This window comes from Cellulomonas sp. Marseille-Q8402, from assembly GCF_965119525.1.
The window spans coordinates 796646-911988 of sequence record NZ_CBCPLX010000002.1 but is presented as its reverse complement, the minus strand read 5'-3'; the positions used below and the strand labels follow the sequence as shown (position 1 = coordinate 911988).

The 115343-nt window shown below is 75.0% G+C and carries 96 protein-coding genes, 2 tRNA genes and 3 pseudogenes (2 of these 101 running past the window's edge); 40 read left to right on the top strand and 61 right to left on the bottom strand.

Going from position 1 to position 115343, the window contains the following annotated elements:
- The 3 genes in view from ACWPWW_RS15150 to ACWPWW_RS15140 are tightly spaced (each overlapping or abutting the next) and all read left to right on the top strand, a layout consistent with a single transcriptional unit that may run on beyond the window.
- Positions 1-142, top strand: partial view of an O-antigen ligase family protein gene (locus ACWPWW_RS15150; RefSeq protein ID WP_454051173.1) — the final stretch only. Its footprint begins 1394 nt before the window's first position; the window shows 142 of its 1536 coding nt (coding positions 1395-1536); its start codon lies off the left edge, out of view; the stop codon is at positions 140-142.
- Positions 139-1188: a glycosyltransferase family 4 protein gene (locus ACWPWW_RS15145; RefSeq protein ID WP_454051172.1), complete on the top strand. Its 1050-nt coding sequence runs from the start codon at positions 139-141 to the stop codon at positions 1186-1188. Before ACWPWW_RS15150 ends, ACWPWW_RS15145 begins: the two co-directional genes overlap by 4 nt.
- Positions 1185-2408, top strand: coding sequence for a glycosyltransferase (locus ACWPWW_RS15140; protein WP_454051171.1), 1224 nt, complete (start codon positions 1185-1187; stop codon positions 2406-2408). The genes ACWPWW_RS15145 and ACWPWW_RS15140 overlap by 4 nt, the downstream gene beginning before the upstream one ends.
- A gap of 448 nt (positions 2409-2856) precedes the next feature.
- Here the strand turns inward: ACWPWW_RS15140 and ACWPWW_RS15135 are convergent.
- From ACWPWW_RS15135 to glmU, 8 genes and pseudogenes are all read right to left on the bottom strand, one after another.
- Positions 2857-3273, bottom strand: a pseudogene (locus ACWPWW_RS15135) (glycosyltransferase); the annotation flags it as partial.
- A gap of 620 nt (positions 3274-3893) precedes the next feature.
- On the bottom strand, positions 3894-5669 hold the full coding sequence (locus ACWPWW_RS15130; protein WP_454051170.1) for a Wzz/FepE/Etk N-terminal domain-containing protein: 1776 nt from the start codon (positions 5667-5669) through the stop codon (positions 3894-3896).
- On the bottom strand, positions 5666-6865 hold the full coding sequence (locus ACWPWW_RS15125; RefSeq protein ID WP_454051169.1) for a glycosyltransferase: 1200 nt from the start codon (positions 6863-6865) through the stop codon (positions 5666-5668). Before ACWPWW_RS15125 ends, ACWPWW_RS15130 begins: the two co-directional genes overlap by 4 nt.
- The gene (locus ACWPWW_RS15120; RefSeq protein ID WP_454051168.1) at positions 6852-8414 is read right to left on the bottom strand and encodes a sugar transferase; all 1563 of its coding nucleotides are present in this window, start codon (positions 8412-8414) and stop codon (positions 6852-6854) included. Before ACWPWW_RS15120 ends, ACWPWW_RS15125 begins: the two co-directional genes overlap by 14 nt.
- Before the next feature lie 479 nt (positions 8415-8893).
- Positions 8894-9514 (bottom strand): aminoacyl-tRNA hydrolase, encoded by a 621-nt coding sequence (pth, locus tag ACWPWW_RS15115; RefSeq protein ID WP_454051167.1) that lies wholly within the window; start codon positions 9512-9514, stop codon positions 8894-8896.
- Between the two features lie 100 nt (positions 9515-9614).
- Positions 9615-10214, bottom strand: coding sequence for a 50S ribosomal protein L25/general stress protein Ctc (locus ACWPWW_RS15110; protein ID WP_454051166.1), 600 nt, complete (start codon positions 10212-10214; stop codon positions 9615-9617).
- A 248-nt stretch (positions 10215-10462) separates the two neighbouring features.
- The gene (locus tag ACWPWW_RS15105; protein ID WP_454051165.1) at positions 10463-11446 is read right to left on the bottom strand and encodes a ribose-phosphate diphosphokinase; all 984 of its coding nucleotides are present in this window, start codon (positions 11444-11446) and stop codon (positions 10463-10465) included.
- Positions 11443-13104 (bottom strand): bifunctional UDP-N-acetylglucosamine diphosphorylase/glucosamine-1-phosphate N-acetyltransferase GlmU, encoded by a 1662-nt coding sequence (gene glmU / locus ACWPWW_RS15100; protein ID WP_454051164.1) that lies wholly within the window; start codon positions 13102-13104, stop codon positions 11443-11445. Before glmU ends, ACWPWW_RS15105 begins: the two co-directional genes overlap by 4 nt.
- 189 nt (positions 13105-13293) lie before the next feature.
- Between glmU and ACWPWW_RS15095 the strand changes: the two genes are divergently transcribed.
- Positions 13294-13731: a VOC family protein gene (locus ACWPWW_RS15095; protein WP_454051163.1), complete on the top strand. Its 438-nt coding sequence runs from the start codon at positions 13294-13296 to the stop codon at positions 13729-13731.
- A gap of 8 nt (positions 13732-13739) precedes the next feature.
- Here the strand turns inward: ACWPWW_RS15095 and ACWPWW_RS15090 are convergent, their stop codons facing one another.
- From ACWPWW_RS15090 to ACWPWW_RS15075, 4 genes are all read right to left on the bottom strand, one after another.
- Entirely contained in the window at positions 13740-15641 is a 1902-nt protein-coding gene (locus ACWPWW_RS15090) for an FtsX-like permease family protein (RefSeq protein WP_454051162.1), read from the bottom strand.
- Positions 15638-16393 carry an ABC transporter ATP-binding protein gene (locus tag ACWPWW_RS15085; protein WP_454051161.1) on the bottom strand — a complete coding sequence of 252 codons (756 nt, stop codon included), beginning with the start codon at positions 16391-16393 and terminating at the stop codon, positions 15638-15640. Before ACWPWW_RS15085 ends, ACWPWW_RS15090 begins: the two co-directional genes overlap by 4 nt.
- A 155-nt stretch (positions 16394-16548) precedes the next feature.
- Positions 16549-17256 (bottom strand): response regulator, encoded by a 708-nt coding sequence (locus ACWPWW_RS15080; protein WP_454051160.1) that lies wholly within the window; start codon positions 17254-17256, stop codon positions 16549-16551.
- A gap of 56 nt (positions 17257-17312) precedes the next feature.
- A tRNA-Gln gene (locus ACWPWW_RS15075) sits at positions 17313-17384 on the bottom strand.
- A gap of 176 nt (positions 17385-17560) precedes the next feature.
- On the opposite strand from ACWPWW_RS15075, the gene ACWPWW_RS15070 reads away from it, so the two are divergent.
- Positions 17561-18223, top strand: coding sequence for a TetR/AcrR family transcriptional regulator (locus tag ACWPWW_RS15070; RefSeq protein ID WP_454051838.1), 663 nt, complete (start codon positions 17561-17563; stop codon positions 18221-18223).
- Positions 18224-18233: 10 nt separating this feature from the next.
- Positions 18234-18767 (top strand): MarR family winged helix-turn-helix transcriptional regulator, encoded by a 534-nt coding sequence (locus ACWPWW_RS15065; RefSeq protein ID WP_454051159.1) that lies wholly within the window; start codon positions 18234-18236, stop codon positions 18765-18767.
- 70 nt (positions 18768-18837) lie between these two features.
- Here the strand turns inward: ACWPWW_RS15065 and ACWPWW_RS15060 are convergent, their stop codons facing one another.
- The 10 genes from ACWPWW_RS15060 to ACWPWW_RS15015 all read right to left on the bottom strand — a co-directional run bounded on the left by ACWPWW_RS15060 (position 18838) and on the right by ACWPWW_RS15015 (position 30393).
- Entirely contained in the window at positions 18838-19995 is a 1158-nt protein-coding gene (locus tag ACWPWW_RS15060) for an ABC transporter permease (protein WP_454051837.1), read from the bottom strand.
- A 14-nt stretch (positions 19996-20009) separates the two neighbouring features.
- The gene (locus tag ACWPWW_RS15055; protein WP_454051158.1) at positions 20010-20954 is read right to left on the bottom strand and encodes an ABC transporter ATP-binding protein; all 945 of its coding nucleotides are present in this window, start codon (positions 20952-20954) and stop codon (positions 20010-20012) included.
- Between the two features lie 141 nt (positions 20955-21095).
- The gene (locus ACWPWW_RS15050; RefSeq protein ID WP_454051836.1) at positions 21096-21791 is read right to left on the bottom strand and encodes a response regulator; all 696 of its coding nucleotides are present in this window, start codon (positions 21789-21791) and stop codon (positions 21096-21098) included.
- 32 nt (positions 21792-21823) lie between these two features.
- The gene (locus tag ACWPWW_RS15045; protein WP_454051157.1) at positions 21824-23170 is read right to left on the bottom strand and encodes a sensor histidine kinase; all 1347 of its coding nucleotides are present in this window, start codon (positions 23168-23170) and stop codon (positions 21824-21826) included.
- Positions 23171-23215: 45 nt separating this feature from the next.
- Positions 23216-25258: a hypothetical protein gene (locus tag ACWPWW_RS15040; protein WP_454051156.1), complete on the bottom strand. Its 2043-nt coding sequence runs from the start codon at positions 25256-25258 to the stop codon at positions 23216-23218.
- A 34-nt stretch (positions 25259-25292) separates the two neighbouring features.
- Positions 25293-26279: a glycoside hydrolase family 130 protein gene (locus tag ACWPWW_RS15035; RefSeq protein ID WP_454051155.1), complete on the bottom strand. Its 987-nt coding sequence runs from the start codon at positions 26277-26279 to the stop codon at positions 25293-25295.
- Between the two features lie 3 nt (positions 26280-26282).
- Positions 26283-27119, bottom strand: coding sequence for a carbohydrate ABC transporter permease (locus ACWPWW_RS15030; RefSeq protein WP_454051154.1), 837 nt, complete (start codon positions 27117-27119; stop codon positions 26283-26285).
- 1 nt (position 27120) lies between these two features.
- Positions 27121-28068, bottom strand: a complete 948-nt coding sequence (locus ACWPWW_RS15025) for a carbohydrate ABC transporter permease (RefSeq protein WP_454051153.1) — start codon at positions 28066-28068, stop codon at positions 27121-27123.
- Between the two features lies 1 nt (position 28069).
- Positions 28070-29359, bottom strand: a complete 1290-nt coding sequence (locus ACWPWW_RS15020) for an extracellular solute-binding protein (protein ID WP_454051152.1) — start codon at positions 29357-29359, stop codon at positions 28070-28072.
- Positions 29356-30393, bottom strand: coding sequence for a LacI family DNA-binding transcriptional regulator (locus ACWPWW_RS15015; RefSeq protein ID WP_454051151.1), 1038 nt, complete (start codon positions 30391-30393; stop codon positions 29356-29358). The genes ACWPWW_RS15020 and ACWPWW_RS15015 overlap by 4 nt, the downstream gene beginning before the upstream one ends.
- Positions 30394-30490: 97 nt before the next feature.
- Between ACWPWW_RS15015 and ACWPWW_RS15010 the strand changes: the two genes are divergently transcribed.
- Entirely contained in the window at positions 30491-32299 is a 1809-nt protein-coding gene (locus ACWPWW_RS15010) for an ABC-F family ATP-binding cassette domain-containing protein (protein ID WP_454051150.1), read from the top strand.
- Between the two features lie 148 nt (positions 32300-32447).
- On the opposite strand, the gene ACWPWW_RS15005 is transcribed toward ACWPWW_RS15010, so the two are convergent.
- From ACWPWW_RS15005 to ACWPWW_RS14985, 5 genes are all read right to left on the bottom strand, one after another.
- The gene (locus ACWPWW_RS15005) at positions 32448-35948 is read right to left on the bottom strand and encodes a LamG-like jellyroll fold domain-containing protein (protein WP_454051149.1); all 3501 of its coding nucleotides are present in this window, start codon (positions 35946-35948) and stop codon (positions 32448-32450) included.
- Between the two features lie 162 nt (positions 35949-36110).
- Positions 36111-37130: an ABC transporter permease gene (locus ACWPWW_RS15000; RefSeq protein WP_454051148.1), complete on the bottom strand. Its 1020-nt coding sequence runs from the start codon at positions 37128-37130 to the stop codon at positions 36111-36113.
- On the bottom strand, positions 37127-38095 hold the full coding sequence (locus ACWPWW_RS14995; RefSeq protein ID WP_454051147.1) for an ABC transporter permease: 969 nt from the start codon (positions 38093-38095) through the stop codon (positions 37127-37129). The genes ACWPWW_RS15000 and ACWPWW_RS14995 overlap by 4 nt, the downstream gene beginning before the upstream one ends.
- Positions 38092-39591 (bottom strand): sugar ABC transporter ATP-binding protein, encoded by a 1500-nt coding sequence (locus ACWPWW_RS14990; protein WP_454051146.1) that lies wholly within the window; start codon positions 39589-39591, stop codon positions 38092-38094. Before ACWPWW_RS14990 ends, ACWPWW_RS14995 begins: the two co-directional genes overlap by 4 nt.
- 77 nt (positions 39592-39668) lie before the next feature.
- Entirely contained in the window at positions 39669-40724 is a 1056-nt protein-coding gene (locus ACWPWW_RS14985) for an ABC transporter substrate-binding protein (RefSeq protein WP_454051145.1), read from the bottom strand.
- A gap of 347 nt (positions 40725-41071) precedes the next feature.
- Between ACWPWW_RS14985 and cycA the strand changes: the two genes are divergently transcribed.
- From cycA to ACWPWW_RS14945, 8 genes and pseudogenes are all read left to right on the top strand, one after another.
- A complete protein-coding gene (cycA, locus tag ACWPWW_RS14980) occupies positions 41072-42514 on the top strand; it encodes a D-serine/D-alanine/glycine transporter (protein ID WP_454051835.1) in 1443 nt (480 codons plus the stop codon).
- 88 nt (positions 42515-42602) lie between these two features.
- On the top strand, positions 42603-42785 hold the full coding sequence (locus ACWPWW_RS14975; RefSeq protein ID WP_454051144.1) for a hypothetical protein: 183 nt from the start codon (positions 42603-42605) through the stop codon (positions 42783-42785).
- A gap of 50 nt (positions 42786-42835) precedes the next feature.
- A complete protein-coding gene (metG, locus tag ACWPWW_RS14970) occupies positions 42836-44629 on the top strand; it encodes a methionine--tRNA ligase (RefSeq protein WP_454051143.1) in 1794 nt (597 codons plus the stop codon).
- The gene (locus ACWPWW_RS14965) at positions 44630-45616 is read left to right on the top strand and encodes a TatD family hydrolase (protein WP_454051142.1); all 987 of its coding nucleotides are present in this window, start codon (positions 44630-44632) and stop codon (positions 45614-45616) included.
- A gap of 168 nt (positions 45617-45784) precedes the next feature.
- Positions 45785-47026, top strand: coding sequence for an aggregation-promoting factor C-terminal-like domain-containing protein (locus ACWPWW_RS14960; RefSeq protein ID WP_454051141.1), 1242 nt, complete (start codon positions 45785-45787; stop codon positions 47024-47026).
- 279 nt (positions 47027-47305) lie between these two features.
- Positions 47306-48592 (top strand): ubiquitin-like domain-containing protein, encoded by a 1287-nt coding sequence (locus tag ACWPWW_RS14955; RefSeq protein ID WP_454051140.1) that lies wholly within the window; start codon positions 47306-47308, stop codon positions 48590-48592.
- A gap of 10 nt (positions 48593-48602) precedes the next feature.
- Positions 48603-49494: pseudogene (gene rsmA, locus ACWPWW_RS14950) on the top strand (16S rRNA (adenine(1518)-N(6)/adenine(1519)-N(6))-dimethyltransferase RsmA).
- A gap of 42 nt (positions 49495-49536) precedes the next feature.
- A complete protein-coding gene (locus ACWPWW_RS14945) occupies positions 49537-50481 on the top strand; it encodes a 4-(cytidine 5'-diphospho)-2-C-methyl-D-erythritol kinase (RefSeq protein ID WP_454051139.1) in 945 nt (314 codons plus the stop codon).
- On the opposite strand, the gene ACWPWW_RS14940 is transcribed toward ACWPWW_RS14945, so the two are convergent.
- The 3 genes from ACWPWW_RS14940 to rsmI form a co-directional block, all read right to left on the bottom strand.
- The gene (locus tag ACWPWW_RS14940) at positions 50478-51194 is read right to left on the bottom strand and encodes a head GIN domain-containing protein (RefSeq protein WP_454051138.1); all 717 of its coding nucleotides are present in this window, start codon (positions 51192-51194) and stop codon (positions 50478-50480) included. The genes ACWPWW_RS14945 and ACWPWW_RS14940 overlap by 4 nt on opposite strands.
- A gap of 151 nt (positions 51195-51345) precedes the next feature.
- On the bottom strand, positions 51346-52533 hold the full coding sequence (locus ACWPWW_RS14935) for an aminotransferase class I/II-fold pyridoxal phosphate-dependent enzyme (protein WP_454051137.1): 1188 nt from the start codon (positions 52531-52533) through the stop codon (positions 51346-51348).
- A 62-nt stretch (positions 52534-52595) separates the two neighbouring features.
- The gene (rsmI, locus tag ACWPWW_RS14930; protein ID WP_454051834.1) at positions 52596-53462 is read right to left on the bottom strand and encodes a 16S rRNA (cytidine(1402)-2'-O)-methyltransferase; all 867 of its coding nucleotides are present in this window, start codon (positions 53460-53462) and stop codon (positions 52596-52598) included.
- Positions 53463-53543: 81 nt separating this feature from the next.
- Between rsmI and ACWPWW_RS14925 the strand changes: the two genes are divergently transcribed.
- Both ACWPWW_RS14925 and ACWPWW_RS14920 read left to right on the top strand, forming a co-directional pair.
- Positions 53544-54005: a DUF2243 domain-containing protein gene (locus ACWPWW_RS14925; RefSeq protein ID WP_454051136.1), complete on the top strand. Its 462-nt coding sequence runs from the start codon at positions 53544-53546 to the stop codon at positions 54003-54005.
- Between the two features lie 23 nt (positions 54006-54028).
- A complete protein-coding gene (locus ACWPWW_RS14920; protein WP_454051135.1) occupies positions 54029-54859 on the top strand; it encodes a cytochrome c oxidase assembly protein in 831 nt (276 codons plus the stop codon).
- 4 nt (positions 54860-54863) lie between these two features.
- Here the strand turns inward: ACWPWW_RS14920 and ACWPWW_RS14915 are convergent, their stop codons facing one another.
- Together ACWPWW_RS14915 and ACWPWW_RS14910 are read right to left on the bottom strand one after the other, a co-directional pair.
- A complete protein-coding gene (locus ACWPWW_RS14915) occupies positions 54864-55064 on the bottom strand; it encodes a hypothetical protein (RefSeq protein ID WP_454051134.1) in 201 nt (66 codons plus the stop codon).
- 23 nt (positions 55065-55087) lie between these two features.
- Complete coding sequence (locus ACWPWW_RS14910) at positions 55088-55600, bottom strand: hypothetical protein (RefSeq protein ID WP_454051133.1); 513 nt, start codon at positions 55598-55600, stop codon at positions 55088-55090.
- A gap of 170 nt (positions 55601-55770) precedes the next feature.
- Between ACWPWW_RS14910 and ACWPWW_RS14905 the strand changes: the two genes are divergently transcribed.
- Positions 55771-57558 carry a dolichyl-phosphate-mannose--protein mannosyltransferase gene (locus tag ACWPWW_RS14905; RefSeq protein ID WP_454051132.1) on the top strand — a complete coding sequence of 596 codons (1788 nt, stop codon included), beginning with the start codon at positions 55771-55773 and terminating at the stop codon, positions 57556-57558.
- A gap of 25 nt (positions 57559-57583) precedes the next feature.
- Here the strand turns inward: ACWPWW_RS14905 and ACWPWW_RS14900 are convergent, their stop codons facing one another.
- The 7 genes from ACWPWW_RS14900 to ACWPWW_RS14870 form a co-directional block, all read right to left on the bottom strand.
- Positions 57584-59071, bottom strand: a complete 1488-nt coding sequence (locus tag ACWPWW_RS14900) for a family 20 glycosylhydrolase (protein WP_454051131.1) — start codon at positions 59069-59071, stop codon at positions 57584-57586.
- A gap of 133 nt (positions 59072-59204) precedes the next feature.
- The gene (locus ACWPWW_RS14895; RefSeq protein WP_454051130.1) at positions 59205-60236 is read right to left on the bottom strand and encodes a bile acid:sodium symporter family protein; all 1032 of its coding nucleotides are present in this window, start codon (positions 60234-60236) and stop codon (positions 59205-59207) included.
- Between the two features lie 61 nt (positions 60237-60297).
- Positions 60298-60855 carry a dihydrofolate reductase family protein gene (locus tag ACWPWW_RS14890; RefSeq protein WP_454051129.1) on the bottom strand — a complete coding sequence of 186 codons (558 nt, stop codon included), beginning with the start codon at positions 60853-60855 and terminating at the stop codon, positions 60298-60300.
- Positions 60856-60951: 96 nt separating this feature from the next.
- Positions 60952-61024, bottom strand: a tRNA-Ala gene (locus tag ACWPWW_RS14885).
- A 58-nt stretch (positions 61025-61082) separates the two neighbouring features.
- A complete protein-coding gene (locus tag ACWPWW_RS14880; RefSeq protein ID WP_454051128.1) occupies positions 61083-62183 on the bottom strand; it encodes a hypothetical protein in 1101 nt (366 codons plus the stop codon).
- A gap of 178 nt (positions 62184-62361) precedes the next feature.
- Positions 62362-62967: a GNAT family N-acetyltransferase gene (locus ACWPWW_RS14875; protein ID WP_454051127.1), complete on the bottom strand. Its 606-nt coding sequence runs from the start codon at positions 62965-62967 to the stop codon at positions 62362-62364.
- Complete coding sequence (locus ACWPWW_RS14870; protein ID WP_454051126.1) at positions 62967-64190, bottom strand: molybdopterin molybdotransferase MoeA; 1224 nt, start codon at positions 64188-64190, stop codon at positions 62967-62969. Before ACWPWW_RS14870 ends, ACWPWW_RS14875 begins: the two co-directional genes overlap by 1 nt.
- A gap of 119 nt (positions 64191-64309) precedes the next feature.
- Here ACWPWW_RS14870 and ACWPWW_RS14865 point away from each other — a divergent pair, with 119 nt between their 5' ends.
- The gene (locus ACWPWW_RS14865; protein WP_454051125.1) at positions 64310-64948 is read left to right on the top strand and encodes a 5-formyltetrahydrofolate cyclo-ligase; all 639 of its coding nucleotides are present in this window, start codon (positions 64310-64312) and stop codon (positions 64946-64948) included.
- A 98-nt stretch (positions 64949-65046) separates the two neighbouring features.
- Positions 65047-65139: pseudogene (locus ACWPWW_RS14860) on the top strand (FmdB family zinc ribbon protein); the annotation flags it as partial.
- Between the two features lie 62 nt (positions 65140-65201).
- Here the strand turns inward: ACWPWW_RS14860 and ACWPWW_RS14855 are convergent.
- The gene (locus ACWPWW_RS14855) at positions 65202-65390 is read right to left on the bottom strand and encodes a hypothetical protein (protein ID WP_454051865.1); all 189 of its coding nucleotides are present in this window, start codon (positions 65388-65390) and stop codon (positions 65202-65204) included.
- 116 nt (positions 65391-65506) lie between these two features.
- Between ACWPWW_RS14855 and ACWPWW_RS14850 the strand changes: the two genes are divergently transcribed.
- Genes ACWPWW_RS14850 through ACWPWW_RS14840 form a run of 3 tightly spaced genes read left to right on the top strand, consistent with a single transcriptional unit; the run spans position 65507 to position 67008 of the window.
- Positions 65507-66184, top strand: coding sequence for an SAF domain-containing protein (locus ACWPWW_RS14850; protein ID WP_454051124.1), 678 nt, complete (start codon positions 65507-65509; stop codon positions 66182-66184).
- 42 nt (positions 66185-66226) lie between these two features.
- Entirely contained in the window at positions 66227-66793 is a 567-nt protein-coding gene (gene mscL, locus ACWPWW_RS14845; protein ID WP_454051123.1) for a large conductance mechanosensitive channel protein MscL, read from the top strand.
- A gap of 38 nt (positions 66794-66831) precedes the next feature.
- Positions 66832-67008: a hypothetical protein gene (locus ACWPWW_RS14840; RefSeq protein ID WP_454051122.1), complete on the top strand. Its 177-nt coding sequence runs from the start codon at positions 66832-66834 to the stop codon at positions 67006-67008.
- A gap of 141 nt (positions 67009-67149) precedes the next feature.
- Here the strand turns inward: ACWPWW_RS14840 and ACWPWW_RS14835 are convergent, their stop codons facing one another.
- On the bottom strand, positions 67150-71763 hold the full coding sequence (locus ACWPWW_RS14835; protein ID WP_454051121.1) for a hypothetical protein: 4614 nt from the start codon (positions 71761-71763) through the stop codon (positions 67150-67152).
- Positions 71764-72367: 604 nt separating this feature from the next.
- Here ACWPWW_RS14835 and ACWPWW_RS14830 point away from each other — a divergent pair.
- The gene (locus ACWPWW_RS14830; protein ID WP_454051120.1) at positions 72368-72766 is read left to right on the top strand and encodes an OsmC family protein; all 399 of its coding nucleotides are present in this window, start codon (positions 72368-72370) and stop codon (positions 72764-72766) included.
- Here the strand turns inward: ACWPWW_RS14830 and ACWPWW_RS14825 are convergent.
- Positions 72747-75299, bottom strand: a complete 2553-nt coding sequence (locus ACWPWW_RS14825; protein WP_454051119.1) for a LuxR C-terminal-related transcriptional regulator — start codon at positions 75297-75299, stop codon at positions 72747-72749. The genes ACWPWW_RS14830 and ACWPWW_RS14825 overlap by 20 nt on opposite strands.
- 275 nt (positions 75300-75574) lie before the next feature.
- Here ACWPWW_RS14825 and ACWPWW_RS14820 point away from each other — a divergent pair, with 275 nt between their 5' ends.
- Complete coding sequence (locus tag ACWPWW_RS14820; RefSeq protein WP_454051118.1) at positions 75575-76174, top strand: NADPH-dependent FMN reductase; 600 nt, start codon at positions 75575-75577, stop codon at positions 76172-76174.
- A gap of 3 nt (positions 76175-76177) precedes the next feature.
- Here the strand turns inward: ACWPWW_RS14820 and ACWPWW_RS14815 are convergent, their stop codons facing one another.
- From ACWPWW_RS14815 to ACWPWW_RS14805, 3 genes are read right to left on the bottom strand one after another with little or no spacing between them, the layout of a single operon-like run.
- Positions 76178-77152: a pirin family protein gene (locus ACWPWW_RS14815; RefSeq protein ID WP_454051117.1), complete on the bottom strand. Its 975-nt coding sequence runs from the start codon at positions 77150-77152 to the stop codon at positions 76178-76180.
- Positions 77153-77180: 28 nt separating this feature from the next.
- On the bottom strand, positions 77181-77738 hold the full coding sequence (locus ACWPWW_RS14810) for a hypothetical protein (protein WP_454051116.1): 558 nt from the start codon (positions 77736-77738) through the stop codon (positions 77181-77183).
- A 13-nt stretch (positions 77739-77751) separates the two neighbouring features.
- Positions 77752-78900 carry a zinc-dependent alcohol dehydrogenase gene (locus ACWPWW_RS14805; protein WP_454051115.1) on the bottom strand — a complete coding sequence of 383 codons (1149 nt, stop codon included), beginning with the start codon at positions 78898-78900 and terminating at the stop codon, positions 77752-77754.
- Positions 78901-78992: 92 nt separating this feature from the next.
- On the opposite strand from ACWPWW_RS14805, the gene ACWPWW_RS14800 reads away from it, so the two are divergent.
- Positions 78993-79379: a hypothetical protein gene (locus ACWPWW_RS14800; RefSeq protein WP_454051114.1), complete on the top strand. Its 387-nt coding sequence runs from the start codon at positions 78993-78995 to the stop codon at positions 79377-79379.
- Positions 79380-79432: 53 nt separating this feature from the next.
- Positions 79433-81664 carry a DEAD/DEAH box helicase gene (locus tag ACWPWW_RS14795; RefSeq protein WP_454051113.1) on the top strand — a complete coding sequence of 744 codons (2232 nt, stop codon included), beginning with the start codon at positions 79433-79435 and terminating at the stop codon, positions 81662-81664.
- A gap of 12 nt (positions 81665-81676) precedes the next feature.
- Here ACWPWW_RS14795 and ACWPWW_RS14790 read toward each other — a convergent pair whose 3' ends face one another.
- Positions 81677-82627 carry a DMT family transporter gene (locus tag ACWPWW_RS14790; RefSeq protein WP_454051112.1) on the bottom strand — a complete coding sequence of 317 codons (951 nt, stop codon included), beginning with the start codon at positions 82625-82627 and terminating at the stop codon, positions 81677-81679.
- Positions 82628-82661: 34 nt separating this feature from the next.
- On the opposite strand from ACWPWW_RS14790, the gene ACWPWW_RS14785 reads away from it, so the two are divergent.
- From ACWPWW_RS14785 to ACWPWW_RS14770, 4 genes are read left to right on the top strand one after another with little or no spacing between them, the layout of a single operon-like run.
- Positions 82662-83270 carry a TetR/AcrR family transcriptional regulator gene (locus ACWPWW_RS14785; RefSeq protein WP_454051111.1) on the top strand — a complete coding sequence of 203 codons (609 nt, stop codon included), beginning with the start codon at positions 82662-82664 and terminating at the stop codon, positions 83268-83270.
- Entirely contained in the window at positions 83267-84064 is a 798-nt protein-coding gene (locus tag ACWPWW_RS14780) for an alpha/beta fold hydrolase (RefSeq protein WP_454051110.1), read from the top strand. Before ACWPWW_RS14785 ends, ACWPWW_RS14780 begins: the two co-directional genes overlap by 4 nt.
- Positions 84065-84075: 11 nt before the next feature.
- Positions 84076-85272, top strand: a complete 1197-nt coding sequence (locus ACWPWW_RS14775) for a PP2C family protein-serine/threonine phosphatase (RefSeq protein WP_454051109.1) — start codon at positions 84076-84078, stop codon at positions 85270-85272.
- A gap of 7 nt (positions 85273-85279) precedes the next feature.
- A complete protein-coding gene (locus ACWPWW_RS14770; RefSeq protein WP_454051108.1) occupies positions 85280-86017 on the top strand; it encodes a hypothetical protein in 738 nt (245 codons plus the stop codon).
- Positions 86018-86038: 21 nt separating this feature from the next.
- Here ACWPWW_RS14770 and ACWPWW_RS14765 read toward each other — a convergent pair whose 3' ends face one another.
- The 8 genes from ACWPWW_RS14765 to ACWPWW_RS14730 all read right to left on the bottom strand — a co-directional run bounded on the left by ACWPWW_RS14765 (position 86039) and on the right by ACWPWW_RS14730 (position 93507).
- Complete coding sequence (locus ACWPWW_RS14765; protein ID WP_454051107.1) at positions 86039-86434, bottom strand: YbaB/EbfC family nucleoid-associated protein; 396 nt, start codon at positions 86432-86434, stop codon at positions 86039-86041.
- Complete coding sequence (locus ACWPWW_RS14760; protein WP_454051106.1) at positions 86431-87333, bottom strand: WXG100 family type VII secretion target; 903 nt, start codon at positions 87331-87333, stop codon at positions 86431-86433. Before ACWPWW_RS14760 ends, ACWPWW_RS14765 begins: the two co-directional genes overlap by 4 nt.
- Positions 87330-87647, bottom strand: coding sequence for a type VII secretion target (locus ACWPWW_RS14755; protein WP_454051105.1), 318 nt, complete (start codon positions 87645-87647; stop codon positions 87330-87332). The genes ACWPWW_RS14760 and ACWPWW_RS14755 overlap by 4 nt, the downstream gene beginning before the upstream one ends.
- Positions 87644-88030, bottom strand: coding sequence for a YbaB/EbfC family nucleoid-associated protein (locus ACWPWW_RS14750; protein ID WP_454051104.1), 387 nt, complete (start codon positions 88028-88030; stop codon positions 87644-87646). Before ACWPWW_RS14750 ends, ACWPWW_RS14755 begins: the two co-directional genes overlap by 4 nt.
- A gap of 185 nt (positions 88031-88215) precedes the next feature.
- Complete coding sequence (locus ACWPWW_RS14745) at positions 88216-90252, bottom strand: glycoside hydrolase family 2 protein (RefSeq protein ID WP_454051103.1); 2037 nt, start codon at positions 90250-90252, stop codon at positions 88216-88218.
- Positions 90253-90284: 32 nt separating this feature from the next.
- Entirely contained in the window at positions 90285-91211 is a 927-nt protein-coding gene (locus ACWPWW_RS14740; protein WP_454051102.1) for a carbohydrate ABC transporter permease, read from the bottom strand.
- Entirely contained in the window at positions 91211-92116 is a 906-nt protein-coding gene (locus ACWPWW_RS14735) for a carbohydrate ABC transporter permease (RefSeq protein WP_454051101.1), read from the bottom strand. The genes ACWPWW_RS14740 and ACWPWW_RS14735 overlap by 1 nt, the downstream gene beginning before the upstream one ends.
- Positions 92113-93507, bottom strand: coding sequence for an ABC transporter substrate-binding protein (locus ACWPWW_RS14730; protein WP_454051100.1), 1395 nt, complete (start codon positions 93505-93507; stop codon positions 92113-92115). Before ACWPWW_RS14730 ends, ACWPWW_RS14735 begins: the two co-directional genes overlap by 4 nt.
- 134 nt (positions 93508-93641) lie before the next feature.
- On the opposite strand from ACWPWW_RS14730, the gene ACWPWW_RS14725 reads away from it, so the two are divergent.
- The 7 genes from ACWPWW_RS14725 (at position 93642) to ACWPWW_RS14695 (ending at position 102917) form a co-directional block, all read left to right on the top strand.
- On the top strand, positions 93642-94658 hold the full coding sequence (locus ACWPWW_RS14725; protein ID WP_454051099.1) for a LacI family DNA-binding transcriptional regulator: 1017 nt from the start codon (positions 93642-93644) through the stop codon (positions 94656-94658).
- 69 nt (positions 94659-94727) lie between these two features.
- The gene (locus tag ACWPWW_RS14720) at positions 94728-95048 is read left to right on the top strand and encodes a hypothetical protein (protein ID WP_454051098.1); all 321 of its coding nucleotides are present in this window, start codon (positions 94728-94730) and stop codon (positions 95046-95048) included.
- Between the two features lie 304 nt (positions 95049-95352).
- Positions 95353-97413, top strand: coding sequence for a ricin-type beta-trefoil lectin domain protein (locus ACWPWW_RS14715; protein ID WP_454051097.1), 2061 nt, complete (start codon positions 95353-95355; stop codon positions 97411-97413).
- 363 nt (positions 97414-97776) lie between these two features.
- On the top strand, positions 97777-98958 hold the full coding sequence (gene uxuA, locus ACWPWW_RS14710) for a mannonate dehydratase (RefSeq protein ID WP_454051096.1): 1182 nt from the start codon (positions 97777-97779) through the stop codon (positions 98956-98958).
- 21 nt (positions 98959-98979) lie between these two features.
- Positions 98980-100008 carry a LacI family DNA-binding transcriptional regulator gene (locus ACWPWW_RS14705; protein WP_454051095.1) on the top strand — a complete coding sequence of 343 codons (1029 nt, stop codon included), beginning with the start codon at positions 98980-98982 and terminating at the stop codon, positions 100006-100008.
- 57 nt (positions 100009-100065) lie between these two features.
- Positions 100066-101502 carry a glucuronate isomerase gene (uxaC, locus tag ACWPWW_RS14700; RefSeq protein ID WP_454051094.1) on the top strand — a complete coding sequence of 479 codons (1437 nt, stop codon included), beginning with the start codon at positions 100066-100068 and terminating at the stop codon, positions 101500-101502.
- Complete coding sequence (locus tag ACWPWW_RS14695; RefSeq protein ID WP_454051093.1) at positions 101499-102917, top strand: mannitol dehydrogenase family protein; 1419 nt, start codon at positions 101499-101501, stop codon at positions 102915-102917. Before uxaC ends, ACWPWW_RS14695 begins: the two co-directional genes overlap by 4 nt.
- 7 nt (positions 102918-102924) lie before the next feature.
- Here the strand turns inward: ACWPWW_RS14695 and ACWPWW_RS14690 are convergent, their stop codons facing one another.
- The 7 genes from ACWPWW_RS14690 to ACWPWW_RS14660 all read right to left on the bottom strand — a co-directional run bounded on the left by ACWPWW_RS14690 (position 102925) and on the right by ACWPWW_RS14660 (position 113254).
- Positions 102925-105012, bottom strand: coding sequence for a beta-galactosidase (locus ACWPWW_RS14690; RefSeq protein ID WP_454051092.1), 2088 nt, complete (start codon positions 105010-105012; stop codon positions 102925-102927).
- A complete protein-coding gene (locus ACWPWW_RS14685; protein ID WP_454051091.1) occupies positions 105005-105688 on the bottom strand; it encodes a hypothetical protein in 684 nt (227 codons plus the stop codon). The genes ACWPWW_RS14690 and ACWPWW_RS14685 overlap by 8 nt, the downstream gene beginning before the upstream one ends.
- Positions 105685-107217 (bottom strand): GH39 family glycosyl hydrolase, encoded by a 1533-nt coding sequence (locus tag ACWPWW_RS14680; RefSeq protein ID WP_454051090.1) that lies wholly within the window; start codon positions 107215-107217, stop codon positions 105685-105687. Before ACWPWW_RS14680 ends, ACWPWW_RS14685 begins: the two co-directional genes overlap by 4 nt.
- A 79-nt stretch (positions 107218-107296) precedes the next feature.
- Entirely contained in the window at positions 107297-108949 is a 1653-nt protein-coding gene (locus tag ACWPWW_RS14675) for an ABC transporter substrate-binding protein (RefSeq protein ID WP_454051089.1), read from the bottom strand.
- A 59-nt stretch (positions 108950-109008) separates the two neighbouring features.
- Positions 109009-109926, bottom strand: coding sequence for a carbohydrate ABC transporter permease (locus tag ACWPWW_RS14670; RefSeq protein WP_454051088.1), 918 nt, complete (start codon positions 109924-109926; stop codon positions 109009-109011).
- Positions 109920-110930 carry an ABC transporter permease gene (locus ACWPWW_RS14665; protein WP_454051087.1) on the bottom strand — a complete coding sequence of 337 codons (1011 nt, stop codon included), beginning with the start codon at positions 110928-110930 and terminating at the stop codon, positions 109920-109922. The genes ACWPWW_RS14670 and ACWPWW_RS14665 overlap by 7 nt, the downstream gene beginning before the upstream one ends.
- Positions 110927-113254, bottom strand: coding sequence for a beta-xylosidase/alpha-l-arabinosidase (locus tag ACWPWW_RS14660; protein WP_454051086.1), 2328 nt, complete (start codon positions 113252-113254; stop codon positions 110927-110929). Before ACWPWW_RS14660 ends, ACWPWW_RS14665 begins: the two co-directional genes overlap by 4 nt.
- Positions 113255-113447: 193 nt before the next feature.
- Here ACWPWW_RS14660 and ACWPWW_RS14655 point away from each other — a divergent pair, with 193 nt between their 5' ends.
- The gene (locus ACWPWW_RS14655; protein ID WP_454051085.1) at positions 113448-114476 is read left to right on the top strand and encodes a LacI family DNA-binding transcriptional regulator; all 1029 of its coding nucleotides are present in this window, start codon (positions 113448-113450) and stop codon (positions 114474-114476) included.
- A gap of 8 nt (positions 114477-114484) precedes the next feature.
- Positions 114485-115343 carry the 5' portion of a serine hydrolase domain-containing protein gene (locus ACWPWW_RS14650; RefSeq protein ID WP_454051084.1) on the top strand. The gene runs 503 nt beyond the window's last position, so 859 of the gene's 1362 nt are visible here — the first part of the coding sequence; the start codon lies at positions 114485-114487; its stop codon lies off the right edge, out of view.

The following is a 115343-nucleotide window of genomic DNA, read 5'->3' as shown; positions in this document are numbered from 1 at the left end:
GGCCACGGCCCCCCCGCGGCCCCCGCGACGCCAGCCCGGGCCCGCCGACGGCCCCGCCGGCCGCCGCGCGCGGCACCTGCTGCCGAGCCGGCCGCGCCGCCGCCGCGTCCCCGCGTCCGTCGGCCACCGGGAGACCTCGTGACCACCGACGTCGTCCACGTGGTGTGCACCGACGCGTTCGCCGGCGTCGAGCGCTACGTGACCACCCTCGCGCGCACCCAGGACGCGCGCGGTCTGCGCGTCCAGGTGCTCGGCGGGAGCGCCGGGCGGATGCCCGCCGAGCTCGCCGGCTCCGGCGTGCGCTGGGCGCCGGCCCCCACCCCGCTGCGCGCCGCGGCCGCCCTCCGGCGGGTCGACGCCCGGCTGGTGCACGCCCACATGACCGCGGCCGAGCTCGCGGCCACCGTCGCGGCCCGGGCCCCCGTCGTCGCCACCCGGCACTTCGCCGCCACCCGCGGGTCGTCCGGCCTGGGCCGCGCCGTCGGCCGGTTCGTCGGCCCGCGGCTCGCGGCGCAGGTCGCCATCAGCGCCTTCGTCGCCGACCGCGTCGAGGGTCCGTCGACCGTCGTGCACCCCGGCGTCCCCACGATTCCCCGCGCCGCGCACGAGCCCGCCGCGGCCCGCCGCCCCGTCGTCCTGATGGCGCAGCGGCTCGAGGCGGAGAAGCGCACCGACGTCGGGCTGCGGGTCTGGGCCGCGTCCGGGCTCGCCGAGGCCGGCTGGGAGCTGCTCGTCGCCGGCACCGGCGCGCTGCGGCCCGAGCTCGAGGCCCTGGCCGCGGAGCTCGGCGTCGCCGGGTCCGTGCGGTTCCTCGGGGCCCGGTCCGACATGGACGCGCTGCTGTCGACCGCCTCGATCTTCCTGGCGCCGCGCGGCGACGAGCCGTACGGGCTCTCCGTCGTCGAGGCCATGGCGCACGGCACCCCCGTCGTCGCCGGGCGCGGCGGCGGGCACTCCGAGACCGTCGGGGCGGCCGACGGCGCCGTGCTGGTGCCCGAGGAGGACGTCGCCGCTGCCGGGGCCGCTCTCGCCCGGCTCGCCCGCGACCCCGAGCGGCGCGCCGCCTACGGCGAGGAGCTGCGCGCCCTCCAGCAGCGCCGGTTCGACCCGGAGACGCACGCCGACGGCATCGCGGCCGTCTACGGCGCCGTGCTCGGCACGCCGCTGACGCCCGGGGCGGTGCGGTGACGGGCCGCCCCTCGGACGCGCCCGCGCGCGCCGTGCCCGAGGCGGCCGGCGCCGCACCGGGCCGGCGGGACCTGGTCGTCCTGTCGCTCGAGCCCTGGGACGAGGTGTGGCGCCGCAACCAGCACCTGGTGGCCGGGCTGCTGGCCGCGGACCCCGGCCTGCACGTGCTCTTCGTCGAGCCTGCGGTCGACCACCTGCACGACCTGCGCCGCGGCGCGTCGCCCACGGTCGGCCGGCGGCTGCGCCGGCTCGGCCCGCACGACGGCGCCCCTGCGGGCCGCGCGTGGGCGTACCGGCCCACCAAGTGGCTGCCGCGGCGTCTGGACCCGGCCGGCGACGACCGCCGGGCCCGCGGCGTGGGACGGATGGCGCACCGGCTGGGCATGACGGACCCGCTGCTCTGGGTCAACGACCCCGACGGCGCGGCCGTGCTGCGCACCACCGGCTGGCGCGCGCTCTACGACGTCACCGACGACTGGCTGCGCGCCGTGCGCGAGCCCGCCGAGCTGGACCGGATCCGGGCCGCCGAGCAGGTGCTGGTCGAGCGGTGCGCGGAGGTCGTCGTGTGCTCCCCCGCCCTCGCCCGGGCCAAGGGGGCGTCCCGGCCGGTGACCCTGCTGACCAACGCGGTGGACGTCGACGGCTACCGGACCCCCGCGGAGCGACCCGCGGACCTGCCGGACGGCGACTACGCCCTCTACGTCGGCACGCTGCACCCGGACCGCCTGGACGTCGATGCGTGCCTGCGGCTGGCCACGCACCTGCGCGCGACCGGCGCCCGGCTGGTGCTGGTCGGTCCGCCGCTGCTCGACCCGCTGGACCTCACCCGGCTCGACGCGGCCGGGGCGGTCGTCCTCGGCGCCCGGCCGGCGTCCCTCGTGCCCGCCTACCTGCAGCACGCCGGCGTCCTGGTCGTGCCGCACGTGGTGGACGGGTTCACCGACTCGCTCGACCCGATCAAGCTCTACGAGTACCTCGCCGTCGGCCGCCCCGTCGTCGCGACGCCCGTCGCCGGGTTCCGCGACCAGCCCGCCGACCGCGTCACCACCGCCTCCCCGCAGAACCTGGCGGACGCCGTCGTGCGCGTGCTCGCCGAGCACCGCGCCCCCGGGCTCGGTCCGGCACCGGCCGACGTCCCGCGCTGGAGCGACCGCGTCCGGGAGATGGCCGCGGTCCTGGACCGCGTCCGCGCCAGCCGCCCCGCCCCCACCCAGCGCTGAGCCTCCGCGCGGCCCGCGCGCCCCGCGCACACTCCGCGCACCCCGCGCACCCCGCGCGCACCCCGCGCGCACCCCGCGCATCCTCCGCACCCCCCGCACCCCCCGCACCCCCCGCACATCCCGCGCACCCCGCGCGCACCCCGCGCATCCCGCGCACCCGCGCACCCGGGTCGCCGAGACTGCAGCATCTGCGGGGTTCTCGGGTCGCGAACCCCGCAGGTGCTGCAGTCTCGGCGGGGCCAGCGGGGCCAGCGGGGCCAGCGGGGCTAGGCCCCGGGCTAGCGGGGCTAGCGGGGCTGGCGGGGCTGGCGGGGGCGGGCCGTGCGGTGCCAGACCTCGGTGTATAGGAGCGAGGGGCGATGCCGACGTCGGTCGGGCCGCCCTTCCGCGCGGGGGCGCCGCGGGCGGCGTCCGCCAGGGGGCGGCCCGGCCCCTCGGCAACCGCCGCGGCCAGGGCCGGCACGTCGCGCGGGGGCACGAGCAGGCAGCGCGGGGTGCCGTCGGCGGCCACCGCGATCTCGTCGACCCCACCGCCGGCCGTCGCCACCACCGGCACGCCCCGGGCCATGCCCTCGACGACCACCTGGCCGAACGGTTCCGGCACCGGCGAGGCGTGCACCAGCACCGACAGCCCGTCGATCGCGGCCACCGGGTCGGCCACCCAGCCGGTCAGCTCGACGCGCCCGGCGAGGCCGCGCTCGGCGACGAGGGCCCGCAGCTCGTCCTCGTAGGCGGCCTCGGCGAACAGCGCGGCACCGACCACCCGGAACCGCGCGGCCGGGTACCGGTCGGCGAGCAGCGCGCACGCCTCGACGAACTCGCGCTGGCCCTTGGTCGGGCTGACGCGGCCCACCAGGCCGACCACGGGCGTGGCCGGGGCCCGGCGCGCGGCCGGGTCGGCGGCCACCTGCTCCGGCGCCACACCCGGGTACGCGAGCGTCCAGCCCCGCGGGAGCGGCAGCAGGGTGCGGGCGGTGGCCTGGGAGTTCACGACGACGTGCCGGGGCCCCCGGCGCGCCAGGACCCGCAGCACCCGGGCGACCGGCGCCGGCAGGTAGTCGTCGGCGATCCGGTCGTGCACGTGCCAGACCAGCGGCCGCCGGGCGAGCGCCGCGGCGGGCAGCCCGATCAGGTCGGCCTTGAGCGAGGTGGTGTGCACGACGTCGGGCCGCAGCGACCGCAGCAGACCCGCGAGCCGGGCCACGAAGGGCAGCGTCGCCGCCACCGACCGCGCCGCACCCGCCGCCGACCGGCCCGCGGCCGCCCGGTCCGTCGACGCGACCCGGGGATCGAGCGGCAGCACCCGCACCGGGACCCCGATCTCCCGCAGGCGCCCGGCGAGCGGCCCGTCCGCGAACAGCACCACCGTCACCTCGACCCGCGCGGGGTCGAGGGCGGCGCACGTCCGCAGCAGGGCCAGCTCCGCGCCGCCGAGCTGCGCGGTGTGGTCGAGGACGACCACCCGCACCGGCCGCGCGCCCGGCGTCACGGGGTCTCGGCGCCGACCGGCGTGCGGTCCTTCGCGGACCGGTCGGCCGCGTCGTCGTCCTCGTCCGTGCCGGCGTCGGCCTGGTCCGCCGGCTCCGTGTCGGGCTCGGTGCTCGCCGCGGGGGCCTCGGCTGCCGCCTCGTCCGCGCGCGCGGCGGCGTCGGTCGCCGCCTCCTCGGGTGCGGCGTGCTCGCCCGCGATCTCCTCGACCGCACCCTGCTCGCCGGACGCGTCGGCGCCGGCGTAGGCGTAGGTCGCGTCGTACGTCGCCTCGCGGCGCTCGGTCACCCCGTCGAGCGACAGGCCCAGCAGCGCGGCGTTCGCGGCACGGAGGCGCTCCGCGGACTCCTCGACCGCACCGATCGGGGTGTGGCCCAGCGTCACCGTGAGCAGCACGCCGTCGGCGTACGACCCGAGGATCGTCGCGTCGGCGGCGACCAGCATCGGCGGGGCGTCGATGATGACGACGTCGGCCGTGCTGCGCAGCTGCTCGACCAGGGCCCGCACCTCGGCGCTGGCCAGGAAGTCGGCCGGGTCCAGCTCGGTCTGCAGCGCCGGGTGCACGGACAGGTGCGGGATGGCGGTCGGCACCGCGGCGGTGCGCGGCCGGCCGGTGCGGCCGGTGCGGGCGGGCGCCTCGGCGGTGGCCGGCAGCAGCGCGTTGAGGCGCGGCTGGCGCAGGTCGCCCGACATCACGACGACGCTGCGGCCCGAGAGCGCCCAGGACGCGGCCAGGTTGGCGGCGACGAACGACCGGGGGGTCTCGACGTCGGCGGCGGTCACGACGATCACGGCGCTGCCGGAGTCGTTCTCGACCGCGGCCTGCAGGGCGGTGCGCAGCTCGCGGATGGACCGGGTGTACGCGGTCGCCTCGCGGCGGGCCACCGGCAGCGTGCCCTCGGTCTCCGAGGACTTCAGCGCGGCGGCGGTACCCGACAGGCGCGCGAGGACCGGTGCGCCGGCGCCGCGGCGGGCCTGGCCCGTGGTGCGGACCTTGGTGTCCAGGCCGCGGCGGACCACGGCCAGGCCGATGCCGACGAGCAGGCCGGCGAGCGCGGCGATCAGGTAGATCAGCGTCGCGGGGATGCTGACCAGCGTGCCGTGCACCGCGTTCTGCAGGATCGACGCGGGCGAGGCCAGGAGCTGCGCCTGCGTGAGCTGGCCCGACAGCGTCTGGTACTGGTCCATCGTGGTGGAGTACTGCGCCTCGAGCAGGCCGTCGACCGGGTCGACGACGGCGTTGGGGTTCGTCGCGACCGTGGCCGCGGCGGCGGCACGGCGGGCAGCCGTGATCGCCTGCTGCTGCTGGTCGATGCTCTCCGCGGTGGTGCTCAGCCGCTCCTGCATCGTCGCGAGGTCGTCGTCGAACTGCGCCTGCAGCGCGGCGACGTAGGCGGTCGCGATCGCGTTGGCGCGCTCGACGGTCGTCTCGGGGTCCGTGCCGGTCTCGGTGATGACCACGTTGGTCGGGCTGTCGGTCGCGTACTCGGCGGTCGTGCTGGCGGCCAGGCCCTCCGCGAGGTCGGGGTCGCCGAGCTCCTCGGCGGCCGCGGCGGTCACGCTGTCGCTCGTCGCGAGGCTGGGGTCGCTCTCGAGGCGGACGCCCGCGGCGGACAGCGTCTCGACGTCGACCAGCTGCACCGTGGCGGTGCTGGCGTACTGCGGCTCCTGGCGCGAGACGTAGAGCCACGCACCGCCCAGGGCGGCCAGGACGGACACCAGGACCAGCCACTTGCCGAACCACACGGTCCGGAACATGTCCTGCAGAGTCATCGGGGGCGCCTTTCGGTCGGGACGGGCTCAGGCCGGGGGACGCTGCCGGACCGCAGGACGGCGCGCTCGTCGCGCACGATCTCCTGCAGCCGGTCGACGAACCGCTCGGCGGCGAAGTCGTCGGCGTGCGCGGTCAGCACCGTGGGGTCCCACGTGCGGGCCAGCGCGCGCCCGGCGGCCTCGGCCACCAGGTCGGGGTCGGGGGCGTCGAAGAACTCCCCCGTGATGCCGTCGCGGACGGTGTCGAGGTAGCCGCCGTCACGGAGCACGACGGACGGCCGGCCGAACGCGGCCGCCTCCAGCGGGGACAGGCCGTAGTCCTCGTACGAGGCCGCGACCAGGGCGGCGCTGCTCCGGTAGAGCCAGCGCAGGCGCGCGTCGTCGACGCGGCCGACCAGGCGGACGCGCGGGAGGTCGCGCACCCGGTGCTCGAGCGCGGCGCGCTCCGGGCCGTCGCCGACCACGACCAGGCGCGTGCCGGGCATCCGCCGGACCGCCTCGACGACGACGTCCACGTTCTTGTACGGCAGCAGCCGCGCGACGCAGAGCAGGAAGCCCGGCTCGACTCCCTCGACCGCGGTCTCCGGCCCGCCCGGCAGCATGGCCGGCGGCGGCGGCAGGATCTCCGCCTCGATGCCGTAGACCTCGCGGATCGCCCGCGCGGTCACGGTGGAGTTGGCCAGGTACCGGTCCGCGGTCGCCGCGGCACGCCGGTCCCAGCGGCGCAGGCCGGGGGCCAGCAGCCCGAGGGCCCGCGCCGCGAGCCAGCGCGTCGCGCCACCGGGGGCCGAGTCGGAGCCTGCTCCACGGGCCGGGCCCAGGTAGCGGTCCGACTGGTAGAGCCAGCGGGCCGGGGCGTGGCAGTAGACCACCTTCCGGCCGGTCGTCGGGAAGCCGTGCGCCCACCCCGTGGAGGAGGCCAGCACGACGTCGGCCTCGATCGGCGTGGACCGCACCGCCGTCGCGAGGAACGGCAGGGCCAGCCGGTGGTGCCGGCGCAGCATGCCGAGGCGGTCGATGGGGCTGGTCCGCACGTCGAGCGGGCCGAACTCCGGGAAGGTGCTCCCGGGCTCGTAGAGCGTCGTGTAGAGGGGGGCGCCGGGGAACGCGTCCGCCATCACCAGGGCCACGCGCTCGGCGCCGCCCCGCTGCGTGGCGTAGTCGTGCGCCAGCGCCACCCCGTCAGCGACCGCCATGACCGCTCACGACGACGCGCACGGTCCGCCACATGATCATGAGGTCGAAGGCGATCGACCAGTTCTCGACGTAGCGCAGGTCCAGCTTGACCGCCTCCTCCCACGCGAGGTCGGCGCGGCCGCTGATCTGCCAGAGCCCCGTCAGGCCCGGCTTGACCAGCAGGCGCCGGCGGGCGGACTCGCGGTACTGGGCGACCTCGTGCGCCAGCGGCGGCCGCGGCCCGACCAGCGCCATCTCGCCGCGCACCACGTTGATGAGCTGCGGCAGCTCGTCGAGCGAGTGCTTGCGCAGGAAGTGCCCGATGCGGGTGATCCGCGGGTCGCGGTCCATCTTGAACAGCGGGCCGTCGGCCTGGTTCGCGGCGCGCAGCGCGGCCAGCCGCTCCTCGGCGTCCACCACCATGCTGCGGAACTTCAGCATGGAGAACTCGCGGCCCTCCTTGCCCACCCGGGTCTGCCGGAACAGGATCGGGCCGGGGCTGGTGACGCGGACGGCCAGCGCGATGACGGCCAGCAGCGGGGACAGCAGCAGCAGGGCGCCGAGCGCGAACGCCGTGTCGAACACCCGCTTGGTCACGATGCGGGACCGGCGGGACTCCGCCGCGTTGACGTGGATCAGCGACAGGCCGGCGGTCGGCTCCAGCGTCACCCGCGGGCCGAACACCTCGACGATGCCGGGCGCGACCACGAGCTCCGTGCTGGTCCGCTGCAGCGCCCACGACAGCCGGCGCAGCGCCTGGCCCGACAGCTCCGAGCCGGTCACGATGACGACGTCGAACTCGCCGTCGACGGCCACCTGCACCACGTCGGAGACCGTGCCGAGCACCGGGACGCCGAGCGGCGGGAGCGGCCCGTCGAACGACGGCACGCACACCCCCGCGATCTGGTACCCGAACTGCGGCAGGCCGCTGAGGTCGTCGACCACGTGCGTGATGGAGGAGGCGTCGCCCACGACCAGCGTGCGGCGCATCGCCTCGCCCGCGGCCCGGCGGCGGTGCAGCGCCCGCCGGGCGACGTGCCGCGCGGTGATCAGCACCAGCGCGACGCCCGGCAGCGCGATGAACACGATGGTCCGGGGCACGTCGACGTCCGCGCCGACCGCGAACACCGCGAGCGAGGCGGCGGTGAGGACCGCGCCGCGCAGGACGGCCTCGAACTCGACGTGGCCGTCGCCGATCACCTGCGTCTCGTAGCCGCGCTCGACCGCGATGAAGGCGACGAACAGCAGGCCGATCATCATGCCCCAGGACAGCTGGAGCAGCGTGACGCCGTGCATCAGGAACAGCAGCAGCGTGGGGATGAACGTCGCGAGGACCAGGTCCCGGGCCAGCGTCGCGGCCTGGTAGGTCGTGTGCTGGGTGCGCCAGCCGGACGGCGCCGCGGTGCCGCGGGGCTCGTAGAACGGACGGTCCGAAGCCCAGGACAACCGGGGGCCGCGGGCGGTGCGTCGGCGCTCGGCGCTGTCGTGCTCCGGCGGCGCCTCGGTACCCGGCGTCCCGACGGTGCGCTCCGCGGAGCGCGACACGTCGTGATCGTCGAGCAGGCTCATTTTGGGTCCCCCCGGGCTTGGTGTGACTTGAGGCTATATCAGCGGGTTTGCCCCAGTCCGCCCCATCTGTCCGTTTTCACCCCTTTCACACCCATATGGACGAGCGACGTCCTCCTGACGTGCACGAACACCTGCGGACGGCCCCGTCCGGGTGACCCCGCCCCCGACGCCCCCACCAGCGCCTACACCTCTGACCAGCACCGATACCCACCCCCGACCCGGAACCCCCTTCCGCCCCACCGCCCCCGGCCCCGTCCCCGGGCACGCCCCCGGGCACGCCAAGTGGAGAGCCTGTGCCCGACACGCGGCGGCGTGTCCGGCACAGCTCTCCACGTGGTGCAGCACCGCACGGGGTCGCCCTCGTGCGGGGTCGCCAGCAGGGTGGATGGTTCGGGCGGACACGCCGACGGCGTGTCCGTCCGAACCATCCACTGGTCACCCCGCCGGGGCGCGGCGGCGGCCGCCGGGGGGCGGTGCGGCTACGCGGTGCGGGTGTGGAAGCGGAGCTGCGCGCGCTCCAGGCCCTCGACGGCGAGCACCTCGACCGCGTCCGCGGCGGCGTCGAGCAGCCAGGGCAGGTCCTTCTGCTCCGGCTTGGCGAAGTCGCGCAGGACGAAGTCGGCCGCGTCCATCCGGCCGGGCGGGCGGCCGACGCCGACGCGCACCCGCAGGTAGTCCTTGGTGCCGAGCGCCTTGGTGGTGTCGCGCAGGCCGTTGTGCCCGCCCTCGCCGCCGCCGATCTTCAGCCGGATGTCCCCGAACGGGATGTCGAGCTCGTCGTGCACCATGACGACGCGCTCCGGCGGCACGTCGTAGTACCGCGCGAGCGCCGCGACGGGGCCGCCGGACGTGTTCATGTACGTCGACGGCTTGGCCAGCACGGCGCGCGGGCCGGGCGCACCCCCGGGCATGGTGCCGAGGCGCACCTCGGCCGTCGCCGCCTGGGGGCGGCGGGACAGCACGCCGCCCTTGGACGAGAAGGACGCGCCCGCGCGTCGGGCCAGCTCGTCGAGCACCATCTGCCCGACGTTGTGCCGGTTCCCCGCGTACTGCGGGCCGGGGTTCCCCAGCCCGACGACCAGCCAGCGCCCCTCGCTCATCGCGGCGCACTCCCTTCCTCGACATGCCGGACGCCCGGCACCGTTCGCACGGTACCGGGCGTCTCGACGTGGTCGGCGCGCGGGTGGCGCGCCGGGCGGGTCACTCCGCGGCGGCGGCCTCGGCGGCCTCGGCCTCGTCGGCGGCACGGTCCTCGGCGGAGACGGTCGGGACCGTGACGGTCACGATGACCTGGTCCGCGTCGCCCTCGAGCACGGAGCCCTGCGGCAGCGTGAGCTCGCCGGCGGTCAGCGCGGTGCCGGCCTCGAGGCCCTCGATGGAGATCTCGACGTGCGACGGCAGGTGCGTGGCCTCGGCCTCGAGCGACAGCGTCTGGGTCTCGACGATGTGGATGGTGCCGGGGGCGGACTCGCCGACGACGGTGACGGGCACCTCGACGGAGACCTTCTCGCCGCGGCGGACGATCAGCAGGTCGACGTGCTCGATGACGTTCTTGACCGGGTCGCGCTGGACGTCCTTGGCCAGGGCCAGGACGGGCTTGCCGTCGACCTGGATCTCGAAGAGCGCGTTCGCGGCGCCCTTGACGGCGAGCATGGTCTCGTGGCCCGGCAGGGCGACGTGGACCGGCTCGGTGCCGTGCCCGTACAGGACGGCGGGGATCTGGTGGGCGCGGCGCAGGCGGCGCGCGGCGCCCTTGCCGAACTCGGTGCGGGCGGTGGCGGCGAGCTTGATCTCGGACACGGTGGCTCCCAAATGGCATGCAGACGGTGGCGAAGGCGGTGGCCTCGACGCGGGGCGCTGGACGGGCACGCGGAGGCGTTCCACCCTGTCGATCACGGAGCGGATGGTCCAGGTGGTGCTCGCGGACCGTCCGACATCCCTCGCCGAGGCAACTGCCCCATGGTACCCGCGCCCGGCCCGGACCCGAAACCGCGAGGCGCGCCGCCCCGGTGCGGGGGCGACGGGCCTCGTCGGTCAGGCGGCGCGGGTCAGGACTGGCCGTCGAACAGGCTGGTCACGGAGCCGTCGTCGAACACCTCGCGGATCGCCCGCGCGATCAGCGGCGCGATCGAGAGCACGGTCAGGTTCTCGAACCGGTGCTCCTCGGGGATCGGCAGCGTGTCCGTGATGATGACCTCGCGGGCCCCGCACTGCTGCAGGCGGTCGGTCGCCGGGTCGGACAGCACGCCGTGGGTCGCGGCGACGATGACGTCCTTCGCGCCGGCCTCCATCAGGACGCGCACGGCGCCGGTGATGGTGCCCGCGGTGTCGATCAGGTCGTCGACCAGCACGCAGGTGCGGCCCTCGACGTCGCCGACGACGCGGTTGGCGACCGTCTTGTTCGGCTGCCGGATGTCGCGCGACTTGTGCACGAACGCCAGCGGGCCGCCGCCGAGCTTCTGCGCCCACAGCTCGGCGACGCGGATGCGGCCGGCGTCGGGCGACACGACGGTGACGTTGTGCACGTCGACGCGGGTCCGCACGTACTCGGTGAGGATCGGCATCGCCCACAGGTGGTCGACCGGGCCGTCGAAGAAGCCCTGGATCTGCGCGGCGTGCAGGTCGACGCTCATCAGGCGGTCGGCGCCGGCCGTCTTGAACAGGTCGGCCATCAGGCGGGCGGAGATCGGCTCGCGGCCGCGGTGCTTCTTGTCCTGGCGGGCGTACCCGTAGAACGGCGCAATCACCGTGATCGTCTTGGCCGAGGCGCGCTTGAGCGCGTCGACCATGAGGAACTGCTCCATCAGCCACTGGTTGATGGGCGCGGCGTGGCTCTGCAGGACGAACACGTCGGCGCCGCGCACGGACTCCGCGAACCGCACGTAGATCTCGCCGTTGGCGAAGTCGTAGGCCGTGGTCGGCAGGAGGTCGATGTCGAGGCTCTTGGCGACGGCGGCCGCCAGCTCGGGGTGCGCGCGCCCGGAGACCAGGACGAGCCGCTTCTCCCCGTCGTTCGAGACGATCCCGGTCATCGTGCGGTGTCCTCCGTGCTGGGCTGGGCGTCGGGCAGCGGGACCGGGTGGTCCGGCAGGGTCGGTGGCGGGGTGGAGAAGACCCCCGCGTCGGTCCCGCTCTGGCCGGCGCGCTCGCGCTCGGCGCGGGCCTGCGGGGAGAGGCCGTCGTGCTCGTCGCGGGCGCGGGCCGCGGCCTCGGCGGCGGGGGTCCCGGCGCGCGAGCGCTGCACCCAGCCCTCGATGTTCCGCTGGGCGCCGGCGCTGACGGCGAGGGCGCCCGGGGGCACGTCGTGCCGGATCACGCTGCCGGCGCCGGTGTACGCGCCGTCGCCGACCTCGACCGGCGCGACGAACATGTTGTCCGAGCCGGTGCGGGCGTAGGAGCCGATGGTGGTGCGGTGCTTGCGGACGCCGTCGTAGTTGACGAAGACGCTCGCCGCGCCGATGTTCGTCTCGACGCCGATGGTCGCGTCGCCGACGTAGGACAGGTGCGGCACCTTGGAGCCGGCGCCGATCTCGGCGTTCTTGGTCTCGACGAAGGTGCCGATCTTGCCGCGCTCGCCGAGCACGGTGCCCGGGCGCAGGTAGGCGAACGGGCCGACGGTCGCGTCCTCGCCGATGACGGCCAGCGAGCCGTGGGTGCGGACCACCGTCGCGCGGGCGTGCACCTCGACGTCCTGCAGCGTGGTGTCCGGGCCGACCGTCGCACCCGAGGCCACCGAGGTGGCGCCGAGCAGCTGGGTGCCGGGCAGCAGCGTCACGTCCGGCGCGAGGTCGACGTCCACGTCCACCCACGTCGTCGCCGGGTCCACGACCGTCACGCCCGCGCGCATCCAGTCGTCGAGCAGGCGGCGGTTCAGCTCGGCGCGGAGGACCGCGAGCTGCGCCCGGTCGTTGACGCCCTCGACGAGCACCGGGTCGTCGGTGCGCAGGGCGCGCACCCGGCCGCCGTCGCCGCGGGCGATCGCCAGCACGTCGGTCAGGTAGACCTCGCCCTGCGCGTTGTCGCGGCCCAGCCGGCCGAACGCCCCGCGCAGCACGGCGGCGTCGAACACGTAGACCGAGGAGTTGATCTCGGTGACCGCGCGCTGGGCGTCGGTCGCGTCCTTCTCCTCGACGATGCCGAGCACGTCGCCCGCGTCCGCGCCGTCGGTCGCCCGCAGGATGCGGCCGTAGCCGGTCGGGTCCGCGACCTCGGTGGTGAGCACGGTGACGGCGTTCCCGTCGGCGGCGTGCGCGGCGAGCAGCTCGCCGAGCGTCTCGCCGTCGAGCAGCGGGATGTCGCCGGCCAGCACCACGACGGCGCCCTCGACGAGCACGCCCGCGGCGGCGCCGGCCTCCCCCGGTCCGTCGCCCGCCGAGGCGGCCTCGGCCTGGGCGGCCGCGTCCAGCACGCTCAGCGCGCACTGCACGGCGCGGCCGGTGCCGGGGACGTCGTCCTGGTCCGCGACGAGCACCTGCGGCAGCAGCTCCCGGGCGTGGGCCGCGACGGCCTCGCGCTCGTGCCGGACGACAACGGCGGTCCGGCGCGGCTCGAGCGCCTGCGCGGCCGCGAGCGCGTGCCCGAGCATGGAGCGGCCCGCGAGGGTGTGCAGGACCTTGGGGGTGGCGGATCGCATCCGCGTGCCCTCGCCTGCGGCGAGGACGATGACCGCGGCGGGGCGGGGGGTGGTCACCTGTGGGTGCTCCCTGAGAGAGGTCTGCCCGGGCACCCATGGGGCGAACCGGGCGGGGACGTCGTGCGCTCACGCACTCTACCGCCGCGCGCGGCACCCGCCGTCGCGTCCGGAGCGCGTGCGGACCATCATGGGTGACGGCGCGGGCGCCGACCAGGTACCCGCCCGTCCCGCGAGGAGGCGACCGCGATGGCAGCGGCGAGCGCGACCGGCCCGGCCCGTCCCCGGGTCGTGCAGACGGTCCTGGACACCACCGACCCCCGAGGCCTGGCCGAGTTCTACCGGGAGCTGCTGGGCCTCGACTACCGACCGGGCGACGAGCCGCCGGCGGCGGGCGAGCCCGATCCCAACGGCGAGGACTGGCTGGTCCTGCAGGGCGAGGGCCGGTGGCCGCTGGCGTTCCAGAAGGTGCCCGAGATCACGCCGCCCACCTGGCCCGACCCCGCGGTGCCGCAGCAGCTGCACCTGGACATGACCGTGCCGGACGGCGACACCCTCGACGCGTGGCACGAGCGGGTGCTGTCCCTGGGGGCGACGCTGCTGTTCGACCGGAGGGACGACCCCGACGAGCCGTTGCGCGTGTACGCCGACCCGTCGGGGCACCCCTTCTGCATCTTCGTGGGCTGAGTTCCGGGTCACGTCGCGGACGTGACCCGCACCGCCGCGAGCACGGGCACGGCCACGCCCACCAGGACCACGACGAGCACCAGCGCGCCGTACACGGCGGCGTCGAGCGCCGGGAGCGCCCGCCCGAGCAGGCCGTACCCGGCCCCCACGAGCGCGGGGAGCACGCACGCCGTCCCGACGACGACCGCGGTGACCGTCGTGAGGACGGACTCCGCCGCCACCGTCGCGAGCACCTGCCGGCGCGTCGCGCCCGTCCGGCGCAGCAGCGCGAGCTCCGCCCGGCGTGTGCTGACGAGCATGCCGAGGGTGTTGGCCGCGGCGAGCGCGACGAACGCCAGCAGGACGGCGAGCAGCATCCCCGACAGCGTCTGCTCGGCCGCGGCGCCGTCCCGGACCGCCGCGGCGTACCCGGGGACGTCGGTGGCGGTGAGGCCCGGCGACCCCAGTGCGGCGACTGCGGCGCGGACGTCGGCGGCCGGCCCGTCGACCGCGAGGAACGCGGTGTCCGCCGCCGGCGCCGTGCCCGCCAGGCCGGCCGAACCGTCGCCCACCAGGTAGTCGCCGAACCCGAGCCCCCGCTCGTAGACGGCGACGACCGTGAGGGTCACCGGGTCCCCGTCGGCGAGGCGCACCTCGACCGGCGCGCCCACCCGGGCGGAGCCGTCGAGCACCGTGTCGGTGCTGACGGCCACGGTGCGGTCGCCGTCCAGGTCGTCGAGCGTGCCCGAGCGCACGTCCGGGTCCAGCAGCCCGGGGTCGCCCGCCAGCGTCCGCAGCGCGACCGGCTCCCAGCTCAGCGCGTCGAGGAACGGCAGCTCCTCGTCGTCCTGGTCCGTCCGCACCTCGACCGGCAACGTTCCGGTGGTCGCCGTGGCCGCCACCCCGGGCAGCGCCTCGACCGCCCGCAGCTCGTCGCCGGTCAGGCCGGCCGGCGCGCGGACGACGACGTCGGCCGCGACCCCGTCCCGCACCTGCTGCTCCGCGGCCGAGCCGAGGGCGACGTCGAACCCCGACTGCACCGTCCCGAGCGCGAGCAGCAGCGCCAGCGGGACGACCGCGCTGGTCAGGCGGCGGGAGAACCCGCGGGTGTTGAGCAGCGCCAGGGTCGCCACGGGGCGGCGGCGCAGGACGGGGAGCGCGAGGGCGCGCCGGGCCGTGCCCGCGACCAGCACCGGGCCCGCGAGCGCCACCGCGACGAGCAGCAGGATGGCGGACACCGCGCCGGTGGCGCTGCCCAGCGCGCCCGGCACGACGAACGGCACGCCGGCGGCCAGCAGCCCCGCGACCGTCAGCACCGCCGCGGTCGTGGTGCGGCCCCGTCCGAGCGCGGCGGGCTCGACCGTCGTGCGCTGCATCGCCGCCGTCGGGCTGGTCCGCGCGCTCGCCCGGCCGGCCGACCGCGCGGCCAGCACCGCGGTCGGCAGCAGGAGCGCGAGGGTGCCGACCACGGGCCAGGGCGAGAGGGCCACGGCGAAGCCGTCCGGCACGACGCCGGCGGCCGTGAGCGCGCCCGTCAGCCCGGGGGCCAGCAGCAGTCCCGGCACCACCCCGAACGGCGCGGCGACGGCGAACACGAGCAGCACCTCGGCGGTGACCAGCTGCCGCACCTGCCGCCCGGTCGCGCCGACGGCGCGCAGCAGCGCGAGCTCCCGGGCGCGGTGCCGCAGCGCGGCGGCGAACGTCGAGGCGGCGATGAGCAGCACGACCAGCACCGCCGTGCCGGCGAACGACGACGCCACCGTCAGCAGCAGCGGGCCGGCCGGGCCCGCGCCGGCCCGCGCACCCGCCTCGATCCACACGCCGGTCGCGGTGAGCAGCGCCGCCGCGAGGACGACCACCAGCGCGCTGCCGGCCAGGCTCCCGCGGTGCGCGCGGACCGCCGAGCGCGCCATCGGCCACACGGCGCTCATCGGCCGAGCTCCGTCATCCGCGCCGCGACCTGCTCGGTCGTCGGGTCCTCGATGCTGCCCGCCAGGTCGCCGTCGGCGAGGAAGAGCACCCGGTCCGCGGCCGCCGCGACCTGGGCGTCGTGGGTCACCAGCACGACGGTCTGCTCCAGCGTCGACGCCGTCGACCGCAGCACCTCGAGCACCTGCGCGCCGGTGTGCGAGTCGAGCGCCCCGGTCGGCTCGTCGGCGAACACGACCGCGGGCCGGGTCACCAGGGCGCGGGCGATCGCCACGCGCTGCGCCTGCCCGCCGGAGAGCTCCGCCGGGAGCCGGTCGTCCATGCCCTCGAGCCCGAGCGAGGCCATGAGGTACCGCCGCAGGTGCGCGTCGGGCTGCGCGCCGCCGAGCAGGAGCGGCAGCGCGACGTTCTCCGCCACCGTGAGGTGCCCGACCAGGTTGTAGGCCTGGAACACGAACCCGATCCGGTCGCGGCGGAACCGCGTCACCGCGTCGGGCGCCAGACCGGTCAGGTCCGTCCCGCCGACGACGACCCGGCCGCTGGTGGGGACGTCGAGCCCGGCGGCGCAGTGCAGCAGCGTCGACTTGCCGGAGCCCGACGGCCCCATGACCGCCGTGAACGACCCCGGTGCGAAGCCGAGCGACACCGAGCGCAGCGCGGTGACCGTGCCCAGCCCGTTCGGGTAGGTCTTGGTGACGTCCGCGAGCTGCACGGCCGGTGCGGTGCGCTGCTGGACGGGCGGGGCGGAGGTCATGGCGGTGCTCCTGTCGGTGGGGAGACGGCGTCGATCCGTCTGCCTGCCACGCTAGGAACGGCGGGAGGTCCCCCTCCAGCGGCCCGGGTCGGAACTCCGGGCTTGCATCCTCCGGTGCAACCGGGGGTCCTCGGGGACGATCCCGGAGCCGTCGCTCAGGCCCCGTCCGGGACCGCGACGACCCGGTTCTGGTAGGCCCAGACGACCACCTGCAGCCGCGAGCGCACGCCGAGCTTCGGCATCATCCGGGCCAGGTGCGACTTCACCGTGGCGACCTCGACGCCGAGCGCCGCCCCGATCTCGTCGTTCGACATGCCCTGCGCCAGCAGCAGGAGGATCTCCCGCTCCCGGCCGGTGAGCAGGTCCGCGGCCCGGTGCAGGGCGACGGGCTGCAGCCGCCGGCGCGCGGCGAACTCGCGCAGCACGCGGTGCGTCAGGGTCTGGTCGAGGGTGCCCCGGCCCGCGGCGACCTGCCGCACGGCCGCGACGATCGCGTCCGGCTCCGCGTCCTTGAGCAGGAAGCCGGACACGCCCGCCTCCAGCGCCCCGAACACGTACTCGTCGAGGTCGAACGTGGTCAGCACCAGGACCGGCACGGGGTGCTCGACGCCCGGCCCGCACAGCTCACGCGCCGCGCTCAGGCCGTCGCGCCCCGGCATCCGCACGTCCAGGCACACGACGTCGGGGGCCAGCGACCGGGCGAGCGCGACCGCCTCGTCGCCGTCGGCCGCCGTGCCCACCACGTCGATGTCGGGCTCGAGCCCGAGCAGGGCCGACAGGCCGGTGCGGACGAGCGGCTGGTCGTCGGCGACGAGCACCCGGATCCGGGCACCGTCGCCCGCGGACGGCGGGGAGGCAGGCACCGGTCCAGCGTAGAGAGCCGGGACCGGACCGGTGCCCGGTCACCCGACGTCTCGGGCTCCGCCCCCAGGATTCGAACCCGGACCTCGAGGCACCAAAGGCCTGTGTGCTGCCGTTACACCAGGGCGGACCGCGGACGACCGGCGTGCGCCGGGCTCCGCGTCGCACGCCAGTCTGCCAGGCGGTGAGCCGTAGCCGCCGGGACGCCCCGGCGCCCGGGACCGATCGCCCTTGCGGCGCCGCGCCTGCGAGGATGGCCCGATGAGCACCGAGCCCCGGCGTGCGCCGCGGACCACCCGCGCCCGCATGACGGCGACGCAGCGGCGGGAGCAGCTGCTGGTCGTCAGCCGCCGGCTGTTCGCCGAGAAGGGCTTCGAGCAGACGTCCGTCGAGGAGATCGCCGCCCGCGCCGAGGTGTCCAAGCCCGTGGTCTACGAGCACTTCGGGGGCAAGGAGGGCATCTACGCGGTCGTCGTCGACCGGGAGATCCAGGCCCTGACGTCGGCCCTGTCGGGGGCGCTCGACGAGGGCGGCCACCCGAAGGTGATGGTCGAGCGGTCGGCGCTGGCGCTGCTCGGGTACATCGAGGAGTCGGAGGACGGCTTCCGGATCCTGGTGCGGGACTCCCCGGTGGCGCAGGCGACGGGGACGTTCTCGAGCCTGATCGGCGACGTGGCGACGCAGGTCGAGCACCTGCTGGCGGAGCAGTTCAAGCGGCAGCACCTGGACCCGCGCACGGCGCCCATCTACGCGCAGATGCTGGTCGGCATGGTGGCGCTCACCGGCCAGCACTGGCTGGACGCCCGCAGCCCGAAGAAGGCCGACGTCGCGGCGGCGCTGGTCAACCTCGCGTGGAACGGCCTGTCGGGCATGGAGCGCCGTCCTCAGCTCTCGACGCCGCCCGCGCCGCGCCGCCGCATGCCCCGCACCTCCGGGGACGTCCCGGAGCCGGACGCCCCGGTCGAGTAGCCTCGCCCGCATGTCGGCAGCCGCTCCCTCCGCGCACTCCGGCGCGCCGGAGCCCCGCGACGAGGTCGACCGCATCGTCGAGGCCTGGGCCCGCGAGCGCCCGGACCTGGACGTGGCGCCGCTGTCGGTGCTGTCCCGCGTGACGCGGCTGTCCCGGCACCTCGACCTGGCGCGCCGGCAGGCGTTCGCCCGGCACGGGCTGGAGCCGTGGGAGTTCGACGTGCTGTCCGCGCTGCGCCGCGCGGGTGCGCCGTACCGGCTGTCGCCGGGCGCGCTGCTCACGCAGACCCTGGTGACCAGCGGGACCATGACCAACCGGATCGACCGCCTGGCGTCGCGGGCGCTGGTCGAGCGGCTGCCGTCGCCGGACGACCGCCGCGGCGTGCTGGTCAGCCTGACCGACGAGGGCCGTACGCGCGTCGACGCGGCGATGTCGACGCTGCTGGAGGTCGAGCGCGGCCTGCTCGCCGCGCTGCCGCCGGACGACCGCGACCGCCTCGCGGACCTGCTGCGCGCGCTGGTCTCCCCGTTCGACACCCCCTGACGCGCACCGACGTGGCACGTCCCGCCTGCACCGACGTGGCGTCGCGCGGGCGGGACGTGCCGTCCCGGCGTCAGGCGGCCCGGGTGAGCGCCTCCGACAGCCTGACGCGGCGGCCCGTGCGGAGCACGGAGCGGGAGTAGATCCGCGCGCCGATGGCGGTGACGACGACCGCCGAGACCGCGAGGATCACGAGCGACAGGATCGGCTCCCACCAGGCCGCCTCGCCGAGGAACAGCCGCACCGGCATCCCGACCGGGGCGCTGAACGGCACGTACGACATGATCGTCAGCACCAGGTCGTTGTCGTTGAACAGGATGACGCCGAAGTACGGGATCATCACGAGCATCATCACCGGGGTCAGCACCGGGCCGGTGTCCTCGACGCGGGAGACGAGCGACGCCGCGGACGCGAACAGCGCCGCGAGCAGCACGAACCCGACCAGGAAGAACAGCACGAACCACGCGACCGGCGCCCCGACCAGCCCCAGCAGGTCGTCCTGCCCGGTGACCACGAGCCCGACGACGGCGACCGCCGCGATGGCCGCGATCTGCCCGACGGCCAGCACGGTGTTGCCGAGGATCTTGCCGCCGAGCAGCGCCCGCGGCGGGACGGTGGACAGCAGGATCTCGACGATGCGCGACTGCTTCTCCTGCACGGTGTTCTGCGCGATGGTGCTGCCGAACGTCATGGCGGCCATGAAGAACGCCAGGCCGAACACCAGCGACACGAGGTACCGCAGGCCGTCGGAGGTGCCGGAGTCGTCGAGCAGCTCGACGGGCGGCGTCACCGCGAGGGCGCTGAGCACGCCGTCGGGCGCGGAGTCCAGGCCCACCACGACCACGCCGAGCGGGTTGTCCGCGGCGTCGTCGGGCAGGACCGCGGCCGACACCTCCTCGGACTCGACCAGCGCGCGGGCCTCGTCGGCGTCCGCGGCGTCGACCGCCTCGAGGCCGTCGACGTCGGCGATCACGGAGGCCGTCGCCGGGACGACCGCCACCTTGGTGTCGCCGCCGCCGAGCCGGTCGCCCAGCAGCGACGACAGCACGATGCCGCCGAGCACCAGGACCAGCAGCACGGCCGTCGAGATGAGGAAGGACTTGCTGCGGACCTGCGTCATGATCTCGCGCTCGGCGATCATGAGCGTGCTCTGCACGGAGCTCGGCGTCGCGGGGCGGGTACGAGCGGCGCCCGGACCCGCGGGGCGCGGCTCGGGGGTGTTCGACACCATGGGCGTGCGGGGGCTCATCGGACCGTCTCCTTCGCCCGCGCGCCGGCGGCGGCGGTCTCCTCGTCGTGGCGCTCCTCGTCGCGGACGATGTCGCGGAAGATCTCCGCGAGCCGCGGCCGCACCGGGGCGAACTGGCTGACCGGCGCCGCGTCGAGCGCCGCGCGCAGCACCCGCTGCGCGGTGGCCTCGTCGGACTCGAACAGCGCGTAGCCGCCGTCGAACTCGACGACCTGCACGCCCGGCTCGGTGCGCAGCCAGCCCATGTCGCCGCCGGAGGTGATCTCGTAGCGAGGCTCGGCGTACCGCCGGCGCAGCGCCTCCTTCTCCCCCGCGGCACGGATCTTCCCGCCGGCGATGACGACGACGTCGTCGCAGAGCCGCTCGACGACGTCGAGCTGGTGCGAGGAGAACAGCACCGGCACCCCGCGGGAGGCGTGCTCCTGCAGCACGCCGAGCACGACGTCGACGGCCATCGGGTCGAGGCCCGAGAACGGCTCGTCGAGGATCAGCACCTCGGGGTCGTGCACCAGCGCGGCGGCGATCTGCGCGCGCTGCTGGTTGCCGAGCGACAGGTCGTCGACCGGGCTGTCCAGGCGCTCGCCGAGCCCGAGCTTCTCGAGCAGCTCCCGGGCCCGCTCGGTCGCGACGCGGCGGTCGTAGCCGTGCAGCCGCGCGAGGTACGCGATCTGCTCGAGCACCTTCATCTTGGGGTAGAGCCCGCGCTCCTCCGGCATGTAGCCGAAGCCGCGGCGCTGGTCGTCGCCGAGCGGCCGGCCGTCGAGCGTGAGGGTGCCGGCGTCCCGCGTGAGCACCCCGAGGATGATCCGCATGGTCGTCGTCTTGCCGGCGCCGTTCCCGCCGACGAACCCGGTGAGCTTGCCGCGCTCCACCGAGAAGCCGACGTCGTCGAGCACCAGGCGGTCCCCGAAGGACCGCTGGATGCCGTCGAGCTGGAGCATGTCGTCTCCCGTTGCTGACCTGGTCGGACCGGTGCGTCCGCTGGTGTCAACGCTAGGAGCAGGAGCGCCGGCGCGCCTCGGCCGCCGGGCGGAACTTCGCGGGCCGTGCCGGCTCCACCTCGCGGCGGAGGCCGCCCGCCCTCAGTCGGTCAGGCCGTGCTCGTAGGCGTAGACGACCGCCTGCACCCGGTCCCGCAGGCCGAGCTTGGTCAGCACGTTGGACACGTGGGTCTTGACGGTCGCGCGGCCCAGCACCAGCTCCGCGGCGATCTCGTCGTTGCTCAGCCCGCGCGCGACCAGGCGCAGCACCTCGAGCTCGCGCTCGGTCAGGCCCGCACCCGCACGCGCGCCGGGCACGGGCACGCCGCTCCGTCCCGGGGCGGAGCCCGCCGTCATGGCGCGGGCGATCACCGCACGCGTCACCTCGGGCGACAGGAGCGCGTCCCCGGCGGCGACGGCGCGCACGGCGTCGGCCAGCTGCTCGGGGCGGGAGTTCTTCAGCAGGAACCCCGCCGCCCCCGCCTGCAGCGACTCCAGCAGGTAGTCGTCCCGGTTGAACGTGGTGAGCACCAGCACGCCCGCGGTGACGGCGGGGTCGGCCACGATCCGGCGGGTGGCCTCGAGACCGTCCATGTCCGGCATCTGCACGTCCATGCAGACGACGTCCGGCTGCAGCGCCCGCGCCAGCTCGACGGCCTCGCGGCCCGTGCCGGCCTGCCCGACGACCTCGATGCCGGGCGACGCGCCGAGGATCGTCGCGAGCCCGGCGCGCAGCAGCGCCTGGTCGTCGGCGAGCAGCACCCGCACCGGTCGGTCCGGGCCGGTGCCCGCCTGCATGTCGTCGGCCTGCGTCGTGCTCTCGGCGCCGGTCATCGCGCCCCTCCCGTCCTGTGGCCCGCTGCGAGCGGCACCCGCGCCCGCACCAGGTAGCCCCCGCGCCCGCGGGCGCCCGTCTCGAGCGTGCCGCCGTCGGCGGCCACCCGCTCCTGCATCCCGAGCAGGCCGAGCCCGCCCGACGTCATCCGCACCCGGCGGCCGCCGCGGCCGTCGTCGGCGATCTCGAGCTCCACCGCGTCGCCCTCGTACCGCAGCCGCACGTCGACCCGGGCGCCGGCCCCCGCGTGCTTGCGCACGTTGGTCAGCGCCTCCTGGCAGATCCGGTAGAGGTTCAGCGAGGTCAGCGGCGGCACCCGCACGGGCTCGCCGACCACCTGGAACTGCGCCGCGAGCCCGGTGTCGGCCGCCTGCTGCACCAGGCCGGGCAGCCGCTCCACGCTCAGCGAGCCGACGGCCGCGCCGCCCTCGGCGTCCAGCCCCGTGTCCCGCAGCGTGGTGAGCAGCCCGTGCAGCTCGTCGACCGCCTCGCGGGCCGAGTCCTCCACCTGCTCCAGCGCGGCCGCCGCCTGCTCCGGGTCGTGGGTCAGCACCACCCGCGCCGCCGCCGCCTGCACGCCCATCATCGACACGTGGTGCGCGACGGCGTCGTGCAGCTCGCGCGCCAGCCGCAGGCGCTCGATGGCGACGGCCTGCTCCTCGACGCGCTGCCGCTCGCCGACCAGCTGGCGGCCGCGGAAGTCGGTGCGGGCCCGCTCGCGGGCGGCGTTCCACGCGTGCTCGCCGAACCACCAGGCGCCCGCGAAGTACAGGATGTTGGTCAGCACCTGGATGAGCAGGAACGCCACGAGCGGCGAGAACGCGCCGGCGTTGGAGAACCCCTCGACGCCCTCCGGGTCGGTGACCGCCTGGAACATCGTGATCAGCAGCCACACGAACATCGCGACGACGATCGCGCCGCGCACCCAGGTCGCCCGGGCGCGGCTCGTCTCCCAGGCGCCGACCGAGTACAGCGCCATGAACAGGGCGATGTTGGCGAACAGCGTCTCCGGGACGCGGGCCTGACCCAGGACGACGAACGCGGCGGCCACCACGAGCGCCACAGCCGACGGCCGGCGACGGCGCAGGGCGAGCGGCCCGACCAGCCCGAGCAGCACGACCAGCCCCACCCAGGACTCCGCCGGGTCGTCGTACATCCCGGCGGTCCGGCCGAGCGCCAGGCTCAGGACGCCGCCGACCAGCAGGCCGGCGGCCAGCAGCACGTCGACACGGCGCTGGTCCGCGGTGATCGGCGGCCGGCGCCAGCCGGGGGCGTCCGGGTCGTCGGCGACGACGGCACCGGTCGGGTCGGGGGCAGCGGGGTCGCTGTCGGGGCGGAGCACGGCCCCACGGTAGCCGCGCGCGCGAGCCGCCCGCGGCTGCCGTCGTCAGCGGGTGATCGTGAACCCGCCCGGCGGGACCGGGACGGTGCCGCCCGGCGTGGCCGTGACCCGGCGCTCGGTCCGGCCGTCGGCGTCGTAGGCCGCACCCCGGCCGGCCGCGAGCGCCGGGGTGGTCGTCCGCCGCGCGGTCGAGCCGGCGTGCAGGACCGCGTCCCCGCCCGTCGTCGTCCACCGCGCGGTGGCGACCGCGGGCCGCACCAGCAGCGCGTCCAGCCGGAGGTCGCCCGGGCCCTCGTTGGTGCACCGCACGGTGACCGCCGCGCCGTCGGGCAGCGGCCGGTCCAGCAGCTGCGGGACCAGGCTGCCGTCGGCCTCGGTGAGCCCGGCCGGTCCGGTGCCGCCGTTCTGCGTCCGGCCCAGGCCCACGGGCCGCCGGCCGCCGACGACCTCCCAGCGCGCCCGCCCCGCCTCGGCGGCCGTGCGCCAGGCGAGCGGCAGCGCCCACCCGCCGGGTGCGCCGGCGACGTCGAGCTCGACCCACTGCCCCGCGGGCACCCGGACGTACCCGCCGCCGACGAGGTTGCCCTCGCCGGTCCACGCGCCCTCGGCGGGCCGGACCACGGTGCAGCCGTCGCTCAGCCGGCCGCTCTCGGCGTCGAGCACCCGCAGCCCGTCGTGCGCGGCGAGGCCGGTGATGCCGCGGGCGATCTCGGCGACGTCGGGCCGGGCGTCGAGCAGCAGCATGGTCAGCAGCCCGTGGATGGTGGACTCGGCGCCGGAGTTGCGGTTGACCCGCCCGTCCACCTCCACGCCGTCGAAGGTCACGCCGGTGGCGGGGTCGTACACGGGCACGCCCGCCGGGTTGGCGCCGAAGAACCAGCCCGCCGCCAGCCCGCCCAGCACGCGGAGCCCGGGCCCGCCGCCCGCGTCGGCCGCCGCGAGCGCGGCGGCGACCCGTCCGTGCGCCCCGTACGCGATCTGCGCCTCGGCCGGGGCGGGGGCCCAGGCGTTCCACGGTCCGCCCGTCGCCAGGACGAGCGGCGTGAACGTGCCCGCGTCCGCGAGCGCCGCACGCCGCCAGGGCCGCTGCCCCCGCAGCGCCCCGGCCGCGGCGAGCGCCTCGGGCGCGGCCGCGCCCCACGCGTGCCAGAACCCCAGCGACCCCGTCCACGGCAGCACCGCGCCGAACGGCCACCCGCGCACGTCGGCGGACGCCATCGCCGCGACGCCCTCGGCGTACCGGTCGAGCGCCTGCCCGAGCCGGCGGTCCCCCGGCAGGGCGCGGACGGCGGCGACCAGGCCGAGCACCGCCTCCGCGGTGGCGTCGGCCCCGCCCGCGATCAGCCACGCCGGCAGGCGCACGCCGTCGCTGAGCACCCGCTGCCCGTACCGCGACAGCGACTCCTGCTCGAGGGCGTCGAGGCACCGGTGCAGCCGGGCCAGCAGGAACTGCGCGAAGCCGGGGTCGGCGGCGGCGAACGCGGCGTACCCCTCCCCGAGCGCCCACACGGTCCGGGCCAGCCAGTACGACTCGGCGGAGTCGGACGGGTCGGGCAGCTCGACGGGCTCGGCGCTCGGGTTGAGCGTGCCGTCGGGCTGCTGCCAGAGGACGACGCGCCCGGAGTCCGCGCCGCCCTCGTCCTGCAGGTACGCCAGCGCGCGGAGCACCTGGTACGCCTGCTGCCGGCTGTCGCCGTCGCCGGTGGCCTGCCAGTGCCGGAGCAGCACCACCGCGGCGCGGGCGATGTCGTCGGCGTTGTAGGCGCCCTGCGACCAGTGGCCGGTGGCGGGGTCGAGGGTGCCGCCGCCGACCCGCCGGAACCCCTCCCCGTCGCCGGCGTCCGCGTAGGTCCAGGGTGCGAGCGCCGTGGGCTCCTCGGCGACCCGGTAGGTCGTGTGGGTGCCGGACGCGACCAGCGGGACCGTGTCGAGCAGGAACCGCAGGTGCGCGACGTTGGTCAGCGGGGCGGCCGGCGGGGTGCCGCCACCCGCGGGCCGAGGGGTCGTCGTGCCGGCCGCGCCGGGTGCCGTCGCCACGAGGGCGGGCACCGTGACGCAGGCGGCCAGGAAGGTGCGTCGAGTCGTCATCGTCTCGTCTCCTGGGTTCTCGCCGGTCGGGGTGTCAGGCGCGCAGCGACGCGCCCCAGGGTCGGGCCGGGTCGTGGACCGCGACCGCGAGGGTCGTGTCCGACTGCCCGTAGTACGCGAACCACCGGTCCCGGAACTGCACCAGGCCCTCGACGAACGTCACGTTGGACACCAGGCCGTTGCGGTCCTCGAAGGTCTGGGGCCGCAGCCAGGGGTCCTGCAGGCGCGCGAGCACGCGGGTCGGGTCGTCGGGGTCGATCGCGATCTGCCCGCACCGGTAGTCGACGTCGACCGTGCCGTCGTCGTGCACGGTGCGGGTGGCGCCGTTGGTGAGCATCACCAGCAGCCCGTTGCCGGTCAGCACCGGCGAGGTGCCGATCTCCACCAGGTCGGCGTCGAACGACCCGGGGGTCGGCGCGTACATCGGCTCGGTGTCCGGGGTGCCCGGCGTCCAGTGGATCAGGTCGTCGCTGGTGGCCCAGTAGATGCCGCCCTCGCCGAAGTACATCCACCACCTGCCCTGCATCTGCACCGGCACGATCACGCCGGCCTTGGACCAGTCGTGCCCGCGCGGGTCGACGGTGGCGAACGTGTCGAAACCCGGGAACAGCGGCCCGTGCCGGGTCCAGGTGCGCAGGTCGGTGGAGGTCGCCAGGCAGAGGCGCGCGGCCGTCCGGTCCCACCCGGTGTACGTCAGGTAGTAGGTGCCGTCGACGACCGCGAGCCGCGGGTCCTCGCACCCGTACCGCTCGTAGTCCTCCTGCGGGGACAGGATCGGCTCGTCCTCCCGCTCGAAGTGGTACCCGTCGCGGCTCCGGGCCAGCCCGATGTGGGACACGATGTCCTCGGCGTGCGCCCGGTAGAGCAGCAGCACCTCGTCCCCGTCGACCAGCGCCGCGGGGTTGTAGAGGTTGGCGGACTCCCACGAGCCGCCGCGCGGTCGCAGGACGGGGTTGCCCTCGTAGGGCACGAACGGTCCCAGCGGGAACGTCGCCCCGGTGAACCAGGTGGTCGCGGTCATGGGTCAGCCCTTCACGGCGGAGCCGAGGTCGGTGGCGCGGAAGTACCGCTGGAACAGGCAGAACAGGACGACGACCGGGAACGCGAGCGCGCAGGCGCCGGCGAGGATCGCGCCGTTCGGGTTGGCCGCGGTCTGCGCGACGTTGGAGATGTAGTTGGCCAGCGACACCGCGAGCGGCTGCAGCGTCGCGTCCTTCGTGATGAGGAACGGCCAGAGGAACTCGTTCCACGGCCCGATGAACGTCACCAGCACCACCGTGGCGAGCGCCGGCCGCACCAGCGGCAGCGCGACGGACCGCAGGATGCGCAGCTCCCCCGCGCCGTCGATCCGCGCGGCCTCGAACATCTCCCGCGGCAGGGCCCCGAAGAACTGCGCGAAGATGAACACGGCCGTGGTGTTGATCGCGAACGGCAGGATCATCCCGAGGTACGTGTCGCCCAGGCCGAAGCCGCGGGTGATCTGCACGTACAGCGGGATCATCAGCAGCTGGAACGGCACCATCTGCACCAGCAGCATCAGCACCCAGGTCAGCCGCCTCCCGGGGAACCGCAGCCGGGCCACCGCGTACCCCGCGAGCGTCCCGAGCACGATCGTCCCGAGCAGCACCCCGGCGGTCATGATCAGCGAGTTGACCAGCGACCCGGCCAGGTCGATCCGCGCGTCGATCTGCGCGAAGTTCTGCGTCGTCCAGCCCGAGGTCGGCACCAGCCGGTCCGGGGTGTTGGTCGGGTTCTCCTGGAACGCCCCGACCACCATGAAGTAGAAGGGGAACGCGAACACCAGCGCCGCCACCGCGAGCAGCAGCTGGCGCCAGACGGTCCCCGCACGACGTCGTCGCATGTCATCGCTCCCGGTTCAGTCGCTGGGCGGCCAGGGACAGCAGCCCGACGACGACCACCAGCAGCATGCCGATGGCGGCCGCGACGTCGGGGTTCTGCTGCTGGATGCCGCGCTGGTAGATGAGCAGCACCGGGGTGACCGACGCCCCGTCGGGGCCGCCGCCGCCGGTCAGCAGGTACGGCTCGGTGAACAGGTTGGTGCCGGTGATGATCGCCAGGACCAGCACGAGCGTCGTCGCCGACCGCACGCCCGGCACCGTCACGTTGAGGAACCGCTGGAACCCGTTGGCGCCGTCGGTCTCGGCGGACTCGTGCAGCTCGCGCGGCACGTTCTGCAGCGCGGCGAGGTAGAGCAGCACGTAGAACCCCAGCTGCTTCCACGTCACGTACAGCGCGATGGTGGGCATCGCCAGGGCCTTGTTCACCAGCCACGACGGGTCCGGCGCGAGCGGCCCGAGCACCTGGTTGACCAGGCCGGTCGACGAGAACAGCAGCATCCAGACGCCGACCAGCGACACGCTCGCCGTCAGGTACGGCACGTAGTACGCCACCCGGTAGGCCGCGGCCCACCGCACGCCCGCGTTGAGCGCCGACGCCAGTACCAGCGCGAGCACCACCGTCAGCGGCACGTTGATCACCAGGAACACCGCGGTGTTCCGGAACGACCGGAGCACCTGCGGGTCCGTGAGCACCGCCTGGAAGTTCTCGAGCCCGACGAACGGCTTCGGCACGTCCACGCCGGGCGCCGTGAAGAAGTAGTCGTGCACCGACATGTACCCCGCGAACCCGAGCGGGTACGCGAACACGACGAGCACGAACACCACGTAGGGCGCAGCGAGCAGCGACCCGATCGGCTGCCCGCCCCACCACCGGCGGCGGCCCCGTCCCCCGGGGGGCGGGGCGGGTGCCTGGCCGACACCCGCTCCCGCGCCCGTCGTCAGGGCGGTCATCTCAGCCCTGCACCAGGGTGTCGATCTCCGACGCGGCGGTGCTGAGGAACTCGTCGACCGACGTGCTGCGGAAGATCACCGCGGACGAGTACGCCTCACGGAACGTCTGCCACGCCTCGATCGAGTTCGGGATGCTCGGCACGTCGCCGGTGCGGGCCGCCTGGTCCGCGAACACCTCGTACTCCGGGTTCGCCGCGAAGTAGTCCGGGTAGGTCGCCGCGAGGTCCTGGCGCAGCGGCATCTGGCCGGTCGCCTCGAGCAGCGCGCCGTCGTTCTCCTCGCTCGTGGAGTACTGCAGGAACTCCCACGCCGTGCCCTGGTTCTCGCAGGACGTGAACATCGAGACGTTCTTGGAGTCCGCGAACGTCGTCACGTCCTCGCGCCCGTCCGACGTCGGCACCGGCATGAAGCCGACGTCCACGCTGTCCTTGTAGGACGCGATCGCCCACGGGCCGGCCATCTGCATCGCCGTCTGCCCGGTGATCATCGCGTCGTCGGTCGACTCCTCCTGCGGCGCGAGCCCGTCGGCGTAGACCGACGCCCAGAACTCGGCGACCGCGTGGCCGGCCTCGTCGTCGAACGTGGACTCGCCGTCCTCGACCAGCAGGGTGCCGTCGGTCTCGGCCAGGTACGTCGGGTAGAAGTCGAACCACGGCTGGTAGAAGTCGTTGGTCGGCGACGGCCAGATGGCGCTGGGCGCGGCACCCGAGTCGACGATCTGCTGCGCGCCGGCGAGGAAGTCGTCGTAGGTCGCCATGCCCGGGTCCTCCGGGTCCAGGCCCGCCTGGGCGAACAGCGCCTTGTTGTACATGACCATGACGGGGTTCGACTTCCACGGCAGCTGGTAGTAGCCGCCGTCCGTCTCGTACACGGAGATCCCGTCGCCGCCGCGCTCGGTCAGGTAGTCGGTGCCGCCGTCCATCGTCGCCAGGTCGACCAGCCCGCCCTGCCGGACCCAGCCCGGCACCGCGGCGCTGCTGATGTTGTAGACCAGGCACGGCGCCGTGCCCGCGGTGATCGCGGCCGTGATCGCCTCCTCCGAGGACGCACCGGCCGGGATCTCCTGGGCCGTCACCTGCTCGTCGGGGTGGTCGGCGTTCCAGGCGTCCACGACCTCCTGGCCCCAGGCGACCTCCTGCTCGTTGTTGGACAGCCAGATCGTGATCGGGCCGGTGGCCGCGGCGCCGTCGCCACCGCCCCCGGCGTCGTCCTGACCGCCCGAGCACGCGGCCGTGGCGAGCGCCACGGCGGCGACCAGGGTGATGCCGGCTGACTTGCGGGTGTGCCTCATCGGGACTCCTCATCGAGCTCGGGTCGGGGATCGCTCGGCGCGGGGGCGTCGGTGCTCGCGCGCAGCTGCAGGACGGTGCAGTCGACCGTCACGGACCGGGGCTCCTCGCCGGCGAGGTCCGCCAGGAGCCGGGTGGTGGCGACCCGGCCGCGGCGGGCGGGGTCGGTGGAGACGCTGGTGAGCGGCGGGCTCAGGTGCGCCGACAGGTGGTCGTCGTCGAAGCCGGCCACCGCGAGGTCGGCCGGGACGGCCAGCCCGCGGCTCTGCGCGTACGAGGCGCCGGCGATCGCCATGGTGTCGTTCGCGTACAGGATCGCGGTGGGCCGGTCGGGCAGCGCCAGCAGCTCCGCCGTCGTCGCCCGGCCGCTGCCGGCGGTGAAGTCGCCCTCGCGGAGCAGCTCCCGCGAGCCGACCGCCTGCACGTACGCCTTGGCCCGCGCGAACGAGTGCACGTAGCCCAGGGGCCCGCCCACGTGCGCGATCCGGGTGTGGCCGCGGCTGCGCAGGTGCTCCACCAGCTGGCGCACCGGGGTGTCGTCGTCGGTCCGGACGCACGACAGCGCGCTCGGCCCGTCGTACGCCCCGAGCAGCACCGCCGGGAGCGCGAGCTGCTGCAGGAACGGCACCCGCCAGTCCTCGCGGTGCAGGTCCAGCACGATCACGCCGTCGGCGCGGCCCGCGACCATCGCGCGGTACGCCCGCTCCTCCGCGGCCCGGCTGCCCACCACCTGCAGCACCAGGGCGACCTCGCGCTCGGCGAGCGACTGCTCGACGCCCGCGATGAACGCCGGGAAGAAGGTGTCGGACGCGAGGATCGCGGGGTCGCGCCGGAGCACGACCCCGATGGCGTTCGCCCGCCGGATCGCGAGCGCCCGGGCGCTGGAGCTCGGGACCCAGTGCAGCTCGCGCGCCGCGGCGAAGACGCGTGCCTTGGTCGCCCCGCTGATCGGCCGGTTGCCGCTGTACGCGTGCGACACCGTGGCCTTGGTGACCCCGGCTGCGCGGGCCACGTCGGAGATGGTCGGACGGGTCATCCTCACCCCTTCGTGATGGACCTGCCTCGACCGTAAAAGCGGTTTGACGGATCGGACAACCGGTTTGACGACCGTCCTGGACGCCTACCCTTGCGGGATGGCCCACCTGCTCGGCGGCGAAGCGCTGCACCTGTCCTTCCCCACCAAGAACGTCTTCGACTCGGTGACCGTGGGCCTCAACGAGGGCGACCGGGTGGGCGTCGTCGGCCGCAACGGCGACGGCAAGTCCTCGCTGCTCGCCCTGCTGGCCGGGCGGCTGCAGCCGGACTCCGGCCGCGTCACCGTGCGCGGCGGCGTGCGGATCGGCGTGCTCGACCAGACCGACACCCTGGACCCGGCGCTGACGGTCGGCGCGGCCGTCGTCGGCGACCGCGTCGAGCACGAGTGGGCCGGCGACGCCCGGATCCGCGACGTCGTCTCCGGGCTGGTCGGCGACCTCCCGTGGGACAAGCTGGTCGGCGACCTCTCCGGCGGGCAGCGGCGCCGCGTCGCGCTGGCGGCGCTGCTGGCCGGCGACGACGACGTCCTCATGCTCGACGAGCCCACCAACCACCTCGACGTCGAGGCCGTCACCTGGCTCGCGCGGCACCTGAACCGCCGCTGGTCGGCCAACGCCGGCGGGCTGCTGGTCGTCACCCACGACCGGTGGTTCCTCGACGAGGTGTGCACCGCGACGTGGGAGGTGCACGACGGCGTCGTCGAGCCGTTCGAGGGCGGGTACGCGGCCTACGTCCTGCAGCGCGTCGAGCGCGACCGGATGGCCGCCGCGTCCGAGGCGAAGCGGCAGAACCTCATGCGCAAGGAGCTCGCCTGGCTGCGCCGCGGCGCGCCCGCCCGCACGGCCAAGCCGAAGTTCCGCATCGAGGCCGCGAACCAGCTGATCGAGGACGAGCCGCCGGTGCGCAACTCCGTCGAGCTGTCCCGGATGGCCACGTCCCGGCTCGGCAAGGACGTCGTCGACATCGAGGACGTCTCCGTGTCCTACGGCGACCACGAGGTGCTGAAGCACGTCACCTGGCTGATCGCGCCCGGCGAGCGCACCGGCGTGCTCGGCGTGAACGGCGCCGGCAAGTCGACGCTGCTGGGACTCGTCACCCGCGAGGTGCGCCCCACCACGGGCCGGGTGAAGCACGGCAAGACGGTCAAGGTCGCGACGCTCACCCAGGAGCTCGCCGAGCTGCGCGACATCGCCGACGAGCGCGTCAACGACGTCATCGCCCGCTACCGGACGTCGTACGTCGCGGGCGGCAAGGAGATGACCCCCGGCCAGCTGCTCGAGCGCCTCGGCTTCACCGCCGTGCAGCTCCAGACCCCCGTCAAGGACCTGTCCGGCGGCCAGCGCCGGCGCCTGCAGCTGCTGCTGATCCTGCTCGACGAGCCCAACGTGCTGGTGCTGGACGAGCCGTCCAACGACCTCGACACCGACATGCTCGCCGCGATGGAGGACCTGCTCGACACGTGGCCCGGCACGCTCCTGGTGGTGTCCCACGACCGGTACCTGCTGGAGCGCGTCACCGACCAGCAGTGCGCGGTCCTCGACGGCCACCTGCGGCACGTCCCGGGCGGCGTCGACGAGTACCTGCGGCTGCTGGAGCACCAGCGGGCCGGCCGGCCCGTGTCGACCGGGTCGCCCACGGAGGCCACCGGGCCGGCCGCGTCCGACGGCGCACCCACCGGGCTGGACGGCGCCGAGCTGCGCGCCGCCAAGAAGGAGCTCGGCGCGCTGGAGCGGCGGATCGCCAAGATCACCGGGCAGATCGAGGCCCTCGACAAGAAGATGGCCGAGCACGACCCTGCCGACTACGGCGGCCTGACCGCCCTGGGCGAGGAGAAGCACGCGCGCGAGGCGGAGATCGCCGAGGTCGAGGAGCGGTGGATGGCGCTGGCGGAGGCCGTCGAGGGCTGAGAAATCACTCCGCCCGCAAGTCGATCACTCCTCGCGTCGCTGCGAGGGCTCCAGGGCCTCGCTGACTCCGTCCGCGCCTGGCGCGCGCGCCGCTCTGAGCCGAGGAGGGGTGCGCCGGGCATGGCCCGACGCACCCCGTTCGTTTCGATCAGACCTCCGGGGATACCTCCTGACGCGCTTCCCGGCGAGCTCGGACCAGGACGGTGCCGGCGCCGACGAGCAGCGCAGCCAGCGCCACCAACCAGGTCACCTGCGTCCCGGTGAGCGCGAGGTCGCCGTCCTGGGGGACGTCGGTGTCGGCCTCGGGGTCCGGTTCCGGATCCGGGCCCGGCTCGGGGCCCGGCTCCGGCTCGGGGCCCGGCTCCGGGTCGGGACCCGGCTCCGGGTCAGGACCCGGCTCCGGCTCGTCGACGTAGAGCGCAGTCACCTCATCGGCACCCACTGCGCGGTCGAACACCCGCACGTCGTCCACCGACCCCGGCCAGAAGTCGACCGCGTCGTCCCGCCAGGTCGCACGCCCGATGGTGAGCCCGCCGGCGGGCAGGTCGGCGCCGCGCGCCACCTCGGTGGCAGCGAGCTCGCCGTCGACGTAGAGCCGCAGCTCCTGAGCGGCCGCGTCCCGCACCGCGACGAGGTGGTACCACTGCCCCACCTCGGTCGGGAGGTCCGCGACGGCGCGCGGTCCGTCGAGGAAGCTGACGGCGAACCCACCGACCTGCGCTCCCCACTGCAGGAAGAACGCGCTGGATCCGGTGGCGCCGTCGTGCGCGACCACGGTGGCGTAGTTCTCCGGCAGGCGGTCGAGCGCGACCCAGGCGGACACGGCGTACGAGCCGGTCGTGTCGACGACGTCCGCGGTGCCGTCGACCCAGTCGGCCGTCCCGTCGAGGTGGACGCCGGTCCCGTCGTGGCCGTCGGTCCAGCTGCCACCGTGCAGCGTCGCCTCGCGGCCGCCGCCGGTGACGTCCTGGGCCTGGTCGCCCTCGCCCTCGTCGAACGGCCAGCGCACCGCGCCGTCCAGCCCGGGCGTCCCCGCCGGGTAGGTGGTCGCCGAGCTGCGCGAGCCGACCTCGATGACGGCCTCGTTGACGGCCCGCACCGCGTCCCGGTCCACCTTGGGCACGGCACGGTCGTAGGTCCACAAGCCGTTGAGCTCGTTCTCGACGTCGGTGATCTGGGTGTACAACGATCCAGACAGGCTGGCGTACGCCGGCCGGGCGAGCGTGGCGGTGTTGCGGACGTAGGCGTCGGTCAGCTCCTGCACCGACTGCACCCCCTGGTAGGGGTTGAGGTTCCCGCCGGGCCACATGTGTCCCGGGATCGCGAGCGAGTAGCCGCCGTGCTCCCCGTCCACGGCCGCACGGGTGGCGTCCGGGTCGGGCAGACCGGGACCGGGGTAGGCGTGCCAGTCGATGACGTCACCGCGCCCGGCGTCGCCGAGGGAGTCGCAGCAGTTCTGCCCGGAGTGCGCGTTCACCAGGCGGCTCGGGTCCTGCTCCTTCACCTGCTCGGCGATCTGGCCGGTTGCAGCAAGGTCCCACTCGCCCCAGCCCTCGTTGAACGGGACCCAGCCGATGATGGAGGGGACGGACAGGTGCTGGTCGACCATCGTGGCCAGCTCGGCCTGGAACGACGCCTGCTTGGCGGTGTCCCCGTTCGTCCACGCGGCCGGCATGTCCTGCCAGACGAGCAGCCCGAGGGTGTCGGCGTGGTGGTACCAGCGGGCGGGCTCCACCTTGATGTGCTTGCGCACGGTGTTGAAGCCCATCGCGAGGTGCTCCTCGAGGTCGAAGAGCAGTGCCTCGTCGGTGGGGGCGGTGGAGATGCCGTCCGGCCAGTACCCCTGGTCGAGAGTCGACAGCAGGAACGTCTTCTCGCCGTTGAGCAGGACGTGGTTCACGCCGTCGACGGGCGCGACCTCGATCGTCCGCATCCCGACGTAGGACTCCACGACGTCGTCACCCAGGGTCACCCGCAGCCCGTACAGCGCCGGGTTGCCGGGCTCCCAGAGCTCGGCGTCGGGCACCTCGACCCGCAGCGGCACGTCCGCCGGACCGGACACCGTGCCCACCTCGGCACCGTCCGGGGCGAGCACGGTCACCGTGGCAGATGGCGCCGTCCCCGCTCCGGTGGACCGGACCGTCACGTCCACGGCGTCCAGCGTCGCGACCGGTGCCGCGTCGACCTGGGCCACCGAGGCGACCGGCACCGGCTCCATCCAGACGGTCTGCCAGATGCCCGACGAGGGGGTGTAGAAGATGCCCCCGGGGTCCGGGACCTGCTTGCCGGTGGGAAAGCTGCGGTCCGTGGTGTCGGTGACGCGCACGACGATCTCCTGCGGCCCGGACCCGACCAGTGCGTCGGTGATGTCCGCGCTGAACGCGTCGTACCCCCCGATGTGGTGCGCGACCTCGGCGCCGTTCACGTAGACCCACGCCTCGTGGTCGACGGCACCGAACTGCAGCAGGAGGCGCTCGGTCCCGCCCACGTCCCAGTCCGCCGGGACCTCGACGGTGCGCCGGTAGAGCATGTGGTCCTCGTGCCGGTTGATGCCCGACAGCACGGACTCGACCGGGAACGGGACCGTCACCGTCTCGGGCAGGTCCGCGCCGAACACCGGGGCGGTGCCCGTGCCCAGCTGCCACGGTCCGTTGAGGTTGACCCACCGCTCTCGGGTCAGCTGCGGACGCGGGTACTCGGGCAGCGGGTGCTCGGGATCGACGTCGGCGGCGAACGGCGTGACCATCGCATAGGTCGAGTCGTTGGCCACCGGCAGGTTGAACGCGGGCAGCGGTACGCCGCCTGCGGCCAGCTCGGCCGACCCGTCGTAGGCGACGCGCACCCGGCTGCCGGCCGGCACCGGCTCGCTGAGCGTCACGTCGGCGGTGGCCGGGTCATCGGGGTCCGGTGTCGCGTCGGTGACCGGCCAGGTCACGCCCGCGACCGTCACCGTGAGGTGCTCCTCGACGCCGTCCACGCCCGACAGCGGTGCGGATCCGGTCAGGCGCAGGACATCGCCCGCCGACGGGACGACCGCGCTGACGTCCGGCACCTCGACGCCGTCCGGCAGCCAGAACGCGGTGTCGGGGACGACCTCACGCTCGATGGCAGCAGAGGACCACCGGAGCGTGAGGTGAGAGCCGCCTTCCTCCTGGAAGAGCTCCATCCGCAGGGCGTGCTTGCCGGCGGTGAGCGCGACGGGTTCCGACGTCTGCTCGTTGTCCCAGTCGGGTTCCCAGTGGTCGATCACGGGCGCGTCGTCGATCCACAGGCGGAACCCGTTGTCCCCTACTGCGGCGAAGGTGTAGGCGTCGTCCGCCGGGACGTCCAGGTCTGCGGTCCAGCGCGCGCTGGTGTGCGTGCCCCGGCCCGTGAGGTCCTGGAAGGTGGGGACGAGGTCCCCGATCTCCAGACGCGACTCGACCTGCGTGCCGCCGAGGGCGTCGAGGTCCCAGGCGCCCGGGGCCGACATCGTGAAGTACTCGCCGAGCACGCCGTGGCCGTCGGCTGGTGGTGCAGGTTCGGCGGCGTCGGCGGAGTCGGCGCCCTCGGGCCCGGCGTCCGACGGTGTCGCGAGGGCCGGACCCGTCAGTACCAAGCCGCTCAACGCCAGAGCGGCCGTGACCAGCCCGGCGGTGCGGGCACGCACGCGTCCACGTGCCCTCGTGTGGGATCTCATGCAGGGACCACCCTCCAGTTCGGTAATCCGGGGCGGCGCAGGCGCGCGACCCCGCGCGACGGGCGCCCTGAGGCGCCGGTCGCGTCGTGCCGTTCCGTGCGGCTGATCTGTGGTGCAGGTGCGGGCTGTCGGTCAGGCTGGTGGGCGCTGGCTGCGGCTCAGCCAGGCCTGCGCGGTGGCGACGACCAGCAGCACCGCGCCGGACACCACCGCCTGCCAGTTCGTGTTGGACAGGCCGATCCGGTTGATCCAGTTCGCGATGACCTGGAGCAGCAGCACACCGACGAGCGTCCCGAGCACGGTCCCGGAGCCGCCGGCGAGCAGGGTGCCGCCGATGACGACGGCGGAGATCGCCTGCAGCTCGAGGCCGCTGCCCAGGGTCGTGACCCCGGACGCGGTGTAGGACGCCACGCAGACCCCGGCCAGGCCGGCGAGCGCGCCGGACACCGTGTAGACGAGCACCGTCGACCGGGCCACCGGCAGTCCCATCAACGCCGCCGCGTCGGGCTGCCCGCCGAGCGCGAGCAGCGTCGAGCCGTACGCGGTGCGCCGGAGCACGAGCCCGCCGACCGCGAACAGCGCGATCGCGAGCCAGCAGTGCGGCCCGAGCCCGAGCACCCGGTCCTGCGCGAGGTGCAGCAGCGGCGATCCCGGCGGCACCTTGTACGTCACGGCGCCGGAGCCGGTCAGCGTCAGGAGCAGTCCGCGGGCGAACATCAGGCCGGCGAGCGTGACGATGAACGCCGGCAGCCGACCGTGGGCGATCACCAGCCCCTGCACCAGGCCGATCCCCGCGCACACGCCCACGGCCAGCACGACGGCGACCACGACGCCGTGCTGGGAGCCCCAGGCCGCGAGGACCCCACCCAAGCAGTAGACGGAGCCGACGGACAGGTCGATGCCGCCGGTGAAGATCACGAACGTCATCCCCAGGGCGATGATCGCGAGGAACGCCGACTGGTTCGCGATCTGGGCGAGGTTCCCCGCGGTCGCGAACGTCTGGTACATCGACGACATCACGATCACGATGCCGACGAGCACGACGAGAGCGCCCTGCCGCTGCGCCATCCGCGCGAGCCGTCCGGCACCGGTCCGGGCGCGCGCCGCGGCGGGGACCGGGACGGCGGTTGTGCTGGTGGTGGTGATGCTCATCGTGACCTCCGGCCGATCTGCTGGACGTAGACCCCGAGCACGACGATCACGGCAAGTGCCATCTGGGAGACCGCGTCGGAGATGTTGTGCGCGATGAGCGTCGACCGGAACAGCTGCACGAGCAGCGCCCCGGCGACGGTCCCGAGCACCCGGACCCGCCCGCCGGACAGCGACGCGCCGCCGATGACCACGGCCGTGATGGCGTGCAGCTCCATCAGCAGCCCGAGCCGCATCGGGTCGACGCCTTGGCTGCGGGTGGCGACGAGGATCCCCGCGACGGCCGCGAGCAGCCCGCACAGCACGTGCACCCCGACCAGGGTCCGGCCGACCCGGAGTCCTGCGAGCACGGCCGCGCGACGGTTTCCGCCGACGGCGAGCAGCTCCCGGCCGGACACCGTGCGCCGGACCAGGAACGCCACCGCGACGACGACGAGCGCGGCCGCGACGACGATGTTCGGCACACCCAGCACGGCCCCGCGGCCGAGAGTCCGCAGGCCCGGGTCGGTGAAGTTCACCTGACCGGACACCACCGCCGCCAGCCCACGCCCGGCGACCATCACGCCGAGCGTCGCCACGATCGGCTGCAGACCCACCCGTGCGACGAGGACGCCGGCGAGGGCCCCGGCGCCGACACCGACGGCCACACCGGCGAGCACCGCCGGCACCGTGCCGTACCCGAGGTAGAGCGGCACGACGGCAGCGGACAAGGCCATGACAGAGCCGACCGAGAGGTCGATGCCACCGGTGCCGATGACCAGGGCCATCCCCAGCGCGACGATCACGACGGGCGCGACCTGCTGGAGCTGGGTCCACAGGTTCGCGGTCGAGAGGTAGTTGTCGGTGATGACCAGGTTCACGGCGACCAGGACGGCGACGGCCAGGTACACCCCGTACCGGCGCAGCCACGCTCCGTCGACCCGGAGCCGGGGACGCGTGCCGGGTGGTGCCTGGGTCTGCGTGGTCATGATGCCTCCTGGGCGACGGTCGGCGCCTCGCCGACCAGCGCCGCGAGCAGGGCCGACGCATCGACCTCGGCGCCCACGAGCTCCCCGGCCACTGCACCGTCCCGGAGCACGAGCACGCGGTCGGCTGCGGCGACCATCTCGTCGGTCTCGGACGAGATCAGCACGACAGCGAGACCCTGCGCGGCGAGCTCGTCCACGAGATCGCGCACCTCGGCCTTCGCTCCGACGTCGATGCCGCGGGTCGGCTCGTCGAGCAGGAACACCCGCGGCTCCGTGCACAGCCACCGGGCGAGCAGCACCTTCTGCTGGTTGCCGCCCGACAGCTCGCCGACCAGCTGGCCGGGCCCGGACGCCTTGATCCGGAGCCGTTGCATGAACGTGGCGACCAGCCGGTCCACCGCCCGGTCGTCCACGACGCCCCACCGTGAGACCGCGGGCAGAGCGGCGAGCACGATGTTGTCGCGGATCGAGAGGTCGGGCACGAGCCCTTCTGCCTTGCGGTCCTCGGACAGCAGGGCGACCCCCGCACGCAGCGCCGCACGGACCGAGTGCGGCCGCAGCCGTTGCCCCGCGACCTCCACCGCGCCCTGCTCCGTGCGCAGGGCTCCGTACACGGCCTTGACCGTCTCCGTACGCCCCGCCCCGAGCAGACCGCCAAGGCCGAGCGTCTCCCCCGGCCGGACCGTGAACGACACGTCCTGCGGCCGGTGCCGGACCGACAGCCCCCGCACGGCCAGCGCGGGCTCGCTGGTCTGCTCCGCTCCGACGTCGGACAAGCGTTCCCGGGGCGGGGCGTCCGCGATGTGCCGGCCGAGCATCTGCCCGACCAGGTCCCGCCGGCTGACGTCGGCCATCGGGGCGGTCAGCACGTCGCGGCCGTCCCGCAGCACCGTGACGGAGCTGCACAGTTCCCACAGCTCGTCGAGCCGGTGCGACACGTAGACGACCGCGACGCCGGCGTCGCGCAGGCTGCGCGTGACCTCGAACAGCATGGCGACCTCGGCCGCTTCGAGAGAGGACGTCGGCTCGTCCATGATCACCACGCGGGCGTCCACGGCGACCGCCCGGGCCAGCGCCACCATCTGCTGAGCGCCGAGCCCGAGCGTCCCGAGGTCCGCCCGGACGTCCACGTCGAGTCCGAGACGGCGCACGGCGCGCTGCGCCTGCCGGTGCATCTCCGGGAGGTCGATCAGCCCGAACCGCCGGGGTTCACGTCCCAGGAAGACGTTCCGCGCCACCGACAGCAGCGGCACGAGGTTGATCTCCTGGTAGATCGTGGAGATCCCGGCACGCTGGGCGTCCGCCGGCCGGTCGAACTCGACCGTCCGGCCTTCGTAGCGCACCTCGCCGGAGTCCGGCCGGTACGCGCCGGTGACGACCTTGATCAGCGTCGACTTGCCGGCCCCGTTCTCTCCTGCGAGGGCCCGGACCTCGCCGGGACGCAGCGCCAGGTCGACGCCGCGCAGCGCTCGCACGCCGCCGAAGTGCTTGTGCACCCCGCGCACCTCGAGAACGGGACCGGGGTCGCCCGGTCGAGCGGCCTCGCGGGCCGCAACGTGGTCTGCCACGTCGCTCAGAACGCCCGAGCAAGGCCGTCGGCGGCGTTGCCCGCGTCGTAGACCCCGTCGGCGATGATGATGTCCTCGGGGATCTCCTCGCCGGCGAAGAAGCTCGCGAGGGTGTCGAACGCCAGCGGGCCGAACCGGGGGTTGGACTCGATCACCGCGGTGTACGTGCCGTCGACGATCGCCTGGACGGCGGTGCGGGTGCCGTCGACGGAGACGATCTTCACGTCCTCCCCCGGCAGCAGACCTGCGGCCTCGACCGCGGCCATCGCGCCGAGCCCCTCCTCGTCGTTGTACGCGTAGACCGCGTCGATCTCCGGGTGCGCCTGCAGCAGCTGCTCGGTGACCGCCTGGCCCTCGGTCCGCGAGGCGTTCGCGGTCTGCTCGGCGACGATCGTGATGTCCGGGTACTCGGCCGCGACCTGCTCGGCGAACCCGTCACGGCGCCCGTCGGTCACGTTGTTGCCGGACGACCCGAGCAGCACCGCCACCTGCGCGGTCCCACCGGTCGCCTCCGCGAGCGCATCGGCCGCTCGCCGGCCCTGCTCCTCGAAGTCCGACCCGAGGTAGGCGACGTAGTCGGCGCAGTGGTCGTTGCTGACCTTGCGGTCGATCGTCAGCACCGCCACGCCTGCGTCCCGGGCCGCGGTGAGGGCGGGGTCCAGGCCGTCCGAGTTCACCGGGGCGACGATCAGCGCGTCCACGCCCTGCGCGAGCATCTCCTGGATGTCGGAGATCTGCTTCGACAGCTCGTTGTTCGCGTTCGTGACCACCAGCTCGGCCCCGCGGGCCGCCGCCTCCTCGCGCAACGACTGGGTCTCCGCAGCCCGCCACGACGCCGCGTCCGGCTCCGACTGCGAGAAGCCGATGACCGCGCCCTCCAGGTCGATCGGCTCGACGCCGTAGTCCGCGACCGTGCAACCCGTCCCGGCCGACGCCGCGTCAGGCGTCTGCACCTCCTGGGCCGCATCAGCCCCGTCCTGCGTCTCCACGCCGTCCGTCCCGGTGTTCGTGCACCCGACGAGGAAGACCCCCGTCATCGCGAGGACCCCGACCCGACTCATGACATGCCGCATGTGCGTCTCAACTCCTATGTTGACGACCTGGGCCCACGTCGGGCCCACGCACCCGGGCGAAGCGACCAGAATCCACCATCGCTGCGGCTGAAACCGCCCAGGTCCCACCAATACTTGTCAGGACCGCACACAGGCGCAACGGCCGTGACCCGATCGTTACGGCGGTGTCCCCATATGACCCGAACGGCCCACCTGCCCCTTTTGGGACATATGCGCGACATATCACCTGTGCATTTTTCGAGCGGCTGGACAACTCCCAGCCCGGGGCTTGTAGGGTCACGATCCTCAGCCCTGAGTGACGAGGAACAGCCGTGCCCGAATTCCCGCCCGGAACCATGACGACGGCGCCCGACGACCATCTCCAGCGCGGCCTGACCAACCGCCACATCCAGCTCATCGCCATCGGCGGCGCCATCGGCACCGGCCTGTTCCTCGGCTCAGGCCGGACCATCGCCCTGGCCGGCCCGTCGGTCCTGATCGTCTACGCCGTCATCGGCTTCATGCTGTTCTTCGTCATGCGCGCCATGGGCGAGATGCTGCTGTCGAACCTCGACTACAAGTCGTTCCGGGACATGGCGGCCGACGTCCTGGGCCCGTGGGCCGGCTTCGTCACCGGGTGGACGTACTGGTTCTCGTGGATCGTCACGGGGATCGCCGACGTCGTGGCCGTCGCCGGGTACGTCGACTACTTCGCGCCCGCCCTGCCGCGGTGGGTGCCCGCCCTGGGGCTGGTCGTCCTGCTGCTCACGCTGAACCTGGTGGCGGTGCGGCTGTTCGGCGAGCTCGAGTTCTGGTTCGCGATCATCAAGATCGTCGCCATCGTCGCGCTGATCGTCACGGGCGTCGTCCTGGTGGCCACGGCGTTCCAGGGCGCCGGCGGGGTGCAGGCGTCGCTGAGCAACCTGCACGCCGACGGCGGCCTGTTCCCGCACGGCTTCACCGGGTTCCTGGCCGGCTTCCAGATCGCGATCTTCGGGTTCGCGGGGATGGAGCTGGTCGGCACCGCCGCCGCCGAGACCCACGACCCTGAGAGGACGCTGCCGCGGGCCATCAACGCGATCCCCGTCCGGGTCGGGCTGTTCTACATCGGCGCGCTGGTCGTCATCATGGCCGTCACGCCGTGGCGGCAGATCAGCCCCGAGGTCAGCCCGTTCGTCGAGATGTTCGCCCTCGTCGGGCTGCCCGCGGCCGCCGGGGTGATCAACCTGGTCGTCCTGACGTCGGCGGCGTCGTCCGCGAACAGCGGCATCTTCTCCACCTCCCGGATGCTGTACGGCCTGGCGCACGACGGCGTGGCACCCCGGTCGTTCCGGCTGCTGTCCCGGCGCCACGTGCCGGCGCGCGGGCTGCTGTTCTCCTGCGCGTGCCTCGTGCCCGCCATCGCCCTGCTCTACGCCGGCTCGTCCGTGATGCAGGCCTTCACGCTGGTCACCAGCGTGGCCACTCTGCTGTACCTGGTGGTGTGGACGATGATCCTGCTCTCCTACCTGGCGTACCGGCGCCGCTACCCGGAGCGGCACGCGGCGTCGCGGTTCCGGATGCCCGGCGGGCGGGCGATGTGCGCGGTGGTGCTGACGTTCTTCGCCTCGATGGTCGTGGTGCTGGCGCTGGAGCCCGACACCCGCAAGGCCCTGGTCGTGACGCCGGTGTGGTTCGCGCTGCTCGGGATCGCCTGGGCGGTGCTGCGGCGGCGACGGCCCCCGGGCGGGGACGCGGAGGGCGGGGACGACGCCGGCGACCTGACCGGGGAGCGCCGGGCGGTGCGTGCCACGACCTGACCGAACGGGGGTTGATCGGCGCCGACGACGCCGAGGACCCTGATACCGACGCGCCCGAGAGCCGACCCGACGACGAGGAGCACCCGACATGCTGACGCCTGAGGAAGAGGTCGAGCGCGAGGAACGCCGCGACGCCGCGATCCGCCGCAACCCCGCCGTGCGGAAGTCCATGGCCCAGTTCCGGGTGGCGGCGGACGAGGGCGTCGGGCGCGAGACCCCGCAGTGGATCCGCGACCTCGCCGAGAAGCCGCTCGTCCCTCGCCGCCGCTGACCGCCGGGACGGTCCCGCACCCCCGCGCACGCCTCACTAGGATCGACGCCATGTCCCGCATCCTCAGCGCTGTCGCCTGGCCCTACGCCAACGGCCCGCGCCACATCGGTCACGTCGCCGGCTTCGGCGTCCCCTCCGACGTCTTCAGCCGCTACATGCGGATGGCGGGCCACGACGTCCTCATGGTGTCCGGCACCGACGAGCACGGGACGCCGATCCTCGTGCAGGCCGAGCAGGAGGGCGTCACCCCCCAGGAGCTCGCGGACCGGTACAACCGCGTCATCGTCGAGGACCTCACGCAGCTCGGGCTGAGCTACGACCTGTTCACCCGCACCACGACCCGCAACCACTACGCGGTGGTGCAGGAGATGTTCCACACGGTGCACAAGAACGGGTACATGGTCGAGCAGACGACCATGAACGCGATCAGCCCGTCGACGGGCCGCACGCTGCCGGACCGCTACATCGAGGGCACCTGCCCGATCTGCGGCTACGACGGCGCCCGCGGCGACCAGTGCGACAACTGCGGCAACCAGCTGGACGCGATCGAGCTGAAGAACCCGCGCAGCCGGATCAACGGCGAGACCCCGAAGTTCGTCGAGTCCAACCACTTCTTCCTGGACCTGCCGGCGTTCGTCGACGCGCTGGGCGACTGGCTGCGCACCCGCACCGAGTGGCGGCCGAACGTCCTGAAGTTCTCGCTCAACCTCCTGGACGACGTCCGCCCGCGGGCGATGTCCCGGGACATCGACTGGGGCATCCCGATCCCGCTGCCGGGCTGGGAGGAGGACTCCCACAAGCGGCTCTACGTGTGGTTCGACGCCGTGATCGGCTACCTGTCCGCGTCCATCGAGTGGGCACGGCGGTCGGGTGACCCCGAGGCGTGGCGGCAGTTCTGGACCGATCCCGAGTCGCTGTCCTACTACTTCATGGGCAAGGACAACATCACCTTCCACTCGCAGATCTGGCCGGCCGAGCTGCTCGGCTACGCCGGTGGCGGGTCCAAGGGCGGCGAGCCGGGCGTCTTCGGGAAGCTGAACCTCCCGACCGAGGTCGTGTCGTCCGAGTTCCTCACGATGGAGGGCAAGCAGTTCTCGTCCTCGCGCGGCGTCGTCATCTACGTCCGCGACATGCTGAGCCGGTACCAGCCGGACGCGCTGCGGTACTACATCTCGACCGCGGGGCCGGAGGCGCAGGACGCCGACTTCACCTGGGCCGACTTCAAGCGCCGCACCAACGACGAGCTGGTCGCGGGCTGGGGCAACCTGGTCAACCGCACGGCCAGCATGATCCACAAGAACGTCGGCGCGATCCCGACGCCGGGGCCGCGCCTGGGCGTGGACGAGGCGCTGCTCGCGACGACGACGACGGCGTTCGGCCGGGTCGGCGAGCTGATCGGCACGCACCGGCACCGCGCGGCGATCGGCGAGGCGATGCGGGTGGTGCAGGAGGCCAACCGGTACATCTCCGAGACCGAGCCGTGGAAGCTGAAGACGGACCCGGAGCGGCTCGGCACCGTGCTGCACACCGCGGCGCAGGCCGTGAGCGACTGCAACACCATGCTGGCGCCCTTCCTGCCGCACTCCGCCCAGCAGGTGCACGAGGCGCTGGGCGGCACGGGCCAGTTCTCGCCGCTCCCCCGCATCGACGAGGTCACCGACCTGGACGACCCGTCGCGGCAGTACCCGGTCATCACCGGCGACTACCGCCGCGGCGTGACGCTGCCCGCGTGGCAGCCGAAGGCCCTGGTGCCGGGCACGCCCGTCGCCAAGCCGGAGCCGGTGTTCACCAAGCTGGACGACGACATGGTCGAGGCCGAGCTCGACCGCCTCCGGCAGGGCTGAGTGGGGCGGTCGCGCAACCGGCCGACGGGCTGGGCACCGTCGCCCGAGCCGCTGCCGGTCGCGGTGGTCGACGACCACACGCACCTCGAGTCGGTGCTGGACGTCCGGGCCGAGGCCGGCGCGGACGCCGACGGCGAGCCCGCCCCGGCCACGCTGGACGACCACCTGGACCGGGCCGCGGCCGTCGGCGTGCCGCGGATGGTCCAGGTGGGCTGCGACCTGGACGCGGTGGCGTGGACGGACGCGGTCCTGCGGGTGGACGCCGGCGGCTCCGGCGCCGCGGCACCGGTCCCGCTGCGGGCGGGCCGCCGCGCGCTGCTCGGGGCCGTGGCGATCCACCCCAACGAGGCCGTGCTGCACGCCGGCGTGCACGAGGTCGCGCCCGACGGCCTCGAGCCGGACCCGCAGCCCCGCCACGACGTGCCCCTGGACGAGGCGCTGGCACGGGTCGCCGAGGTCGCGCGCGGCAACGACCGGGTCCGCGCGGTCGGCGAGACGGGGCTGGACTTCTTCCGCGCCGGCCCGCGCGGCCGCCAGGTGCAGCGCGAGGCGTTCCGGTCGCACGTCGCGCTGGCCAAGGAGCTCGGCCTGGCGCTGCAGATCCACGACCGGGACGCGCACGACGACGTCGTGGACGTGCTGCTGCGGGACGGCGCCCCCGAGCGCACGGTGTTCCACTGCTTCTCCGGCGGGGAGGCGCTCGCCGAGCTCTGCGCGCGCGAAGGCTGGTTCGCCTCGGTCGCGGGGCCGGTGACCTACGGCGCCAACGACGACCTCCGGGCTGCCGTGCGGCTGCTCCCGCTGGACCTGCTGCTGGTCGAGACCGACGCGCCGTACCTCACCGCGCACCCGCTGCGCGGGCGCCCCAACGCGCCGTACCTCGTCCCGCACACGGTCCGCCGCCTGGCCGCGGAGCGGGACACGGACCTGGCGGGGGTCTGCGCGGCCCTCGACGCGACGGCCCGCCGCGTCTACGGCGACTGGTAGCCCCGCGCGGCCCCCGACCCCCCCGCCGCCGGCCGGCGTCGCGACCCCCGACCGGGTGGATCCGCGGGCTCCGGGTTCCCGTCCGGGTCACGAATCGGTTACGGTCGTCGGGTTGTCCCGGCGTGCGCCCCCTCCCCGCGCCGAACCGACCCTGCTGGAGCCCTCCGCGTGCCTGCGCCCGAGACGTCCGTGCCCGCCGTGCCGTCGAGCGGTGACCCCTCCGGTCACCCCGCCCGGGACCGCGTGCGCAAGCGCTCCCGCAGGCTCCGCCTCGGCGCCCAGGGCCTCGCGCTCGTCCTCGTGGCCGGCGCGACCACCGCGTTCGCGGGCCTGCACAAGACCGTGACCGTCGAGGTCGACGGCGCCACCGTGGAGGTGACCGCGTTCGGCCGCACGGTCGGGCAGGTGCTCGCGGCGGGCGACATCACCGTCGGCGACCAGGACCTCGTGGCGCCCGGCCTCGGCGAGACCGTGGGCGACGGCGCGCAGATCGTCGTCCGGCACGGCCGGGAGATCGACGTCGAGGTCGACGGCGAGGAGCGCACCGTCTGGACCACCGCGCTCACGGTCGGCGAGGCCGTCGAGGGCCTGGGTCTGCGTGACGACCAGACGCTGCTGTCGGCGTCCCGGTCCGCGTCCCTGGCCCGCGAGGACGTGCTGCGCGTCTCCACCCAGAAGACCCTGCACCTCGCGGTCGACGGCCAGGTCATCGACGGCGTGACCAGCGCCGGGACGGTCCGCGACGCGCTGCGGGAGATCGGCCTGGTGCTGAACGAGGGCGACCGCGTGTCGGTGCCGCTCGACGCGACCGCCACCGACGGCCTGGTCGTGCTCGTCACCCGGGCCGCCACCGCGGGCGAGACGGTCACCGAGGCCGTGCCGTTCGAGGAGCAGGAGGTCGAGGACCCGACGCTCGTCACCGGCACCCGCAAGGTGGCCACGGCCGGCCGCGCCGGCGTCCGCACGACCACCTACAGCACCGCGACCGTCGGCGGGGCCGTGGTCGACCGCCAGGTGATCGCCTCCGCCGTGACGGTCGAGCCGGTGACGCAGGTGATCAAGGTCGGCACCAAGGAGGTCGCCGCCGGGGTCGACATCACGGTGTCCCCGGGCAGCGCGCAGGACATCGGGCGGCAGCTCGCCGCGGCGCGCGGCTGGGGCGACGACCAGTTCGCCTGCCTGCTGCAGCTGTGGAACAAGGAGAGCGGCTGGCGCGTGAACGCCGAGAACACGTCCTCCGGGGCGTACGGCATCCCCCAGTCCCTGCCGGGCTCGAAGATGGCCAGCGTCGGCGCCGACTGGCGCACCAACCCGGCGACCCAGATCACGTGGGGCCTCAACTACATCGGCGGCCGCTACGGCAACCCGTGCGGGGCCTGGTCGGCGTCGCAGGCCAAGGGCTGGTACTGAGACGCACCCCGTCGCGTCCCCGCCTGACCTGCTGAGCCGCCGCCACCACTTGGCAGAGGATCACGAATAGGTTACGGTCGCGTGTCGCTCGTGACAGATCGGTGATCCCGGTCCGCGGGCACGCAGCCCGCGCAGCAGAGCGCGGCAGCAGGACCACCGCCGGATCGGGGATCCGGGACCGTCGGGTGCGGCACCTCCCTCCAGGTGCCGCCGCAGCCGCGGGGCCGAACGGCCCGGGGCACCGCCGGGCGCCGCCTCGCGCAGCGCGACCCGCCCCCCGTGCCCGGGACCGCCGTCGTCTGGAACCACGTGACCTCCTTCACCCGTCGCGCCCGAGCGCGCCTCGCCGCCATGCCCGCCGCCCTGCGCACCCGCATCGTCCGGAACACCACGGACCCCGGGGACGCGGCCGGCGCCCAGCCCGCCGACGAGCGCCGGTCGCGCCGGGGTCGCGTGCGCCTGATCGGTGCCGCGACCGCCGTGGTCGTGCTCGCCACCGGCGGCGTCGCCGTCGCGGACGCCCACAAGACCGTCACCCTCGACGTGGACGGCGTCGCCACGACCGTGTCGACGTTCTCCGGCAGCGTCGAGGGCCTGCTCGACGAGCACCAGCTCGAGCTGGGCGAGCGGGACACCGTCAGCCCGTCCGGCGCCCTGCGCGACGGCGTCGACGTCGTCGTGCGGCACGCGCACCAGGTGACGATCCAGGCCGACGGCGCCGAGCAGACGGTCTGGACGACCGCGCTCACCGCCGACGAGGCGCTGGAGATGCTCGCGACCCGCGGCGACGACGTGCGCCTGGTCGCGTCCCGGTCCGCCGCCGGCGGCCGCCCCGACCTGTCGCTCGACCTCACGCTCGACGGCGCCGCCGCCGTGCAGGTCGACGGCCAGACGCTCACCGTGCCGGACGGCAGCACCACCGTCGCCGAGGCGCTGGACGCCCTGGGCGTCCAGCTGACCGCGCTGGACCGCGTCAGCGTGCAGCACACCGGTGACCGCGTGACGGTCGTCGTGAACCGCGTCGTCGTGCAGGACGTCACCACCACGTCGGAGGTGCCGTTCAACGCCGTCGAGCAGGAGGATGCCGGCATCTACGTCGGCACGTCGAAGGTGACCACGGCGGGCGTGCCCGGCGTGCGCACCGTCGTCGAGCGCATCACGACCGTCGACGGCGTCGAGACCGGCCGCGAGCCCGTCTCCGACGCGGTCACGCAGGCGCCGGTCGACCAGGTCACCAACGTCGGCACCAAGAAGAAGCCGGTCGTGCAGGCCGCGCCGAGCGCACCGGCCTCCGGCGGCACCCCCGCCGTGGGCGGCGGCGACGCGGCGGGCCTCAACTGGGCCGCCCTGGCGGCGTGCGAGTCCGGCGGCCGCGTGAACGCGGTGTCGGCGAGCGGCAAGTACCACGGGCTCTACCAGTTCTCCGTGGCCACCTGGGCCGCGGTCGGCGGCTCGGGCGTCCCCTCGCAGGCCTCGGCCGAGGAGCAGACGGCCCGCGCGCAGATGCTCTACAACCGCTCCGGCGCCGGCCAGTGGCCGCACTGCGGGCCGCGGCTGTTCAGCTAGGCTCGCCCGCATGTCCTCGAGCACCGGCCCCGTCGCACCTGCGGCGGGGCCGTTGCTCGGTCCGGCCGAGATCCGCGCCCTCGCCGAGCGCGCCGGCATACGGCCGACCAAGACCCTCGGGCAGAACTTCGTGCTCGACGGCGGCACCGTGCGCAAGATCGTCCGCCAGGCCGACGTCGTCGCCGGCGAGCGGGTCGTCGAGGTCGGTCCCGGCCTGGGCTCGCTGACGCTGGGCCTGCTCGAGGCCGGGGCCGACGTCGTCGCGGTCGAGATCGACCCCGTGCTCGGCGCGCTGCTGCCCGACACGGTCCGCCGGCACGTCCCCGGGGTCGTGGTCGACTCCGTGGACCTGCCCGACGTGGTCGCCGCTCCCGCGGGCGAGCCGGACGCGGGTGCACCTGCCGCGCCGTCGCTGACGGTCGTGCGCGGCGACGCGCTCGACGTGCGGGTGCTGCCGGGCCGCGCCCCGACCGCGCTGGTCGCGAACCTCCCGTACAACGTCTCGGTCCCCGTGCTGCTGACGTTCCTCGAGCGGTTCCCGACGCTCGAGCGCGTGCTCGTCATGGTGCAGGCCGAGGTCGCCGACCGCCTGGCGGCGCCGCCCGGCAGCCGGACGTACGGCGTCCCGTCGGCCAAGGTCGCCTGGTACGCGTCCGCCCGCCGGACCGCGACCGTCGGGCGCTCCGTCTTCTGGCCGGCGCCGAACGTCGACTCCGCGCTGGTGCGGATGGACCGGCGGGAGCCGCCCGCGAAGGACGCCAGCGCGGACCGGAGCATCTTGCGGCGCCGAGAACGCCGTCCGGGCGATCGAGGCGGCGGGGGTCGACCCGCAGGCCCGCGGCGAGGCGCTCGACGTCGCCGCGCTGGCCCGGGTCGCCGAGGCGCTGCACGCCGGGGCCTGAGACCTCGCGCCGCCCACGCCCGGACCTGGCACAGTGGGACCCGTGACCGACCTGCGCCTCGCCCCCCGCACCGGACGTGAGGTGCGGGTCCGGGCTCCCGGCAAGGTCAACCTCTCGCTGCGCGTCGGCCCGCGCCGCCCGGACGGGTACCACCCGCTGGCGACCGTGTTCCAGGCCGTGTCCGTCTACGAGGACGTCGTGGCGACCGCGGCCGAGGACCTGCGGATCACCGTCTCGGGCCCGCAGTCCGAGCTGGTGCCGACCGACGGCTCGAACCTCGCGCTGCGCGCCGCGCGCGCGCTGGCCGAGCGCACCGGCGTCGACGACGGCGTCCACCTGCACCTGCACAAGGGCGTCCCGGTCGCCGGCGGGATGGCGGGCGGCTCCGCCGACGCCGCCGCCGCGCTGCTGGCCTGCGACGCGTTCTGGGGCACCGCGCTCAGCCGCGAGGAGCTGCACGAGGTCGCCGCGGAGCTCGGCTCGGACGTGCCGTTCCTGCTGATGGGCCAGACCGCCGTGGGCTCCGGACGCGGCGACCTGCTCACCGCCGCGCTGTCGCGCGGCGAGTACCACTGGGCGTTCGGCGTGCGGGAGGCCGGCCTGTCGACCCCGCGGGTCTACGAGGAGTTCGACACCCTCGCCCACGGGCACGAGGCCCTGGACACCGACGGCGACGTGGCGCTGCTCCAGGCGCTGCGCGCCGGCGACGCCCCCGCGGTCGGCGCGCTGCTGCACAACGACCTGCAGGACGCCGCCGTCGAGCTCGCCCCCGGCCTCGTGGAGACGCTGGCCGTGGCCGAGGACGCCGGCGCGCTCGGCGTCGTGGTGTCCGGCTCCGGGCCGACCGTCGCGGCCCTGGCCCGCAGCCGGCAGCACGCCCTGGTCATCGCCGCCGCCATGACGGCCGCCGGCGTCGCGGACTCGGTGCTCACCGCCTCCGGGCCCGTGCCCGGGGCGCGGGTGGTCGCCGGATCCGACGTGCTCTAGTCCTCCCGGACCACGTCGCCCGAGCCGCTGACCTCGCTCGTCACCTCGGGGTCGCCGGCGTAGGTCACGGAGCCGGAGCCGCCGATCCGCACGTCCAGCCGGCGTTCGGCGTGCACGGCGATCTCGCCCGAGCCGCCGATCGAGGCGTCCACCTCCTCGGCGCGCAGGTCCTCGGCGTCGATGTCGCCCGAGCCGTCGATGCCGAAGGCGGCCGTCGTCGTCCGCCCGGACAGCTCGATGTCGCCCGAGCCGTCGACCGCGGCCTGCACCTCCTCGACGTCCACCCCGGAGACCTCGACGCCGCCCGAGCCGGAGATGCTCACCCGGAGGCGCTCCCCGACGACCTCGGACGCCGTCACGTCGCCGGAGCCCGACACCACGACCTGCTGGAGGTCGGAGACCACCAGCTCGTACTGCACGTCGCCGAGGTCCTGGAAGCCGAACGAGCTCCGGGCGTCGAGCACGAGCACGCCGTCCCGGACCTCGGAGACCAGCCGGTCCTGCGTGCCCTCCGGCGCCCGCACCGTCAGGGACGGGGTGTCGCCGCGGCGCACCGTCAGGTCCCCGGACGACGCCAGGTCGACGGACTGCACGTCCTCGACCTCGACCTCGCGGGTGACCATCGGGCCGCCGCCGCCCACGCAGCCCGTGAGCCCGAGCACCAGGCCCGCACCGACCGCCCCTGCTGCCGCTGCCGTCGTCCGCCGTGCCATGGTCGCTCCTCGTGCCGGGCGCGGGGACGTCCCCCGCGTCGCGGTCCGAGCCTCGCAGGCCCGCGCGCAGGGACGACATCCGGGAGACCCCTGAACGCACCCTGAGGAGGACCCGAACCGCCCCGCGATCGTGCGGGCCGTGCGGGCGGGGTCAGCCCTCCAGCCGGGTCAGCCCCTTGCGCAGCCCGCGGACGGCCTGGGCGATCCGCTGCTCGTTCTCGATGAGGGCGAACCGCACGTGCCCGTCGCCGCCCGGGCCGAACCCGACGCCCGGCGAGACCGCCACGTCGCAGTCCCGGACCAGCATCTCGGCGAACTCGATGGACCCCATGTCCCGGTACGGCTCGGGGATCCGCGCCCAGGCGAACATCGTCCCGCGCGGCCGCAGGATGTCCCAGCCGATCCGCCCGAGCCCGTCGACCAGGGCGTTCCGCCGGCTCTCGTACACCGAGCTGAGCTCCGCCGGGTAGTCGAGCGCCTCGTTGAGCGTGACCGTCGCGGCGATCTGGATCGGCTGGAACGTCCCGTAGTCCAGGTACGACTTGAGCTTGGCCAGCGCGCCGACGACGTCCGGCCGGCCCACCAGGAACGCCACCCGCCAGCCGGCCATCGAGTACGACTTGGTCATCGAGTAGAGCTCGACGGCGACCTCGGTCGCGCCGACGCACTGCATGATCGAGGGCGGGGTCCACCCGTCGAAGCACATGTCCGCGTACGCCAGGTCGTGCACCAGGACGACGTCCCGCTCGCGTGCCCAGTCGACCAGCCGCTGCAGGTCGTGCAGCTCGACGGTGGTCGTCGTCGGGTTGTGCGGGAACGACAGCACGACCACCCGCGGCTTCGGCCAGCCGAGGTCCCACGCCTCCATCACGCGGTCCACGTACCCGGCGCCGTCCGTGCCGTCGCCGATCGGCACCTGCCGGGCGTCCGCGCCGGCGAAGTACGGGCCCCAGATGTGGATGGGGTACGACGGCGTCGGCACCAGCGCCGCGTCGCCCGGCTGCAGCAGCACCCACATGAGGTGGCTGAACCCCTCCTTGGCGCCGATGGTCGAGATGACCTCCGTGTCCGGGTCCAGCGTCACGCCGAACCGGCGCAGGTAGTGGTCGGCCACCGCCTGCCGGAGCTTGGGGATGCCGCGAGAGGCCGAGTACCGGTGGTTGCGGGTGTTCTGCGCGGCCTCGGCCAGCTTGTCGACGGCGATCTGCGGGCTCGGCAGGTCCGGGTTGCCGAACCCGAGGTCCACCACGTCGCGGCCGGCGCGACGCGCCTCGACCTTGAGCGTGTCGATGATCGTGAACACGTACGGCGGCAGGCCGGGGATGCGACGGAACTCCATGGGCCGACGCTAGCGCCGTCGGCCCCGCGCGGCGTGGAGGACCTGCGGAGGTGCTGGTCGGATCAGCGACCGCGGGCCGTGAGCGCCGCCGCGTACAGCTCGCGCTTCGGCACGCCGGCCACCTGCGCGACCTCGGCCACGGCCTCCTTGAGCCGCTCCCCCGCGTCGACCCGCGACAGCACCTCGGCGACCAGCTCCGCGGTGGACGCCACCTCCCGCGCCGGCGCACCGGCGACGACGACGGCGATCTCGCCGCGCACCTCGCCCGCCCCGGCCCACGCCGCCAGCGCCCCGAGGCCGTCGCGCACGACCTCCTCGTACGTCTTCGTCAGCTCCCGGCACACCGCCGCCGGCCGGTCGGCGCCGAACGCCGTCGCCATGTCCGCCAGCGTCGCGGCGAGCCGGTGCGGCGCCTCGAAGAACACCATCGTGCGCGGCTCCCGCTCCAGGGCGGTGAACGACCGGAGCCGCTCCCCCGCCTTGCGCGGCGGGAAGCCCTCGAAGCAGAACCGGTCCGTCGGCAGCCCCGACAGCGCGAGAGCCGTCAGCACGGCGCTCGGCCCCGGCGCGGCGGTGACCGTCAGGCCCGCCTCGACCGCCGCGGCCACCACCCGGAACCCCGGGTCGGAGACGGCGGGCATGCCCGCGTCGGTCACGACGAGCACCGTGCCGCCGCCCGCCACGACGGCGAGGAGCTCCGGGGTGCTCGCGGCCTCGTTGTGCTCGTGGTGGCTCATGACCCGCCCGCCGACAGTGACACCCATCCGGGCCGCGAGCGCCCGCAGCCGGCGGGTGTCCTCGGCGGCGACGACGTCGGCCTCCTCGAGCAGGCGCCGCAGCCGGGGCGAGGCGTCCTCGACGTCGCCGATGGGAGTCGCCGCGAGCACGAGCCGGCCGGCGCCGGAGAGGGAGGAGGTCACGCGGGCCAGCCTGCCACCTCCGCGGTGCCCCGGTTGCCGACCGGCCGCACGCTGGCGAGGATCGCCGGAGCCGCACCACCGGAGGATCCGATGTCGACCGACCGCACCGTGCTGTCCGGGTTCCTGTTCGGCTGCGGCATCGCGGCGTCCGTCATCGACCTGCTCGTGTTCCACCTGGGCCTGCAGTGGCACCACTTCTACGACCTGTCGACGACCGAGGTGGCGCTGACCACCGACGGCGTGTTCCACGCCTTCGGCTGGTTCGTCACCGTCGCCGGGCTGTTCCTGCTGGCGGACGTGCGACGGCGGACCGGCGTCGTCCGCGCCCGGTGGGTGGGCGCCGTGCTCACCGGCGTCGGGGCCTTCCAGCTGCTCGACGGCGTCGTCGACCACAAGCTGCTGGGCATCCACCAGATCCGCTACGGCGTCGACCTGCTGCTGTACGACGTCACCTGGATCGGGTCGGCGGTCCTGGTGCTGCTGGCCGGGCTGGTCGTGCTGCGGCGCACCCGCGCGCGGCCGACCGGGGGCGCAGCGGCCGGGCCGGGCTGAGGGCCGTGCACCCCGTGCACCCCGTGCTCCCGGCGCATGCCGGCCATCCCGGGCACGGCGCGGGGACCAGCCGGCTGACGGGCTGGGAGCTGCTGGACGTCGCCGTCGCCCTCGCGCTGGTCGGCGCGGCCGCCGGCTACGTCGCCGCCCTGGTCCTGGCCCGCTCCCGCACGCCGTGGCCGGTGCGGCGCACGGTGCTCTGGCTGCTCGGGCTCGCCTGCGTCGGCGCCGCGCTGCTCGGGCCGCTGGCGACCGCCGCGCGCACCAGCTTCACCGCGCACGCGGCGGGCCACCTGCTGCTGGGCATGCTGGGGCCGCTGCTGCTGGTCCTGGGCGCTCCTGTCACCCTGGCCCTGCGCGCCCTGCCGGTCACCGGCGCGCGGTCCCTGGTCCGGCTGCTCCGCGCCCCGCCGGTGCGGGTCGTCACGCACCCGGTGGTCGCCGGCACGCTCGACGCCGGCGGGCTGTGGCTGCTCTACGGCACCGACCTGTTCGCCCGGATGCACGCGTCGCCCGCGCTGCACGGCCTGGTGCACCTGCACGTGCTGGTCGCGGGGTACCTGTTCACGGCGTCGGTGGTCGGGCGCGACCCGGACCCGCACCGGGCGTCCGTCCAGCTGCGGTCGGCGGCGCTGATCGTCTTCATCGCGGCGCACGCGGTCCTCGCGAAGTGGCTCTACGCGCACCCGCCGGCGGGCGCCGACCAGGCGGACGCCCGCGTCGGCGCGCAGCTCATGTACTACGGCGGGGACGCGGTGGACGTGACGCTCGTCGTGCTGCTGCTCGCCGGGTGGTATGCGGCCACGCGACCCCGGCCGGCCGGGCTCGCGGCGTCCGGGGCGGCGGCACCGTGACGTGTCAGAAGCGACGGTAGGTGCCGGCGAGGTCCACGATCCACTGCGGGGTCTCGACCCCGCGCTTCCTGTCCACGACGACCTTGGCGCGTGCCGCCGCGGCACGCACGCTCGGGTGGAGGTCACGCTCGAACTCGTGCGGCAACGGCGCTCGGGCGACTCCGCCGCCGATCGCCGGCCGATCTGCCTCCGCCTCGCGCGACACCCGCCTGCTTCTCCGGCTCCGCATCATCGTGACACCTCCTCGTCGGAGTCTGATCGTCCGGGAGTCCCCCGTCGATCCCCACTTCCCGGACACCCGGTGCCGCTCGACCCGCTCGGTGCGGTCCGAAGCCCCAGTGCGCCCGCCAGGGCGGCGTCCACCACGTCGCTCTCGTGCTCGCCCGCCCACTCGCTGCTCGCGAGCGCCGCCAGCACGTCGAGGCCCGCCGTCTGCCCGTGGCGGTCGTCGCTCAGCACCCGGTCGAGCGCCCACTGCGCCCGGGCCCACCACTGGACCTTGCGGTCGACCCACTGCTGCCGCCGCGCGTTCGCGCTCGCCGCCCCGTACGCGATGGCCGCGGCGACGATCGCCGCCGTGCCCCCGAACCCCGCGCTGCGCGACCACTCCGACAGCCACCTGCCGCTGCCGACGGACGCCGCGCCGCCGAGGGCGAGGCCGATCGCCACCCCCGCACCGAGCACGAGCAGCGCCGCCAGCACCGCCAGCACCCGCGCCCCGACCTGCACCTCGCGTCCCACCCGACCTCCTCCGTCCGCCGAGCCCTCACCGTGCCAGTCCCGCGCCCCCTCGCGCCGGGTCCGGGTCGGGCCTGGGGACGGACCTGGGGACCACACGCGGCGTGTCCGTGGCCGTCGGCGCGCCGCGTCCGCGCAGGTGCCGCTCAGACCGCGCCCCTACGATGACGACCGTGCCCCAGCCCGACGACCCGACCGAGGCGCGGCCCGCCGTCCCGGACGAGCCCGAGCGCCGGTTCCCGCCGGTCGTCCCGCCGGACCCGGAGGCGACGTCCGCCCGGGACCCCGAGGACGCGCACCACCACCACCACGACGGCGCCACGAGCACGCTGACGGTGCCGCGCAGCGCCGACCCGGACCGCGCCGACGACCCCGCGCTGTCCACCCACGACCGCCTGCTGGTGCAGCTGCTGGGCGCCCGCACCCTGCTGCTCGGCGCCACCCGTCGTGCCCGCGTCCTCGGCTGGCTGTGGCCGCTCGCGGTCACGCTGCTCGGCGGCGTGCTGCGGTTCTGGGACCTCGGCCGGCCGCGGGAGCTGGTGTTCGACGAGACCTACTACGTCAAGCAGGCCTACTCGCTGCTGCGGCTCGGCTACGAGGGGCGCTGGGGCGAGGACGCGAACGAGCTGTTCGCGGCCGGCGACGGCTCCGCGCTGGGCACCGGCGCGGAGTACGTGGTGCACCCGCCGGTCGGCAAGTGGCTGATCGCGCTCGGCATTCAGCTGGGCGGCGGGATCGAGTCACCGGCCGCCTGGCGGCTCGCGTCCGCCGTCGCCGGCACGCTGGCGGTCCTGCTGGTCGCGCGGATCGGCCGCCGGCTGTTCGCCTCGACCGCGCTGGGGACCGTCGCCGGCCTGCTGATGGCGGTCGACGGCGAGGCGATCGTGCACTCCCGGACCGGCCTGCTCGACAACTTCGTGATGCTCTTCGCGCTGGCCGCGTTCGGGGCGCTGCTGCTGGACCGCGACCAGGCACGGCGCCGGCTCGCCGCCCGGACGGCGGCCGTGCTGGACTCGGGCGCGGCGCTCGGGCTCGGGCCGCGCCTGGGCTGGCGGTGGTGGCGGTTCGCCGCCGCGGTGCTGCTCGGCCTGTGCATCGGGACCAAGTGGTCCGGCCTGTACTTCCTCGCCGTCCTCGGGCTGCTCACGGTGGCCTGGGACGCCACGGCGCGCCGCTCGGCGGGGGTCCGGCACTGGGTCCCGGCGACGCTCTGGCGGGACGCCGTCCCCGCCGGCCTGGTCATGGTGCTCACCGCGGCGGTGACCTACGTGGCGAGCTGGTGGTCCTGGTTCGCGCACCCCGGGTCGTACCTGCGGCAGTGGGCCGTCGAGCACCCCGGCGAGGGCGTCGGCTGGCTGCCCCCGGCGCTGCGCTCGCTCTGGCACTTCCACACGGAGATGTGGGACTTCCACAACGGCCTCACCGCCGAGCACGCGTACGCCGCCCACCCGCTCGGCTGGATCGTCCAGTGGCGGCCCACCTCGTTCTACTACCCGACCGGCGTGTCGGGGCTCACCGGCGAGGAGGCGCGGGCCGCCTGCGGCGCGGACGCGTGCTCGCAGGCGATCACCTCGCTGGGCAACCCGGTGCTCTGGTGGCTGGGCGCGCTCGCGCTGCTGGTCGCGCTGTACTGGCTGGTCGTGCGGCGCGACTGGCGGGCCGGCGCCGTGCTGGCGGGCGTCGCCGCCGGGTGGCTGCCGTGGTTCGCCTACGCGCACCGGACGATCTTCACGTTCTACTCGATCGCGTTCACGCCGTGGGTGGTGCTCGCCGTGGTGCTCGTGCTGGCCCTGCTGGTGCAGACCGACGACGCCCGCCAGCGCCGCCGGGGCGTCGTCGTGACGTCGGCCGTGCTGACGGTCGTGCTGGCCGTCAGCGCGTTCTTCTACCCCGTGTGGACGGCGTGGGTGGTGCCGTACGAGTTCTGGCACCTGCACATGTGGCTGCGGTCCTGGATCTGACGTCGTCGCCGGACCAGGACCGGCGTCAGGACCGCTTCAGGTGCCAGTCGACCTGGGGGCTCGGGTACCAGGCCAGCCCGTCGGCGTCCCAGTACGGGCCGTGGCCCGCGACGCGCACCACGAAGTCGTCCCAGTCGCGCTGCGCCGCCGGCGTCCACGCGACCTCGGCGACCGCCGCGAGCCGCGGCAGCAGCATCGTCATGAGGTCGTCCAGGCTGCGCAGCGTCTCGGTCCACACGGCCGCCTCCACGCCGATGACCGAGCCCTCGGGCAGCCCCGGCACCAGCGCGGTCGGCTCCCACTCGTAGGCGTCGCGCAGCTCGATGTGCCCCGCCCACTCCAGGCCCAGCTCGGTGTCCGCGTCGTACTTCATGTCCAGGTACGCCCGCGACCCCGGCGACATCAGCAGCCGCGCGCCCGCCCGCGCCGCCGCGACGAACGGCGCCGGGTCCATGCGGGTGTCCCAGTACTGGACCACCGTGCCCGGCTCGAGCGGCGTCGTGGCGATCTCCTGCCAGCCCACCACCTGCTTGCCCGCCGCGCGCACCGCGTCGCTCGCCATCCGGACCAGCCGCGCGTACTCGTCGTGCTCCATCGTCAGGACCTCGTCGCCCCCGATGTGCACGTAGTCGCCGGGGGTCACCGACGCGACGTCCCCGAACACGTCCCGCAGGAACGGCTCGGTCGCCGGCAGGTCCGCGTGCAGGCGGCTGAAGCCCACCTCGATGCCCGTGTACGCCTCGGTCGGCTCCCCCGACGGCGTGAGCGCGCCGTACGCGTGCAGCGCGGCGTTCACGTGGCCCGGGACGTCGATCTCCGGCACCACCCGCACGCCCCGCGCGTCGGCGTAGGCGACGAGCGCCTCGAACTCCTCCATGGTGAAGAACCCGCCGGGGTCCCCGTCGACGGCCGTGCCGCCCGAGCGCGCCGCGAGCTCCGGCCGCGACGGCAGGTCGAGCCGCCAGCCCTGGTCGTCCGACAGGTGCAGGTGCAGCACGTTGAGCTTGTACGCGGCCATCAGGTCGACGACCACCCGCAGGTCGTCCGTGCCGAAGAAGTGCCGCGCCACGTCGACCGACAGCCCGCGCCAGGCGTGCACCGGCTCGTCCTCGACGTGCAGCGGCCACGCAGCCATCGAGCCCTGGTGCGGCCGGAGCACCTGGTGCAGGGTCGCCAGGCCGCGCATCAGCCCCTCGGCGGTGCCCGCGGCGACCTCGACGCGGTCGGACGCGACGTCCAGCCGGTACTGCTCGCCGGCGAGGTGGTCCGGGTCCAGCACGAACGCCACGTCCCCGGGCTGCGTCGGCTCCGCCACGTCGCGGTAGCGCACCTCGACCGTGCTGCCCGAGATCCGGCTGAGCGACTCCGCGGCCAGGACGCCCAGCGCGACCTCGGCCGGCCCGGTGCTGACGGTCACGGTGGTCGACGCCGACACGACGAACGGCGCACCCTCGCCGGCCCGGACCAGGCGCGGGGCCGGGACGAGGCGCAGGGGTGTGGTCGGAGCGGGCACGGGGGTCCTTCCGGACGACGGGTCGACGACGGGCACGTCCGTGCCCGGCCCCCGCTGCACAGTGTGCACGCTCGGGGGGCGGCGCGGCAGCGACGCGCGGGACGGCCGGGACGCGACACCCCGGCCGGTCGGTTCAGGCCGCCGTGGTGGCGGGTCGCGGCTCCGGCTCGGTCGCCGCCAGGCGGCGGGCCAGCACGGCGCAGGTGGCGAGCTGCAGCTGGTGGAACACGATCACCGGCAGCGCGACCCCGGCGGCCGCGACCGGCCCGAACAGCACGCTGGCCATCGGCAGACCGGTCGCGAGGCTCTTCTTGGACCCGCACATCAGCAGGGCGATCCGGTCGGCGCGGCTCAGCCGCAGCAGCCGTCCGCCGTTCCACGTGATCAGCAGCATCACCGTCAGCAGCACCGCGCACACGACCACCAGGGCGACCAGCACGCCGACGGTGAGGTGGTCCCAGGCGCCGGAGCTCTCGGCCTCGGAGACCGAGCCGTAGGCGACCAGCAGGATCGTGCCGCGGTCCGTGACGAGGGTCAGCGGCTTGTGGGCCCGCACCCAGGCGCCGATCTTCGGCTGCAGCAGCTGGCCGACGACGAACGGCAGGAGCAGCTGCAGCAGGGTCGCCCCGGCCGAGCCGCCGACCGGGCCGCCCGCACGGGACATGAGCACCCCGACGAGCAGCGGCGTCAGCACGATGCCCAGCACGTTGGAGACGGTGGCGCCCGTGATCGCCCCCGCGACGTTGCCGCGCGCGATCGAGGTGAACACCACGGACGACTGGATCGTCGACGGCAGCAGCGACAGGTACAGCAGGCCGGTCTGCAGGTCCTCCGGGAGCACCGAGCCGGGCAGCAGCTGCACCGCCAGGCCGAGCACCGGGAACAGCAGGTACGTCGAGGCGAGCATCCCGCCCTGCAGCCGCCAGTTCCGCAGGCCGTCCCAGACCTCGCTGGTGGCCATGCGGGCGCCGTAGAGGAAGAACAGCAGGACGACGGCGCCGGTGGTCACGTGGTCCAGGACGGACGCGAAGCCCCCGGAGGCCGGGGCCAGCAGGCCCAGCACGAACACCGCGACGATCATCACGACCAGCGGGTCGACCCAGGTCTTGAACGTCTTCCAGGTGCGGGACCACCGGCCCGGTCGGGTCGGGGTCGCGTCAGGCACCCGGACATCATGCCACCGCGGCCCGGGCCGGCTCGTGCGGCGTCCGCCCCTGAGCCGGGCGTCAGGCGGGCGGGCGCACGTCGTAGACGAGGTGCGCGAACTGCCCGTACCGCTCGACCGACCGCAGGTGCAGCCGGTCCGGGCCGACGCGCCGCGGCAGCACCGGGGCACCGCCGGTCAGCGCCGCCGGGGCCACGCTGACCTGCACCTCGTCGAGCACGCCGGCGTCCAGGAACTGCCCTGCGAGGTCCCCGCCGCCGACCACCCACACGTCGCCGTCACCGGCCGCCTCGCGGATCGCCGGCAACGCGTCGGCGACGGACCCGCGCACGAACCGCACGTCGGCGCCGTCCGGCACCGGCAGGTCCCGGGTGGTGAACACGAACTGCGGCCGGTCGCCGAAGTACGCGGGCCACTTGTCGGGGTGCGCGACCAGGTCCTCCTCGCGGAGCACCCACTCGTAGGTGGTCGAGCCGGACACCAGCACGGTGATGGGCTCGAGGAACGCGTCGTGGTCGGGCTGGGCGTCGGACTCGACGGCGAACAGCCACGCGAGCGAGTCGTCCTCGTCCGCGATGTACCCGCTGATGGTCGTCGCTGTGTTGTAGATCACTCTCATGCCGTCGACCGTAGCGAGGGGGTCCGACACGTCGGACGTCGACGTCCGGGAACGACGAAGGCCCGGGATCCGTGGATCCCGGGCCTCGCGTACCGGTGGAGCTGAGGGGATTCGAACCCCTGACCTTCTCATTGCGAACGAGACGCGCTACCAACTGCGCCACAGCCCCTTGAGCGGTGAACAGCCTAACATCCCTGACGGGCTGCTCACGACACGGCCTCGCCGGCCTACTGACCGACCGCCCGGCGGCGCGCCAGCACGGCGTTGAGGTCGATGGACCCGGTGGGCGCGTCGGTCGCGGGAGCCGTCGTCCCGGGGGCCTCGGCCGTGGCCGCCGCCGTCTCCGGGCCGTCCGGGACGGCGGCGGAGGCGGGCACGGCCTCCTCCGGCACGACCGGCACCGCGGGCGCCGTCGTCGCGACCTCGTCGGGAGCCGCGGCCGAGCGCCGCGCGGGCGCCGCCAGCGTGGAGCCCTCGACGTCGCCCAGCGGCACGGGCTCGCGGCGCGGCGCGGGCGCCTTCATCGTGTAGGTCGGTGCGGGCACGGCCACGGGCGACCAGCTGTCGCCCTCGCGACCGCCGTCCTGCACGCGGGTGGAGGTGCGAACCGGCAGGTCGGCCCGGACGCGGGTGATGGCCTGGGTGTCGGTGAGCGACGGCTTCACGGCGTGGCCGCGGGCACCCTGCCGGCCCGGCCGGGCGGCGCGCTCGACCAGCGGCCGCGACGCCTCGGTGATGCGGCGCTCCCACTCGTCCTCGGCGGCGCGGCCCTGCACGACGGCGCGGCGGCCGAGGCCGAGCACACCGGCGAGCAGCACCGTGGGCACCACGCCCGCGAGCACGCCGAGGGCCGTGACGCCGACGACGACCCAGCCGGCGACCGTCGCGGCGAGCAGCGCGCCCGCGAGCGCACCACGGCGGCGCGCGGCGGCACCGCGCCGGGCGGTCGCGGCGGCGTGGGCGGCGTGCAGCTGCGCGACGCGGCGGGCGGCGTCGGCGCCGATCCTGTCCTGGGTCCCGTGCGGTCGGTCCACGTCCGTGGCTCCCCTGTCCGTTCCGGCGATCCGGTTCCCCGTCCCGGGGGTGAGCAACCCGACTCGCTTGTCCACCGGGCCGCAGTCCCACCGGACGCTCCGGGCCACGTCCGCACGCCGTCGCCGGTCCGACCCCTCCGGGCCGGTCACGGCGAGCACGCGCAGCGCGTCGGAGAACCGGTCGTCGGTCCGCGACTCGAGCAACTGCTGCCGGTGCCGCAGCTTGTGCGGCACCAGGTAGGCGATCCACAGGCCGACCACCACGAGGGCGGCCGGTCCGGCGAATTCGTACACTCCACGACGGTAGGGGCGGGCGGCCCGGTGCTCCCGGACCCCTCACGGCGTGTCGACGGGCCGCGCGGGGGAAAATCACACCGGTGTAGTTCCGCGGGACCGGGGCTACCCTCCCACACCCGGCGCCCGGTAGGTGCCGCCGGACCCCGATGCGTGGAGGCCGGTAGGTGGTCCCCGCTCAGCGCCCGGCGGTCCCGGCGGCGTGCCAGCGCGCCAGGAGGCCGCGCGGGACCTCCTCGGCCGTCAGGGCGAACGTGCGGTGGTCGCACCACTCGCCCTGGATGTGCAGGTACCGCTCGCGCACGCCCTCGTCCCGGAAGCCGAGCTTCTCGACGACCCGCAGCGACGGCCGGTTCTCCGGTCGGATGTTGATCTCGACCCGGTGCAGACCCAGCGCGGTGAAGCAGTGGTCCGTCGCGAGCGCCACCGCCGTCGGCGTGATGCCCCGCCCGGCCGCGTGCCGCGCCACCCAGTAGCCGATCGACGCCGAGTAGAGCGACCCGTAGGTGATCCCCGAGACGGTCAGCTGCCCGACCAGCTCCCCGCCGTGCTCGACGGCGAACGGCAGCGACGTCCCGGACCGCGCCTGCCGGTCGAGCGTGCGGACGAACTGCCCGAACGTCGGTCGTCGGCCGGTGACCGGCTCGGGCGACGTGGCGTCCCAGGGCTCGAGCCAGGCGTGGTTCACGGCGCGCAGCCGCATCCAGTCGGCCTCGTCGCCGCGCCGCAGCGGGCGCAGCCGGACGTCGCCGTCGGTCAGGGTGACGGGCCAGCCGCGCGGCATCAGCCCTCCAGCACCAGGCAGTGCACGACCTGCCCGGCCACCACGGCGTCGTCCTGCTCCCCCACCACCGCGAGCGCGTTCGCGTGCGCCAGCCCGGTGATCGACGACGTCGCCGGGTCGCCGACCGGGGTCACGCGGTAGCCCTCGCCGGGCGTGCCGACGACCGCGGCGGGCACGAACTGCCGCACCCCGGCCGGCGACGACCAGCCCACGTCGGCGCGCGCCGTCACCGACGGGCGGAACAGGTCGGTGTGCCCGGCCATCGCGCGCAGCGCCGGGCGGACGAACACCTCGAACGCCACCTGCGACGCGACGGGGTGCCCGGGGAGCGCGAACAGCGGCACCGCGCTGTCGCCCTCGCCGACCGTGCCGAACCCGTGCCGGAAGCCCGGCGCCATGGCCACCTGGTCGAACCGCACCGTGCCGAGCGGCGCCAGCACGTCGGCCAGGGTGTCGTGCTGCGACTCCGACAGGCCACCGGTCGTCACGACGACGTCGGCGCGGACCAGCTGGTCCTCGAGGGCCTCGCTCAGGACCGCGCGGTCGTCGGTGACGACCCCGACCCGCCGCGGCGTGGCTCCCGTGTCGCGGACGGCCGCCTCCAGCGCGTGGCCCGCGGCCTCGTAGACCCCGCCGTCGCGGGCCGGCGTCCCGGGCTCGGCCAGCTCGGAGCCGATCGACAGGATGACGACCCGCGGGGCCGGGTGCACCCGCAGGCGACCGCGGCCGGTCGCCGCCGCGACGGCGAGCTGCCGCGCCCCGAGGCGGGTGCCCGCCGCGATGACCACCGCGCCGCGCGGGGTGTCGGTGCCGGCGGCGCGCACGTGCTCGCCCGGCTCCGGCACCCGGTGCAGCGTGACGCGGACCGCTCCGCGGTCGGTGTCCTCCGCCGCGACGACCGCGTCCGCCCCCGCGGGCACCGGCCCGCCCGACGCGATCCGCACGGCCTGGCCGGGCGCGAGCCGCAGCGCGGCGGGGTCGCCGGCGAGCACGTCGTGGGCGACGGGCAGCACGACGGGCGCGCCGGGAGCAGCACCCCGCAGGTCACCGGTGGCCACCGCGTACCCGTCGCGGGCCGCGACCGCCCGCGCCGGGACGTCCGCCGGGGCGACGACGTCCTCCGCGAGGATGCAGCCGGCGGCGTCGGAGAGCACGACGTCGAGGGGGGCGACGGGCCCGACCGCGGCCAGCACGGCCGCGAGCTGGTCCTGCACGGATCTCATGGCGGCATTCTGCCCGCCGGACCGCCGCAGCCGCGCACGGAGCGCCGACGCCGGGCGTGCGGGCGCACGTCACGCCGATGGTCCTACCCGCCCGTCCCCGGGTTTGGGAGACTGGGGGCATGAGCACCGCTGCCCAGCCGTACCCGCACGCGTCCGACGGCAGCACCATCACCGAGGTGAAGGACCAGTTCCGGGCGCTCATCCGGGCGGCTCGCGCGGCGCGGTCGCCGCGGCTCCGGGCCGAGGCCGCGGACGCGCTGGTCGACGTGGTGGAGACGATCCCCGCCCTCGCCGACGCCGGGTGCGTCGCCGTCTACGCCGCGCGGCCGACCGAGCCCGACACCGGGCCGCTGCTCGACTCGCTCGCCGCGCGCGGCGTCGAGGTGCTGCTGCCCGTGCTGGGCGCGGGCCTGCAGCGCGAGTGGGCCCGGTACGACGGCCGGCACGACCTGCTGCAGCGCGCGCCCGGCCGCCCGCCGGAGCCGTCCACCCCCTCGCTCGGCGCCGACGCGCTGGCCCGGGCCGACGTGGTCGTCGCCCCCGCGCTCGCCGTCGACACCTCCGGCACCCGGCTCGGGCAGGGCGGCGGCTGGTACGACCGCGCCCTCGCGCACGCCCGGCCCGGCACGCCCGTCGTGGCGCTGGTGTTCGCGGAGGAGCTCTACGACGCCACCGTCCGGCCGCTCCCCCGCCAGCCGCACGACCGCACCGTCGACATGGTCGCCACGCCCGAGCGCTGGGCCACCCTGGGCGCCTGAGCCGGGAATACCGCGGGGCCGCGTATCATTGGCACTCGGACACGGGGAGTGCCAACGGCCCCCCACCCACCGAGTCACGTCATTCGCGGGAGACAGCAGTGCCCACCTACGCCTACACCTGCACCGAGTGCGGCCACGCCTTCGACATCCACCAGTCCTTCAGCGACGCGGCGCTCACGGAGTGCCCGAGCTGCGGCGGCAAGCTGCGCAAGGTGTTCTCCTCCGTCGGGGTCGTGTTCAAGGGCTCGGGCTTCTACCGCAACGACTCCCGCTCGACCACGACCTCGTCCACGGGCAGCAGCTCGACGTCGTCGTCGACCTCGAGCTCGTCCACGACGACCTCGACCCCGAGCACGACCTCGTCGGCCCCGGCCGCGTCGTCGAGCTCGGCCGGCAGCACCAGCACCGCCGCGAAGCCCGCCGCGAGCTGACCGGGGTCCACCCGGCCGCGTGCTCTCGCGGGTCGGGGTCGACCACAGGCGGTGGAGGCGCGCGTCGTCCCCAGGGTGAGGGGTGGGCGGCGCAGCCCTGACGGAGGTGCCGCCTAGCGTCGCCGGCATGCCGCCCGACCTCGTCCCCGACGCCCGACGACGCCTCCGCGTGCTCGCGTGGCGTGCCCGCCGGCCGCTCGCCGCGCTCTGCGCCGGCCTCGCCGCCCTGGTCGCCGTCGACCTGGCGCGACCCGCCGACGCGCCGACGGCGCAGGTGCTCGTCGCCGCGCGGGACCTGGACGTCGGTGCCCGGCTCACCGAGGACGACCTGACGCTCGACGCCGTGCCGGTCGCGCTGCTGCCCCCGGGCCTGGGTGCCGACGAGGACCTGACCGGCCGGCGGCTGGCGGTGGCCGTGCCCGCGGGGCTGCCGCTGGTGCCGGAGCTGCTCGTGGACGACGCCACGACCGGCCCGCCCGGCACGGTGGTCGTCCCCGTCCGGTTCGCCGACACCGGCGTCGCCGCCGTGCTCCGGCCCGGGATGCGGGTGGACGTGGTCGCGGCACCCCTGCTCGACGGCGGCGAACCGGTGCGGCTCGCGAGCGGCGCCGTCGTGCTGGCGCAGTCCGGCGCCGCGGAGGCACCGGACGACGGGTCCGACACCGGCGGCGGATCGCTGCTGGGCGGTGGCTCGGCCGGGGCCTCCGAGTCCGCGCCGGTGCTGCTGGCGGTGACGCCCGAGGAGTCCGTGGAGCTCGGCGGCGCCACCGGCTCCCGGGTGCTCGGTGCGGTCATCGTGGGATGATGCCGGCACACACCGCCGCTGTACCTCGGAGGACATCTCGGCATGAGCGACGTACTCGACAAGGGCCTGCGCGGCGTCACCGAGCGGGCCCGCGGGCTCGCCGGCGTCTTCCAGGGGTTCAAGGACTTCATCTCCCGCGGGAACGCGATCGAGCTCGCCGTGGGCGTCGTCATCGGCGCGGCGTTCACCACCGTCGTGGGAGCGCTGCAGGAGGGCTTCATCAGCCCGCTGATCGGCATGCTGTTCGGCAAGCCGGAGATCGCCTGGGTGGTCGGGCCCATCAACGGGTCCACGCTGGACCTCGGCCTGATCATCAACGCGATCATCCAGTTCCTGCTGACCGCCGCCGCGATCTACTTCATCATCGTGCTCCCGCTGAACAAGCTCGCGGAGCGGCGCAAGCGCGGCCTCGAGGCGGAGCCCACCCGGCCGTCCGAGGACATCCTGCTGCTGCAGGAGATCCGCGACCTGCTCGCCGCGCAGTCGACGCCCGCCCTCCGCCAGGACACCAGCGCCCCCGCGCACCCCGGCGCTCACCAGGCCCCCGGCGCGCACCAGGCCCCCGGCGAGCCCGACGCACCGGGCGCGAGCCGCACGCCCACCGCCTGACCCGTCGGCGCCCGCGGGACGGTGGGACACTGGGAGGCGTGAGCACCTCCCCCGCCGAGCCCCGTCCCGAGGACGCGGACCGTCCGCGACGCCCGGTCGACGACACCCCGCTGATCCCCGGGCGCAGCGCCGACGACTCCGACGCCGGCTGGGGCGACGACCGCGGCGACTCGAACGACGACCGCCTGCTCCGGGACGTCCCGCCGCACTGGTGACCCACCCCGCCACGCCACCCTGGCGAGCGGCGTGCGGCCCCTGCGCGCTGCCCCGTCTCCCCGACGCGCGGTGATCCGGCCCGCGTCGGCCCGCGTCGGCCCGCGTCGGCCCGCGTCGGCCCGCGCCGGCGGGAGCGGCCGTCAGGCCGGGTGGGTGCCGGTGGCGCGGTGGACCGCTGCGCCGACGACCGCGTCGACCCGCGAGCCGCGGCGGGTCAGCCCCAGCTCGGCGCGGACGGCGGCGGCGAGCTCGTCGGGCGTGCGCTCGGTGCCGTCGGACACGAGCCACGCCACGAGGTCGTCGAGCTGGTCGTCGGAGTAGGCGCTGATCGGCAGGCCGGGGCGCACGTCGGGCCGCGGACCGCCGGGGACGGCGAGCGTCGGCTGGACGATGCGCACGGCGCCGGTCATCGGCGCGGCCGCCTCCATCACGCCGGGGATGTCGGCGGCGATGGCCGGTGCGGCGCCGGTGGCGGGGCGAGGCTCGGGCGCCGGATCGGTCACGGGTGCCGCGACGACGTCGAGCACCCCGGTCGCCGGCCGCGGCTCGTCGGCCCAGGTGCCGCCCCCGGCGGGCACGTCGGCCCCGGGCAGCACGCCGAGCCCGGTGAGCGTCGGGGCGGGACCCGTGCCGTCGTCGTCGAGCAGCGGCGCGGGCACCAGGAGCATCCCGCGCTGCCGGTCGGCGCGCGCCTGGGCGATGCGCTGGTCGGCGACGGCGTGCAGGGCGCGGCGGATCCGGTCGACCTCGGCCTCGGGGTCGAGGAACGCGGCCGCGGACCAGACGCGCAGCACGCTCCACCCGAGGCGCTCGAGGCGCTCGGCGACCTGCCGGTCGCGGACGCGGACGCTCGGCTCCTCGAGGTACGCGTCGTCGTCGGTGAGGACGGCGACGAGCAGCTCGCCGGGCAGGTCGGGGTGGCCGACGGCGAGCGGCAGGTGCAGGCCGCCGGGCAGGCCGTGGTCGAGCTCCACGACGAGGCCGTGCCGCCAGAGCCGCTCGGCCAGGTCCACGACCAGGCGGTCGGGCGCCTGCTCCGTCGCGACGACGACGTCCGCGGGGACGGGCTCGCGCTCGGCGGTCGGCTGGTCCGCCTCGGCGACCGCGGGCGCCTTGACCTCCTCGGCCACGGGCGCGCCGTCGTCCTCGGCGGGCGGCTCGGCGATGGCGAGGTCGGTCTCGCCCGCGGCGCGCCGCTCGGCGAACCGCAGCAGGTCACCGAGCAGGCGCGGGCCGGGACCGCGCAGGCGCTCGGGGTCGACGTCGGCGAACGCGAAGCAGGACACGACGTCCAGCCGGTGCCGGGTGACGCCGAGGACCGCGAGCAGCAGCGCGTCGCCGCCGGGGCCGCTGATCGGGCCGAACCGGTGCAGCACGCGCCCGTGCGGGGTGCGGCCGAACCCGAGCGACAGGATCAGCGCGTCGCGGCGCAGGCCGGCGACGTTGGTGAGGTCGGTGACGACGAACGGCTCGGGCCGCGACCCGTCGAGGCAGGCGGCGAGCGACGGCGAGTCCCGGACCTGGGCGAGCACGGCCTCGCGGACCTGCGCGGTGTGCAGCGCGGAGGCGGTGACGACCGCGAGCGACTCCTCGGGGTGCGTGAGGGCGTGCTCGATGACCAGCTCGACGACGCGGTCCACGTCGGCCCGCGTGCTCTGCACGGCGCCGGTGCCGTCGGGCATGCCGGTGCCGTCGACGAGGTGGTGGCCGACGGTGGCGACGCTGGTGGGCAGCGGCGTCGGGGACAGCACGTCGCCGTAGCCGTGCGCGGCGAGGAAGGCGGTCAGGTACGGGTCGCGCCGGGAGGCGTCGGCGCGCAGCGGGACCGTCGGCAGCACGTCGGCGAGCTCGCGCACGGCGGTGCCGGAGGCGCAGCGGGGGTCGCCGACGACGACGACCTGCCGGCCACGGGCCAGCGCGGGCAGCGCGACCTCGAGCGGCAGGTGCGCGGCGGCGTCGAGCACGACCAGGTCGACCGTGCGCGCGGCGGGCAGCACCTGCGGCACGAGCATCGGCGCGGCGGCGAGCACGGGACGCAGCCGCCGGGCGACGTCGGGGTACCGCTCGAAGGTCTCGGGCAGGCTGGTGAGCCGGTCCTCGACGAGCTCGGCGAACAGCGCCTCGGTCTGCTCGGTGTGCGCAGCCATCGCGTTGCGGACGTGGGTGATCGCGCGGGCGCGGACCGGCCCGCCCAGCGCGGCGGTGTGCGCGACGTCGAGCTCGCGGTACTCGGCCGCGAGCCGGCCGAGCGTGCGCCCGTCGTACCCGGCGAGCGCGGGGTCGGCGGCGAGGACCTGCTCGAAGACGGTGGTCCACCAGGCGAGCTCGAGCTCGGCGGCGACCAGGCCCGCGGGCACGCGGCGGTCGGCGAGGTCGTCGAGCAGGTCCCCCAGGCCGGCGGCCAGCAGGGAGCGGACCAGGCGCGTGCGCTCGGGCAGCGCCTCGAGGGTGTCCCGCGCGGCGACGAGGCGGCGGACGCGCTCCAGCACGTCGCCGATCGGGCGGGTCAGCAGGTCGGCGCCCTCGGGCGTGCCGGCGAGGACCACGGTCAGCGCCTCGACGTCGGCCCGCACCTCGCGGTGCTCGGCCTCGATGTCGCCCAGGTGCTCGGGCAGCCGGGGCCACCCGCCCGCGGGGCAGTGCTCCTGCCAGATCGCGCGCTGCTGCTGGACGTCGAGCAGCGCGGCGTGCAGGTCGGCGACGGGACGGCCGGGACGCAGCAGGTCCTTGGCCTGCTTGCGCAGCCGCCGGCGCAGCGAGTACCCCATCGGGGTGCCGTGCTCCGCGCGCCAGGCCGTGGACGCCGTGGCGGCGACCATGTCGGCCGGGCTGCGCTCGAAGACCAGCGGCTGGAAGACGTCCAGCACGCCGCGGACGCCGGCCAGGACCTCGAGCTGCTCGGCCCAGGTGGCCAGCGTGGTGGCGGGCGTGAAGCCGGTGACCTCGGCGACCTCGGCGATGCGCCGCTCCACGGCGGGCAGGCCGGTGTCGCCGACGAGCCGCTCGGCGCGGCGCAGGGCGTCCGCGGCCTCGGCGTCCGACAGCAGCGCGGCGCCGTACCAGGGGGTGTCGACGGGGCGCAGCGTGAACGCCCCGGCGGCGGCGGCCTCGCTCAGCTCCGCGCCGACGGCGGCGCGCCGCTCGGCGTCGAGCGACCGGGCGACGTCGACGGGCAGGCGGACGGTCGTGCGCGGCGCGGGACGCTCGGCGGTGAGCCGGGCCAGCGCCTGGAAGGCGTCGTAGGCGGAGGCGCCCCAGGGCTGCCGCACCAGGTGCAGGCCGTCGACGTAGCCGCGCAGCTTCTCGCGGTGGTCGACGAGCGACCGGCGCAGCTCGGCGGCGGCTCCGAGGTCGCCCGGGTCGACGTCGAGGGTCATCGCGCCCATCAGGCGGCGGGCCGACGCGGCGCGCCAGGCGGCGTCCGGGGCGACGTCGAGCAGGATCTCCCCGACGCCGAGCTGCTCCAGGCGCTCGCGCAGCGCGACGGCGGCCCGGCGGTGCCCGGGGACGTAGAGGACGGTGCGGCCGTCGGCGGCGGCGTCCGCGACCAGCGCGGCGAGCGTGCCGGTGACGTCGCTGTCGGCGGGTGCGTCGACGAACACGTGCGACCCGCGGGCCACGACGTCCAGGACGTGCTGCTGCGCGGGGTCGAGGTCGCCGACGCCGCGCTCGAGGGCCGGGTCGCGGTCGCCGCGCACGGGCTCGGGCAGCGTGACCGCGAGCTGCTCCGCGGCCTCGGTGACGCCGGCGAGCGCCGCGACGACCTCGTGCCGGTCGAGCCCGGACGCGAGGCGGTCCAGGTCGTCGACGAGCACCTGCCCCGGGTGCACGAAGGTGCCGACGACGATCCGGTCGACCAGCTGGAAGTCGTCGAGCACGGCCGAGCCGAGGGAGGTCAGCCGGGTGATCGCGTCGCGCGGGTCGAAGCCCGAGCCGGTGAAGGCGCTGCGGGCGACCGCGCCGGGGTCGAGCAGCGCACCGCGGGACCGCAGCGCGCGCGCCAGGACGGGGTTGACCTCGAGCGAGGGCTCCAGCGTGAGCTCGTAGTCGCTCTCGGCGGTGCCGCGGGCGCGCAGGGACACCGGGCGCAGCAGCACCGGGGCGCGCACCTTGCGGCTGGTCGGCTGGGGCGCGTCGGTGCCGGCGTCGTCCGCGCCGGCGGCGTGCGGCGTCGACTCCCGGGTGGCGGTGGCGATCGCGGCGACGTCGTCCGTGGCGACGTCGGGGGTGCTGTGCTCGGTCCAGGACGCGACGCCGATGGCCAGGTAGGTCGGGGCGATGCCGTACTGCTGCGCGTAGGTCCCGGCGCGGGCGGCGACGGCGCGGGCGCGGCGGCGGGCGGTGCCGAGCGCGGCGCCCTCCCGCACGAGGTTGGACAGGCGGGTCTCCCGGCCGGCGAACAGCTGGGCGATGCCGGACGGGTGCGCGGCGGACAGGTCCAGGGCGGCGTCGCCGAGCAGCTCGACGTCGGCCAGCGTGGAGCCGCCGGCCGCCTCGACGAGCGCGGCGCGCCAGGTGCTGGTGGCCCCGGCGACGAGCTCGGCGGGCGACGGGGGCTCGACCAGCACGGGGCCGGTCACCTCGGGGGTGTCGGGCATGGGGGTCTCGCCGTCGTGCGTCGTGGAGCGGTCGGGCGCGGGGCCCTCGGTGCCGGTGGCGGGGGTGCCGGGGGCCGACGGGGTGGGCGACGACGCCGGCACCGCCTCGGCGGCGGCCGGCTGCCCGGAGACGGAGCGGCGCGCGGGGACCTTCACCCGCAGCACGCTAACCGCCAGGGGCCCTCCGGCGCCGCGTGACGCGCCGCCGAGCGGGGTGATGACGCGGAACTCGCCGCTTCCGGCCGCCCCGGGGACGAGCACGGCCACCGGAGCGGGTGCTCGACGGTGGCCGGGAGTTGATCAACGGTGCGCACCGCGCAGGGGGCAGGCGATGCGCACCGTCGGGAATGAACTATGGCCCTGGGATGGTGCAGCGGTCAACAACCTGGCGTCTCCTCGGGTGAACGCTCACACAGCCAGGTCACAGACCCGGGGCATCGTCGCAGGTCGGCTCCCACCCCCGGTGACGGACGTCACGCGGCGGCGGCCGGCGGGCGGAGGGGGTCCGGTGCCCGACGGGGGCGGTGCCGGGCACCGGAGACGAGGCGCCGGCGGGACCCGTCAGCCGCTGCGGGCCCCACCGACGTCCTCGATCCTGACGGCCGCGGGCCGCCCCTCAGCCCGCTGTAGGTGCTGCGGGCGGCGGATTGAGTGGTCCCGCCGGCGTCGGTGAGGGGTGGACCAGGGAGATGAGGGTCGCCTCCCCCGGTGACCGGCCACGGCCCCGTGGCTAGGCTGCCGCCGACGAGGGAGGACGCCGATGTCCGAGGACTTCGCGGTGACCGTCGGCGCGGGCACGCTCGCGCCGGACGACCCGGACGCGCTCGCGCTGCCGCACCGGTGGACGGCCGCCGGGATGCGGGCGACGCCCGCCCCGACCGGCGCGCACCTGCTGCACCTGGCGGTCGCGGGGTGCGTGCTCAACGACCTGCACCGCGAGGCCGCCGCCCGCGGCATCCCGCTGGCCGGGGTCGAGGTGGTCGCCCGCGGCGGGTTCGCGCCGGGCACCTGGGCGTCGACCGGGATCACCTACGCCGTGCGCGTGGACACGACCGCCACCGAGCACGAGGTCGACCTGCTGCTCGCCGTGGTCGACGAGGTGGCCGAGATCCCCCGGGCGGTGCGCCAGGGCGCGCCGGTCAGTCGCGCCACTGCGTGAGGTCGGCCCGGCCGAGCATCCCGAGCTTCCGCAGCGCGCGGCTCATGTGGTTCTCGACGGTGCGGACGCTCAGGTAGAGCTGGTCGGCGATCTGCCGGTTGCTCAGGCCCTCGCGCGCCAGCACCGCGACCTCCTGCTCCCGGCCCGACAGCGCCTCCGCGCGGGCACCCGGCAGCGGGCCCCGGCCGACCGGGCCGTCGGCGCTGCGGGCCGCCACGCCGAGGTACTGCTCGGCCGCGCGGGACAGGGCCGGCGCGCACAGCGGGCTGGTGCCGGGCAGGGCCGCCGCGACGGCCGCCCGGTCGCCGTCGGCCAGCCCGACCAGGACCTGCACGTACGGCTCGAGCAGCGGCAGCCGGGCCCGGTCCGCGACGGCTCGGACGGTGCGGGCCGACGCCGGGTCGAGGTGCGCCCCGCCGAGCACCCAGCAGGTCAGCGCCGGCTGCAGCAGCCCCTGGTCCGCGTAGCCCTCGGCGACCGCCCACGCCGTCGCGGCCGCGGCCGTCCCGTCGCCGGTCGCCGAGGCCAGCGCCACGTGCGCGAGCGGCCGCAGCGAGTGCAGCAGCGGCTCGTGCTCCGGCGGCGTCGCGTCCAGCTCGCGCACCAGCACCTCGGCCAGCGGCTGGTTGCCCGCGTTCGCCTGGAGGATCGCGCCGATGGTCAGCCCTCGCCGGTGGAACGTCGTCCCGACCGGGCCCGGGGCCCCGAGCCGCAGCGACGTGCTGAGCGCGCGCCACGCCGCGCCGCTCTGCCCGGCGGCGAACAGCACCTCCGCGAGCATGCAGGCGTGCACGCGGATCCCGAGCGCGTCCAGGTCGTCGTACGCCGCGTCGAGCATCCGGCGCTGCCACTGCTCGGCCTCGGCGGTGAGGCCCGACTGGAGCAGGCACTGCCCGCGCAGCGCGGCGAGGTAGTGCCGCGCCTCGGGCTCGGCGTCCGAGAGGTCCGCCTCGGTGCAGACCTGCAGCGCGGCGCCGGGCCAGCCGGACTCCAGCAGGGCCGCGGCGCGCAGCACCACCGGCCAGCCGCGGAAGAACGTCGCGGCCTCCGGCGGGTCGGACTCGGCCGCGACGTCGTCGGCGCACCGGCCGTCCGCGATCTCCCGGACCAGCCGGCGCTTGCGCTCCCGCAGCACCCGCACCGGCGCGAGGTCCGGGTCCTCGGGGTCCTCGCGGTCCTCGCGCGGGCCCGCGTCGGCCCGGGCCGCGTCCTCCGCCGGCGCGTCCGGCTCCGCCTCGGGGTCCGCCGAGGCCGCCGTCCACGCCGCCCAGCGCGACCGGAAGAACGCGAACGCCGCCCGGTCGGCCGGGTCGTCGCACGGTCCCGGGGCCGCCTGGGCGAACACCTCCGCGAGCGGCTCGGCGGCGGGGCGGCGCAGCAGCAGGGCCAGGTAGGCGTTCGCGGTGCGCAGCGTCGGCTCCTGCAGCCACACGCCGCGGCGCGCCGCCTCCTCCGCCGTCGCGTGCTCGTGCACGAGCCCCGCGAGCTGCGCCGCCCACGCCGACGTGCCGCCTTCCCCGGACGGCGCGGCGAGCAGGGCCACGCTCACGTGGTCCGTCGGCGCGACCGCCGCCGCCGGACCGCCCTCGGCCGAGACCCGCCCGGCGAGCTGCCGGCGCCGGGTCGGGACCACGCGCTCGCGCAGGGCCCGGGCCAGCAGCGGAGGCGCGACGGCCAGCACCTCGCCCGAGGCGCCGGGGTCGTGGCCCACCACGCGCCCGGCCTCCTCGAGCTCCGCGAGCACGTCGGGCGCCACCAGCCGCGCGGCGACGTCGGCCGGCACCGGGCCGGCGCTCGCCAGCGCCTCCAGCGCCTCGACGCCCTGCCGCGGCATCCCCGAGAGGAACACGTACGCCACCGCGTCGACCGGCACGTCCGAGAGGCCCCCGTCCTCGACCCAGACGCTGTCCTGCCGCCGCAGCGCGCCGGCGGCGCGGGCCGCGTCCGCGAGCGCCACGACGGCCCGCGGGTTGCCCCCGGTCTGGGCGGTCACCGTGGCGGTGAGCCCCGCGTCGGCCGGGGCGCCGAGCACCGACGCCAGGAGCGCGGACACCGCGCGGAAGCCGAAGGGGTGCAGGCGCAGCTCGGCCGGGGCGCGGTCCACCAGCAGCTCGCGCATGCCCGCGGTGGGCGCGAGCAGCGCGTCGACGGTGCAGGACGCCACGAGGATGGCCGGCGTGCGGCCCAGCACGCGGCGGACCACGCGCAGGCTCGCGGCGTCCACCCGGTCGACGTCGTCGACCAGCAGCACGCTGCGCCGCGGCCGGAGCTCGTCGGCGAGCCAGTCGGTCAGCGCCGTCTCGTCCGGCACCCGCACCGAGGCCGACGCGTGCTCGACCAGCGCGGACAGGTCGCCCGGCCCGCAGGCCCGCAGCAGCAGGCCCGTGACGCCGCGCCGGGACGCGTCGGCCAGCAGGCGCTCCAGCACGGTCGACTTGCCGGCGCCGCGGTCGCCCCGGACCAGCACGTCGCGTCCGAGCGGCAACCACCGCTGCACCGCCGCCACGGTCAGCCCGAATCCCTCTGCCTCCACGGCGCGTCTCCCGTCCTGCGCCCGCTGCTGGACGCCCCTGCCGGCCGACCCGGACGTCGACCTCCGCGCAGGGACTCTGCTGGGTGCCGCACCACTCAGCGGACGGTCCGCGACCACCTACGCAGCGGCGGCGGGCGCACGGCCGGCGCCGTACCTACCCAGCGGGTCCCGGTCCGTGGGTCGGCCCACCGCGCGGCACCTCGGTCCCGGTGCCACGCTGGAGAGCGCCAGCGGGGGCCGGCCGGGTCCCCGCGCCCGCGACCGGAGGACCCGCGATGTCGCACTCCATCGGCTACTTCGTCGGCAGCCTGTCGAGCACGTCGATCAACCGCACGCTGGCCGAGGCGCTCATCGCCCTGGCGCCGGACCAGCTCGAGTTCCGGGAGATCCCCATCCGGGACCTGCCCCTCTACAGCCCCGACTACGACACCGACTACCCGCCGGAGGCCCGGGCGCTGAAGGACGCCGTGGCCGCGTCCGACGGCATCCTGTTCGTGTCGCCCGAGTACAACCGGTCCATCCCGGGGGCGCTGAAGAACGCCATCGACTGGGGCTCGCGGCCGTGGGGCACCAACTCGTTCGCCCGGAAGCCCACCGGCATCGTCGGGGCGTCCATCGGGGGCATCGGCACGGCAGTCATGCAGTCGTCGATGCGCAGCGTCCTGAGCTTCCTCGACGCCCCGCAGCTGAACTCCCCCGAGGCGTACATCCACTTCCGGCCCGAGGTGTTCGGGCCCGGCGGCGCGGTGCACGACGAGGGCACCGCGAAGTTCCTGGGGCACTACATGGACGAGTACTGCGCGTTCGTGCAGCGGGTGCTCGACGCGAACGCCTCCGGGCACATCGGCGACGAGGACCCGCAGTCGTCCAAGTAGGGGTCAGGCCCGGGGCTTGAGCCGCTGCCCGGGGATCACCGGCGCGGGCAGCGGCGCGTGCGCGTGCCCCTCGACGCGCCCGAACCGCGGTCCGCCGCCCTCGGGCGACGCGATCTCGGCCTGCCACTGCTCGCGGGCGGCCAGGACCTCCTCGTGGTCGCGGCCGATGAAGTTCCACCACATGACGATCCGCTCCCCCAGCGGCAGCCCGCCGATCAGCAGCAGGCGCACCTCGGTGTCGCCCGTGGCCCGCAGGGTCAGCGTCGTCGCGCCCGGCGCCCGGTAGAGCAGGTGGTGGACGGGCGCCGGGGTCCCGTCGACCTCGACGGCGCCGGCGTCGACCAGCACGCCGTGCTCGAACGCCGGGTCCACCGCGAACGCGTGGGTGGACCCGGGAGCCAGGCGCAGCTCGGCGCCGACCAGCGGCGAGAACGACGGGACCGGCGACGTCGACCCGGCCAGCGCGCCGAGGAACACCCGCGCCTCGCCGCCGTCGAGGGCCACCACCGGCGGCACGTAGTGGTCGAACGCCGGGTCGACCCCGCGGTCCCGCTCCGGCAGCACCGTCCACAGCTGGACGCCGTGCAGCACGGTCGTGGCGTCGGTCGAGTCCTCGGAGTGGCTGATGCCGTGCCCCGCGGTCATCAGGTTGAGCTCCCCAGGCCGCACCAGGCAGTGCGTGCCGAGGCTGTCCCGGTGCTCGATCTCCCCCGAGAACAGCCACGACACGGTCTGCAGCCCGGTGTGCGGGTGCGGCGGGACGCGCATGCCGCCGGTCGCCGCGACGTCGTCGGGGCCGTAGTGGTCGAGGAAGCACCAGGCGCCGATGAACGACCGGGCGCGCTGCGGCAGCGTGCGGCGGACCGCCATGGCGCGGATCCCGCCGAGCGGCACGTCCCGCGGCTCCAGCAGGTCGCCGGCGCGCGGGTCCGCCGGGGTGCAGACCCGCTCGGTCGCCACGGCCTCGAGGTTGGTCATGCCCCGAGCGTAGGGCCGGACCTCCGCGCTAGCGGCGGAGGGCCGTGCGGATCGCCGCGACCGCCACCGCCCCGCCGAGGATCCACGGGCCCGCGACCAGCACCACGTCCAGGGGCTGGTGCCGGACGTCGACGCGACCCCGGCGCGAGGCGATGGGGTGCCGGCGGGGCTCGGACAGGACGCCCGTCTCCGTGATCGGGTTGTCGGGGCGGGTCGTGGCGAACGACTTCAGGTGCTCCGTCGTCGACTCGACCCGGTCGGCGGCGATCAGCAGCAGCCAGTGCGCCGCGCGCCCCTCGCTGAACCGGTCGTACGCGTAGCGCCGGATCGCGCCCGCCGGCCCGTGCAGCGGCTGCGCGGTGCCGAACACCGGCGGCAGCATCGTGTGCTCGATCGACCGCTCGCGCGGGTACGTCTCGGGCTGGCGGTCGGGGAACTCCCAGTGCGCGCCGGTCGGCAGGTCGCGGCGCTCACGCGGGTAGGACGGGCGGTCGGCGGGGTCCAGGTCGGCACCCCAGCCGGGGATCCGGGCACGGAGCTGCTCGGAGGTCTCCGGCAGCGCCGGCTTCTCTGCGCGGTACGGCATGGTCGTGCTCCTCTCAGTCCGCGTCCGGGATGATGGCCGGCTTGATCATGCCGTCGAGCTTCGACGACATCATGTGGTAGCCCTCCGCGATGTGCTCCAGCGGGATCCGGTGCGTGATGATCTCGGACGGCTTGAGGTAGCCGTTGCGGATGTGCTCGAGCAGCCGCGGCCACTGCCGGCTCACCGGCGCCTGGTTCATCCGCAGCGTCAGGCCCTTGTTCATCGCGTCGCCGAACTTCACGGCCGAGAAGATCGGGCCGTACGCGCCCATCACCGACACCGTGCCGCCCTTGCGCACGCCGTCGATGGCCCAGTTCAGCGCGACGGGCGACCCGCCCTGCAGCTTCAGCTTCGCGGCGGTGACGTGCTGGATGAGGTTGCCGTCCGCCTCCGCGCCGACCGCCTCGATCACGCGGTCGAACCCCAGACCGTCGGTGGTCTTCTTCATCTCGACGACGATGTCGTCGTACTCGGTGTAGTTGCGGGTCTCGGCGTAGGCGAAGTCCTGCGCCTTCTGCAGCCGGTAGCCCAGCTGGTCGACGACGACGACCCGCCCCGCGCCCATCAGCCACGCGGAACGCGCCGCGAACAGGCCCACCGGCCCGGCGCCGAGCACCGCGACGGTGTCGCCCTCGTGGATGTCCGCGAGCTGCGCCCCGAAGTACCCGGTGCCGAGCGCGTCGGTCATCAGCAGGGCGTCCTCGTCGTCCAGCCACTCCGGGATCTTCTGCGGGCCCACGTCCGCGAACGGCACCCGCACGTACTGCGCCTGGCCGCCGTCGTAGCCGCCGGTGCTGTGCGAGTACCCGTAGATGCCCCCGATCGCCGTGGCGTTCGGGTTCACGTTGTGGCAGTTCGAGTACAGGCCGCGCGCGCAGAAGAAGCAGCTGCCGCAGTAGATGGTGAACGGCACCATCACGCGGTCGCCCACCTGCAGGTTCTGCACCGACGACCCGACCTCGTGGACCACGCCGATGAACTCGTGCCCGAACGTGTGCCCGATCCGGGTGTCCGGCATCATCCCGTGGTAGAGGTGCAGGTCGGAGCCGCAGATGGCGGCCCGGACGACCTTCACGATCGCGTCGTTGGGATGCTCGATCGCCGGGACGTCCTTCTCCTCCACGCGGACCTTGTAGGGCCCGCGGTAGACCATCGCTCGCATGGTGGCTCCCTCGTGGCGTGCTGACGTTCGTCCCAGCCTGCGCACCCCCGGCGCGTCCCGCATCTGGAGGCGCCGGGTGCCACCATCGAGGCATGCCGACCCGCCCCGCCGCCGCCGTCCTCGGCACCGTCCTGCTCGCCGCGCTCGCCTCCGGCTGCACCGGGACCGCGACGCCGACCCCCGGTGCGTCACCGGCCCCGCCGCCCGCGACCGCGCACGTGACGGGGCAGTCGACGCCCGACGTGTCCGGCGTCGTCGAGCTGCGGGACGGGGTGCCGGTGCTCACCGGGGCGTCCGACGGCTACTACGAGGGCATGGCGCTGGACCGGGCGGACCCGCAGGTGGTGTCCGGCGCCGGCGCGATCACGCTGGACGACCTCGCCGACGGCGACGAGGTCGAGGTGTGGCTGGCGGGCGGGGCGTGCGCCGAGTCGTCCCCGGTGCAGTGCGACGTCGGGACGGTCCGGGTCCGGGGCTGACCGCCGGGCCCGACGGGCTCGACGGGCTCGCGGTCCGCCGTAGCATCGCGTCGATGACCAGCGCCCCTGCCACCGAGCCCGGCGCAGCCGCGCGCGCCCTGCTCGAGCGGCACCGGGCCCTGGCCGGCACGGCGCGGGCCGTGCTGGACCACCTCGACGGCGCCACGGTGCGGGTCGCCGCGCTCGTGGAGCAGGACCGGGAGGCACGCGTCCGCGCGGAGCTCGGGATCGTCCCGGTCGAGCAGCTCGGCGCGATGACCGACCGCAACCTGCGCCTGCGGGCCCTGGCCGACGCCGGGTACGCCACCGCCGCGGACCTGCTCGGCGTCGACGCGGGCACCCTGGACGCGGTGCCGGGGGTCGGGACGCAGACCGCGCGCAGCGTCGTCGCCGCGGTCGAGCAGCTCGCGGGCGCGGTCCGCGCCGGCGTCCCGGTGCGGCTCGAGGTCGACCGCTCGGGGCGGCCCGACACCGCGACCACCGTCGAGCTGCTGCGGCTGCTCGACCGGCTCCTGCGCCTGCGACCCGTCGTCGAGCCGCACCGCACGGCGCTCGCGGACTACGCGTCGTCGGTCGCCGCCCACCTCGTGACCGCCGCGCCCGCCGGGAGCCGGCTGCGGTTCGCCCTGTCCCGGCGCGCGGCCAAGGACCGTGCCCGGCGTGCGCTGGCGGCGCTCGACGGCTGGTCGGCGGTCGTCGACGACGGGCTCGGGGCGACGGTGGACCGGCTGGCGGCCGCGTGCGCCGCGCCGGAACCGGACGCGACGGCGCTGTGGGACGTCTTCGAGCAGCGCAGCGCCGAGCTCTACACCGTGCTCGGCAGCATCGTGCCCCTGGCGGACGACGTGCTCGCGGCACGCGGCATGCTCACCGCCGAGCTCGCCGAGCGGGTCGCCGCGCGGCCCCTCGACCTGTCGCTGATGCGGGTGCCGCTGCGCGGGTACCAGGAGTTCGGCGCCCGGTTCGCGCTGAACCAGGGCCGGGCCCTGCTCGGGGACGAGATGGGCCTCGGCAAGACGATCCAGGCGCTCGCGGTGATCGCCGACCGGGCGGCGGCCGGGGACCGGCACTTCCTGGTCGTCTGCCCGGCCGGCGTGCTGGTGAGCTGGCTGCGGGAGGTCGACGCCCGGACCACGCTGACCGGGCACCGGCTGCACGGGGAGCGGCGCGCGGAGGCGATCGCCCGGTGGCAGGCGGAGGGCGGGATCGGGATCACGACCTTCGAGGGGCTGCCGCACGTCCCCGCCGACGGGCCGGAGGTCGCGGTGCTCGTCGTCGACGAGGCGCACTACGTCAAGAACCCGGCGGCCCGGCGGTCGCAGGAGGTCGCGGCGTGGGCCGCGCGGGTCTGGCGGGTGCTGCTGATGACCGGCACGCCGATGGACAACCGGGTCGAGGACTTCGTGGCGCTGGTGCGGCTGCTCGACCGGGACCTGGCCGACGGGCTGCCCCGGCACCTCGGCCTGGTCGGCGCGGACACGTTCCGGCGGGCGGTCGCGCCGGTCTACCTGCGGCGGAACCAGGCGGACGTGCTCGTGGAGCTGCCGGAGCTCGTGGTCGTCGACGACTGGGAGGACCTGTCCCCCGCCGGCGAGCGCGGGTACCGGTCCGCCGTCGCCACCGGGAACTTCATGGCGATGCGGCGCGCCGCGTACCTCACGGAGGACCCCGCCGACTCGACCAAGCTCGCGCGGCTGGTGGAGATCGTCGGCGAGGCCGGGGAGAACGGGCACCGGACCGTGGTGTTCTCGTACTTCCGCGACGTGCTGGACCGGGTCGTCGCCGTGCTGGGGGCCGGCCCCGGGCCGGTGTTCGGCGCGCTCACCGGCGACGTCCCGGCCGACGAGCGGCAGGCGGTCGTCGACGCGTTCTCGGCCGGGCCGCGGGACGGCGTGCTGGTCGCGCAGATCGGCGTCGGCGGGGTGGGCCTCAACCTGCAGGCCGCGTCCGTGGTCGTGCTGTGCGAGCCGCAGCTGGTCCCGTCCGCCGAGGCGCAGGCCGTCGCCCGCCTGCACCGGATGGGCCAGGTGCGGACCGTCGTGGCGCACCGGCTGCTCGCCGAGGACGGCGTGGACGAGCGGATCGTCGAGCTGCTCGCCGGCAAGCGCCGGGTGTTCGACGCCTACGTGCGCGAGTCGTCGGTGGCGGCCGCGGCCGTCGCCGCCGTCGACGTCACCGAGGCCGGGCTCGCGCGCGAGGTCGTGGCGATGGAGCAGGCGCGGCTCGGGTACGGGCCGGTGTGGGCCGGGCTGGCCGAGGACGGGGCCGCGCCGGACCCGGTCTGAGCGCCGGGAACGTCAGCGCGCGGGCACCGGCGCCGGGTCGGGCACGGGCGCCGGCGCGGGCGCCGGCCGGGTGCGCGCCTCGACCACCAGGACCACCGCCACCCCCACGGCGCAGAGCGCGAACCCGGCCGCCGTCACGACGGTCAGCGGCTCGCCGAAGCCCACCGCGCCGGCCACCGCGGTCGCGGGCGCGACGAGGAACAGCAGCGCGTTCAGCGCCGTCACGCCGATCCGGCGCAGCAGCCCCCAGTACAGGCCGTACGCGACCAGCGTCGGGAGCACCGCGGCCAGCGCGGTGACCAGCCAGAACGACGGCTCCCGCGGCGGCACCAGGGTGCCGGTCGCGGCCGCCAGCACGACGAGCGCCGCCGCCGTGACGACCAGGTGGATCGTCAGCGTCACGAGGACCGGCGGCCGCGACTCCGCCCGGCGCTCGACGAACGTGCCGGCGACCAGGCAGGCCATCGCGAGCGCGGGCAGCACGTAGGCGACGGGAGCGGCGTCCGCGCCGCCGACCTGCGAGCGCACGACCAGCGCCACGCCGGCGGCCCCGACCAGCAGCCCGGCCCACTGCGACCCCCGCACCCGCAGCCCGAGCAGCGGGCCGACCAGCGTCGCGACCACCAGTGGCTGGACCGCGTCGATCAGCGCCGTGCTGCCGGTCGTCACGCCCGCGGCGATCGCCGCGTACACGAGCACGCAGTAGCCGAGCTGCGCGAACAGCCCGACGACCGCCTGCTGGCGCAGCTGCGTCCACGTCACCCGGCGGGCCGAGCCGGTCGCCAGGGCCACGACCAGCAGCACGAGCGCGACCGGGACGAACCGCCACACCAGCAGCGTCACGGGCGGGACGTCCACGGTGGCGACCTTGGCGATCACGAACCCCGAGCTCCAGCTGACGACGAAGCCCGCCGACGCCGCGACCGTGGTCACCGCCCGAGGTAAACCGATCTGTGTACCCATGGTGGCGACTATACAGAGCGGTATACTCGCTGTCGTGCCCACGCCCGTCCCGGAGCCCGCTGCCCTCACCCCCGGCGCCCGCCGGGTGCTCGACGCCGCCTCCCGCCTGTTCTACGAGCGCGGCATCCACGCCGTCGGCGTCGACACCATCGCCGAGGAGGCCGGCGTCACCAAGAAGACGCTCTACGACCGGTTCGGGTCGAAGGAGGCGCTCGTCGTCGCCTACCTCCAGCACCGCGACGCCCGCTGGCGGGACCACCTCGCCGCCCGGCTGGCGCAGGTGCCGGAGCCGGGGGCCGACCGGGTGCTGGCCGTCTTCGACGCCGCGATCAGCTGGTCCGACGCGAACAGCCCCAAGGGCTGCAGCGCGATCAACGCCCGCGCGGAGATCGGCGACGGCCACGACGGGCACCCGGTGTTCCCCGAGGTCGCGCGGCAGAAGACCTGGCTGCTGGACCTGTTCGCGGAGCTGTGCCGGGAGGCCGGGGTCGAGCGGCCCGACGCGACGGCGCAGGCGCTGATGCTGCTGTACGAGGGCGCCATCGTCACCGTGGGGATGGAGACGTTCCCGCGGCCGTTCGAGGTGGCGCGCGAGGTGGCGCGAGGGCTCCTGGCGGTGCGGGTCGCTAGTCTCGTCGGGTGAACGCGACGGAACGGCACCACATCCGGGTCTCGGGTGTGCCGGGCGCGCAGCCGATCGTGTTCGCGCACGGGTTCGGCTGCGACCAGCACATGTGGCGGCTGGTGGCCCCGCACTTCGAGGACGCGTTCACCGTGATCACGTTCGACCACGTCGGCGCGGGCGGCTCGGACACCTCGGCGTACGACCCCGAGCGGCACGGCTCCCTCGAGGGGTACGCCGAGGACGTGCTGGCGATCGTCCGCGAGCTCGACCTGCACGACGTGGTCCTCGTCGGCCACTCGGTCTCCGCGACGATCGCGGTGCTCGCCGCCGCGGCCGAGCCGGACCGGTTCGCGAAGCTGGTGCTGGTCGGGCCGTCGCCGCGGTACATCGACGACGACGGCTACACCGGCGGCTTCTCCGAGGCCGACATCACCGAGCTGCTCGACTCCCTGGACAGCAACTACCTCGGCTGGTCCCGGGCGATGGCCCCCGCGATCATGGGCAACGCCGACCGCCCGGCCCTGGGCGCCGAGCTGACCGAGAGCTTCTGCCGCACCGACCCGGAGATCGCCCGGCAGTTCGCCCGCGTGACGTTCCTGTCCGACAACCGGGCCGACCTGCCCGCCGTCACCGTGCCGACGCTCGTGCTGCAGTGCACGGACGACATCATCGCCCCGGTCTCCGTCGGCGAGTACGTGCGCGACGCCATCCCCGGCGCCCGGCTGGTCATGCTCGAGGCGACCGGGCACTGCCCGCACCTCAGCGCGCCCGAGGCGACGACGGCGGCCATCGCCGAGTTCGTCCGCGGCTGACGGCCGCGCGCATGGCGACCGACGGCACCGACGCCGCCTTCCACGAGGCCCCGCTCCAGGACGACCCGGCGCTGCTCTACGACCGGGCGCCCTGCGGCTACCTCACGACCACCCCGGACGGCGTCATCGTGCGGGTCAACCAGACGTTCCTCGCCTGGACCGGCTTCCGGCGCGAGGACCTGGTCGGCCGGCGGCGGTTCGTCGACCTGCTGCCCGTCGGCGACCGGATCTACCACGAGACCCACTACGCGCCGACGCTGCAGATGCAGGGCTCCGCGCGGGAGATCGCGCTCGAGGTCGTCTGCGCCGACGGCCGCCGGTTGCCCGTGCTGGTCAACTCGGTCCTCGACCGGGACGCGGACGGCCGCCCGCTCGCCATCCGGACCGCGGCGTTCGACGCGACCGAGCGACGCCGGTACGAGCAGGAGGTGCTGGCGGCCAAGCGCCGCGCCGAGGAGTCCGAGGCGCGGGCCCTCCAGCTCGCGCAGACGCTCCAGCAGACCCTGATCCCGCCGACGCCGCCGCACGTCCCGGGGCTCGACGTGGCCGCCGCGTACCGGCCCGCGGGCGACGGCCGGCACGTGGGCGGCGACTTCTACGACGTGTTCCAGGTGTCGCCCGACGACTGGGTGGTCGTGCTCGGCGACGTCCAGGGCAAGGGCGCCGAGGCGGCGGTCGTCACCGCGCTCGCCCGGTACACGGTGCGCGCCGCGTCGGTCGACCACGACTCCCCCGCCGCCGTCCTGCACACGCTCGACCGGGTGCTGCACGACGCCGACACCGACCGCTACTGCACGGTGGTGCTGATGCGGCTGCGCCGGGTCGCCGGGGCGTGGCGGGCGACGGTCGCCTGCGGCGGGCACCCGCTCCCGCTGCTGCGCCGGCCCGGGCAGCGGCCGGTGCCGGTGGGCGCGCACGGGCACCTCGTCGGCATCCTGGCGGACGCCGAGTTCCACGACGCCGAGGTCGTCCTGGTGCCGGGCGACGCGCTCGTCCTCTTCACCGACGGCGTCACCGAGGGCCGGCGCGGCGCCGGCTTCTACGGGATCGACCGCCTGGTAACCGTCGTGGACGAGCACCGCGGGTCCGCCGCCGACGTCACCGACGCGATCCTCGCGGACGTGATGGCGTACCAGTCCGGGGACGCGCGGGACGACATCGCGGTCGTCACCGTCGCCGTGGAGGCCGCGGCTCCCGATCGGCCATGATGTCCGGGTGACCGATCAGCGCTCCCCGATCATCGGCGCGTGGCGGCAGTCGCCCGTGCTCCTCGTGGTCCACCCGACGGCCGCCGACCTCGGCACCTTCCCCGCCGACCAGGTCGAGGCCCTGCGGCCGCCGGCCGGCCGGGTGGGGGTCGGCGTGGTCCTCGGGCTCGTCCTCGCGGCGCTGGTCGCGGTCGTCGCGCACGCGGGTCCGGGTGCGGTGCCCGCGATCGCCGGCGCCGGTGCGGCGGTCGTCGCGCTGGCCGTCTACCTGCGCGGGCACCCGGTGGCGTACGTGATCGGGGCCGTGCTCGGCGCCGTGGCGGCGCTGCTGCCCGGCGGCTCCGTGGTCGTGGCCGTCGTCGCCGCGGTCGTGCTGCTCGTGCTCGCGTGGTTCGCCCGGCTCGGCTACGCGGCGCGCCGGCAGTGGTGGCCCCGGCTCGAGGCCCTGCTGACGGAGCACCGGCCCGCCGACGGGGTGCTGGAGGTCCGGGGCGTCGCCGGGTCCGGCTTCCCGCACCGCTACCTGCTCACCGCGACCAGCCCCGACGTCCCCGGCCGGTCGTGGACCGTCGAGGAGGTCGCCTCCCGCCACCTCCAGCCCCGGACGGGCGACCCCGTGCGGATCTGGTTCCGGCCCGCGGACCCCGACGCGGCGGTGCTGGCGGTGTCGAGCGACCAGGTCGGCATGCAGGCGCGGCTGGCCGAGGACCCGCGGGCGGGCGGCGGCACCCCCGGACCTGTCTGAGGCGCGCTCAGGCAGGCCGGTTCAGACCGGGGGCTGCGCGAGCAGGGCCTCGGCGACCGTCGCCCGCGAGTGCGCCACCATCGACCGCGCCATCGGGTCGGCCCCGGTCGCCTCCTCCGCGGCGGCCTCCAGCCGGTCCGGCAGCCGGCCGAGCGCGGTCCGCACCGTGGCCGTGATGGTCGCGGACAGCTGCAGCGCGCTCGCGTCGAGCGCCTTGTCGGTGAGCTCCAGGTCGCGCAGCAGGCCGGCGCCGTCGACGGTCGCCCGGACGTCGTGCGCCGGGGACCAGGCGCTGGCGGTCGTGGTGCGCGTGACCTGCTCCAGCGCCTGGGCGCGGCGCAGCTGGGCGCGGCCCTGCTCCGCCCAGGCCTCGATCTGGGCCGCGGCCGCGGCGTACCCCTCGTCGGTCGAGCTCACGACTGCCCTCCGGTGGCCTGCACGGCCGCGTTGAACGTCTTGTCGAGCGTGCCGGAGACGCTCGTCGCGGTCTTGAGCACCGCGTCGAGCGCCGGCGCGCCGGGGCCCGGGACGACCGGCATCGACTCGAGCGCGGTCGCCGCCCGGCGGAGTGCCGGCACGCCGCGGGTGAGCGCCTCGTTCGCCCGCTCGGTGGCGGTCGCGAGCGACCGGATCGCGCGGGTCAGGCGGGTCAGCCAGTCCCGGACGCGCTCGACGCGGATCGCGATGGCGGTGACCGCCTGCGGCACCACCCACGTCGCGCCGACGCCGACCGTGGCCGCGACCTGCGAGGCCCACGAGATGAGCTTGCCGACCAGGTCGGCGATGACGTCGCGGACGATGGCCCGCACGAAGCCGACGACCGCGCTCGCGCCCTGCATCGCACCGCCCACGCTCGCGCACATCGTCGAGAGCGCCCGCAGCGAGTCCCCGAGCACGTCGCCGAAGACGCCGTAGGCCTCCGCGGCGGGGCCGGACCACCCGGACAGCGCCGTGCGCACCTGGGCCTCCAGGTCGTCGGCGGAGTCGGTGACGCGGGTGGAGATGTTCCCCCACGTCTCGGCCTTCGCGGCGACCGCGGCCGGGTCGCCGGCGATCGAGTCGAGCATGTCCGGCAGCGGCGGCATGTAGTCCAGCAGGAAGCCCGCGACGCTGGCCGCCATCGAGGCGATCGGGTCGACGACGAACTCGGCGATGTCCGCGACCGCGCCGACGCCGCCCGACAGGCCCTCGGCGACCGCCCACCCGCCGTCCGCCTCGGGCGCGAACGCGTGGGAGGCGGGGCCGATGATCTTCAGGCTCTGGTAGCACTCGGACAGGGCGGGCCCGCCCTCGGCGGTGGCGATCAGCGTGGTCACGGCAGCAGCTCCCGGAAGGTGTCGAGCGCGGTGCTGACGGCCTCGTCGATCGCGTCGTACGCGTCCGCGGAGGCGCTCACCGCGGCGCCCGTCCCGGACACGGCGGACGACCCGGCGACCACCCCGGCGGCCGCGCTGCCCTGCAGCACGAGGGCCGGCGGGACCAGGAACGAGCACAGCAGGCCGAAGCTCGTGTCCGGCAGCGCCGTGCTGGCTGCCGCGCTCCGGGCCTCCGCGAGCCCCGCCGCGATCGGCTCGAGCGCGCGGGCGTGCGCGCGCATCGCCTCGGTGTCGACGACCAGCTGGTCGCTCATCGGTCACCCCCGGTCGGCCGGCCGCGCAGGGCGGCGTCGAGATCGTCCAGCATCGTCGTGTCCTGCAGGTCCACCGGCGGGCCGGCGACCTGCGCCTGGAGCGGGGCGGCGCGCCGGTGCAGGTCCGCGAGGGCGTCCTGCGCCACCCGGAGGACCGCGGCGGCGAGCCCGTCGGCGCCGAGCTCCTTCGCCCGCTCGGTCACCTGCACGTCCAGGACGAACCCGTGGTGGTCGACGCGGACCCGGACGCTGCCGTCCGGCGTCGTCGCCGTCCCGGTGAGCGCGCCGAGCTGCGCCGCGGCCTCCTGCGCCCGCGCGGACGCCTCCCGTGCGGCGGCGAGCTGCGCCTCGACGCGCTCGTGCCACATCTGCCGTGTCGCCATCCATCCCCCCGGACGAGTCGGAACCTCACGCGAGGGTAGCGGCGGGCCCCGGCGGAGTGCCCGGTGGCGGGGCCACCGGGCACCCGTTCGGGTGAGTCCCGCGCGGGACGCCGGGAGGTCAGGCGCCCAGGCATGGCGGGAGTCGTCGTACCCGGGCCGGTGGGGTGCCGCTCCCCCGCGCGGGCTCAGCCCGCGACCCGCGCCCCGCGGCGGTTCGGCGGCTCGATCGGGCCCGCGTCCACGTACGCCCGCGCGCGTACCTGGTCGTCCTCGTCCACGAGCCACACGTGCAGCCGCGCCGCGGTGACCGTGCCGGGCGCCGGCACCGTCACCCGCACCGCCCCGCTCAGCAGGTACGGCTCCGCCTTGACCGGCTCCGACTCGGCAGCCCCGGCGACCGCGGCCGCCCCGAACGGCGTCCCGGCCGGCACCCACGCCGCCCGGACCCGCCCGAGCAGCGGCCCGGCGCCGTGGTGCGACACGTGCACGTCCAGCCCCAGCGCCTCGGCCGGCACCGGGATGTCGGCCCCGGCGTGCGCCGGCACCAGGTCCAGCACCAGCGTCGTCTCCGCGTTCACGTCCCGCGGGTCGACGCCGCCGAGGTCCTTCGCCCGCCGGTCGGCGTCCCGCAGCCCGGCCATCTCGTGCTCGACGTCGGTGAGCTCGGTGTAGACGTAGCCGGCGAACCGGTCGTGCCGGCGCAGCTCCTGGGTCTGCCAGCGCAGGTGCCACCCGCGCTCCAGGCTGGTGAACCCGGCGCCGTACTCGCTGTTGAGCACCGGCACGCCCGCACGGGGGAACGCGGCCGACCCGTACAGCGACTTGTCGACGACGAAGTCGGGGCCGAGCCGCACGGGCCAGTCCTCCCGGGTGCCGGCCGCGAGCGCCGCGAGGTTCGCCGCCCACGCCGCGGGGTCCTCGTCGTAGTAGTGCCAGTCGACCAGGTCGGTCCGCACGTGCGACCAGCCGGAGTTCTCCACGACGGGCCGGGTGTCGTCGAGCGCGCGGAGCAGGTCGTACGCACGCGCGGCCGCCGCGGCGCGGGACCGGCTGCCGGGGATGTCCCAGTCGAGGCCCCACTCCTCGTTGTAGAGGCCCCAGATGACGATCGACGGGTGGTTGCCGTCGCGGGCGACCATCGGCGCGAGCTGCGCCTCGAACGCGGCGGCCGCCGCCTCGCTGAACCGGCTGGGCGCCGGCGGCTCGGCCCAGACGAGCATGCCCATCCGGTCGGCGGCGTGCAGCCACCGCGGGTCCTCGAGCTTGATGTGCTTGCGCACCAGCGTGTACCCGAGGTCGCGGGCGAGCTCGAGGTCGGCGAGCAGCGCGGCCTCGTCGGGGGCGGTCGGGCCCGTCGTCGGCCAGTAGCCCTGGTCGAGGACGCCGGTGACGTAGAGGCGCTCGCCGTTGAGCAGCAGCTGCTCACCGCGGGTCTCGACCCGGCGCAGGCCGCTGGTCACCCGGACCACGTCGTCGCCCGCCGTGGTGACGGCCAGGACGTAGAGGTGCGGATCGGCCGGGCTCCACAGCCGCGGGTCCGCGAGCTCGACCCGGCCGCGCGCCACGCCGTCGGCGTCCGCGACCAGCCGGACCGTCGCCCCGCCGTCGACGGCCACCGTCACCGAGGCGCCGGCCGGGGCCGACCCGGCGACCTGCACCGTCACGTCGAACCCGGTCAGCGACTCCCCGCGCACGGCGACCTCGGCGGCGTAGGTGCGGCCGCGGGCCTCGAGCCAGACGCTCTGCCAGATGCCCGAGGTCGGGGTGAACGACACCCCGTCGTAGTCGTCGCGCGGGATGGACCGCTGCTTGCCGTGCGGGATCGCCCGCTTGTCGGCGGGGGCGTGCACCTCGACCTCGAGGACGCCGGTCGACCCCGGGGCCAGGACGTCGGTGAGGTCGACCTCGAACGGGGTCGAGCCGCCGACGTGCTCGGCGACCGGCACCCCGTCGACGCGGACCACCGCCCGGTGGTGCACCGCGCCGAAGCAGAGCAGCACGCGCGCGCCGTCCCAGCCGGCGGGGACGGTCAGCGACCGCCGGTACGTCGCGTGCTCGAGCCAGGTGCGGGCCACGCCGGACGCCGCGGTCTCCCACGCGAACGGGACGACGACCGGGACCGTGCCCTCGGGCAGGTCGAGGTCCCAGGTGCCGTTGAGCGGCAGCCAGCGGTCGGAGCGGTCGAGGTCGGGGCGCGGGTACTCGGGACGGGGAACGGTCATGAGTGCGAGGGCCTTTCGGGACGAGACGGGGGTCAGCCCTTGACGCTTCCGGCGAGGATGCCGTTGATGAAGTGCTTCTGGAGGGCGATGAAGACGAGGAGGAGCGGCACGAGCGCGATCGACGCGGCGGCCAGCAGCTCGCCGGTGACGGTGGCGTAGTCGGCGCCGATCCGGTTGCCGGAGATGTTCTGCGCGAGGGTGGACAGCACCACCTGCAGCGTCGCCATCCGCTCGGAGGACGCCGCGATCACGGGCCAGACGAAGTCGTTGTAGATGTTCATCACGGTCAGCACCGCGAGGCCTGCCAGCGCCGGCCGGATCACCGGCAGCACGATCCGCCAGAAGATGCCGAACTCGGTGCAGCCGTCGACGCGGGCGGCGTCCAGCAGCTCGTCGGGGACGGCGGCGATCACCTGGCGCATCCAGAAGATGGCGAACGCGTCGACCGCGCCCGGGAGGATCAGCGCCTGGTAGGTGTTGACCCAGCCGAGCTCCTTCATCTCCAGCAGCAGCGGGATGATCAGCACGATCGTCGGCAGCATCAGCGTGATCAGCACGGTGCCGAACAGCAGGTCCCGGCCGCGGAACGTGTACTTGGCGAACGCGAAGGCCGCCAGCGGCGCGAAGAACAGCGTCAGCGAGCCCTTCACCAGCAGCACGACGCCGGTGTTGAGGAACCCCTGCCCGATCGGCACGTCGGCGAACATCCGCCGGAAGTTCTCCAGCGTCAGCGCCGACGGGTCGATCCCGAGCGGGTCGCTGATGATCTGGGTCGCCGGCTTGAACGCCGACACCAGGGCCCAGACGACCGGGGCGAGGAACGCGAGCGCGAGCAGCAGCAGGAACGCCTGGGTGCCGAGCGGGCCGGCGACCCAGCGGCGACGGGGTCCCCGCGGAGGTGCGGCCGCCGGGGCCTGCGGGGCCGGGGGCGTCAGGGCGCGGGTCTGGGTGGCGGTCATCAGTCCTCCGACCGGAGCAGCCGCACGAACCCGAGCGACAACGCCATGACGACGATCACGAGCAGGAACGAGTTGGCCGCACCCGTGCCGAGGTCGGCGCGGTTGATGTGGTCGTACAGGTGCAGGCCGGCGGTGGTCGTCGAGCCGTAGGGCCCGCCGTCGGTGACGACGAACGGCTCGGCGAACATCTGGAACACCGCCAGCGTCTGCAGCACCACCGAGAACATCAGCGTGCGGCGGACCAGCGGGACGGTGATGCTCCAGAACCGCCGCAGCGGCGACGCCCCGTCGATGGAGGCGGCCTCGTAGACCGCGCCGTCGATGGACTGCAGCCCGGACAGCAGGATGATCACGATGAACCCGGTGGTCTTCCACAGGAACAGCAGCGCGAGCGTCGGCTTGGCCCACTGCGTCGTCGTCAGCCACCCGACGTCGGGCAGCCCGACCAGGTTCAGCAGCCCGTTCACCGCGCCGTAGTCCCGGTCGAACACCACGACCCAGATCTGCGCGACGGCGACCAGCGGCGTCACGAACGGCACCAGGAACGCGATCCGGTAGAACCCCCGCATCCGGGTCCTCGCGTTGTCCAGCAGCACGGCCACGACCAGCGCCAGCGCCATCTGCACCGGGACGATCAGCAGCCACAGCACGCCGGAGTTGCCGAGCGAGGACCAGAACGCCTCGTTGCCGAGCAGGTAGGTGTAGTTGTCCAGCCCGACCCACTGCGCCGCGCCCGACCCGCGCCAGTCCGTGAAGGACAGCCGCAGCGTGAAGATCATCGGGTAGACGCTGAACGCCACGAAGATCGCGACGAACGGCAGCACGAAGGCGTACGGGGCCACGGCCCGGGGCAGGTGCGGACGGCGCCGGCCCCGGGTCGCGACGGTCGTGGCGGCAGCGGTCACTGCCGGTCCACGAGGTTGGTCTGGATCTCGGCCGTCGACTGCTCGATCACCTGGTCCGGCGTGAGCTCGCCGTCGAGCATCCGCTGCACGTCGGCGCCCAGGTAGTCGACCGCGCCCGCCCACCAGGACGGCGTCGGGGCGCCGCCGGGGATCTGCGCGCCCGCCTCGACGGCCGTGGTCCACAGGTCCTGGTCACCGAGCCCGGCGACCGGGCCGAACAGCGGCTTCGCGGGGTCGGCGGCCGGTGCGTACGCCGGGATCGAGGTGGCCAGCCCGTTCGGGTAGACGTCGTTCGGGCCCCAGACCGCGGAGTAGCCGGCCTCGTCGTACATGAGGAACTCGTAGAACAGCCACGCGAGGTCGGCGTTCTCCCCCGCCTTCGGCAGCACGAACGACGAGCCGCCCATCGCGCCGGACCGGGCGCCGCCCTCCTCCCAGGCCGGCAGCTCCATCGCCCGCCAGTCGCCGGAGGTCTGCGTGAGCTGCTGCTCCGGGGCGAAGCTGAACCAGATCGCCCACGGGTAGAACACCTGGCGGCCGTCCTCGAGCGGGCCGACGTCGCTGGGCGACAGGTACTCCGCGCGGGTGCCGAGGCCCTCCTTCTGCACGGTGTCCAGCCAGCCGAGGATCTGCCGGTACTCGTCGGAGTCGATCCGCAGCTCGCCGTCCTCGTCGGCGATGCTCGTGCCCAGCTGGCTCGCGTACATCTCCAGCTGCAGCTGGCCGAGGAACGCGCTCTGCTCCAGGTGGATCGGCTGCGCGCCCGGCACCGCGGCCTGGTACTGCCGCGCCGCCTCCAGGAGGTCGTCGTAGGTCTCGATCTGCGTCGCGTCCACGCCCGCGGCCTCGAGCGCCGTCGCGTTGTAGAACAGCAGGCCCGGGTCCAGGTCGAACGGGACGCCGTAGAGGCCGCCGTCGAGCGAGTTCACGTCGATCTTCTGCGGCGCGATGTCGGCCACGTACGGGTCGAGCACGTCGGACAGGTCCCACAGGTAGTCGGCGAACCCGGCGACCTTGGCGTCGTCCAGGAAGACGCCGTCGGGGACGTCGGTCTCGGTGATCAGCGTGTTCTGCAGCTTCGCGTCGATGTCGACCGCCTCGTGGTGCACGACGATGTCGGGGTACACCTCGTTGAAGTCGTCGATCACGGCGTCGAACACCTCGAACAGGTCGCCGGAGCGGTCCCAGATGGTGATCTCGCCGCTGGGGCTGTCGCCGGCGGGGGCCTGGAGGCGGTCGGTGCCGGCCGCCGTGGTGCTCCCGTCCTCGGAGCCGCCGGAGATGGACGGGCCGCAGGCGGCCAGGACGGTCGCGGCCGCGAGCGTGCCCGCCGCGAGGGCGAGCAGGCGCGGCCGGGCGGTGCGCCGCGTGGTGCGGTGGGTCGGGTGCATCGGCACTCCCTCGTGCGTGTGCGGTCGGTCCGGGGCGGGGGGTCGCACCGGCTTTGCCAACGTGTGCAAACTAGACCTGCTTTGCACACGTTGGCAAGACCCCTACGCTGAGTCGCACCCGAGGAGGAGGTGGCATGGCCGCGACCCTGCGCGACGTCGCCGAGCACGCCCAGGTCTCCGTGCGGACGGTGTCCAACGTGGTCAGCGGCTACGCCCACGTCAGCGAGCGCATGCGCAGCCGCGTGCTCACCGCCATCGAGGAGCTCGACTACCGGCCCAACCCCGTCGCCCGCACCCTGCGCACCGGCCGCACCGGCGTGCTCGCGCTGGTGGTCCCGGAGATCGACCTGCCGTACTTCGCCGAGCTGGCGCGCGAGATCATCAACGCCGCCGCCGACCTCGGCTACCGCGTGATGGTCGACCAGACCGGCCACGACCACGAGCGCGAGCGCCAGCTGCTCACCGGCGCCGACCGGACCATGCTGTTCGACGGCGTGCTGTTCAGCCCGCTGGTCACCCGCGCCGAGCTGCTCGAGATGCAGGGGTCGTCGACCATGCCGCTGGTGCTGCTCGGCGAGCACGAGTTCGACGGCCGGTACGACCACGTCGCCATCGACAACGTGCAGGCCGCCGTCGACGCCGTGTCGCACCTGGTGTCGCTGGGCCGGCGGCGGATCGCCGCGATCGGGGCGCAGCCCGAGGAGTCGTACGCGACGCCGCAGCAGCGGACCACCGGGTACGAGCGGGCGCTCCGGGCCGCGGGCCTGCCGGTGGAACCCGCGCTGCTGCGCGCCGCCGCGCACTACCGGCGGGCCGACGGGTACTCGGCCGCGTCGTCGCTGCTGGGCCTCGCCGACCGGCCCGACGCGATCTTCTGCTACTCCGACCTGCTGGCGATGGGCGCGATGCGTGCGGTGTTCGACGCCGGGCTGCGGGTGCCCGAGGACGTCGCGGTGATCGGGATCGACGACATCGAGGAGGGGCGGTACTCGCGGCCCACGCTGTCCACCGTCTCGCTGGACACGCCGTTCATCGCGCGGTCCGCGGTGGGACGGATCGCGGCGCGGATCGCAGAGCCGGAGGCGCCGGCCGTGGAGGTGACGGCGCCGCACGTGGTGCGGGTGCGGGAGAGCACCGGGGCGACGGCGTAGGCGCTGATCACCCCCCGGGTGGCGTCTCGGGCTCGTGCACCGCGAGGCGCCGGTGCCACGATGGCCTGCATGGAGCCGCGCCGCCGCACCCGCACGCTCGCCGTCATCTGCCTGTCGGCTGCCACGCTGGTGCTCCTCGCCGCGTGCGCGGCCGGCGTCAACCCGGGCGTCGGCACGGCACCACCCGGTGAGGCCGACCCCGCCGGGTTCTGGTTGGGACTGTGGCACGGGGTGATCCTGCCGATCACGTGGATCGTGTCGCTGTTCACCGACACCGTGACGCCGTACGAGGTGTTCAACAACGGGAACTGGTACGACGTGGGGTTCGTGCTGGGGATCTCGATCGTGTTCGGCGGGCCGTTCGGGGCGGGGCGGGCGCGGAAGCGCTGAGCATCACCTGCCCTCCGGTCGTCTCTCACCCGCCGCTCAGCGTCACGACGGTCGCGCCGGGCGTCGGCGCCCGCAGCCCACGCGTCCGGAACCGATCGGTCCGACTGGCCGGCTCGCTCTCGGCTGCCGGCGAGTACGCAGTCTCCACGGACGGCCACGGACGGCGGACGCCCCGCCGGCTCGTCGACGCCGCCTCTTGCCAACGTGTGCAAACCTGCGCCAGAGTCGCTCTTGCAACGTCTGCAAAGAGGCAGACGCCGCGCGCCCCGGTGCGCGGTGCACGCGATGTCGAAGGAGAGCGCACGTGCTCAGATCCACGCAACGACGATCCCGGCACACCGTCCTGTCCCTGCTCTGCGCCGCCGCGCTGACCGTCGTCGGCGGCCTCGCGCAGCTGGCCACGACCGCCGCCCCAGCGGCCGCGGCGCCCGCCGGCCAGGTGCTGTACTCGCCCGACCTCAGCCAGAACCCCGCCGGCACCGCTGGCTACCCGCGGGCCGTCCGGCTCGACCACGACGGCTCGACCGCCCAGACCATGCTCGCCACCTTCGCGCGGGGCGGGGTCGGCGCGGCCACCGTGCTGCCGATGTACCGGAGCACCGACGGCGGCACCAGCTGGACCCAGGTGTCGACGCTCAGCTCGAACACCCCGGGATGGGACCTCGAGGCACCCACCCTCTACGAGGTGCCGCGGAGCATCCCGGGCCTGAACGCCGGCGACATCCTCGCCGCGGGCACCGCCTGGGACGTCGGCAACTACACGACGCAGAAGGTCGAGGTGTTCCGCAGCACCGACCGCGGGAGCACCTGGCAGTACCTCTCGAACTGCACGCAGACCTCCGGCCAGCCCAACGGGTGGGGCCACGGCATCTGGGAGCCGACGTTCCTGGTCACCGACTCCGACGCGCTCGCCTGCTTCATCTCCGACGAGCGGCCGGCGAACAGCCCGACGAACAACCAGATCATCGGGCACTACACGTCGACCAACGGCGGCCAGTCGTGGAGCTCGACGATGACCGTCGACGTCTCCTTCCCGGCGGACAACCTGCGCCGGCCCGGGATGCAGACGTTCGCGGCCCTGCCGAACGGCGACTTCCTCATGTCCTACGAGATGTGCCGGGACGCGACCAACGCCGACCACGCCTGCGAGGTCTACGTGAAGCGCAGCGCCGACGGCGCCTCCTGGGGCGCGGCCGGTGACGCCGGCACCCTCGTCCAGACGACCGACGGCCGCGAGCTGCTGCACACCCCGTACGTCTCGTGGGTGCCGGGCGGCGGGCCGAACGGCACCGTGCTGCTCTCCGGGCAGCGCGTCGTCGCCGGTCCGACGGGCAACAAGGCCGTGCTCGCCGAGTCCGGCACCGTCCTGTTCGCCAACACCAACCTGGGCGTCGGCGCGTGGACCGAGGCGGCCACCCCCGTCACGGTGAACCCGACCGGCGGGTACGGCACCGGCGTCCCGTCGTGCCCCGGCTACTCCACGCCGGCGATCCCGCGCGAGGACGGCACCTCCTACCTGTACCTGGCGGCGACCTGGCTCGGCACCGGCAACCAGTGCGAGGTGCGGTTCGGCATCGGGTCGCTGCCCGGCCCGACCGGCGCCGTCGTCGGTCTCGGCGGCAAGTGCCTGGACGTCGACACGAACACCGCGGTCGACGGCCGTGCTGCCCAGCTCTGGACCTGCGGCACCGCCACGGGCCAGGACTGGTCGGTCAGCGCCGACGGCACGCTCCGCGCGTTCGGCCGGTGCCTCGACGTCGACGCCAACGGCACGGCGAACTTCACCAAGGTGCAGCTCTGGGACTGCAACGGCTCCGGCGCCCAGCAGTGGCGCGCGCAGGCCAACGGCTCGCTGGTCAACCCGCAGTCCGGCCGGTGCCTCGACGTCCCGCAGGGCAACACCGCGGACGGCACCGACCTGCAGATCTACGACTGCAACGGGCTGGCGACCCAGGTGTGGACGCTGCCCGGCGCCCCCACCGGACCGATCGTCGGGCCGGCGGCCGCAGGCATGTGCGTCGACGTCGACACGAACACCGCCACCAGCGGCAACGTCGTGCAGCTCTGGACCTGCTCGGGCGTGCCCGGGCAGCAGTGGTCGATGCACGCCGACAGCACCGTGCGGGCCTTCGGGAAGTGCCTCGACGTCGTCGGGAACGGCACCGCGAACTTCACCAAGGTGCAGCTCTGGGACTGCACCGGCGGCGGCGCGCAGGTGTGGGTGCCGCAGGCCGACGGGGCGCTGCGGAACCCGCAGTCGGGGCGGTGCCTCGACGCGCCGAACGGGGTGAGCACCGCGGGGACGGACCTGCAGATCTACGACTGCACCGGGGCTGCGGCGCAGCGGTGGCGGGTGGCGGTGTGACCCCCGCAGCGTGAGACGACGACGGCACCGGCGAGCGCACGCTCGCCGGTGCCGTCTCGCCCTCGACCTCGACCTCGACCTGCCATCAGTCGTCTCCGCGTGCCCGCTCGGCGACGGATGCCACCGCCACGGGCAGGAGCTCGACGCCCACGTCGTGCCCGGGAGGACGATGAGCATGATCCGCAGCATCGCGGCGACCACGTCGATCGGCTCGCCGCCCATGCCGCGTTTGATCACGGCCTCCATGCCGAGGACCCGCGTCGCCGAGCAACTTCTGGCAACCGGTTGCCCACCCCGATCCACCACCCGCAGGCTGCACCCGACGGCGCGGCACGAGGCCGCCCACCCCCGGGAAGGACGGCGATGGAGCACACCTGGCGCTGGTTCGGCGACCGCGACCCCATCACCCTGACGCAGGTGCGCCAGACCGGCGCGACCGGCGTCGTCACCGCCCTGCACGACGTCCCCAACGGCGACGTGTGGCCGGTCGAGGCGATCGAGGCGCGCCGCGCGCAGATCGAGGCCGCGGGCCTGGTGTGGTCGGTGGTGGAGAGCGTGCCGGTGCACGAGGACATCAAGCGTGGCGGCCCGCTCCGGGACCACGCCGTGGCCGCCTACCAGCAGACCATCCGCAACCTCGCCGCCTGCGGCATCGACCTGGTCTGCTACAACTTCATGCCCGTCCTGGACTGGTCGCGCACCGACCTCGGGTACCCGCTGGAGGACGGCACGTGGGCGCTGCGGTTCGACGCGGACCAGCTGGCCGCCTTCGACCTGTTCCTGCTGCGCCGACCCCACGCGGCCGGTGAGTACGACGAGGAGCAGACCGCGCGGGCGCGCGCGGTCCTGGAGGCGCTGGACGAGGCCGGCCGCGAGCGGCTGGTCGACACGATCCTGCTCGGCCTGCCGGGGTCCGAGGAGCGGTACACCCTCGACGAGTTCCGCGAGGCCCTCACCACCTACGACGACGTCGACGCCGACGCCCTGCGCGCCCACCTCACCTCGTTCCTCCGCGACGTGGTGCCGGTCGCGGAGGAGGTCGGCCTCCGGCTGGCGATCCACCCCGATGACCCTCCGCGCCCGCTCTTCGGGCTGCCGCGGGTGGTGTCGACCGCCGAGGACGCGCAGCACCTGCTGGACGCGGCCCCGTCGCCGGCGAACGGGCTGACGATGTGCGTCGGCTCCTACGGCTCGCGCGCGGACAACGACGTCGTCGCGATGACCCGCCGGTTCGCGGAGCGGATCTACTTCGCGCACCTGCGCTCGGTGCGGCTGCAGGACGGCGGCCGGAGCTTCTACGAGGCGCCGCACATCGCGGGCGACGCGGACATGGTGGCGGTGATCGCGGCGCTGGTCGCGGAGGAGCGCCGCCGCGAGCGCGAGGGCGGTCCCCGGCTGCCGATGCGGCCGGACCACGGCCAGCGGATGCTCGACGACCAGCTCCGCGAGACCTACCCCGGCTACTCGCTCATCGGGCGGCTGAAGGGGTTGGCGGAGCTGCGCGGGGTGGAGCAGGCGGTCCGCCGGCTGGTCCCGGTGCCCTGACCCGCACCCTACGATCGCGGGATGGACGCCGAGGACGGCAGCGGGGCGAGGGCGACCCGCGCGCCCACCATCTACGACGTCGCGCAGGTGGCGGGCGTGGCCTCCTCGACGGTGTCCCGGACGTTCGCCCGGCCGGGCCGCGTCAACTCCGAGACCGCCGAGCGGGTGCGGGCGGCGGCGGCGTCGATCGGGTACCGCGCCAACCCGGTGGCGCAGGCCCTGTCGACGGCGCGCACGCGGATGATCGCCGTCCTGGTCTCGGACCTGGCCAACCCGATCTACGCCGAGCTGCTGCGCGGCGCCCAGGTCGCGGCGTCGGCGGCGGGCTACGGCGTGCTCGTGGAGGACACCCGGGAGGACGCCACGACCGAGCGGGAGACCGCGGAGCGCATCCTGCCGCTGGTCGAGGGGGTGCTGCTCACGTCGTCGCGGATGTCGGACGCGGCCATCCGGAGCATCGCGAAGCAGCGCCCGGTGGTGGTGGTGAACCGGGGGCTCCCCGACGTGCCGTGCGTGGTGGCGGACGAGCAGCGCGGCACGCGCCGCGCCGTGGAGCACCTCGGCGAGGCCGGGCACCGGGAGCTGGTCTACGTGGCGGGGCCGGACGCCTCCTGGCCGAACGGCGCCCGGTGGCGCGCGTTCAGCGACGCCTGCCACGAGCTCAGCCTGGCGGGCCGCCGCATCGGCCCGTTCGAGCCGACGTTCGCCGGCGGGTTCGAGGCGGCGCTGGCGCTCGGCGGGGCGCGCGCGTCGGGCGTGCTGGTCTTCAACGCGCTGATGGCGGTCGGCGTGATCCGCGGCCTGCAGCAGGCCGGTCTGCGGGTCCCGGAGGACGTGAGCGTCGTGGGGTTCGACGACGTGCTGATCGGCCAGATCGTCTCCCCCGCGCTGACCACGGTGTCCACCCCGCTGCAGGCGATGGGCGCGACGGGGCTGCGGAACCTGCTCGCGGTGGTGCACGGCGCACGCTCCCGCGGCGAGCCGGTGGTCGTCCCCGCCCGGCTCGTCGTCCGCGACTCGACGGGTCTGGTCGCCGCCCCGAGCAGCTAGCGGGCAACAGGTGGCAACCGCTTGCAGCAGCGCGACGGCGGCTCGAACCATGGCCGCATGGCCCCCCTGCCGACTCCGGTCGCACCACCTCGCCTGACGCTGCACCCCGACCGGCTCCTGCCCCCGGACCCGGGGACGCGGTCGGTGGCGCGCGAGCTGTACGCCGCGGTGCGCGACCTGCCGATCATCTCCCCGCACGGCCACGTCCCCGCCCGCTGGCTGGCGGAGGACGTCCCGTTCCCCGACCCGACGGCCCTGCTCATCACGCCCGACCACTACGTGACCCGCCTGCTGCACGCCCGGGGCGTGCCGCTCGCGGACCTCGGGGTCGGGGTCGGGGTCGCGACGCCCGCGCAGTCCCGCGCCGCGTTCCGGCTGCTGTGCGCGCACTGGCCGGCGTTCCGCGGGACACCGGTCAAGCTGTGGCTGGAGCAGGTGCTGGTCGAGGTGCTCGGGGTCGACCTGGTGCCGTCGCCGGCCACCGCGGACGACCTCTACGACGCGGTCGCGGACCGCGTGGCCGACCCCGGGTTCCGGCCCCGGGCGCTGTACGACCGGTTCCGCATCGACGTGCTCGCGACGACCGACGACCCCTGCGACGACCTGCGGCACCACGCGGCGCTGCGCGACGACCCGGCCTGGCACGGCCGCGTGGTGCCGACGTTCCGCCCGGACAGGTACCTCGAGGCGGGCCGGCCGGAGTGGTCCGGCCGGGTCGACGCCCTGGGCGAGGTGGCGGGCGTGGACACCGGCACCCTCGCCGGCTGGCTGGACGCGATGGAGCGCCGACGGGCCACCTTCGCGGCCCACGGCGCCGTGTCCGCCGACCACGGGCACCGGGACGCCCGGATGGCGCCGCTGGACCCGGCCGAGGGCGAGCGGCTGTACGCGCTGGCCCGGGCAGGCGGGGCCACCCCCGCAGAGGCGGAGCGCCTACGTCAGGGCCTGCTGTTCGAGATGGCCCGGATGTCCAGCGAGGACGGCCTCGTGATGACGCTGCACCCGGGCGTCAGCCGCGACCACCACACCCCGTCCCGCACCCGGTACGGCACCGACATCGGCGCGGACATCCCCGGGCCCGTCGAGTTCACCGAGGCGCTGCGCCTGGTGCTGCAGGCGTTCGGCACGCACCCGCGGTTCCGGCTGGTCGTGTTCACCGTGGACGAGACGACGTTCTCCCGCGAGCTCGCGCCGCTGGCCGGCTTCTACCCGTCCCTGTACGTCGGCGCGCCGTGGTGGTTCCTCGACGCGCCCGACGCGATGGAGCGGTACCGCGCCGCCGTGACGGAGACCGCCGGGTTCACCAAGACCTCCGGGTTCGTCGACGACACCCGCGCCTACCTGTCGATCCCGGCCCGGCACGACGCGAGCCGGCGCGCGGACGCCGCATACCTCGCGCGGCTGGTGACAGACCACCGGCTCACCCTCGACGAGGCCCACGAGACCGCCCGCGAGCTCGTCACCACCACCCCACGAGAGGCGTTCCGGCTGTGACCACCGACCTCCAGCACCGCCAGGCCGCGCCGCCCACGCTGCGGCTGTCCCGCGCGGCCGGGCACGGCCGCCCCGCCGCTCCCGTCCGGGTCGTCCACCTGGGCCTGGGGAGCTTCTTCCGCGCCCACCAGGCCTGGTACACCGACAACGCCCCGGACGCCGCGGACTGGGGCATCGCCGCGTTCACGGGGCGGTCCCGCGCCCTGGCGGAGGCGCTGGCCCCGCAGGACGGCCTGTACACCCTGGTCACGCACGCCCCGGACGGAGAGCGGCTGCGCGTCGTCTCCAGCGTGTCCGCCGTGCACGGCGGCGACGAGCACGACGCCTGGCTCGGCTACTGGGCGGACCGCGCCGTCACGGTGGCCACGTTCACGGTCACCGAGGCGGGCTACGTCCGCGGCGCGGACGGCGGCCTCGACACCGGCAGCGCCGACGTGCGCGCCGACGTCGCCGCGCTGCGCGCGGACCGGCACGCGCCGGTCCGCACCGCGCCCGCACGGGTGGTCGCCGGCCTGCGCCTGCGCCGGGCCACCGGCGCCGGCCCGATGACCCTGCTCCCGTGCGACAACCTGCCCGAGAACGGGCGCGCCCTGGAGCGGGTGGTGCTGGAGCTCGCCGACCTCGTCGACCCCGCGCTCGGGGACTGGATCGGCACGCACGTGGAGTTCGCGACCTCGGTGGTGGACCGGATCACCCCGGCCACCACGGACGCCGAGCGCGACGCCGTCCGTGCGACGACGGGGTTGGCCGACACCGCCCCCGTCGGGACCGAGCCGTTCTCCGAGTGGGTGGTCGCCGGGGAGTTCCCCGGCGGCCGCCCGGCGTGGGAGGAGGCGGGTGCCCAGCTGGCCGACGACGTCCTGCCGTTCGCCCGGCGCAAGCTCTGGCTGCTCAACGGCGCGCACTCCCTGCTGGCCTACGCCGGCAGCGTGCTCGGGCACCGGACGGTGGCCGACGCGATCGCCGACGGCCGCGTGCGGGGCTGGGTCCAGACCTGGTGGGACGAGGCGAGCCGGCACCTGGCGCTGCCGGCGGACGAGCTGGCCACGTACCGCCGGGCCCTGCTGGAACGGTTCGGCAACCCGCGGATCGAGCACCTGCTCGCCCAGATCGCCGCGGACGGCTCCGAGAAGCTGCCGGTGCGGGTGGCCCCGGTGCTGCGCGCCGAGTGCGCGGCGGGCCGGCTCCCTCGCGGTGCGACCACCCTGGTCGCCGCGTGGGTGCTGCACCTGCGCGGCCGCGGCGCGCCCGTGGTGGAGGCACGCCCCGACCGGGTCGCGCGCCTCGTCGACGGCAGCCTCGACGACGCGGTGCGCGCGGTCCTGGACCACCTGGTGCCGGGGCTGCGCGGTCACGACCCGCTGGTGGGCGCGGTGCTCGACCAGGTCCGGGCGCTGGAGGCGCTCGCGTCCTGAGCCGCCGTCACCGCCGGAGCACCACCACGTCCGCGGGCGCGAACGTGACCGGCTCGCCGCGGGTCCACCGCCGGTCCGTGAGCAGGTCGGTGCCGTCCGCGTGCGCCGGGACGGTGACCGGCGCGGTGCCGTGGTGCAGCACCAGGTCGACCTGGTCGCCCCCGGTCGTCACGCGCGTGGCCAGCTCGAGGCCCGCGACGTCGGCGTACGGGCCGAGCAGCCCGTGCCGGTCGAGCGCCGCGCGGGCCACGTGCGCGAGCCCCGCCTGGGCGAGCTCGGTGCCGACGTACCAGACGTGCCCCTCGCGGTCCGCACCGGCCGGCACCCGGTTCCGGGTGACGGCCGGCTCGCCGGCGTAGAAGTCCGCGCCGTACCGGGCCATCACCTCGGCACCCTCGGGCACGAGCACCTCGAAGACCATCCGGCCGTCGACCGCCAGCGGCCCCGGTCCGGTGAACGTCACCGGGTTGGCCACGTCGGGTTCGGCGGCGTCGGTCTCGGCGACCCGCACTCCGGCGAGCCCGGCGAGCGGCCCCGGCACGTCGGACAGGAACCGCCGGTCGTCCTCGTCGACCCGGCCCGACAGGTACCCGGTCAGCACGGTCCCTCCGCGGGCGGCCACGGCCGCGAGCCGGTCGGCCAGGTCGCCCTTGACCATGTGCAGCAGCGGCGCCGCGACCACGTCGTAGGCGGACAGGTCCGCGGTCACCGGGACGACGTCCACCTGGGCACCGGCGTCCCAGAACGCCCGGCCCCACTCGAGCAGGGTGGGCAGGTAGCGGACCAGGCGGTTCGGCCCGTCGGCCATCTCGACCGCCCACCACGAGTCCCAGTCGACCAGCAGCGCGGTGCGCGCCGGGGTGCGCGCGCCCAGCAGCGTGTCCCCCACCCGCTCCAGCTCGGCGCCCAGCCCGGCGACCTCCCGGAAGGCCCGGGTGTCCAGCCGGCCGGAGTGGTCGAGCACCGCTCCGTGGGTCATCTCGCACGCGCCGCGGGAGGCCCGCAGCTGGAAGAACAGGACGGAGTCGGCGCCGTGCGCGACGGCCTGCCAGGACCACAGCCGCATGATGCCGGGCCGGCGCACCGGGTTGACGTCCCGGGAGGCCGTGACGGTCGGCGTCTGCTCCATCAGCCAGAACGGGGCGCCGTCCTTCAGGCCCCGCATCAGGTCGTGGGTCAGCGCGGTGCGCCACGGCTCGTCGCTGCGCGGCGGGTAGTTGTCCCACGACGCGAAGTCCAGGTGCGCGGACCAGCGGTGGTAGTCGAGCGGCTGGAAGAACCCCATGAAGTTGGTCGTCACGGGCAGGTCGGAGTGCGCGCGGATCGCGTCCTTCTCCTCGCAGAACTGCCGGATCGCGTTGTCGGTGCTGAACCGGTAGTAGTCCAGCGTGATCCCCTGGAAAGCGGTGTACCCGCGGCCCTTCCAGTGCTCCGTCAGCGCGCTGGGCGGCTCGATCTGGTCCCAGTCGGTGAACCGGTGCGACCAGAACGTGGCGTTCCACGCCTCGTTCAGCGCGTCGAGCGTCCCGTACCGGGCGCGCAGCCAGACCCGGAACTCGGCGGCGCACAGGTCGCAGTAGCAGGCCCCGCCGTCGCCGCCGTACTCGTTGCCGATGTGCCAGGCGACCACGGCGGGGTGGTCCGCGTACCGCTCCGCGATCCGCCCGGCGATCCCGGCCGTCAGCCGCCGGAACGCCGGCGAGCTCCAGCACGCGTTGTGCCGCTGGCCGTAGCGGTGCTTCCGGCCCTCGAAGTCCACCCGCGTCACCTCGGGGTACGCCCGGGCGATCCACGGCGAGAGCGCCCCGGTCCCGGTCGCCAGGCAGATCTGCCGGCCCTCGTCGACCGCGCGCTGCACGATCGCGTCGAGGACCGTGAAGTCGACCGTGTCCTCGGCGGGCTGGGTGAGCGACCAGCTGAACACCCCGAGCGTCACCGTGGTGATCCGGGCGGCGTCGAACGCGGCGTAGTCGGCGTCCCAGACGTCCTTGCCCCACTGCTCGGGGTTGTAGTCCCCGCCGAACGCGATCGTCGGCGTGGTCGGCAGCCGCGCCGGGGTCGGCACGGGCGCGGGCGGGCGGCGGGCGTCAGTCATGGCGGGTGAACCTCTCCTCGATGTCCGAGCGCAGGGCCCGGGAGTGACGGTGGAGCCACCAGGCGAACGCCGCCGCGGTCGGCAGCAGCGCCCACTCGCCGAGCAGGACGAGCAGCCCGGTCGCGACGACCAGCAGGCTCGCGGCCGCGAACGCGCTCCCGGGGCAGCGGAACAGGTAGTACGCCGCGAGCCGCGCGGTGTCGCGGCTCCGGAACGAGAACCGGGCGACGATCACGGTGGCGTTCGCCAGCCAGAGCGCGAGGACCAGCGCGAGCACCAAGGAGATCCCGACCAGGGCGCGCGACAGGCCCCCGTCCCGGTTCAGGGCGAGGTTGGTCGCGACCACCGCGAGCACGGCGAGGGCAGGGACCCACAGCCGCAGCACGTCGACGGTGTTCCGGCGCAGTCCGCGCACGAAGTGCCGTGCCGGGGTCAGGTCCCGGTCGGTGCCGGCGACCTGCCAGGCGTGCAGCCCCGCCGCCAGGGCCGGGCCGACGGGCAGCGCGGCGAGGACCACGAGCGGCGCGTTCGACCCCGTCGGCGCGAGCAGCGCCGTGACGACCAGGCCCGGCGCGGCGACGAGCACCATGAGCACGTCCACCACCAGGTACCAGTGGACCGCGGACGCGCCTCGGGCCAGCGGCCCGGAGCCGACCTCTGCGAGCTGCGCGCTCACCGGGGCGCGTCCTGCGCACCGGGGACGGCGTCCCCGAGCAGCCGGGTGTCGTCGAGCCACGGCGGCGTCTCGTCGTCGACCGGCTCGAGCTCGACCAGGCAGACCTCGTGCCTGCCCAGCACGAGGTCGAGGTCCGTACGCCCTGCCACGACCGGGAGCACGATCCGGCTGCGGACGGGCTCGGCGGCCTCGCGAAGCCGGTCCAGCACGCGCGGGTGCGGGGAGCGCGGCCGGCCCAGGTCGCGCCAGGCCGCCCAGGCGTTGCCCTCGTCCTCGGTGACGGACGACCGCAGCGCGACCACGCGGGTGCCCCCGCTCGGGAGCGAGAGCCGCACCGTGTGCCGCGGGTGCGCCGTCAGGTCGTCGCCGGTGCCGTGCACGGGCTGCCAGGCCAGCACGCTCACCCGGCCGTCCGACGTCCGGCACACGAGGTGGTCGTCCCCGCGCGCCAGCACCTGCTCGCCCATGCGGGCCAGGAACGCGTAGAGGTGGTAAGTCGGTTTGGGCACCTGCCGGTGCGTCAGCATGCCGAAGCCGCCGTGGAACAGCGCCGCGGGCGGGCCCTCCTCCTCGAACACGTCGCAGAAGGTCCAGTACGAGAAGGAGTCCGCGAGGTCGCCGCCGCCCGCCAGCACCGGCGCGAGGTACGCGGCGTTGTAGGCGGTGTCGTGGACGGGGTTGTCCGGCCGGTAGGAGGTGTTGAACTCCGTGATGTGCACGGGCAGCGCCTCGAGCGGCGTACCCGCCAGGTGCGCGCGCGGCGCGCCGAACTGCTCGAGCAGCCGCTGCGGCGGCGCCAGCGTCTGGTGGACCCCGAACGGGACGTGCTGCGCCGGCCCGGAGGAGTAGGCGTGCCGGCTGACGAAGTCCACGGGCACGTCGTGCGCGGTCACGTACTGCGCGAACGGCTCCCACCAGTCGTCCGACCCCGGCGAGATCGCCGGGCCACCGACCTGGAGGTCCGCGTCGACGGACTTCACGGCCTCGGCCGTCACGCGGTAGAGGTGCAGGTACGCCTCCTGGTCGCCGCTCCAGAAGTGCGGCAGGTTCGGCTCGTTCCAGACCTCGACCGGCCAGGTGCGCACCTCGTCGAGCCCGTACCTGTCGACCAGGTGCCGCAGAGTCGCCCGCACCAGGTCCGCCCACTCGTCGTGGTCCGCGGGCGGGGTGACGTTCCCCCGCCACCAGAACACGGTCTGGTCCCCGGAGGCCAGGCCGGACGGCATGAACCCGGTCTCGAGGAACGGGCGCACGCCGGCCGCGAGCCACCCGTCGACGACCTGGTCCAGGTAGCCGAAGGCGTGCAGCACCTGCCGTCGCCCGCCGCTGCGGTAGGCCCGGTGGATGCCGAGGTCGTCGCTGAACAGCCCGTGCCCGCGGATGTACCGGAAGCCGATGTCCTGCTGGACCCGGGCCAGGGAGTCGCGGTAGTCGGAGCGCAGGGCGAGGTTGAGCCGGCCGGTGCCGACGCAGGCGCGCCAGGCGTCCGGCAGGGCGCCGATCGGGGTGGTGGGCACGACGGTACGCACGGTGGGCGTCCTCCGAGTGGTGGCGGATCCGGTGTGGTCCACCGGCCGGCCGGTCGTCGCCGGCCGGCGGACCACGGGGTCAGTTGCTCGATTCGGCGAACGCGCGCTGCGCCTCGTTGACCTTGTCGATGTACTGGGTCATCCCCTTGCCCTCGAGCTCGGCGACGAAGTCGTCGAACTCCGCGAGGTCGCGGGTGCCGAGGATGAACTGCAGCGTGTTCTGGTCGGCGTAGTCGCCGAGCGCCGACTGCCACAGCGCCACCTGCTCCAGGTCGAGCTCGCCGAGGGGTGCCGGCGGCGGGGGCGGCAGGACCTCCTTGGTCTGCACCATCTCCTCGCGCCACGACCGCTCGTCATCCGGCAGCATCGAGTTCATCAGGTCCTCGGTGGTGCCCTGCGTGAGCATGAACACGCCGTTGAAGAACCCGTAGTCCGTGCGCAGGTTGGTGGACGCGCTCGGGTTGAGGCTGAGGAAGTCGACGTCCTCGGTGAACGAGCGCACGCCGTCGGCGTCCTTCTCGAACGTCGTGCCCTCGACGCCCCAGGTCGTGAGCTCCAGGCCCTCGTCGGAGTAGTACAGCCAGTCGATGAACTGCATCATCGCGACGAAGGTGTCGCTGTCGGCGGCGTCCGCGGAGAGCATCATGCCGCTCTCGATCGGCCGACCGCCCATCACGTCGCCGGCCGGGCCGGTCGGGATCGGCATCTTCGCGACCGAGTAGGCGCCGGCGCCCAGCGTCTCGTCCATGGACGTGCGGTACTGCGTCATGAACTGCGAGTTGCCCGTGATGGCGAACGCCTGGCCCGAGACGAACTTGTTGACCGCCTGGTCGTCGTCCTGGGTGAAGGTCTCCGGGTCGAGCAGGCCGTCCGCGACCAGCCCGTGGAAGTACTCGAGCATCTCCTTGAACTCCGGACGCGCCGCCGTGTAGACGTACTCGCCGGCCTCCTCGTCCCAGGTGGCGGCGTTGCCGGAGTAGCCGCTCGGGGCTCCCGGGAACCCGAACGTCGCCGCGGCGGTGTTGTTCAGCAGCAGCTTGCCCTCGAACCGGTCGGTCATCGGCGTGACGTCCGGGTAGGCCTCCTTCATCGCGGCGAGCACGTCACGCAGCCCGTCCCAGGACGTCGGCAGGTCGAGACCGAGCTCGTCGAGGATGTCGGTGCGCAGCGCGACGGTGTAGTCGGGCCGGACGAACTCCATCAGCCCCGGCAGGAGGTAGATCTTGCCGTCCTCCTGCCGCTGCGTGTCGAGCCACTCGTCCAGCCCGTACTCCGCGACCTTCGCCGAGAAGTTCGGCATCAGGTCGAAGTAGTCGCTCACCGGCAGCAGCGCTCCGGAGGCGACGAACGGGGTCTCCTGGCCGCCGTACGCCACCGGCATGATGTCCGGGGCGTCGCCACCGGAGATCAGCAGACTGCGCCGCTGCTCGAACCCGTCCAGCGGCGCGAACGTCATGTCCAGCGTGACGTTCGTGCGCTCCCCGAGCTCGGTGACCAGCAGCCAGTCCTCCTGGTACGGGTAGTCGGGGTGGTCCCGGTAGAGCATGGACAGCTCGATGGGCTCGGTCGCGGTGAACTGGTCGCCCACCGCGAAGTCGTCCATCGCGCCGACCCGCTGGTCGTCGGTCACCTCCGCGTCCCCGTCGTCACTGCCCGAGCCGCACGCGCTCGTCCCGAGCGCCAGCGCCCCGGCGACCAGCACCGCGGTGGCCCGTCCTCGTCGTGTCAGCACACGTCCTCCTTGGATCGTCATCGATCTGCGAACCGCGCGGGGAACCGCGCGGTGTGGACTCACCCCTTGACGGCCCCGAGCATCACGCCGGAGACGAAATACCTCTGCACGAACGGGTAGACGGCGAGGATGGGCAGCACGGTCAGCGTCATCGTGACGGCCTTGATGTTGGACGCGACCTGCGTGATGTTGTCGGTCGACCCCCCGCCGACCGACGCCGCGGTGCTCGCGGACGCGAGGAGGTTCCGCAGGTACACGGTGACCGGGTACAGCTCCTTGTCGTCCATGTACAGGAACGCGGCGAACCAGGAGTTCCAGAACGACACCGCGTAGAACAGCAGCATGGTGGCGACCACCGCCTTGCTGAGCGGGAGCACGATGCGCCACAGCCGGCCGTACGTGTCCAGGCCGTCGATCGCGGCCGCCTCCTCGAGCTCCTCCGGCTGGTTCTCGAAGAAGGACTTCATCACCAGCAGGTTGAACACGCTGATCGCGTTGGGGAGCACGATCGCCCAGAGCGTGTTCTTGAAGCCCAGCTGGTTGATCAGGATGTAGTTCGGGATCAGGCCGCCGTTGAAGAACATGGTCAGCATCGCCGCGCCGATCAGGAACGTCCGCCCGCGCAGCCCGCGCTTCGACAGCACGTACGCGTAGGTCGTGGTGAGCACGATCGCGATGGTGGTCGCGACGACGGTGTAGACGACGGTGTTGCGGTAGTTCAGCCAGAACAGCCGGTCGGACATGACGCGGCCGTACGTCTCGGTGTTGAAGCCCCGCGGGAGGAACGACACCTCGCCGCGGGTGATGTACGCCTCGGAGCTGAACGACTGCGCGATGACGTTGGCGAACGGGTACAGCATGACCAGGCACAGCAGGATCAGCACGGTCGCGTTCGCGGCCCGGAACACGCGGTAGCCGCGGCTGTCCTTGACCACGGTGGGGCGTGCCGCCCCCGGTGTCGACGTCGGGGTCACCACAGGCTCGTCCCTACTGCTCGGCGCGATATCGCGTTGGCTGACAGGATCAACGTCAGGCCGATCACGGACTCGAACAGCCCGATCGCGGCGGCGTAGGAGAAGTTGCCCGACAGGATGCCGAGCCGGTACAGGTACGTGGAGATCACGTCGGCCGTCGGGTAGGTCAGCGGGTTGTACAGCAGCAGGACCTTCTCGAACCCGACCGCCATGAAGGTGCCGATGTTGAGGATGAGCAGCGTGACCATCGTCGGGCGGATGCCCGGCAGGGTGACGTGCCAGGTCTGCTGCCCGCGGTTGGCACCGTCGATGCGGGCCGCCTCGTAGAGGTTGCCGTCGATCCCGGACAGCGCGGCGAGGTAGAGGATCGTGCCCCAGCCGACCGTCTGCCAGACCTCGGAGGTCACGTAGATGGTGCGGAACCAGCCCGGCTCCTGGATGAACGCCACGGGGTCGCTGCCCAACGCCGTCACGATGTGGTTCACCGTGCCGTTCAGCGACACCAGCTGCAGCACCATGCCCGCGACGATGACGACCGACATGAAGTGCGGCAGGTACGAGATCGACTGCAGCACCCGCTTGAACGCCCGCAGCCGCACCTCGTTGAGCATCAGGGCGAGGACGATCGGCAGCGGGAAGCAGACGAGGAACGTCAACCCACCGAGCACGAAGGTGTTGCGGAAGACCTGCCAGAACTGCGGGTCGTTGATGAACATCTCGAAGTAGCGCAGTCCCACGAACTCGTCGCCGAACATCGAGCCGCCGGCACGGAACCGCCGGAACGCGATGGCGTTGCCGGCCATCGGCAGGTACCGGAAGACCGCGAAGAACAGCAGCGGGAGGACGGCGAGCGAGTAGAGCTGCCAGTCCCGGCGCAGGACGGTCCGCCAGGGGACCTTGCCCGCCGCGCGGCCGCGCGGCCGGGGCGGGCGACCACGGCGCCGCGGCGCCGGCACCCCGGCCTCGGCCGCCGGGGGCGCGACCGTCGGCGACCCGAGGGCGCTCATCCGCCCACCACCTCGCCGACCCGGACGTCCGACGCCGCGACCAGCTTGCGATCCGCCCCGACCGGGCGCCGCTCCCCCGTCAGAACCAGAGGCACGGCCGCGTGCACGTCCGCGCTGGACCGGGCGACCCGCAGCTCCACGTCGCCGGGCTCGACGACGAGCCCGCCGTCCGACCCGGCGAACGCGGTCAGGTCGGCGTGCAGCGCGAAGGTCACCGTGACCTCGGCGCCAGGATCCAGCTCCACCCGGCGGTAGCCGATCAGGCGGGAGTCGGGCCGGGTGACCTCGGCGACCGGGTCGTGCAGGTAGACCTGCACGACGTCGGCGAGCACCCGGTCCTCCGGGTTGCGCAGCACGACGTCGAGCCGGACCTCGCCGTCCACGGGCCACGCCCCCGCGTCGCAGGTCACGTCGCCCCACACCGGCTCGGCGTAGGAGGTGCCGTGGCCGAACGGGAACAGCGGCGTCGGGTCCAGGTTCGACACCTGCGTGCGCCGGCCGAGCGGCGGCGCGAGGTACGTCGACGGCTGCGACCCGGGTTCGCGCGGGATGCCGACCGGCAGGTGCCCGGACGGGTCCACCGCCCCGGTCAGCACGCCGGCCACCGCGGGCCCGCCCTGCTGCCCGGGGAAGAACGTCTGCACCAGCGCCCCCGCGCGACCGGCGAACGCGCCGAGCGCGTACGGCCGGCCCGAGAGCACCAGCACCACGGCCGGGGTGCCGGTGGCGAGCACCGCCTCGACCAGCGCGTGCTGCTCCCCCGGCAGCCGCAGGTCCGGCGCGTCGCACCCCTCTCCCGAGGTGCCGCGGCCGAACATGCCCGCCCGGTCGCCGACCACGACGACGGCGACCTCGGCGGCGGCCGCGAGCGCCACCGCCTCCGCGAACCCGTCGCGCCCGGCCGACTGCACGTCGCAGCCGCGGGCGTGGGTGACCTCGCCGCCGTGCGCCGCCCGCAGCGCCTCGAGCACGGTGGGGATCTCGATCCCCACCGGGTGCTCCGGGTGCCGCACACCGACGTGCGACGGGAACGAGTAGCAGCCGAGCATGGCGAACGGGTCGTCGGCGAGCGGGCCGACCACCGCGACGCGCGCCGCCGGCCGCAGCGGCAGCACGCCGCTCGCGTTCTCCAGCAGGACGACCGCCTCCTGCGCCAGCCGCAGCGCGGTGCGGCGCTGCTCGGGGGTGTCCAGCGTCGGCTCCCCCGGGACGTCCGGCGTCCAGCCCGGGTCGAGCATGCCGAGCTCGATCTTCTGGGTGAGCACCCGGCGCAGCGCCCGGTCCACCAGCTCCTCGGGGACCTGTCCGCCCTCGACCGCCGCCACCAGCGGATCGCCGTAGGTGTGCACCGACGGCAGCTCCACGTCGACGCCGGCGGCGAGGGCACGGCTCGCGGCCTCGCCGTCGGTGGCCGCCACCCGGTGCAGCGTCCGCAGGAACGCGACCGCGAAGTAGTCGGCGACCACCACGCCCTCGAAGCCCCACTCCTCGCGGAGCAGCCCGGTGAGCAGGCGCGGGTCCGCGGCGGCGGGCACACCGTCCACCTCCGCGTAGGAGTTCATCACCGACCGGGCGCCGCCCTCGCGGAGCGCCATCTGGAACGGCGGGTAGAACACGTCCGCCATCTCGCGCGGCCCCGCGGAGACCGGGGCGTGGTTCCGCCCGGCGCGCGACCCGGAGTACCCGGCGAAGTGCTTGAGCGTGGCGACCGTGCCGGTGCCCTCCAGGCCGCGCACGTACGCGGCGCCGACCGTGCCGACCAGGTACGGGTCCTCGCCGATGGTCTCCTCGACGCGGCCCCAGCGGTAGTCGCGCACGACGTCCAGGACCGGCGCCAGCCCCTGGTGCACGCCGACCGACCGCATCGACGCGCCGATCTGGGCCGCCATCTCCTGCACGAGCTCCGGGTCGAAGGTCGCGCCCCAGGACAGCGGGACCGGGTACGCGGTCGCACCCCAGGCGGCGAAGCCCGCCAGGCACTCCTCGTGCACCTGCGCGGGGATGCCGAACCGGTTGGCGGCCATCACCGCGCGCTGCGCCCGAGCCAGGGACCGCGCGCCCTGCACGGGGTCCACGGGCGCGGTGCCGAACGGCCGGGTGAGCTGCCCCAGCCCGTCCTCGATCACCTCGCCGAACGAGGTCGCGTGCTGCGCCATGTCGCCCTGGTGCGGGGCCACGTCGCCGCCGGCGGCGTCCGCGCCGACCCAGAGACCGGCCAGCTGGCCGGTCTTCTCGCGGAGGGTCATCGCGGCCACGAGGGCCGCGACCCGCTCCGGCGCCGGCCGGCGCACGTCGCGCCAGACAGGAGGTGCTGCGTCGCTCATCTCACATCCACTTCGTCGTGGGTCCGGACCTCGCTCGCATCTCGAAAGTTGCGAAAGCGGCACCGATACGTTTGTGGGAACCGTAGGGGCGATCTGCGGGGCGAGTCAAGCGCTCCGTGACTGACGTGCTCGGGCGGGCCGTGCGCTACAGTCGAGATCCGCTGCGCGACAGCGACAGTTTCGAAGGGGAGCCATGCCGAGAGGCCGCACGACGATCGCCGACATCGCCACCGAGGTCGGCGTCTCGATCCCGACCGTGTCCAAGGTGCTGAACGGCCGCACGGACGTCGCCGAGGCGACGCGCGCCCGCGTCGAGGCCGCCCTCGAGCGGCACGACTACCGCAAGCCCGTCGCCACCCGCGGCACCGGGACCGGCCCCCGGCTGCTCGACCTGGTGTTCCACGAGGCCGACAACCTCTGGGCGCAGGAGATCATCAAGGGCGTCGAGCAGGTCTGCGGCCCCGAGCGCGTCGGCGTCGTGCTCTCCGAGCTCGGCGGCTCGCACCGCCCGCCCCAGGAGTGGATCGACGACGTCATGGCGCGCCGCCCGCTCGGGGTCCTGCTCGTGCTGTCGGGCCTGGACGCCAAGCAGCGGCACCAGCTGGAGTCCCGCACCATCCCGTTCGCCGTCGTCGACACCCAGGGCGAGCCGCCGGCCGGCGTGCCGACGGTCGGCTCCAACAACTGGAACGGCGGCCTGTCCGGCACCCGGCACCTGCTCGCGCTCGGCCACCGCCGGATCGCCGCGATCTCGGGACCGGACGACATGCTCTGCTCGCGGGCCCGGGTCGACGGCTTCCGCAGCGCGCACGACGAGCTCGGGGTGCCGTGCGACCCGGCGCTGATCCGCTGGGGCGGCTTCGACGCCGAGAGCGGCTACCGGCACGGGATCGACCTGCTCCGCGGGCCCGACCGGCCCACCGCCGTGTTCGCGGGCTCCGACTACCAGGCGCTCGGTGTGCTGCGCGCGGCCAGCGAGCTGGGGCTGCGCGTCCCCGAGGACCTGTCCGTCGTCGGCTACGACGACCTGCCGATCAGCCAGTGGCTCAACCCCGGGCTGACGACGGTGCACCAGCCGCTGCGCGAGATGGCCTCGCTGGCCACCCGGATGCTGCTCACCCTGGCCGCCGGCGGGGAGCCGCCGTCCATGCGGATCGAGCTCGTCACCGAGCTGGTGGTCCGGTCGTCGACGGCGCCGCCGTCGGGCGGGGCGGGGTCGTGAAGGGGGCGGTGGACGAGAGCCTGGTGGCCGACCTGCTCGACGCCCTGGACGGGCTCGACCCGCACGCCCTCGTCGTCGCCCGCCACGGGACCGTCCTGGCCCGTGCGACCTGGGCCCCGTACGACGCCGGGCACGCCGCGCTCGTCTACTCCGTGTCCAAGTCCGTCACCGCACTCTCTGTGCTGCTGCTCGAGTCCGAGGGCCGGCTGACGCTGGACGACCCCGTCGACCGCCACCTGGACCTGCCGAACCCGCACGGGTTCACCGTGCGGCACCTGCTCACCATGTCCACCGGGCACAGCCGTGAGCAGACCGCCGGGATGCCCGTCGACCCCGCGGTCCTGCTGACGACGCCACCCGCGTTCCCGGTGGGGTCGCGGTTCGCGTACTCCTCCCCCGCCACCGGCACCCTGGCGCGCGTCGTCGCCGCCGTCTCCGGGACCCAGCCGTCCGCGTACCTGCGGCCCCGGCTGCTCGACCCCCTCGGCGTCGGGCCCCGCTGGTGGCGGCCGCTCGCCGGCGTGGAGCAGGGCTTCTCCGGGCTGCACCTGACCGTCGACGACCAGGCCCGGCTCGGCGCGGCCCTGGCGGCCGGCGGGCTGGCGCCCGACGGCCGGCGGGTGCTGCCGGCGTCGGTGGTCGAGGCCATGGCGTCGACGTTCGTGCCCAGCGCCGAGACCGACAGCGCTCCGGACGACTGGTCGCTCGGGTACGGGTACGGCGTCTGGCGCAGCCGGCACGGCTTCCGGATGGACGGCGCGTACGGGCAGTTCACGCTCGTCGTCCCCGAGACCGGGGTGGTCGTGGCATACCAGGGCGCGGCGACGGACACGCAGCGGGTGCTGGACGCGCTGTGGCGGCTGGTGG

Bases quoted from the DNA above. Each gene is read 5' to 3' on its own strand.
- ACWPWW_RS15130 (WP_454051170.1), bottom strand. From the start codon at position 5,669: ATGACTCTGCAGGACATGTTCCGGACCGTGTGGTTCGGCAAGTGGCTG.
- ACWPWW_RS15125 (WP_454051169.1), bottom strand. From the start codon at position 6,865: ATGGCGGTCGCTGACGGGGTGGCGCTGGCGCACGACTACGCCACGCAG.
- ACWPWW_RS15120 (WP_454051168.1), bottom strand. From the start codon at position 8,414: ATGAGCCTGCTCGACGATCACGACGTGTCGCGCTCCGCGGAGCGCACC.
- pth (WP_454051167.1), bottom strand. From the start codon at position 9,514: ATGAGCGAGGGGCGCTGGCTGGTCGTCGGGCTGGGGAACCCCGGCCCG.
- ACWPWW_RS15105 (WP_454051165.1), bottom strand. From the start codon at position 11,446: ATGACCGGGATCGTCTCGAACGACGGGGAGAAGCGGCTCGTCCTGGTC.
- ACWPWW_RS15095 (WP_454051163.1), top strand. From the start codon at position 13,294: ATGGCAGCGGCGAGCGCGACCGGCCCGGCCCGTCCCCGGGTCGTGCAG.
- ACWPWW_RS15090 (WP_454051162.1), bottom strand. From the start codon at position 15,641: ATGAGCGCCGTGTGGCCGATGGCGCGCTCGGCGGTCCGCGCGCACCGC.
- ACWPWW_RS15085 (WP_454051161.1), bottom strand. From the start codon at position 16,393: ATGACCTCCGCCCCGCCCGTCCAGCAGCGCACCGCACCGGCCGTGCAG.
- ACWPWW_RS15070 (WP_454051838.1), top strand. From the start codon at position 17,561: ATGACGGCGACGCAGCGGCGGGAGCAGCTGCTGGTCGTCAGCCGCCGG.
- ACWPWW_RS15065 (WP_454051159.1), top strand. From the start codon at position 18,234: ATGTCGGCAGCCGCTCCCTCCGCGCACTCCGGCGCGCCGGAGCCCCGC.
- ACWPWW_RS15060 (WP_454051837.1), bottom strand. From the start codon at position 19,995: ATGGTGTCGAACACCCCCGAGCCGCGCCCCGCGGGTCCGGGCGCCGCT.
- ACWPWW_RS15055 (WP_454051158.1), bottom strand. From the start codon at position 20,954: ATGCTCCAGCTCGACGGCATCCAGCGGTCCTTCGGGGACCGCCTGGTG.
- ACWPWW_RS15050 (WP_454051836.1), bottom strand. From the start codon at position 21,791: ATGCAGGCGGGCACCGGCCCGGACCGACCGGTGCGGGTGCTGCTCGCC.
- ACWPWW_RS15040 (WP_454051156.1), bottom strand. From the start codon at position 25,258: ATGACGACTCGACGCACCTTCCTGGCCGCCTGCGTCACGGTGCCCGCC.
- ACWPWW_RS15035 (WP_454051155.1), bottom strand. From the start codon at position 26,279: ATGACCGCGACCACCTGGTTCACCGGGGCGACGTTCCCGCTGGGACCG.
- ACWPWW_RS15030 (WP_454051154.1), bottom strand. From the start codon at position 27,119: ATGCGACGACGTCGTGCGGGGACCGTCTGGCGCCAGCTGCTGCTCGCG.
- ACWPWW_RS15025 (WP_454051153.1), bottom strand. From the start codon at position 28,068: ATGACCGCCCTGACGACGGGCGCGGGAGCGGGTGTCGGCCAGGCACCC.
- ACWPWW_RS15020 (WP_454051152.1), bottom strand. From the start codon at position 29,359: ATGAGGCACACCCGCAAGTCAGCCGGCATCACCCTGGTCGCCGCCGTG.
- ACWPWW_RS15015 (WP_454051151.1), bottom strand. From the start codon at position 30,393: ATGACCCGTCCGACCATCTCCGACGTGGCCCGCGCAGCCGGGGTCACC.
- ACWPWW_RS15010 (WP_454051150.1), top strand. From the start codon at position 30,491: ATGGCCCACCTGCTCGGCGGCGAAGCGCTGCACCTGTCCTTCCCCACC.
- ACWPWW_RS15000 (WP_454051148.1), bottom strand. From the start codon at position 37,130: ATGAGCATCACCACCACCAGCACAACCGCCGTCCCGGTCCCCGCCGCG.
- ACWPWW_RS14995 (WP_454051147.1), bottom strand. From the start codon at position 38,095: ATGACCACGCAGACCCAGGCACCACCCGGCACGCGTCCCCGGCTCCGG.
- ACWPWW_RS14985 (WP_454051145.1), bottom strand. From the start codon at position 40,724: ATGAGTCGGGTCGGGGTCCTCGCGATGACGGGGGTCTTCCTCGTCGGG.
- cycA (WP_454051835.1), top strand. From the start codon at position 41,072: ATGACGACGGCGCCCGACGACCATCTCCAGCGCGGCCTGACCAACCGC.
- ACWPWW_RS14975 (WP_454051144.1), top strand. From the start codon at position 42,603: ATGCTGACGCCTGAGGAAGAGGTCGAGCGCGAGGAACGCCGCGACGCC.
- metG (WP_454051143.1), top strand. From the start codon at position 42,836: ATGTCCCGCATCCTCAGCGCTGTCGCCTGGCCCTACGCCAACGGCCCG.
- ACWPWW_RS14940 (WP_454051138.1), bottom strand. From the start codon at position 51,194: ATGGCACGGCGGACGACGGCAGCGGCAGCAGGGGCGGTCGGTGCGGGC.
- ACWPWW_RS14935 (WP_454051137.1), bottom strand. From the start codon at position 52,533: ATGGAGTTCCGTCGCATCCCCGGCCTGCCGCCGTACGTGTTCACGATC.
- ACWPWW_RS14925 (WP_454051136.1), top strand. From the start codon at position 53,544: ATGTCGACCGACCGCACCGTGCTGTCCGGGTTCCTGTTCGGCTGCGGC.
- ACWPWW_RS14890 (WP_454051129.1), bottom strand. From the start codon at position 60,855: ATGAGAGTGATCTACAACACAGCGACGACCATCAGCGGGTACATCGCG.
- ACWPWW_RS14875 (WP_454051127.1), bottom strand. From the start codon at position 62,967: ATGCCGCGCGGCTGGCCCGTCACCCTGACCGACGGCGACGTCCGGCTG.
- ACWPWW_RS14870 (WP_454051126.1), bottom strand. From the start codon at position 64,190: ATGAGATCCGTGCAGGACCAGCTCGCGGCCGTGCTGGCCGCGGTCGGG.
- ACWPWW_RS14865 (WP_454051125.1), top strand. From the start codon at position 64,310: ATGAGCACCGCTGCCCAGCCGTACCCGCACGCGTCCGACGGCAGCACC.
- ACWPWW_RS14850 (WP_454051124.1), top strand. From the start codon at position 65,507: ATGCCGCCCGACCTCGTCCCCGACGCCCGACGACGCCTCCGCGTGCTC.
- mscL (WP_454051123.1), top strand. From the start codon at position 66,227: ATGAGCGACGTACTCGACAAGGGCCTGCGCGGCGTCACCGAGCGGGCC.
- ACWPWW_RS14830 (WP_454051120.1), top strand. From the start codon at position 72,368: ATGTCCGAGGACTTCGCGGTGACCGTCGGCGCGGGCACGCTCGCGCCG.
- ACWPWW_RS14820 (WP_454051118.1), top strand. From the start codon at position 75,575: ATGTCGCACTCCATCGGCTACTTCGTCGGCAGCCTGTCGAGCACGTCG.
- ACWPWW_RS14815 (WP_454051117.1), bottom strand. From the start codon at position 77,152: ATGACCAACCTCGAGGCCGTGGCGACCGAGCGGGTCTGCACCCCGGCG.
- ACWPWW_RS14810 (WP_454051116.1), bottom strand. From the start codon at position 77,738: ATGCCGTACCGCGCAGAGAAGCCGGCGCTGCCGGAGACCTCCGAGCAG.
- ACWPWW_RS14805 (WP_454051115.1), bottom strand. From the start codon at position 78,900: ATGCGAGCGATGGTCTACCGCGGGCCCTACAAGGTCCGCGTGGAGGAG.
- ACWPWW_RS14800 (WP_454051114.1), top strand. From the start codon at position 78,993: ATGCCGACCCGCCCCGCCGCCGCCGTCCTCGGCACCGTCCTGCTCGCC.
- ACWPWW_RS14795 (WP_454051113.1), top strand. From the start codon at position 79,433: ATGACCAGCGCCCCTGCCACCGAGCCCGGCGCAGCCGCGCGCGCCCTG.
- ACWPWW_RS14790 (WP_454051112.1), bottom strand. From the start codon at position 82,627: ATGGGTACACAGATCGGTTTACCTCGGGCGGTGACCACGGTCGCGGCG.
- ACWPWW_RS14775 (WP_454051109.1), top strand. From the start codon at position 84,076: ATGGCGACCGACGGCACCGACGCCGCCTTCCACGAGGCCCCGCTCCAG.
- ACWPWW_RS14755 (WP_454051105.1), bottom strand. From the start codon at position 87,647: ATGAGCGACCAGCTGGTCGTCGACACCGAGGCGATGCGCGCGCACGCC.
- ACWPWW_RS14750 (WP_454051104.1), bottom strand. From the start codon at position 88,030: ATGGCGACACGGCAGATGTGGCACGAGCGCGTCGAGGCGCAGCTCGCC.
- ACWPWW_RS14745 (WP_454051103.1), bottom strand. From the start codon at position 90,252: ATGACCGTTCCCCGTCCCGAGTACCCGCGCCCCGACCTCGACCGCTCC.
- ACWPWW_RS14740 (WP_454051102.1), bottom strand. From the start codon at position 91,211: ATGACCGCCACCCAGACCCGCGCCCTGACGCCCCCGGCCCCGCAGGCC.
- ACWPWW_RS14730 (WP_454051100.1), bottom strand. From the start codon at position 93,507: ATGCACCCGACCCACCGCACCACGCGGCGCACCGCCCGGCCGCGCCTG.
- ACWPWW_RS14725 (WP_454051099.1), top strand. From the start codon at position 93,642: ATGGCCGCGACCCTGCGCGACGTCGCCGAGCACGCCCAGGTCTCCGTG.
- ACWPWW_RS14720 (WP_454051098.1), top strand. From the start codon at position 94,728: ATGGAGCCGCGCCGCCGCACCCGCACGCTCGCCGTCATCTGCCTGTCG.
- uxuA (WP_454051096.1), top strand. From the start codon at position 97,777: ATGGAGCACACCTGGCGCTGGTTCGGCGACCGCGACCCCATCACCCTG.
- ACWPWW_RS14705 (WP_454051095.1), top strand. From the start codon at position 98,980: ATGGACGCCGAGGACGGCAGCGGGGCGAGGGCGACCCGCGCGCCCACC.
- uxaC (WP_454051094.1), top strand. From the start codon at position 100,066: ATGGCCCCCCTGCCGACTCCGGTCGCACCACCTCGCCTGACGCTGCAC.
- ACWPWW_RS14690 (WP_454051092.1), bottom strand. From the start codon at position 105,012: ATGACTGACGCCCGCCGCCCGCCCGCGCCCGTGCCGACCCCGGCGCGG.
- ACWPWW_RS14665 (WP_454051087.1), bottom strand. From the start codon at position 110,930: ATGAGCGCCCTCGGGTCGCCGACGGTCGCGCCCCCGGCGGCCGAGGCC.
- ACWPWW_RS14660 (WP_454051086.1), bottom strand. From the start codon at position 113,254: ATGAGCGACGCAGCACCTCCTGTCTGGCGCGACGTGCGCCGGCCGGCG.
- ACWPWW_RS14655 (WP_454051085.1), top strand. From the start codon at position 113,448: ATGCCGAGAGGCCGCACGACGATCGCCGACATCGCCACCGAGGTCGGC.